This window comes from Ruegeria sp. D3, assembly GCF_056534465.1.
Genome location: NZ_JBQFPK010000005.1, coordinates 165,614 through 278,506, shown reverse-complemented (window position 1 = coordinate 278,506; position 112,893 = coordinate 165,614). Strand labels below are relative to the sequence as shown.

Genomic DNA, 112,893 nt, shown 5'->3' with positions numbered 1-112,893 from the left:
ATCGGCCCCCTGCGCTTCGATCGCCTGAATCTCGGCCCCGAAATTGGCGAAATCGGCGGAGAGGATCGACGGTGCGATCTTGATGCTGCGGTCAAAGGACATGTGTGGCCTCGTTTCAGTGTCTAAGAGTCGGCCCGCATATACCTGCGGTAGGCGCAGAAGTGTAGAGCCATCGATCTTTGGCGCTGCGTTACAAAACTTTCACCCAAGTTACACATAGCCGTTGAAGATTGCCTTTAGCAGACCGCCAACACGAACTGGGGGTGGCCTGTGCTGCACATCAAGAAACTGACCAAGCGCTTCGGTGAAAACGTCGCAGTCGATTCAGCCACGTTGGAAATAGATAAACCCTGCATGATTGGCATCATCGGTCGTTCGGGGGCAGGGAAGTCGACCCTGCTGCGGATGATCAACCGTCTGACCGACGCGAGCGACGGAGAAATCCTTTTCGGTGGCCGTGATGTCACCAAGCTGAAGGGCCGCGACAAGCGTGCCTGGCAGGCCGATTGCGCGATGATTTTTCAACAGTTCAATCTGGTGCCGCGCATGGACGTGGTATCGAACGTTTTGCACGGTACGTTGAACCGCCATTCTACGCTGGCGACCATGTTCAACCTGTTTCCTATTGCCGATATCCACCGCGCCATCGACATTTTGGATCGGTTGGGCATTGCAGAACACGCGCCTAAACGCGCCGAGGCGCTTTCAGGTGGGCAGCAACAGCGGGTCGCCATCGCGCGCGCGCTGATGCAGGACCCAAGCATCATTCTGGCGGACGAACCCATTGCCTCGCTGGATCCGATGAATGCGCAGGTCGTCATGCAGGCACTGCGCCGCATCCATGAAGAAGACGGCCGCACAGTCATCGCCAACCTGCACACGCTGGATACTGCGCGCCGCTATTGCGACCGCGTTGTCGGTATGCGTGACGGTCGCATCGTGTTCGACGGCCTGCCCGAGCAACTGACAACCGGCGTCGCCCGCGAGATCTATGGCGCTGATGCCAGCTTCTCGGAAGAGGCGACATCGACCGAGATTGAGACGCTGGATGCGACTCAGAAGGCCCTGATGGAAGCGGAAGCAACCATCTAAGCCAACCACCCCTTTCATCGACCGGCCGATGAAAGGCCGGCATATCAAACCGGAGAGAGACAGATGAAAAAACTGATGGCAGCCCTGGTGGCCACAACTGCAATGGCCGCGCCGGCCCTGGCCGCGGATATCAACGAATTCCGCATCGGCATTCTGGGCGGTGAGAACGCTCAGGACCGTCTGAACAACAACGAATGCCTGCGCGAATACACCGAGGAAACACTGGGTGTTGAAACCAAGCTGTTCGCACCGGCGGACTATGACGGCGTGATCCAGGGCCTGCTGGGTGGCACCATCGACATGGCGTGGCTGGGTGCTTCGGGTTATGCGAAAACCTACCTGTCTGATCCCGAAGCGGTCGAGCCGGTTCTGGTCAAGGTCAACACCGATGGCGGTTATGGCTATTTCTCGATCGGTTTTGCGCGCAAAGACAGCGGCATCACCTCGCTGGAGGACATGAAGGGCAAGACCTTTGGTTTTGGCGATCCGAACTCGACCTCGGGCTACCTGATCCCGTCGATCGAAATCCCTGCGGCAACGGGTTCCACCATGGAATCGGGCGACTATTTCGGTGAGGTGAAATTCACCGGTGGCCACGAGCAGACCATCGTTGCCGTGAACAACGGTGACGTCGATGGCGGCGTGACCTGGGCGGACGGTCTGGGCGATTGGGAAGATGGGTATCAGTCGGGCGCGCTGCGTCGCGCTGTTGATGCCGGTCTGGTCGACATGAACGACATGGTCGAAATCTGGAAATCCAAGCCGATCCCCGAAGGCCCGGTTGTTCTGCGCACCGCACTGCCTGCAGATGTCAAAGAGAAAATGACCGCTCTGATGGCTGGTCTGGCTGAGAAAGACCGTGAATGCTTCTACGGCGTTGCTGCTGGTGAAGCCCGCGCGTTCGAGCCGATCACCCACGAAGCCTACGAAGTCATTATCGAAGCACGCAAGCTGAAGTCCAACTAAGCCTGCACACCCCTAAGACCGGGGTCCGGTGTTCCAAGCCGGGCCCCGTTTTCCACTCAGGAGCATTCCATGACAGACCTGACCGCAGGGTCCCTGACCGTCGACCAGATCCGGGCCGACTATACCGAGATGACACGACGCAAGCGGGTCTATGGTGGTATTCTTCTGATCGTTTTCGTGGCTTTGATGGCCGCCGGGTTCCGCACAGCGGATGACCGCAACGCGGGCAGTTTCGCGGATGGTTGGCACCGTATCTTTGACTACCCGGCAGAGGTGCTGTCCGAAGCCTGGGAAAAGATCGACGCGCTGCCTGCTAATCTGGTCAAGTTTTTCCCGGCGCTGGTCGAGACGATCAACATTGCCGCTGCGTCTACGCTGATCGGTACCATCGCAGGTACATTCCTGGCGCTGATGTCCACGCGTGGAATGGCGCTTTGGCCTGCGCTGATCCCCCTGTTCCGGCGTATCGCCGATATCTGCCGCGCAATCCCTGAAATCGTGATCGCTCTGGTCCTGATCTTTATTCTGGGTGGTGGCCCGGTTCCGGCGATGATCGCCATTGCAATCCATACGGCTGGCGCACTGGGCAAGTTGTTTTCTGAGGTAAATGAGAACGCCTCACTCAAACCTGTCGAGGGTTTGGCTTCGGTCGGCGCGAACTGGTCGCAGCGCATGTACCTGGGCGTGATCCCTCAGGTTGGGCCGAACTATGTCAGCTACGCGCTGCTGCGGTTCGAGATCAACATTCGCGCCTCGGCCATTCTGGGTTTCGTCGGTGCAGGTGGTCTTGGCTATGAGCTGCGCAACTCGATGTCCTGGGGGCAGGGCAAGTACGATCAGGCTGCCGCGATTTTCTTGCTGTTGTTCGTCACAATTGTGGTGGTCGACCAAATCTCGGGCCATCTGCGCGATCGCCTGACCCACGGAACCGAGAAAGGAGCGCGGGCATGAGCACCTTCGCCACTGACCTCACCCTTGATGAGTTGAAGGCCGAGGCTGATCGTCTGTTCAGCCGAAAGCGCCTGATCAATTTTGGATTGCCTGCGTTGGTGCTGGTCTATCTGACCTATGTGTTTTTCGCTTTCGACGTGCCCGGATTGGCCGGACGCGCCAACTGGGAAAACGGCAAGACGCTTGTGGCTGACAGCTACAGTTACAAAACCCACATCGAGCGTGACAATCGCACAGGTGAAGTCTCGGCCGCAATCGAAGGTGAGCGCAAGGGCGCTTATCCCGAAGGCCAAGCGCCGGATTGGGTCGCTCTGGGCGAGACTACGGTGATTGATTTGGAAGACGGCCATATCGTGCGGTTCGGCCCCGAGACGGTGGAATATGACATACCCGGTTATGGCACGGTGCGTGCCACGCCGACCCGTTCGGCGGGCGTTCAGGCCGAGCTGCCCGCAGGCGACGTGCCCGACTGGATCAATGTCTCAAAGAACCGGATGGCGATCACCACGGATGCGGGTCGACTGACCGTGACGCGCAACCGGTCCGAAGTGTTCCGCTATTTCAACGGGTGGGAGCTGTTCTTCTTCACCCTCGATAGCCCCTACTATGGCAAGTCGTTCCCGCAACTCATGGGGCTGGCCGCAAATGGTGAGGCGGGCGCGATCCTGAATGATTTCTGGACCAACAAGATGTGGCGCCATCAGGACGTGGCCTGGGCCATTTTCGAGACGATCCTGATGGCCTTCCTGGGAACATTGGGGGCGGGCATGGTGGCCCTGCCGCTGGCTTTCCTTGCGACCCGCAATTTCAACCCGTTGCGTTCGGTTCGGTTTCTCACGCGCCGGGTGTTTGATTTTGTGCGCGGTGTGGACGCTCTGATCTGGACCGTCGTTCTGGCGCGGGCTTTTGGACCCGGTCCGCTGACTGGTGCGCTGGCCATTCTGGTGACAGACACGGGGACGTTCGGCAAGATTTTTTCGGAAGCGCTGGAGAATGTGGATCAAAAACAGATCGAAGGCGTCCAATCGACCGGGGCCAACGCGCCGCAACGTTATCGGTTCGGGGTGATCCCGCAGGTGACGCCGGTGCTGCTCAGCCAGTTGCTCTATTTCCTCGAATCCAACACACGCAGCGCCACTGTGATTGGTGCGATTACGGGCGGTGGGATCGGCTTGTTGCTGACGCAGGCGATTATCACCCAGAAAGACTGGGAAGAGGTTGCCTACTACATCGTTCTGATCATCCTGATGGTGATGCTGATGGATTGGTTCTCGGGCTGGTTGCGCCGCCGATTGATCCAGGGCGAAACGAAATCCAAACGGGTAAGAACCAAGACCGCCTGAGTGTTGGTCCAGAGGAACTTTCATGCCAAGACTGCGAGCGGATCAGCCATTCATCCATCCCGATTGTGCGATCACCAACAGCACGTTTGGGGAATACGTCGAAATAGGTGCCGGGACGCGCTTGGCAAACGCGATCTTCGGGGATTATTCGTATTGCGACCGAACGTGTGACATTGCAAATGCGCGGATCGGCAAGTTTGCGAACATCGCCAGCTTTACCCGGATCGGTGCGACGGATCATCCGTATGCCAAGGCTTCCTTGCATCATTTTCTGTACCGTTCAGCAGACTACTGGGATGACGCCGAAGATGACGCGGATTGGTTCCAGCATCGCGCAAGCCGGGTGACGGAAATTGGCCATGACACATGGATTGGCCATGCAGCTATTATCAAGCCCGAAGTTACCGTGGGTCACGGAGCAATCATTGCTTCTGGTGCGGTCGTCACCAAAGACGTTGCGCCTTACAGCATTGTGGGTGGGGTTACGGCCGATCTGATCCGTCCACGCTACCCGGATGGCGTAGCAGAGCGTATGTTAACTTTGGCGTGGTGGGATTGGGACAACGCGCGTTTACGAGCCGCCTTGCCGGACTTTCGAATGCTCGTCGCCGAAGCCTTTTTGGAGAAATACGAATAGGCCGAGGACCTGTTTGACATGTGCTCTCGCGCCCGCGTGCGCATCGGCTTCGCCGACGCGCTCTGGCGGCCTTGGACCGGGCGCCGCGCTTTGCGCGGCGCTACGCCCAACGGGATGAGACCTCCGGAAGGAGGGCGAAGACGGGCGGGAGCGTTCTGGTCGCCTACTCGTTGTCCATCGTTAGTGTGACTCTTTCGCCTGCAAAATAGGTTCGTCCGAATTCAACGGGAATTCCGTTCGTATCTGCGTTTACGCCCACTGAGTACAGGACCGGAGCGCCTTCGCTGAGTTGCAGATGCAGCGCTTGTGTTGGCGTCGCGGCGCGGGCCGTCAGCCGTGTCGATACACGAACGTAATCCTCGACCCCGCATTGCTGCAGCGCTTTGGTCACCGACCGGGTCTCTACCAGTGCGGCAAGAATGCCCGGCAGACGCCCAGCTGGAAAGACGCTTTGAAAAAGCCCGATCGGCTGACCGTCGGCCAGGGAAAGACCATCGTAGACATGAACGGCTTCACCTTCGGATAGTTCCAAAGCTTCAGCTTCGGCCACATCAGCCGTTCGAGTGGTAAGGGTAAGGATTTTCTTGCCAGGAATCTTGCCGCTGGCCGAAATGCTCTTGTGGTAACGTACGCGTTTCCCGATGGGGTAATCCGTCGGGCGCGCCGTCACGAAAACTCCGGCTCCTCGTCTCGAGCGTACCAAGCCCTGGTCAGACAGATCTGACAAAGCCCTGCGGACCGTATGGCGATTGACCCCGTATTTGGCAGCCAGCTGCGCTTCAGTCGGTAGGCGATCACCAGTGTTATAGCGGCCTTCTGCAATGTCGGTTGTCAGGCTAAGAGCGATGCTTTTCCAAACTGGCGATTTGCCCATGTCACTAAATCTTCACAAGTAAGCGGATTGCGGCCCGCGGGGTTAAGATGTATTATTTGTCTAGTTGTATAGTGCAAGTAGACAACCCAGCCAAGAGGGTTTGATGGCAGATCTCGATAAACCAACGGATGCAGAACGTCGGCAATGGATGGGCGTGTTGGCCCGCGCGCCCGAGGACGCGCTGATGGCCCTTTGGGACAAAGTCCAACTGCGCCCGACATTTGAATGGCTACGCGCGCCCGAGATTGGCGGGGTAATGGTTCGGGGGCGCACCGGCAGCACGGGGGCTCCGTTCAATCTTGGTGAAATGACCGTAACCCGGTGTTCGCTGGTGTTGCAGGGCGGGGCCGTCGGTCATGGCTATGTTCAGGGCCGGTCGAAGCCCAAAGCCGAAGTCGCTGCCCTTGTTGACGCGCTGATGCAGACAGCAACGGCCGAGACCATCCGCGCCGAAATTATCGCCCCTTTGTCAAGGCAGATGCAGGACGCACGAGCCAAGCGGGCGGCCAAGGCGGCGGCGACAAAGGTCGAATTCTTTACTCTGGTCCGAGGAGAAGACTGATGAGCGCGCATCTTCAATTCTCAGGTGGTTTTGCGAATGCCCCGATCGAGGCGGCCCACGCCTTTCGGGCCGCAATGACGGTCATGGCGCGACCTGGCCAAATCCGATCAATTGCTGGCGCGCGCCCACCCGAGCCATTGTCTCAAGCAGCGGGTACTTTGTTGCTGACCTTGTGTGACCCGGATACAAGGGTCTTTCTCGCGGGCGCAGCAGACACTGACGCAGTGCGCCAATGGCTGACCTTTCACACCGGCGCGCCGATTGTCGAAGCGTCCAGCGCGGATTTTGCAGTAGGGGCATGGGCGGACCTGCAACGCAATTCCAACTATCGCATAGGCACACCGGAATATCCTGACCGCTCGGCTACTCTGATTATCGAGTGTGAAACGCTTGCGCAGAACGGGGCAATACTGACAGGGCCGGGTATTCGGGACCGGTCAGAATTGTCTTTACCGGATGTCGCGGTCTTTCAGGACAATTCGGCTCTTTATCCTTTGGGATGTGATTTCTTTTTCACCTGCAGAGACAAAGTCGCGGCCTTGCCGCGCAGCACGCAAATAACGGCGGGATCATAAGAATGTACGTAGCGGTCAAGGGCGGCGAAAAAGCCATCGACAACGCGCATTCCTGGTTAGCAGAGGAGCGGCGGGGATCAACGGATATCACCGAACTGTCGATCGCCCAGATCCGAGAACAGTTGAGCCTTGCGGTAAATCGGGTCATGGCCGAGGGCTCTCTGTTCGATCCCGATTTGGCCGCGCTGGCCATCAAACAGGCGCGTGGTGATCTGATCGAAGCAATCTTTCTGATCCGCGCCTATCGCACCACGTTGCCGCGATTTGGCTATTCCAACCCTGTCCAGACGGGCGATATGGCCTGCGACCGCCGCATCTCGGCCACGTTCAAGGACGCTCCGGGCGGGCAGGTGCTGGGGCCGACTTTTGACTACACCCACCGGCTGCTGGATTTCAAACTAGCTGCAGATGGCAACGACACGGTTGCACCCATGGCCGGGCCGCGTACCGAGCCTACGCCTCACATTGCCGAGTTCCTAAAGGGTGAAGATATCATTCAGGACGAACCCACTAGCGACGACCTGCCGGGCGACTTGACCCGCGAACCGATGGAGTTTCCCTCCACCCGCCCGCTGCGCTTGCAATCACTGACACGCGGCGATGAGGGGTTCGTGCTAGGCATGGCCTACTCAACCCAGCGCGGATACGCCCGCAACCACGCTTTTGTGGGAGAGTTGCGGATCGGAAAAGTCGCCGTCGAAATGGACATTCCCGAGCTGGGCTTTGCCATTGAGATTGGTGAGGTTGAACTAACCGAATGCGAGACAGTCAACCAGTTCAAGGGCTCGAAAACAGAACCGCCGCAGTTCACCCGTGGCTATGGTCTGGTCTTTGGTCAGTCCGAGCGCAAGTCTATCGCCATGGCTCTGGTCGATCGCGCGCTGCGTTGGAAGGAGCTGGGCGAGGACAATTTGGGCGCGCCTGCACAGGATGAGGAATTTGTCCTAAGCCATGCCGACAACATTCAGGCCACCGGTTTCTTGGAACACATCAAACTGCCTCATTACGTGGATTTCCAGTCCGAACTGGAACTGGTCCGTAAACTACGCCGCGAGGCTGAGGAACGGATTACCCCAAAGGAGGCTGCGGAATGAAGGTCGTTGTATTCGATATCGGCGGCGTATTGGTTGATTGGCACCCCCATCTTGCCTGGGTTGACGATCTGGGGTCCGAGGACGCCGCCCATGCCTTTATCGAACGCACCGGGTTCAAAGCCAAAAACGCGCGGGGAGACAATGGCGAGCTGTTCTCCGATATGGCCAAAGAGTTGGCGGACCCAAAGGATCAAAACCTGTTCGCCTCCTACGTGGAGCGATATACCCTCACCGTCCAAAACGCGGTGCACGGTACTTGGGATATCCTCGATCGCCTCAAGGCAAATGGAACCCCCGTCCACGCCATCACCAATTGGTCGGCTGAAACCTGGCCAGAGGGTTTGAAGGTGCACCCCCGGTTGGGTGAGGTGTTCGGCACGTTAGTGGTGTCCGGTCAGGAAGGCATAATGAAGCCCGACCCGCGTATTTTTAGACTTCTTTGCGAACGTGCCGCTGTTAAGCCCCAAGACTGCGTGTTCATCGACGATGGCTTGCACAATGTCGAAGGTGCGTGTGCCGTGGGAATGGACGCTATTCATTTTGTCGGCACCGAAGCACTGGAAGCCGAATTGTCCGAGAGAGGAATACTATGAGCGAGTACAATTTCGCCTATCTCGACGAGCAAACTAAGCGGATGATCCGGCGGGCGATCCTCAAAGGACTGGCTGTACCCGGATATCAGGTGCCTTTTGCCAGCCGCGAGATGCCGATGCCTTATGGCTGGGGTACCGGCGGGGTGCAGGTCTCGGCCGCGACGCTGACGCCGGATGATACGTTCAAGGTGATTGATCAGGGCGCGGACGACACGACCAATGCGGTCTCGATCCGTAAGTTCTTTGAGAATACCGCCGGGGTCGCGACCACCGAAGAAACCGAAAAGGCCACTGTCATCCAGACCCGCCACCGGATCCCCGAGGCGGAACTGACCGAGGATCAAATCCTCGTCTATCAGGTGCCAATTCCCGAGCCTCTGCGCTTTCTGGAACCGCGTGAGACGGAAACGCGCAAGATGCACGCGCTTGAAGAATACGGGCTGATGCATGTGAAACTGTATGAAGATATCAGCCAGCACGGGGCGATTTCGACCTCGTATGCCTATCCGGTAAAAGTGTCCGGGCGCTATGTGATGGATCCGTCTCCGATCCCTAAATTCGATAACCCCAAGCTGGAAATGGACGCGATCCAGCTGTTCGGCGCGGGGCGCGAGCAGCGCATCTATGCGGTGCCGCCGCACACCAAGGTCGTCAGCCTAGACTTCGAGGACTATCCGTTCGAGGCGACCAAAGCTGATCACCCCTGCGACCTGTGCGGGGCCGAAGACAGCTATCTGGACGAGGTGATCATGGATGACGCGGGCAACCGGATGTTTGTCTGCTCCGACACCGATTACTGCCGCTCGCGCCGCGCGGCTGGACATGAGGGGCGTTTGGCCAAGGAAGACGCAGCATGATACGCGAACACGTTCTGGGAATTGATCATCTTGGCCTGACGGTTTCGGACCTTGAGGCGACCAAGGCGTTCTTTGTTGAGGCGCTGGGCTGGGATGTGGTTGGTGGACGGCCCGAGTACCCCTCGGCCTTTATCAGCAACGGTTCGGCGGTTCTGACCCTTTGGCAACAAAAGGGCGAAAATCAGCACGGCTTTGATCGTCATGCCAATGTCGGGCTGCACCATGTGGCGTTCAAAATCCCATCGCGCGAGTCTTTGGATGTGGTGTTTGCCGCTGTGAAAGACTGGCCCGGCGTTCAGTTGGAGTTTGCCCCCGAACCTTCGGGTGCTGGGCCAAAAATCCATTTCATGATCCGAGAGCCCGGAGGCAACCGGATCGAATTTGCCTATGATCCGAGGTAACCCCATGACCCCGCTGTTAAGCGTTCAGAATATCCGCAAAACCTATGGCACCCGGATCGGCTGTACCGGCGTCAGCTTTGATCTCTATCCCGGTGAGGTGATGGGAATTGTGGGCGAAAGCGGCTCGGGCAAGTCGACGTTGCTCAATTGTCTGGCCGGTCATCTGGAACCGGACGGGGGGCGGGTTGTTTTCGATACGCGAACCGACGGGCCGGTGGACACGGTGACGATGTCGGAACCCGAGCGCCGGATGCTGGGTCGCACCGACTGGGCCTTTGTCCACCAGCACGCCCGCGACGGGCTGCGTATGTCTGTCAGCGCGGGCGGTAATATTGGTGAGCGTCTGATGGCCGTGGGCGACCGTCACTATGGTGACATCCGCGACAAGGCCATCGACTGGCTGGGCCGGGTCGAGATCGAAGCGAACCGAGTCGATGACCGTCCCACCGCATTTTCCGGCGGGATGCAGCAGCGGTTGCAGATCGCACGCAATCTGGTGACCGGGCCTCGGCTGGTGTTCATGGATGAGCCGACGGGCGGGCTGGATGTTTCGGTTCAGGCGCGTCTGCTGGATTTGCTGCGCGGGTTGGTGCGCGAGATGGGGTTGAGCGCCATTATCGTCACGCATGATCTGGCCGTGGTGCGCCTGCTGGCGGATCGGCTGATGGTGATGAAAGACGGTCACGTGGTCGAATCCGGCCTGACCGATCAGGTGCTGGACGATCCGCAACATGCGTACACGCAGTTGCTGGTCTCAAGCGTGTTGCAGGTGTGAGAGATGATTGAACTGAACAACGTCAGTAAAAGCTTTACCCTGCACAATCAGGGCAGCGCAGTGATCCCTGTGATGGAGGGAGCGACACTCAGCGTGGACCCCGGGGAATGTGTGGCTTTGACCGGAGCGTCCGGGGCGGGCAAATCCACTCTGATGCGGGTGATCTACGGCAACTATCTGGCCGCCTCGGGGCAAGTCATGGTGGGCGGCGTGGATGTGGCGCAGGCTGAACCGCGCGAGATTCTGGCTCTGCGGCGGGACACTCTGGGTTATGTCAGCCAGTTCCTGCGGGTGGTGCCGCGCGTGCCGACGCTTGAGGTGGTGGCCGAGCCTCTGCTGGCCGTCGGATGCGACCGTCAGGCGGCGCTCGACAAGGCGGAAGGCCTGTTGGCGCGGCTGAACATTCCCGAACGCCTCTGGACGCTCAGCCCCACGACCTTTTCGGGCGGCGAGCAGCAGCGCGTGAACATCGCACGGGGTTTTGCGCACGACTATCCTGCGATGCTGCTGGATGAGCCCACCGCCTCGCTGGACGTGCATAACCGTGAAACCGTGCTTAGCCTGATCGAAGAGGCCAAAGCGCGCGGCGCGGCCATCATCGGCATTTTCCACGATGTCGGCGCGCGTGAACGGGTGTGCGATCGAGAGATCAACGTCTCGGATTTCACACCGGGACTGGCGGCATGACCCTTGCGCCTGTCATCGCGGTTGTCGGACCTTCTGGCGTTGGCAAGGACAGCGTGATTGAGGCGCTGGAGGCGCTCTCCGCACGCATTCACCGGATGCGCCGGGTGATCACCCGCCCCGAGGGCGAAGAGGGTGAGGATTTCGACCGGGTCTCCGAAGGCACATTTCAGCAGATGGTGGATGAGGATGCCTTTGCCCTGCACTGGCCCGCCCATGGGTTGCTGTATGGGGTGCCCCAAAGCATCCAGCAGCTGCGGGGGCAGGCGGATGCAGTTTTGGTGAACCTGTCCCGATCCGTGCTTTTGCGCGCGCAAGAGGTGTTTGGCGATCTGGTCGTGATCTCGCTGACCGCTGATCCGCAGGTGCTGGCACAACGCTTGTCGGCCCGCGGGCGCGAAAGTGCGACGGATCAGGCTCGTCGGCTTGAACGCGCGCAGATCACGTTGCCCGATGGATTGCGCCGGGTGGTGCAGATCGATAATTCCGGTCCGCTGGACCAGACGGTCAACGCCATCCTGACCAAGCTTCAGCCGGAAAGGGCATAGCGATGGATCAGGTGAAACCGCCCGTCCGCGGCCTCGCCCATCAGCGCCAGATCGGTGATGTGGAACGGCGTGGGCAGCAGGGGCGCAAGCCGCGTGTCCAGCGCATCCTGAACGGTGGCCAGCGTAGGTTTGTCCAACTTGCCGCTGAGGGTGATGTGAAAGCGGAACGAGTCCATCACGTAAGGGTATCCCCATTGCACCAGATTGGCCTCATGCGCGGGCGACAGCCCGGCGGCGCGACGACGCTGCAATTCGGCGTCGGATGCAGGCGCGCGGAAATTATCCAGATCACGCACGCAGGCGGCGGCCAGTGCGTTCAGCGCCGCCTCGTCGCCTGTGGGGCGCAGGGCCAGGAACCGGCCCAGACGTGCGATCTCAAGCCCCTCCAACGTGATCGGGGCCTGCGCAGCAGCCATCTGGGCGCAAGCCTCGCGCAGCGCCTCAACTGTCTGCCCGTTGCGCAGTCGGAACGGAGGCTTCATCGTCGCGTGCAGCCCGTATTTGCGCGGGACCTGCGTGACGGCGGCTACATCCACGCCGGGGATATCGGGGTGTGCGACCGCAGCGCCGGCCTCTATGTCCCAACCCAGCCAGCTTGTGCCAAACCGGGTCCACTCGGCCCCGGCGGGTGGCGCAAAATAGATCGCGTATCGCGTGAATGTCACATTGGCCTCCTATGCGTGGCCTACCCAATAGCTCAGACCGTGTGAAGTTCAGATGACAGAAGAAATGATCCTTGCCAATGCCACGCTGGTTCTGCCCGATGAAACGGTCACAGGTAGCCTCCGCATCACCGGCGAAACCATTGCCGAGATCGCCACGGGCGGCACCGTGCCGCCCGGCGCAGTGGATTGCGGCGGCGACTATGTCTGCCCCGGTCTGGTCGAGCTGCACACTGACAATCTGGAGCGCCATATTCAGCCGCGCCCCAAAGTTGACTGGCCCCACGCGGCGGCGATTCTGGCCCACGATGCGGAACTGGCCAGCACCGGCATTACCACCGTATTCGATGCGATGCGCATCGGTTCGATCCCGTCGGGCAACCGCTACAAGAAATACGCCCGCGAGCTGTCGCGCGAGCTGTGGGATCTGCGCGAACAGGATGCGCTGAAGATCAGCCATTTTCTGCACCTGCGGGCCGAGGTCTGCTCGGAAACCCTCGTGGCCGAGCTGGACGAGTTCGGCCCCGAGGATCGCGTCGGTCTGGTTTCGCTGATGGATCACACGCCCGGCCAGCGCCAATTTCGCGATATGACCCAGCTTGAGGCCTATATGAAGGGTAAGCATGGCATGAACGATGATGACTTCCTGCAGCACGTGGCACAACTGAAGGCATTGCGCGATCGGTTTGGCGATCAGCACGAGGTTGAGACGGTCAAAGCCGCCAAACGGTTCGGGGCGATGCTGGCCAGCCACGATGACACGACGCAGGATCAGGTGGCCGTTTCGGCGGGGCATGGCATCACGCTGGCCGAATTCCCCACCACGGTCGAGGCCGCCCGGGCCTGCCACGATCACGGAATCAAGGTTATGATGGGGGCACCCAATGTGATCCGTGGCGGGTCTCATTCCGGCAATGTCGCAGCGCAGGAACTGGCTGATCTGGGCCATCTGGATATTTTGTCGTCAGACTACGTGCCCGCCGCGCTGCTGCTGTCGGCAACCCGCCTGGGAGATATGTGGGGCAATATGGCGCGTGGCCTGCGCACCGTTACCCAGACGCCGGCTCAGGTGGTCGGTCTGGGCGACCGGGGCGAGCTGCGCTCGGACACCCGCGCCGATGTTATCCGCTTTCGTATCCGCGAAGGCGCACCAGCGCTGAACGGGGTATGGTCGCGCGGGCGGCGTGTCGCCTGATAGGGCGCGTTAAATCACTACCAATTAGGCTCGGTAGAAAAGATATCGGTCCGGGGCAATGGTTTCGGGCCCTGCAAACTGATCAAAACCAACCAGTGGCTGACCCGATATCAATAGCCCTCCGGGCAGCATGACCTGCGCGATCAGCGGGCTGAGGCGGGCTGCCTCGGCCATATCGTCGTCCTTGATGCCACGCCCGAAATCATAATGTGCCAAGGCAATCTTGGGGCCGCCTTGCGCCAGCTTTTCCAACATCGGCTCGGCCTCGCCTTGCAGGAAATCCTCGGCCGGCGGAGTGCTGGAGGGATGGCATTGTAGCACCCGGTCCATCACCCAGATGCGCCGGTCGGGCAGGATCTCGCGCAGGTGGTCGTAGGTGCGGCCATTGCCCAGGCCCATGTCCAGCACATCTCCGGGGTGATCCGCGATCTGTTCTACGGCCCAGTTCAACCCATCGCGTTGGGCGGTCAGGCGGCGCAGCATTGAATCCAGTCGGCTCATTCGGGTCTCCGTATTTCGTTTGTCGCGACCCAGGGGACGCCGGGTCCATCCAGAAGAAGGTGCAAAAGGTCGTGGGTAAAGGCCCAAATCGCGTCATCATGCACGAGGTGGTGGGTCAGAATGCCGAAGGGTTCGGAATTATCGCTGCGGCCTTCTCGTCGATCTCGCAATAACGCGGTTGCCGTGTCAATTAGACGCTCGGGCGACACAAGCCCTCGTGTGCCGCGCCAATCAATCGGATCAAGATGCGTGTTGACCTGGTGCAACCCGGGCGCGGCGGTGGGCGTGGCCCGTGGCGTGGCGGTGGACAAAATGCGATAGCCCAGTGCAGGCAGTTCCGCGACGACCTCGGGCGCGATACGGTTCCAGGGCGGCACGAACATGGGCGCCGAACGCTCGCCGTACAGCTCTTGCAGCCGGTCCAACCCCTGCTGTGCGTCGCCAATGATCGTTGGCATCGACCGGTGCATCCGAAACTCGGATTTCTTTTCCTGCTTGGGCGCGTGGTTCAGATGCGCCCATCCATGGACGACGGGGATCAGGGTGCTGCTGTCGACCCGGGCGACAAGGCTTGTGTCGCAGGTCTTTGGAATGACAGCCAGGTGAACTGGTACCCCAAGTGTATCCGACAGGGCGATCAGTCGGTCAAGCTGCGGCGTTGCAGAGATAGCATCATCGTCACGCCACCATAGGGGCAAAGACAGTCTGTGTTGTTCCCACACGGCCAATTCGTCCTGTAGTGGGCGCCAGTTGGGTATCATATACGGCCCTCCAACAGCGTCTTCGCGATCTCGACGGTTTTAGCAGCCCCGTCAAACCCACGGTCGGGAACGGTTCGTTCAGGGCCCGATGTCGCACTTTCTATCGCCCGAGCTAGCAATTCTGCATCTAGCATCTGGCTTGGAATGACTTCGATGGCCGGAAGGGTGGCCAGTGTTCGCGCGCGCAGTGTCTGCTCAACTTCGCTGCCGTCGTCGAAAGGGACGAACACGGACGGAGTTCCGGTCTGCAGAATATCCAGGGCGGTGTTGTATCCGCACATGCTGACCGATGCGGCTGCGATTGGCAGCATTTGCCGAAAATCGGGCCTCACCGGTTCTAACGCAACCGGCGCATCCTTGACCAAAGGTTTCAGCTGTTTGATGCGCGCTTGGGCATCCTGGCCTCCGACCAGCAGGCGCCAGCGCCTGTTGGGCATCTTTCGGGCAGCCTCGATGGCTGTCTGAAAGATCGGCTGTCCAACCGACCCTCCGCCTGCACTGACAAGGATTTCACCTTCACCGGTGCGCTGTGGGTGTGCGGTCGGCGCGCCAGGCGCAACGAACCCGGTATAGTGCAACCGCTTCTGAAGTTGCTCGGAAACCGGCCAGCTGACCTCAAGCGGGATGACTGTTTGATCCGAATGCACAAGGACACCGTCGTAGTGTTCGGATATGATCTGATCTGTCCGTTCAGCCTTGGAGGGCTTCGAGGGCGGCGCAAGAATGTCTCGGACCGATCCCAAGATGACAGGAGGCCGGGGCAACGCGCGGGCCGCGTCCAAGGCGGCGGTGAACTCGGCCGACAACGACCTGCGCCCGAACGGGTACAACTCGGTGATCAGTACGTCCGGTGAGAAGCTTCTGACAGCTTTGGTCAGGGCAACACTACGAGCGGACATGTAATCCGCATCTGCCACCTCACCTGATTGCGTCAGCAGGCGCGTAAAGTTGGTACCGTCTGACCGCAGTGGGGGCAGCCCCAGCAAAGACATCCCAGAACTGTCCAGTTGGGGCGCAGGCATGCCACCAGATACGGTCAGAACTTCGTGCCCCGCTTGCACAAAAGCGCGTCCAAGGGTCAAGGCGCGACTTAAATGTCCGGTGCCCAGCAGGTGGGTGACCACGATCATCACTTTCATGCGACGGGCTCCGAGCGGATCAGGCGCACGGGCTCAGGCCACGCGCGCAGAGGTTGTGTTTCGACGATATACAGTCTGTTGCGCTTGATTTTAAAGGGGGGCGGCCCGTCGAAATTCCAATCCCATGCACTGGCCAGAATGACACGCATGATGCCTATGTGACAGACGGCCACCGTATCGGCCTGTAAGCCGTCAAGCCAGGGGCGCACGCGGTGCCAAAGCTCTGCGGGGCTTTCTCCGCCGGGTGGGCGAAACTGCCAGCTCCAATCCTCGATGTGGCGATAACCGCTGTTGGGGTCCGCGATCAGGTCGACCCCGCGCAACCCTTCCCATTCGCCCCAGTTCATCTCAGTCAAAGCGTCGTGGGTGTCTGGGGTGCGCCCAGAGACCAGACGCGCTGTTTCAACTGCGCGTTGCAGCGGGCTGGACCAGAGTTCGGCCTGATCCCAGGGTTCGGGCAAGGCATAACCCGCAAGATCCTGACGGGCATCATCGTCCAACGGAATATCACTGCGTCCCTGAATCCGGCCTGCGCGGTTCCAGGGTGTATGACCATGGCGGAGCAGCGCAAGTCTCGTCATCCCCGACCCTCGATCAAGGGGCGGACAGCTTTCCAAAAAGTCTCGGTTGCGTTCGGTAAAAGGTGGCGGGCAGCGACGTAGGCGCGCGCCTCGGTTCCGGTTTTCAGGCGCTGCGTGTGGTCACGCAGCAGGCTTTGTAAATGTGCCGCTAGCCCTGCTGGCCCTGTCTCGGTCGTGGGGTAGGTCGAGGGTAGCAAAACATCCCGCACGCCGGGTCTATCCTGCGCAACAACTGGAATACCACTGGCCTGCGCCTCAAGGTAGATCATCCCATACGCCTCATTCACGCCCGGCCACAGCAGGACCGACGCGGTGTCATAGCACATCTGAACGGCAGCACGGTCAAGTTGCCCCAGAAAGCGCACTTTGGACCCGAACCGGGCCATCATGGCCTCAACTTCGGGTCTGGTGGGCCCATCGCCGACAATGTTCAAAGCCCATTGGCCTTCCACATGCGCCAATGTTTGGGCCAGTATGTCGTAAGAAGCCAGCTTGTCGCCGTGGCGCATCATCGCGACCGTCAACATCGGCCCGTTACATGAAGAGGCCTCTGGCAAGTCTTCTGCGGGCAGAAACGGGGGCAGCTCGATCAGTTTCTGCGAGCCAAACCTTTCGCGCTCTAGGGTAATCAGGTCGTTCGCGGTGTGGTAAAAGATCACGTCGGCCGCGTCACAAGCATTGTGTGCGGCTTTGGCGAAACCCGCCCAAGGGCCGGTCAAGCGGCTGGTCGCGCGCGTGCTTTCCAACTGAACATAGGGAATTCCTCGGGCGGCGCTGACACGTGGACCCAACAAGTCGGGGGCCTTGTAATAGTTGTGGTAGGTCACCCAAAGCGCGGTGTTTGTGGGCAATTCTATTACAAGACGCTCTGCTTCGCGTTCCGCGGCTTCGTGCAGTTGCGTTTGAACCCGTGTGTCCCCGGTTTTGTCGTAAAGGCGAAGGGACGAGGCCAGCTCGACCGTATCACCCTGCGCGGCGATTGCGGTCATCAAGTTCCGGGCCATTTCCCTATCGCCGGACGGCACCGGGCTGTCCGGGGATTTCATCGGAGCGTAGAACGCAACCCGCGCCATCAGCCCCTGTCCGCCCCCAGAGCGGTCAGACGTTTGGACAAAAGTGCGATTCCGGGGTCCATACGGAAGTCAGCGATCAACCTGTCATAGGCCGCTTTCGCCATGTTTTCAGTTGATCCAGGGTCGGCTGCCATGCTGGAAATGGCCGCCGCCAGCGCGGTGGGGTCATCACTGGACAGCACACCGTGGGTTCCTGTTTCGATGAATTCGGGAATGGCCGAGACCGGGGTCGACAGGATCGGCAGCCGCTGAGACGCAGCCTCCATCAGCACATTGGGCAACCCGTCGCGATCTCCGTCCGTGGCAATGCGGCTGGGCAGCACAAACAGGTCCGCCTCGCGCATGGCGGCAATCACCTCGGGTTGGTCGCACGCGCCTTTCCAAGACAGGCGGTCCGCGACCCCTAAATCTTGTGCGAGGGTGCGTAGCGCGTCTCCCAAAGCGCCGCCGCCGATATGGGTCCAGTTCCAGTCCAGGGTTGTGGGCAACAAGGCACAAGCGTGGAGCAGGCGGTCAAAGCCCTTTTTCTCGACCAGACGCCCTACGGAGAGCATGTGGAAGGGTGCATCGGGCGCGCGTGGGTTACGTTTCGGAGGAGACGGAAAACGGCTCAGGTCCAACCCGTGATAGATCAGATCAATGCGCGCGGGGTCATCGGCAAGGCTGCGCAGATGGTCTGCGCCAACGGCGGTGCATGTGGCGCCAAAAGATGCACCATGCGTTTCAGCGTGCAGTTTCTCGGCCTTTTCCCATTCGGGCGAGGTCCAGATGTCTTTGGCATGGGCGGAAAAGCTCCACGGTAGTCCCCGCATGATGGCGGCATAGCGTGCGACCGAAGACGGGGTATGCATAAAATGCGCATACAGGACACGCGTATCCTGCGGCAGTTCGGCGGCCAGAACGCACGCCTGCCCAAAGCGTCGGATGCGGTTATGTGTGGGGTCGCGGCGCAGATCAGCGCGCCAGATTCGGTATGCTTCGCCATAGCCGGGCATGGCGCGTGCAACAGCGCGGGCGGCCCAAACGCGCTGGGGTTCCTGATACAGGTATTCGGGCAGGTAATGGACCTGCCCTGTGAACCTTTCATGCAGGGGATGACGTTTGACGTCAGTAGGATGGCGAAGCGACCAGATGTCAAACCGGTGGCCCGCATCCTGCAATGCTACCAATTCTTGCGCGATAAACGTTTCCGACAGGCGCGGCCATCCTTTGACCAGCACCGCTAGTTTCGGTTGTGTAAGGCTCATCCGGTGGCCCGTTCCTGCTCTCCGGTCAGCAAGGCGTGTACTCGACTTGTGACATAGTCCAGACCGTCCAGCAGCCCATCGCAGATGACCTCGGATGGAAGGGACTGATTGGGCAATGCTCGGATGGCATTGATCATCGCATCGGTCGTCAACCCATCGCGGCTTTCGTCGAGCATTCGAACAAGGCCCAGTTCTTCGGCGCGCGAGGCCCGGATCCATTGTTCCAGCCGGGGCGTGGTGCGGGGCACGATCACGGCACGCTTGTCAAATGACAGCACCTCGCAAAACGTGTTGTAGCCGCCCATACAAACCACACCCGCCGCACCGGCAAACAGGGTTTCGATCTGGGATTCAAATCCGACGGCCGTTACGCGACCGTTCAGGGCTGCGACGCGCGTTTCAAACTCTTCGCGCAGTTCTCCTGACAGGAAGGGGCCGTAAACCAGAACAGCTCGAGGCGAAAGCGTCGGGTCGTGCTCGTAGGCGGACAACACAAGGTTTACCATCGCCTTGCCATCGCCACCGCCGCCGGGCGTGATCAGGATGTAAGGCTGCTCGGGCGGTTCTGCGACCGGTCCCAGATCGCGGCGCAAATATCCGGTCCAGTGCATACGCGCTTGGGTGGCAGGGCTAAGAGGCAACCCCTGTGTTGGATCATAGATCGACCGCAACCCATAGACCCAAATCTCATCATAATAGGTCTCGGTGGCATCCAGGGCTTCTTTTCGGTCCCATTCAGCGGCCAGCACTTCGGGCTCGTCTAACACGTCACGCAAGCCCAGGACGATCTGGGTTCGTTTGGTTTTCAAAAGGCAGTCCAGCGTTGGCAAAAGTTCCCCGCGAAATCCGGTGGGTTCTTTGTCAACGATCAGAACATCAGGATCGAATTGTTGAACGGCAGTTTGGATAAGGCTCGAGCGCAACTCCGTCACGTCTTCAATCCCCATCCCCATCGTCTGCGAGGCATAAGACCCGTCGGCGCGCTTGGTAACCCCCGGCAGGCGTACGTGGTCGACGCGACGGGGAAAGGTGAAGCGGCCTGCAACTGGAGACCCGGTTAAGATCAACGCCGAAGCCGAAGGATCAGCCTGAGTTATTGCAGCTGCCAAAGCACGGGATCTGCGCAAATGCCCCAATCCGAACGTATCATGGCTGTAGAACAGGATGCGAGGCGCACGGCCGGTTTTGTCGTTTTGTTTTCCTAGGCTCATTCTTTCGCCCGTCTTAGTGTCTGAGTGCAACTCCGCGCGCTTGCACGTCTATCGTATTTGTTTTTCGGCTGCTTGTAAAAAACGCTGCTTTGACCTGCCGAAACCGACAAACATGGCGATTTGGCTACATGTTGTAGATCCTTTCTGTGGTTCGCCGTGTTTTCCACCAATAGATACAACCATCTAAGCCGTGCAACGCACCGCGCTCCTCATATTCAGTTTTTGTCAGATTGGAAACACTCGACACGTGCCCATTGTACCGCGCACCCAGTAAAAAACCGTTCCCGAAAACAAGCGGTTGATGATTTGAACACGCAAATGTGCTTTTGTATTGTGCGTTGCAAATGTCGAACTGGATAGAATCCCCTATGAAACCAAGATTTGGTGCCATCCTTGCCCTGTTGATCTGGGCGACCACTTTGGTGTTTGCAGTCGGGGCCACAGCGCAGACCTCGCTTATACCTGGTTATACAACGAACTCTGATACTGCGGCATCTACGACCGAAGAGGGCGACCTGGCTACTGCTATCCGGTCGGCCACCGAGGCCGGAGCCAGTGTCATCGTTATCGACAGTGCGGGCAAAGTAGTGTCTTCGGGTCAACAAACAGTAGCGGCTGACGGTGCGGGCCCTTCAGACCCGATGTCTGATGGCTCTCAACTTATGAAAGCGCAGGAGAGGTTCTCTAAGTTCCGCGAGTCGATGCAATCCCGGCTCGAGGCGCTTCCCTATTCGATCTTCGAGGTCAAATACGTCCTGCGTCAGACCAGCCCCGATGGTCGGATACAGACCTATGTCGAGGTGCTGTTCTGGAACATCCTGTTCCTGCTGCTGGGGCGTTGGCTCTCAACCGAGATTTACGGCAAGCGCATTGCCAAAGGGATTGTCGTCGCGCGGTCCAAGGAAAACCCGCAAGGTTATCGCGAAAAAATGCCGTTTCTGGTGTTCCGCTTCCTTATGGGGATAGGGGGCACGATCTTTGCCATGCTGATGGCCCTGATCGTCGGGTTCCTGTTCTTTGGCGAGGCTGAGGACATCTCGATCCAGTTTACGGTAACCGCGATTTTCGCGGCCTTCTTCCTGTCGCGCACGGTCTCTGATCTTTGGCGCATGGTATTGTCACCTTATCTCAGCCAGTACCGGCTGCCGCCCTTTTCCGACCGGGACGCCAAGCGGCTTTATATCTGGGCATCGGCGATCGCGACTTACGACATTTCGGTCGTGATGTTTTCGACATGGGTTGCGGATTTCGGGTTGAACTACAACGTCTATGCCATGGTCTATGGCGGTCTGACTATGCTGGGCGCGTTGGGCAATGTTCTGATGATACTGTTCAACGGCCGCGCAATTTCCAATGCCATCCGGGGCGGGCGAGCCAAAGAACAAGTGTCATGGATACTGCGCTTTATCTCTTTGGCGTGGGCGCCAGTTTTGATCCTGTATATCGTTTTCAGTTGGTTCAAACTGGCCGTCGATCTTGTGCTGGAGAATGAAAACTCGATCCCTATTGTTGCCAGCAGCTATGCCATCTTCATGTCGGTCGTGATTGCTTATGGCGCAATGAACTATCTGCTCGAACGGTATTTTGACCGAAACCGTCAGATAGAAGAAATGAACGCCGAGGGTGAGGTCAGCCCAATGGAGGAGGTTATAGAGACCCCTCTGGCCGAAAAACGCGCGCATTCGATTGTGACCTATGAGGATCTGGCCCGTCGTGTGGCCGGTATTCTGGCCTTTGTGGTCGGCCTTTATGCGCTGGTTGTCATCTGGAACCCGGATGCCAGCTGGAGCGAGGAACTGCCCATCGAACGGTTCCTGGATGTGATGGTCATCATGTTCATCGGCTATATTCTGTTCCATTTCTTCCGCATCTGGATCGATACGAAGATCGCAGAAGAGATTGACGATGGCGGTGCCGAGGCCGAGTTGGGTGATGAAGGAGGTGAAGGTGGGCAGAGCCGCCTTGCCACTTTGCTACCCCTGTTCCGGGGGGCCATATTGGCTGTGGTCGTTGTCACCATTGTCCTGATCGCACTGATGGAGCTGGGCATCAATGTCAGCCCGCTATTTGCTGGCGCGGGTGTCGTTGGTCTGGCCGTGGGATTTGGCTCTCAGACCCTTGTGCGGGATATCTTCTCGGGGGCGTTCTTCCTAATGGATGACGCGTTTCGCAAAGGGGAATATATCGACATTGGCGATGTGAAAGGCACGGTCGAAAAGATTTCGGTCCGGTCGTTCCAGTTGCGCCACCACTTGGGTGCGCTGAACACCATCCCCTTTGGCGAGATCAAAGTGCTGACGAACTATTCTCGTGACTGGGTGATTATGAAGCTGCCCTTGCGGGTGACCTATGACACCGATGTCGAGAAGGTGCGTAAGCTGATCAAGAAGCTGGGTCAGCAATTGCTGAGTGACCCTGTGATCGGCGATAATTTCATTCAGCCGCTCAAGTCTCAGGGTGTGATCGAGATGCAGGATTCAGCGATGATCATCCGCGTCAAGTTCATGACCAAGCCTGGCGATCAGTGGCTGGTACGCAAGAAGGTCTATCAGGAAATTCGCGAACTGTTCGCGCGCGAAGGTATCCGCTTCGCCCATCGAGAAGTGACAGTGCGCTTGGCCGATGAAAAAGCTACCGAAGATCTGACGCCGAAACAGCGCGAGGCAGTAACGGGCGCTGTTCAGGCCGCGATTGACGAGGACTATCTGGACGATATCGGCCCTGGTGGAGGGGATGACAGGTAGGACGCGCTCCCGCCTCTTTTGGACACGTCTCTGACGAGACGCAGTCAAAAGCGTTGGGCCGGGCCGCGCGTTCCGCGCGGCGGTTGCGCTATGGTTTAAGCGAAGGCCAGATGGGATCAGACGTTCCCAGTTTGGAGGCAGGCCGGGACCAGATCATATCCGTGCCACCCACGCGAAGGGCTGGTTTGAGGCGATGGCCGACACCCCAGTCGGATTTCTCAGGGGTCGGCGCATAATCGGTTGGGTTGGCGCGAGTGATTTCATTTGAGGTTTCGGCTTTACCCAACACGGCCAGCAACTCGGCCGTTCGGGCCAGAGACAGTCGCGCCTGCATGATCGAATTGCCCAAGGCTGCTTCGGACAACGCCGACAGCGCTGCGGCCGCCATCAGATAGCCGGTCGCGTGATCTAACGCCTGAACCGGCAGCGGCGTTGGTTTATCTGCTTTGGCCCAGCTGCGCCCGGCATCCGCGATGCCCGCGCTCATCTGCACAAGGCTGTCAAAACCGCGCCGATTGGACCAAGGTCCCAGCCAGCCATAGGCATTCAAGGTGACTTCAATGCGGTTGGGTGCCAGCGCATCCCGTTTCGTCTGTGTCAGGCCAAGCGCGTCCAGTGCGCCGGGGCGATAACCATGCACGAACACATCCGCCTGAGAGAGAAGGTCTTGCACGGCTTCAAGGCCGGCGGGTGTTTTCATATCCAGAAAGGCGCAACGCTTGCCCAGCGAAACATCGGGGATCACGCCGGGTTCGTCCCAGCCAGGGGGGTCGATGCGTAGAACTTCGGCGCCAAACCCCGCCAGCGTGCGCGTCGCAATCGGGCCTGCAAGTACGCGGGTCATGTCCAGAACGCGTAACCCTGCCAACGGACGTTCGGCTGTCGCTTGCAGTCGGTCGCGTAACGTAACTTGACGCGGATTGTGCCAGCCGATCAACGGATCGCGGGAGACAGCCCGGCCCTGTGGATGTTCCAGCCATTCCGAGCGGCTACGCATTGCGGCTGTTGCTCCTCCCTCGGCCACTATGGCTGCTTCTAAATCGACGATAGACCATGTTCTGACTGCTTGGGCCACGGCATCCCTGTCAGGCTTGACCCTGAGAACTTTCAGGGCGGCCTGCCGATGGGCGGGCAGGTTCGTATGCAACCTGATCCAACCGTCGGATGCCTGATAGTCTCCGGCGATGGCGTCCCAGAGGCTGGGCATTTCCCACCCTTCCGGTTTGAACGAGAAACCGTACCAAAGCGAGGCCAAACGGTGATCAACCGTTAATTCGGGCGCGTCGCTGACAAGGTTCAGCGACTTCATCAATCGGATGAGTTCCTGACCGACGGCCGCAAAGCTCGCGGTTGCCAGCTCGGACACGGCAAAAGCGCTGGGCCGCGCCCCGCTGCCTGTCACGCGGTAGCTGTCGGAAGCGGGAAGCGCGGAGAGCAGGGTCATTGTTGATAGGGGTCCAGACTGTCACGCAGCCCGTCGCCAAGGAAGTTGAAGGCCAAAACCACCACGATGATTGGTAGCATCGGAATCGCTGTCCACGGGTAGATCTCGATCGACGCGAGGTTCTGGGCATCGTTCAACATTACGCCCCAACTGACGGCTGGAGCCCGCAAACCAAGTCCAAGGAAGGACAGTGCTGTTTCCCCAAGAATCATTGCAGGTATCGACAGCGTGGCCGACGCGATCAGATGGGACATGAAGTTCGGCAGTAGGTGCTTGCGGATCACGCGGCCCGAACTTGCGCCCATCATCTCGGCCGCGCGTACGTATTCTTCTTCGCGCAGCGACAGGAACTTGGCGCGCACGGATCGCGCAAGGCCAGGCCAGTCTAATATCCCAAGGATGATCGAGATGATGAAGAACACAGCCACGGGGCTCCAGTTCGAGGGCACCGCCGCAGACAAGGCCAGCCACAACGGCAGTTCGGGCAGTGACCGCAGAATCTCGATGACACGGTTGATGACCCAGTCGATCTTGCCGCCGAAATAGCCCGCCATCGACCCGAACAGGATGCCCAGGAAGAACGACACCGAGATACCGATCAGACCCACGGTCAGCGACAGTTGCGCGCCATAGAGAATGCGGCTGAAGACATCCCGACCCAGACGGTCGGACCCCCACAGGAAAAGCGTTGCGCCTTCGGGCGCACAGAACAAATGCGTGTCCGACTTGATCAGCCCCGCCAGCTTGTACTCGGCCCCTTCACAGAAGAACTGGAGCGGGCGCGGATCGCTGGTGTCGGTCACGGCTTTCCACTGGAAGGTCTCAAGGTCGGCCTCGATCACCGTCGGGTAGACAAACGGACCGACGAATTCGCCTTCGTGGAACCAGTTGACACTTTGGGGCGGGGCATAAAGATGCTCGTCATTGCGTTCATTCGCACCATAGGGGGCAATGAACCCAGCAAAGGGCAGCATCAGGTAGCACAGCAGCAGGAAGATGCCCGAAATCAGGCCCAGTTTGTGGGTGCGGAATTTGCGCCAGACCAGCAGCCAGTTGGGGGCGTCCAGATCGGCGCGCTCAAGTTGTTGCAGGGCGGCGTCTGGATCGAAGGGGGCATCGTCGACATAACGATCGTCAGAGCGTTTGGTCATGCTTCACGCCCCTCATACCGAATTCGCGGGTCCAGCATGACCAGCAAGATGTCTGAGATCATGGTCCCAATCAGCGTCAGCAGGGCCACAAACATCAGGATAAAGGCCGACAGGAACTGATCCTGCGTCTTGAGCGCCGTCAGCAGGGTCGGGCCGATGGTCTGCAAACCCAGCACCACCGATACCAGGACCGACCCCGATACCATAGAGGGCAGCAGGTTGCCAATATCGGCCACAAACGGGTTGAAGGCCACGCGCAGGGGATACTTGGTCAACATACGCGACGGAGCCATACCCTTCGCGATGGCGGTTTCCACATAGGGTTTGCCCAGCTCGTCCAGCATGTTCGCGCGTAGCCGCTGCATCATCGCGGACGCGCCCGAGGTGCCGATCACGAAGGTTGGAACAATCAGGTGGATCAGGATGGACTTCAGCTTGTCCCAGCTCATCGGCTGCCCCTCGTAGATCGGATCCATCAAACCCCCGATGGGTAGGTTGAAATATTGGTGACCGTAGTAGAACAAGATCAACGCCAGCAGAAAATTTGGCGTGGCCAGACCCAGATACCCTACGAAAGCCGAGGTATAGTCGATCCAGGTCCGTGACCGCGCCGCCGCGAGCACGCCCAGCGGCAGGGCGACGGCATAAACAAACAGGATCGCGGCAAGGTTCACCACAACGGTCAGCCACAGGGTGTCGCCCACGATCTCGGCTACGGGACGATCGAACTCGAAGGACCAGCCGTAGTTGCCTTGTATCAGGCCTTCAAACCCATGTGGCCCGGGCCAGAACCCCATCCAGATCAGGTATTGTTCCCACATCGGACGGTCCAGAGCATATTCTGTGCGTAGAAATTCCGCCTTGGCTACACCTGCAGACTGACCCGATGCCTGAAGCTCTGCGATCTGGTTGCTGAGGTAATCTCCGGGCGGCAGGTTGATGATAACGAAGATCAGCACTGACACCACAAGCAGCGTCAGCAGCATCGTGAAAAAGCGATACACCACGTAGCGCAGCATTATCATTTAGCTGCTCCTGTCAGTCGGCGAAGAAGAACTCGTCGGGTCGGTGAATGCCAAAATGCGCGCCGGGTTCCCATGCCCACATGGCCTGTTCGGGTACGTTGCGCAGACGGTTCGATACTACGACGGGTTGTGGGGCACCATTCAGGATACCAATCGCATAAAGCTGGTCAGCGTGGATCTTCAGCATCTCGGTCCACACGGCTTTGCGCTCATCATCTGTGGTCGCGATTTCCCAGTCATGAGCCAGTTCCATCAGCCGTGCGGCTTCAGGCATATCAGGGGCTTCCCCTACATCACCACCCGTTTGATAATACTGACCCCATTTCGGCCAAGCCAGAAACACCTGATCCGTTGGGGCCAGATAGGCAGGTGATGTGTGGGCTTGCGGAATGCCGTCATCCCAGCCGAACCAGACCGAGGCCATGGTGTTGCCCGCAAATACTCGGTTGCGCAGGATGTCGCGGTCCAGTGGGCGCATTACCAGATCAACACCAATCTCACGCCACGTATCTGTCACGATCTGCAGGGCATTCTCGACCTCCTGACGCTCGCCTGCGGTTTCGATGATCAGCTCCATCGGGCGACCGTCAGGCAGAAGGCGAACACCGTTCTTGTCGCGTTGGGTCAACCCGGCTTCATCCAGCAATGCGTTGGCCTTGTCGATATCATACTGCGCCCAAGCCTTGGCGTTTTCTTCGTTGTAGAAAGGAGAGGCTGGCAGGACCGACATCGCGCCCGGCTGTGCCAGTTTGAAATATAGCGCCTGATTTATCGTCTTGCGGTCGATGGCCAGCGAAAGCGCGCGCCGTACGCGCACGTCACGCAGTACATCACGCCAGCCTTCATCGGCATAGTTCAAGTTGGGATAAATCGCGATCTGGGACGCAACACCAGTTTTCCAAAGCAGTGTCTTGTAGTCCCCGCCGGCTTCACCTTTTTTCAGGATCGACGCATCCCGGAACGCCAGCCCGCGACCTTGAAGATCGGTCTCGCCTGCGTTGGTTTTTGCGGCAACCAGACCGGGTGCCACGATCTCCATCTCGACCACGTCGATATAGGGCAATTGGACGCCCTTGCTGTCGATACGGTGGTAGTAAGGATTGCGCACGAAATTATGCCGGATTTTTTTACCTGAGCTGGCGTTCAGCCAGGGTTGCAGCGTCGGCAACTCGTGATTGTCGAACTTATAGAGGTTGTCGAGTTTGTTGTGCAGTGCAGCCCAGCTTTTGACGCGGGCGTCTTCAACCTGAAAGGCCAGCTCCTCTGCATCTGCGAACTTCTCGTGGTATTGTTTCAAAAACTCAGATGGGCGGTAGATAAACGGCGGGCGGGCCTGAGCAAGCGACTGCAGGAAATCCGGGTTTGGGTCTCCCCATTCAAAAACAACGGTCGTTTCATCCGGGAAGGTGACGGTCGGTGTCTTGCCTTCGACGATCAGAAAATCCGGTGGTCCCGACGGGCTGAGCAATTCATTGTTTGCCACGTCCTCCCACCAATACCGGAAATCCTCGGATGTGAAGAGGGATCCATCCGACCATTTGTGGCCTTCGCGTAGGTTCAGAGTGAATTTCCGGTTGTCTTCGGTTTCAAAGGATTCCAGCAGATCGGGCACGATTTCGTAGTTCTCATCGAACCCTACCAACCGAGCGTAGCCATAGACGACCATCTGCCGGATGTCCTTCGAACGGGTAACCATGGTTCGCAAGGTTCCTCCCGGAGTGCCGAATTCGCGCCCCTTGGCGTTCAGATCGACGATCAATGGTTCGGCGGGTAGGCGTTCTTGCACAGGGGGGAGGTTTCCGGCAGCCACTTCGGCTTGCCAGAAAGCGCTTTCCTGCGGGGTGGGTGTCTCGGCCACGACGGGCGGAAACCAAAACGCAGACAGGGCGGCTGCCAGGATCAGGGGGCGAGGGGTCTTAAACATGGCATCGTACCTTATGGCCGGGCTCCATCTCTACCAACGAAGGTATCACGGAGTCCGTAAATCGGAAGGCGTCTTCCCAACTGTCGGGGGAACCGGCGCCCAAAGCAACCAAATTCAGGTCAATGGGCCGGTTGATGTCGGGTTCCGGTTGAGCGGCAATCAGCGCCTTTGTGTAGGGGTGGTGTGGGTTGTAGAACAGGGTCTCGGGCGGCGCTTGTTCCACCACAAGACCCCGGCGCATCACCGCAACTTCGTCGGCAATGCGGGCCACGACAGCAAGGTCGTGAGAAATAAAGAAGTAAGACAGGTTCAGGCTGTCCTGCAGGTTTTCCAGCAAGGTCAGGATCTGCTCTTGCACAGAAACGTCCAATGCCGAGGTCGGCTCGTCGCAGACAATCAGCTGTGGGTCCAGCATCATTGCCCGTGCGATCGACAGACGCTGTCTCTGGCCGCCCGAGAACGCATGCGGGTAGCGCTTTAGCATGTCGGCGTTCAAACCGACGCGTTTCAACATGTCTGCCGCTTTGTCACGTTGTTCAGCTGGTGAGCCGATATTGTGAATCTCAAGCGGCTCGGTCATGGCGTCCTGAATGCGCATGCGCGGGCTGAGTGAGCTGTAGGGGTCCTGAAACACCATCTGAGCCTTGCGCTGAAACGCGGTGCGCTGGGCGCGGGTCATTTTATGGACCGTGATCGGATCGGCGTCGGGCGCGGTGCGAAACAGCACCTCGCCGCCCGGATCGGGGGGCTCGGCCCCTAGTGCAATACGGGCTGCGGTGGTTTTGCCCGATCCGCTTTCACCGACGATGGCCAGTGTCTTGCCGCGCGCCAGATTCAGATCGACGCCCCGGCACGCATAGATCATTCGATCGCCCTGCCAACCCTTGCTGGAGCGCATCGTATAGGTTTTGGACACATCCTTCATTTGCAGGATGAGGTCCTCATGGGGCATGGGCAGCCCTACTGCGTCCTTTTCAGGAATCGCGGGCGCGGCATTGAACAATTGCTGCGTGTATGGATGCGCTGGCGCGGTCAGAATTGGCGCAGCGGCGCCGGCCTCCATGACGCGGCCTTTGTGCATGACGACCACTTGTTCGGCCATGTTCGCTACCACGCCCAGATCGTGTGTCACAAGGATAAGCGCCATGCCCGTCTCGCGCTGCAGCTCCTTGATTAGCCCCAGCACCTGAGCCTGAGTGGTCACGTCCAACGCGGTGGTCGGCTCATCCGCGATCAGCAGCTCTGGCTTGGCGACCATCGCCATCGCGATCATCGCGCGTTGCCGCATCCCGCCGGACAGCTCGAACGGATAAGAATCATAGGCACGCTGCGGGTCGGGGAATCCCACGCGTTCGAATTGGGTCAGAACCTCTTTGCGGGCTTGCGCCTCGGATGCGCCGCGGTGCAACCACAGAACTTCGCTGACCTGATTGCCGATTTTGTGCAGCGGCGACAGCGACCGCATAGGTTCCTGAAAGATCATCGAGACCCGATTGCCGCGAATGTCGCGCATCTGGCGCTCGCTTATCGCGGTCAGGTTTTCCATGCCTTTGGAATCATTCAGAGTAATGGTCCCGCTGCGAATTTGCGCCGTGCGTGGGAGGATCCGAAGTGCTGCGCGGCACGAGATGGTTTTGCCAGAGCCGGACTCGCCCACCAGTGCCAAAGTCTGCCCGGCCTCGACGTCAAAACTGACACCTTGAACAACGGCCTCACCAGCACCGAACCCGATGCTAAGATCCCTGACAGACAACAACGCAGTCATGCGGGTTTTCCACCCGTTCGGCCGTCACTCGGCATAGGCTTGATCAACTCCCCGTGTTTTTTGACGCAGTTTCGCGCGGTTGCCCCTGTTTAGTCAAACCCGTTCTTGTGTTGAAATGTCGCGGAAATATGAAACTGCGGCGAAATTGCCTACACAAACCCTTGATGATTTGTCATCACAGGTGGTGTCGTTGCCTTGTTATGCGACGGCAACTATCAAGGAGAGATTTCCCAGTGTCCGATCCCCAAAGTCGTCTTGATCTGTTTATCGACCGTATGGTCTCGCAAAGGGCTTGTCTGGACTTTGCCATTGACCAGACCCAGGACATGCCGGGACCGGTGTTCGAATTGGGGCTGGGCAATGGTCGCACCTATCATCACATGGTGCAGTATGTGCGGAACCGACCGGTCTATGTGTTCGAACGCGCGGTCGCGTCGCACCCGGACTCGACACCTCCGGACGATCTGGTGATTCTGGGGGATGTCCGCGAGACGTTGCCGGCATCGCTGGACCGTTTTGGCGCAACCGCCAGCCTGATTCATGCTGACCTTGGCGGGCATAACCGCGAAAAGAACGACGCTTTCGCGCGGTTTGTATCCCCTCTGATCGAGCCGTTGCTGGCCGAGGGCGGACTGATGGTGTCTAGTGACCGTATGTATTTTGACGGATTGACCGAGTTGTCTTTACCCGACGGGGCCGTCGCGGGGCGCTGTTTCGTCTATCGCCGCTGAAGGGGATGCCAATGCTGTTTTATGATTGCTCGACCGCACCTAATCCGCGCCGTGCGCGGATGTTCATAGCTGAAAAAGGGCTTGAAATTGAAACGCGTGACATCTCGATCGCCAAAGGCGAGCAGATGAGCAATGAATTCCTTGCGGTCAATCCAAATGGCACTATTCCCGTACTGGTTACAGATGAGGGGACCGCGTTGACCGAAAACCTTGGCATCGCGGCATACCTCGAAGCCCGCTTCCCCGAGCCGCCGCTGATGGGCCGTACATCTGACGAAAAGGGGTTGGTTCTGATGTGGAACAGTATTGTCGAACAGCAAGGGGGTGCGCCGGTCGCCGAGGCGCTGCGCAATACCCATCCCGTTTTCGAAGGTCGCGCGATTCCCGGCCCGGCGAATTATGCGCAAATCCCGGAATTGGCCCAACGCGGGATCGAAAGGGTGAGGCGATTCCTCGACATGCTCGAAGGGCGCTTAGCGGAAAGTGCCTATGTCGCAGGTCCGGAGTTTACCCTGGCTGATATCTCGGCCTTTGTATTTGTAGATTTTGCCCGCGTTATAAAAATGCGAATTCCGCAAGAAAACAAAGCGACTCAGGCATGGTTCGATAAGGTCGCAGCGCGCGCCAGCGCCCAACTCTAATTTCGTTGAATTCAATCAACACAATTCGTCGTCACGAACTGTACATAAATGTCTAGACAGAAGTGAACAGTGCGTCTAGCGTCCCGTTTAAGTCATGCAGGGGAGAGCGGGATGAAGTCTCAGTATCGCGTTGTGGTTATCGGAGGCGGGGTCGTAGGCGCTTCGGTTTTGTATCATCTGGCCAAGTTCGGCTGGTCGGATGTGGTGATGCTTGAGCGACGACGGCTGGCCTCGGGGTCATCGTGGCACGCAGCGGGCGGTATTCACGCGCTGAATGCCGATCCAAACATGGCGGCGCTGCAAGCCTATACGATCGACCTGCTGAGTGAGATCGAGAAAGAATCAGGCCAGAATATCGGTTTGCACATGACTGGTGGTTTGACATTGGCAGGTACGCCCGAACGGTGGGAGTGGTTGCAGGCGAATTACCGTATTTTCCAGTCCATCGGCATTGATGACTGCGAATTGCTGTCGCCGGAAGAGGCGCAGAAACGCTGCCCGATCATGTCCACCGATGGCGTCTTGGGCGCGATGTGGGCTGATCGCGAAGGCTATATCGACACTACCGGTACGGTCCAGGCCTACGCGACGGCGGCGAAAAAGCGCGGTGCGGAATACTATGAGGAAACCAAGGTCGAAAGCCTGACGCAGACGGCCGATGGGTGGGAGGTTGTGACCGACAAGGGCACGATCACCTGCGAACATGTGGTCAACGCGGCGGGGCTCTGGGCGAAGCAGGTCGGGCGCATGGCGGGGGTAGAACTGCCGGTTTCTCCGCTGAAACACCACTATCTGATCACCGATACCGTGCCCGAGGTCGCGCAGGCAGATTTCGAGATGCCGATGACCGTGGACCTAGAAGGCTTCACCTATATGCGGCAGGACCAGAAAGGCGTTCTGGTCGGTATCTACGAGGTCGAGCACGAACACTGGGCCATGGATGGCGCGCCGTGGAACTATGGCGAGGAACTGTTTCAAGAACAGCTGGATCGGATCGAGAATGAGCTGACGCTGGGTTTCGAACGCTACCCCTCGATCCAGAATGTGGGCATCAAGACTTGGGTGAACGGCGCCTTCACTTTTGCGCCGGACGGCAACCCTCTGGTCGGGCCGGTGCCGGGCAAGCGTGGCTATTGGTCAGCCTGTGCTGTGATGGCCGGGTTCCTGCAGGGCGGCGGCGTTGGTAAAACACTGGCCGAGTGGATGATCCATGGTGAGCCCGAAGCCGACGCGTGGCCGATGGACGTGGCCCGCTTTGGCGATTTTGCGCAAAACAAACGCTATATCCGCGAAACCACGGGGCAGTTCTATTCACGCCGCTTCGTGATGACCTATCCGAACGAGCAATTGCCTGCGGGGCGTCCTCTGAAAATGGCCCCGGCGCATGATGCGATGACTGAAGCCGGGTGTAAGTGGGGCGTCAGCTGGGATCTGGAAGTGCCACTCTATTTTGCGCCGAAAGGGTTCGAGGAAACGCCAACCCTGAAACGGTCAAACGCGCATGACATCGTAGCTGAGGAGTGCAAGGTGATCCGCGAGGGTGTCGGTTTGATGGATATTACCGGCTTCTCGCGGTTCGAAGTCAGCGGCCCCAGCGCGCAGGTTTGGCTGGACAGGGTGATGGCTTCGAAACTGCCTGCGCCGGGGCGTGCCAAGCTGGCCCCGATGCTGGGTGAGAACGGGCGGCTGAAGGGTGACCTGACCGTTCTGAACTGGGGCGACGGGACGTGGTGGATCATGGGCAGTTATTACCTGCGCGCCTGGCACATGCGGTGGTTCGATGACCACATGATCGACGGTGTCTCGGTCCGCGATCTGGGCGAAGAATATTGCGGGTTTGCGGTGGTTGGCCCTAAATCGCAGGCGGTGGTCGAGAAGCTGGCCGAGCAGGATATCTCGGGCCTGAAATTCATGGGCTGCGGCGAGTTCGATATCGGTCTGGTCCGCGCCCGTGTAGCCCGCATGTCGGTAACAGGCGAGAAAGGGTACGAGATCAACTGCCGTTATGGCGACCACATAAAACTGCGTCGGATTTTGCTGGAAGCCGGGGCCGACGAAGGCATCCGAGAATGTGGCTTCAACGCGATGCTGTCCACGCGGCTTGAAAAGAGCTTTGGCATCTGGTCGGCGGAATTCACTCAGCTTTATACGCCGGGGATGACTGGAATGGATCGCTGGATCGACTGGGATAAATCCTTTGTCGGCAAAGAGGCTGCCTTGGCGGAACGCGACGGCAACGGACCGGCCCAAGTGCAGATCACGCTGGAGGTCGACGCATCGGACGCTGACGCCAGCGGGTACGAGCCCATCTGGGCGGACGGCGAACGCGTGGGCTTTGTGACCTCGGGCGGGTACGGCCACTATACCGGCAAATCGCTGGCAATGGCGCTGGTCAACCGGGACAAGGCCGAGCCGGGGACCGAATTGTCAGTGCATGTGGTCGGTGTCGAACGCTCTGCACGGATCGTTGCGCCATCACCGTACGACCCGCAAGGCAAAGCGATGCGAGGCTGAACATGGAAGCTCAACGTGGCAGACGCAGGCGGGGACGGGGGACCGAGGCCGCCCCCGCACCCAAACGGGATGTGAATTACCGCCAGCTCAGAAACCCGTTTCCGCCGATGGAGGTGTTCTCGGCGGATCAGATCGCCGACATGCACGCGTCGTCCTTACGTCTGTTGCAGGAACTGGGCATCAAGGTGCTGCTGCCCGAAGCGCGGACGTTGTTCGCCAAGGCAGGGGCCAAGGTCGATGAAGACACCGAGATGGTGTTTATTGGCAAGGATATGGTCGAGGCCGCTGTCGCCTCGGCCCCCAAATCCATCGCTTGCCGGGCAGGGGCGCGGCATCGGGATTTCACGCTGGAACTGGGATCGTTGGTCTTTCAACCTGGTGCTGCGGCCCCCAACGCCACCGATCTAGAACGCGGGCGGCGGCCGGGATCGGGACGCGACTATCTGGAATTCCTGAAGCTCACCCATCATTTCGACGTGTTCCAGATGATCTCGCCCCTGGTCGAACCGCAGGACGTGCCGACCAACGTGCGACACTACTTCACGACGCGCGCGCAGATGGAGCTGACGGACAAGTTCCCTTTCTTCTTCTCGCGTGGAAAACCGCAGGTTTTGGACAGTTTTGAGATGCTGTCTATCGCACGAGGGCTTTCGGATGACGAATTCCGGGGTAACGCGCATTGTTATACGATCATCAACACCAACAGCCCGCGCACGCTGGATATTCCGATGGCGCAAGGGTTGATCGACTTTGCGCGGCACGGCCAAATCTCGATCATCACACCGTTCACGCTAATGGGCGCGATGGCTCCGATCACCGTGGCGGGCGCTATCACTCTGTCCCATGCCGAGGCGCTGGCCGCGCTGACCCTGACGCAGCTCGCCAACCGCGGCGCGCCGGTGTGTTATGGGACGTTCACAAGTAACGTAGACATGAAATCGGGCGCGCCTGCCTTCGGGACGCCTTCGCACTTTCAGGCGTCCTTGGCGGCGGGGCAGTTGGCGCGGCATCTGGGCCTTCCGTGGCGGTCGGCTGCAGGCTCGGCCTCGAACATCAATGACGTTCAGGCGGCGAATGAAAACCAGTTCGGCCTGTGGGGCTGTCTGATGGCCGGGGCAACCGTGATCATCCATTCGGCCGGGTGGCTCGAAGGCGGCTTGACCGTATCCTACGAAAAACTGGTCAGCGATGCCGAAGTGCTGAACATGGTGGCCGAGCTTTGCAATGGCGCGCAAGCTGGCGCGTCCGAGATCGGGTTCGATAGCGCGCTGCGCGAGGTCGACCCCAGCGGACACTTCTTCGCCACCAGCCAGACAATGGAGCGTTATAACACCGAGTTCTACCAACCCCATCTGCACGACTATGCCAATTTCGGCACGTGGACGGAACGCGGATCGGTCGATGCCAACCATCGCGCGACCGGGGTCTGGAAGGACATCCTTGCCAATTTCGAATCCCCCGTTCAGAACTCTGACCGGCTGGGCGATCTGCACGACTTCATTGCCCGACGCACAGAGGAGGGCGGTGCGCCGCCCGAGAGTTGAATGAGCAAACCGATCCTGCACCGCGACGACCCCGAGGCCGAGCCTCTGGTGGGTAACATAAAGGTCACGCGCGACGACTGGTTGAACGTGGCGATGGACGTACTGATCTCGGACGGGATCGACCAGATCAAGGTGCTGAATCTGGCCGAGCGGATGGCGGTGTCGCGGTCTTCGTTCTATTGGTATTTCAAATCGCGGCAAGAGCTGCTGGACGCGTTGTTGGCACGCTGGCAGGCGACCAACACCGCCGGGTTGATCCGTCAGGCCGAGGCCCCGGCAGACACTATCACGGGCGCGGTGTGCAATGTGCATCGCTGCGTGGTGAACACCGATCTGTTCGACACCGCGTTGGATTTCGCCATACGCGACTGGGCGCGTAAATCGGGCAAGGTGCGCCGTGCGCTGGATCAGTCGGATGCGCGGCGGCTAGAGGCTTTGCACGCCATGTTCGCGCGCTATGGCTATCCCGAGGTCGAGGCCGAGACCCGGGCCCGCGTGCTGTATTACATGCAGATCGGATACGATCTGGCGCAACTGAACGAACCCATGTCTGTGCGGATCGCCATGGTGCCGCACTATTTGTTTGTCTTCACTGGGGTTGAGCCGCGCCGTGAAGAGATCGAGGAATTCAGCGCCTATTCCCGGCGCTACTGGACAGGAGACCCGTCATGACCCAACCAGACGCAATCATCATCGGAACGGGCGTGATCGGCGCAGCTATCGCGTTCGAGATGGCCAAGGCCGGGTGGAAAACCTTGTCACTGGATCGCAATACCCAAGTGGGGCATGGCTCAACCGCAGGGTCATGCGCGATTATTCGGATGCATTACTCCACCTTTGATGGCACTGCTTTTGCGTGGGAGGGCTATCACTATTGGCGCGACTGGGCCGCGTATCTGGGCTTGCCAGAAAACGCTAATCTGGCGCAGTTCCGCGAGACCGGGTGCCTGGTGATGAAGACCGAGGCCAACGGGATGTTGGAAAAACACATGGTTAACAGCGCGGATCTGGATTGCCCGTTTGAGGAATGGACACCCGAGAAGATCACGGAACGCCTGCCCGTCTATTCCATGGACAGTTTCACACCGCCAAAACGCATGGACGATCCTGAGTTTGGCCAGTCCAACGGACGGAAGATGCAAGGCGGAGTGTTCTGGCCGCAGGCTGGTTACGTGACCGACCCGGCATTGTCGGCGCAGAACCTGATGGATGCCGCCAAACAGCACGGGGCCGAGGTGCGAACAGGGGCCGAGGTGGTTGAAATTCTGACGGAGGACGGGCGCGTAGCTGGGGTCAAGCTGGCCAATGGTGAGGAAATCCGTGCCAAGGTGGTAGTGAATGTGGCCGGGCCGGGGTCGGCCATCATCAACGGTATGGCAGGGGTGCTGGATGATATGACCATCGAGACGCGTCCTCTTCGGCAAGAGGTCGTGCATGTGCCTGCGCCCGAAGGGTTCGATTTTGAAAACGGTGGCACCATCGTCTCCGACAGCGACATCGCGCTGTATTGCCGCCCCGAGCATGGCAACCACATCCTTGTGGGCTCGGAAGACCCGGAGTGCGATCCGCATCAGTGGTGCGAGGATGATGTCAACTACAACCGTGATTTCACCGACCAATGGACCACGCAGGCGATGCGCTATGCTCAGCGGGTTCCTAGCCTCGGCATCCCGTCTAAGACGCGGGGCGTGGTGGACCTATATGACGCCTCGACCGACTGGATTCCGATCTATGACAAATCCAGCCTGCCGGGGTTCTATATGGCCTGCGGCACAAGCGGGAACCAATACAAGAATGCGCCAATTGCCGGCAAGATGATGGCTGCTCTGATAGACTATGTCGAAGGTGGCGCTGATCATGACGCCCAACCGCTGCAGTTTACGTTGCCCTATATCAATCGCGCGATCGACGTGGGGTTCTATTCCCGGAAACGCCCGATCAACGAGGAAAGCAGTTTTTCAGTTTTGGGGTAGTTTAACGCGTAAAACGCTCTAACCTTTCTGGGGACTGCAACAAGGCAGGACCCCAGAATGACCGATACTCAGACCCGAGTTTTGATTCTTGGAAGCGCGCCGTCTGCCGTTGCAGCGAAGGATTGGGAGCGTTCGCCATTTACGCACATAGTCGCGATCAACAACGCCTGGCGTATTCGTAATGATTGGGATGTACTGATCCACCCCGAGGACTTCCCGGTCGAGAACAGACCCACCGCGACGCTTAGCAGTCAATCCATTGTTGGTGCCGCAGACTACGTACCTTTGCAAAATGACTATGGTGGGTTCGTCTACGCGGGCGGCACGATGGCCTTTACCGCAGGGTACTGGGCACTGGCTGCGCTGCGCCCCTCTGTGTTGGCATATTTCGGCTGTGACATGGTATATCCCAGCGCTGGAAAGACACATTTCTATGGAACCGGGGCGGCCGACCCTTTGCGTGCTGACGTTACGCTCAGGTCGCTTGAAGCAAAATCGGCTCGGCTTGGGTTGTTCGGTGCTGCTCAGGGATGTCGGATCGTGCGGCTTTCCAACGGGGAAAGCAGGCTGGTTTATCCTTCGGTCGCTTCGACATCGCTTGGTTCGGTCGATCTGCCGTGCACGCATGGGATGAGTGCGGCATTACTGCGTGAAAAAGAGCTGGGTTACTACGTGCCGTCGGGTCGCTATTGGGAGCATTCGGATGCGTTTGACACCGACCGAATAGATGAATTGGACAAGATGTGGCTGTCAGCTTACCGGCAGAGTGCGTTGGGTAAGGTCGCCTAAGCTGCGAATTTCACCCAGGCCCAGACCATTGCGACATAGGTTAGATTGTGCAGGCACTGATCCAGCCCGGCCGCGCGCCAAAAGGCCGCTTGCGTTGGCATTAGTTGCTTTTTGTCGGAATAGCTGGCCTTTGCGAAATCAATATTGAAATGAACGATCCATTCCAGTGCGGCGATGATAAGAATAAATGCCCAAGGCGAGCCAAATAGTAGGAAAACAATGACGGACCCCACAACATGCACTGCCGCATGTTGTGCGCGTCCCATATGAAAATATTCCCCGCGTCCCGCCAGCATTTTCGGCGTTTGGAGGTAATAGTCCGCGAACATATGTTTGATCTGCAATAAGCAGAGCATCAAAAACACTGCGCCTAAATTGGCAGGCAAATTAATCCTCCCGACATCGTCCTGATTTAAACACTAGGCGGTAACTTGTGGTTGCGCAAATGAACTTGTTCACATTCGGCGAAAATCTGATCAAATTGGAAACTGTTTGCGTCGCTGGCCACGATTGCGGTAAATTCAAACCATTGGATTTGCGACAATGTCGCCAAGATCGGGTCAGTGATCCGCAACAGGGGCAGGTTCCATAGAACGCACGATTTTCCGCTTTATTTGGAAATACTCCAAACGCGATCAGTTGATCTTGCTGGCCGTGACTGCGACGCTGTTTCCGCTGCTTTACCTGACGCTGGAATTGCCAAAACGGATCATCAACGATGCGATCGGGGCCGGAAGCTCGGTGGTGAACGTGATGGGCTATCAGTTGCCGCAGACCACCTTCCTGATCATCCTGTGTTTCGCGTTTCTGGCTGCGGTTCTGGCCCACGGCCTGATGAAAATGCGGATCAACACGATGAAAGGCGTTCTGAGCGAGCGGATGCTGCGTCGTTTCCGGTATCAACTAATCAGTCGCGCGCTGCGCTTTCCCCAACCTTATTTCGAGCGCGTCAGCCAGGGTGAGATGGTCTCGATGATCACTGCCGAAAGCGAGCCGATGGGTGGGTTGATGGGGGACGCGATCAGCCAACCCGTGCTGCAGGCCGGGCAGATGATCACCATCCTGTCTTTCCTGTTTCTGCAAAGTGTCTGGTTCGGCCTTGCCGCGGTTGCCTTAATCCCGGTGCAGGCCTGGTTGATCCCCAAGCTGCAACGCCAGATCAACCTGTTAAACAAAAGCCGGATTCAAGAAGTTCGTATTCTGGCCGCCCAAATCGGGGAAAACGCGGCGGGCGCGTCGACGCTGCGCACGAATGGGGGGTGGCGGTACCGTCGTGCGATGATCTCGGACCAGCTGGGGCGGCTGTTCAGCATCCGTTTCGAGATTTACCAGAAAAAGTTCTTTATGAAGTTCATCAACAACTTCATTTCGCAACTGACGCCGTTCTTGTTTTATCTGGTCGGCGGTTTGCTGGTTCTACAGGGCTCAGTCTCGCTGGGTGCGCTTGTCGCGGCGCTGGCGGCCTACAAGGACCTGAGCTCTCCGTGGAAAGAGCTGCTGACCTACTACAATCAGACTCAGGACATGTCCTTGCGCTGGGACGTAGTGGTTGAACGGTTTGCACCCACGGGAATGGTTGACGAAAAACTGTTCGAAGGCGAACCAGACAGCACGCCGCGCCTGAACGGCGATATAACACTGGATCACGTCTCGGTCCGGGATATGGACGGCAATCAGGTTCTTGATGACCTGAACCTGACCTTTCCCGGTGGAAAAACCATCGGCGTCGCAGCCCCCAGCGAAGAAGATCGGCGCGCCCTGGCAGAATTGCTGACGCGCGAGATCATGCCTTCGTCCGGTCGGGTTGAAATCGGGGCGGAAAACATGGCCGACCTGCACCAAGGCGTCGTTGCTGCACGAGTTGGATACGCGTCTTCGCGTCCGGTGATGTTTCAAGGCTCGTTGGGCGACAACGTTATGATGCCGATGCGGTTCAAGCCGGTGACAGGCGGGGTCGAAGATCATGACTTTGCAGAGACCCGGCGGGCAGGGAATAGCGACGATCCCTACAGAGCCGAATGGCTTGACCCTTCGCGGGCTGGTGTTGAAAACGCCGAATCTCTGCGCGACTGGTGGCTGCATCTGATCGACGGCATGGGCTCGGGCGCGGCGCTTTTCCAACGTGGTGCAGAACAGGTCTTTGAACCGGACGAACATCAGGATCTGGCCCGGAAGCTTATTGAATTGCGACCCCTCGTACAGCAGGCGGTGCGAGATGCCGGGCTTGAACAGCAGGCCCTGATCTTTGACTGGTGCTGCTACAATCCTGCCTTACCCGTTGCCGAAAACCTGCTGTTCGCGACACCGCGTGTGCCTGTGACGCAGGACTTGCTGGCCCGCCAACCTGTCTTTTTGGGAGAGCTTCGAGAACTGGGCCTGGACGAGACACTGGTCAACCTGACGCGCGATGTGGTGGATATGCTGCGGCAGATCTTTGGTCTGGACGGCACAGACCATCCGCTGTTTCGAAAGCTGGGCCTTGAAGCACAGACTTATGAAAGCGCGATAGAATTGCTGGAGCAGACGCGGGATGAGGGGGTCTCGGGTCTGAATGACGAACAGCTCGCTAACCTGCTTGCGGTTCCCGTTGTGATTTCGGCCGAGCAAATCGGTCCGGCATTTTCAGATGAACTGAAGAACCGCATTCTTGAACTGCGCCACAGTCATTCGCATAAACTGCTTGAGACTTTGCACGACGTGTTTGTGCCACTGAATGCCGAAGAATTTGCGCCCGGCCTGACGGTGATGGAGAATGCGCTGTTCGGCAAGGTCAGTCAGATTGGGGGTGCGCGCTCGGACGAGGTGCGCAAACTGATCGTGGATGTTCTTGACCGCAACGGGGCACGGCCACAGGTGGTCGAATTGATCTATGACGTTCCGGTGGCGCTGGGTGGTCAGAATCTGCCGGCGGTTTTTGCCGAGCCGCTCTCGTTCACGCGCGCGACGATAAAGAAACCGGATATCCTGATTTTGGACAATGCGCTGGCCAGCTATGACATGGCCACGCAGGTGGCGGTCTATAAGAATATACGCTCTTTGCTGCCGGAGACGACCGTCATTTATCTGAACGATCAGTATGACAATCCGGATGTATTCGACATGTATGTCGAAATCCGGCAAGGTCGGGTGGTTTCAGATGAAGGACCTGCAGACGTGGAAGAAGACAGTGCAGCCTCGGCCGACTTGGCGCGCAAGCTGCGCGCGCTTGAGCAGACGCCGCTGTTTTCGGGTCTTGACCGTCGTCAGCTGCGCCTTTTGGCCTTTGGTGCCCGCTGGTTTGATGCCAAGCCTGGCGAGGTTGTGTTCCTCAAGGACGACCAACCCACAGATGGGGCCTATGTGGTGTTGGAAGGCGAGGCGGGTCTGTATCTGCCACAACCTGACGGACCGGATCAGTTGATCACAAAAGTTGGTGCAGGAGCGCTGGTCGGAGAGCTGGGCCTGATCCGCAAAGAGCCGCGCGCACTGAGCATGCTTGCCGAGACGAACCTGTCCTGCCTGCGGATCGGGGAAGAAGAGTTCTTGGCCGTTGTCGAAAACGATGCCGCCACGGCCTTTAAGCTGATGCAGGTGATTGCAGGGTATGTGTCAAACTAGTCTTGCGGTTTACAGAACAGGTCGTAAAGCAAACCAATCATTTGGGCTGTGTTTCCGTCCTGCAACGAATAGTAGATCGTTTTCCCCTCGCGCCGGGTCGACACCAGCCCCTCGCCGCGCAATCGCGCCAGCATCTGGCTGACGGCGGCTTGTCGGATATTCAGCAGGTTCTCAAGCTCACCTACTGATTTCTCACCTTCGCCCAAATGGCAAAGGATCATCAGGCGGCCTTCATGGGCCAGAATTTTCAAGAACGCAGCGGCATGCGCGGCGCTCTCTTGCATATCTGAAAGGGCGCTGTCCTGATCCTGAGCGTCTTTTTCCTTAAGTGTCACGTGGGGGCCTGCTTGCGATAGGGGGTCAAGGTAATATGCCCCAAACCGCAGCAGTTTGTCACCCCTCGGTTGCAGGGGCACCGCCCTGAAACGCATTGCCGTCGACGTAATTGCAGGGCTCTTCCTGCATCTGAAGGTGTAATCCGTCACCTGTGAAAGGATGCGCCCGCGCCAAGTCTTCGTCGACATCGATGCCCAAGCCTGCAGCCGTAGGTGCCGTTACAAAGCCGTTTTCAACGCGCAACTTGCTTTTGATCAGGGCGTCGTGAAATGGGGTCTCGATCGTTTCCAGCAAAAGCAGATTTGGGATCGAAGCCGCCAGATGAATATTCGCGGCCCATTCCACCGGCCCCGCGTATAAGTGCGGAGCCATTTGTACGTTAAAGACCTCGGCCATTGCAGCGACTTTCTTCATTTCCCAGATGCCACCGGCACGGCCCAGTGCAGGTTGAAGAATCTCGGCTGCGCCAGCGCGCAGGACGGCTCCGAATTCGGCCTTCGTGGTCATCCGTTCGCCTGTTGCCACAGGAATTCGGACATTGCGGGCAACGCGGGCCATGTCCTCGATCATGTCGGGGGGTGTGGGTTCTTCGAACCACAGTGGCGAATATGTCTCTAGCGCCTGACCCAGGCGGATCGCACCGGCGGTGTTGAATTGGCCATGGGTTCCGAACAGCAGATCTGCCTTGTCGCCCACGGCCTCACGGATGGCCTTGCAGAAGGCGACAGACATCGAGATATCGGACATTGCAGGCATATGCCCGCCGCGTATTGTATAAGGCCCGGCAGGGTCGAACTTGACCGCTGTAAAGCCGCGTCGAACCATTTCAGCAGCGCATTCAGCTGCCTGATCAGGTGCGGTCCAAAAGTCGTTAAGATTATGCTGGGGTAGGGGGTACAGATAGGTATAGGCGCGGATCCGATCATTCACCAGCCCACCCAGCAGAGCGTAGACGGGACGGTCGCGATCTTTGCCCAGAATGTCCCAGCACGCGATCTCGAGCCCCGAAAACGCGCCCATAACTGTCAGATCGGGTCGTTGTGTAAAGCCGCTGGAATAGGCGCGGCGGAACATAAGCTCGATGTTTTCGGGGTTTTCGCCCTGTATGTGACGCTCAAAGACGTCCCGAATGACGTGGCGCATAGCATCAGGGCCTACAGATGAAGCATAGCATTCGCCCCAACCGGTTATGCCTGTGTCGGTCGTGACTTTGACCAATATCCAATAGCGCCCGCCCCAACCGGGTGCCGGCGGAGCGGTCACAATGATGTCGAGGTCCTGCAGCTTCATGGCGTCTCCTCCGGTCGTTTGCCTCAGGCTTTGTCGAACATGATCACGTTTCGCTTGGCCGAGCCGGTTTTGGTGTCTGCGATCGCCTCGTTGATCTGCGACAACGACCACCGGCCCGAGATCAGCTCGTCCAGCTTCAGCCGCCCCTGTTCATACAAGTCAATCATCCAGGGAATATCGCGCTGTATGACCACGTCGCCCATTTTCGATCCGATCAGACCCTGCCCAAGCGCTGCAAGGATAACGGGTTCATAGCTTGACTGATCACCTGAATGAGGCATCCCGATCATGACAGCCTTCCCACCGGGTCCAAGATAGCGGGGTGCCTGATCGTAGGCTGGGATGGCGCCCACCGTGATCAGCACGGCGTCGGCCCCACGCCCGCCCAAGGCTTTGTAGGCGTCCTTCCATGGTGACTTCGACGTCGCTAAGACACCATGCGTCGCACCGAACTCTGCAGCGATGTCCAACTTATCTTCGGTCATGTCGACGGCCACAATGCGCCGCGCTCCGGCGATACGCGCGCCTTGAATGGCGTTTAGCCCCACGCCGCCAGCACCGATCACGACCACGTCCTGCCCTGGACGCAAACCGGCGGCGTTCACCGCGGCACCCACGCCGGTGATCACACCGCAGGACAATAGGCTAGCTACATCCTTGGGCATGTCTGACGGGATTTTCACGATCTGACGGTGGCTGACCACAACTTTTTCGGCAAAGGCACCGCAGGCCATGGCCTGTTCCAGCGGTCCACCGTCGGCTGTGCGCAGCGGCCCTTTAACGGTGTCATATGGCGTTTCGCAAATCGTTGGGTTGCCGCCTGCACAAGACGGGCAGGATCCGCAGGCGCGGATGAGGGTGACGACAACCGGGTCGCCGATGGCAAAGCCCCCAGCTGCCGGACCAACCGCAGTAATGACGCCCGCGGCCTCGTGCCCATAAACGGCAGGCAGGAACCCACCCCAGGCACCGCTTGCGTAGGATATATCCGAGTGGCAGATCGCGACCGCGTCCAGAGTGACTTCGACCTCGCCCGTTTGAGGTGGCGCGATTTGGATGTCCTCGATGACCAAGGGGTCACCGAAGGCCCGGCAGACGGCGGCTTTGATTGTTTGCATCTCTTCCCTCATTTCCTTTGGGTCACGGTGGCGCGCCCGATTGCAGGCTGCAAGGTGGAATCCGTCACAGCGGTGTCGCTGTTACACTTTTTTGGGTTTTGCTTTCAGAAAGGCTGCAAAGCCGACGACCATCAAGACCATGGCCAGCAAGAAAGGGGCACCCGGCAGATAAAGTCCCGTATCTGGTCTGGCAAACTGCGCAAAGACGCTGGTCATCAGCAAGGGGGAAATCACCATCGATAGGGCATGCAGTGAGGTAAGGACGCCCTGCAACTCGCCTTGCTGGCTGTCCGGCGTAGCCTTGGACATCATCGCTTGCAAGGCGGGGGTCACAACCGCACCCAACGCGGTGAGAGGGATCATCAGCAATGCGATCAGACCACTTGTCAGAAACGCCAGAATAGCGAAGCTGATAATCTCGATGACCATGCCGTAGATGATCGTTCCTCTTTCGCCCAGATACCGGGTAGCTGGCCGGATCAACCCGCCTTGAACAGCGGCCATGCCAATTCCATAAACACCAAGGGACAAGCCGATCATCTGGGGGGACCACCCAAACCGTTCGGTGGTGAAATAAGCCCAGATGGCAGGGTATACGTAAATTGAGATCGAGTAGAGGAAATAGACCCACAGCATCGGGCGAATGCCGGGCAATCCCGCAATGGCGCGGAGGGAATTAATCGGGTTTGCGCGGCGCAGATTGAAAGCTCTGCGCGTTTTGTCGGTCACGGTTTCGGGCATTACGAAAAGACCAATTGCAAAGGTCACCAATGATAATGCAGCGGCTGCCCAGAAGGGGGCACGGGTCCCGTATTCGCTCAGCAGGCCGCCGATCACGGGGCCCAAAACGAACCCGACGCCGAAAGCTGCGCCGAGCAGACCGAAATTGGCCGCCTTTTCTGCGGGTTTGGAAACATCTGCCATAAAGGCTGCTGCGGTGGCGTGGGTGGCCGCTGTGACTCCGCCGACAATCCGCCCAACCAATAGCAGCCAAATACTGCCCGCCAATGCCATGACCACATAGTCCAATGACATAACGAATAGTGACACCAGCAGAACTGCCCTGCGCCCATAGGCGTCTGAAAGATTGCCGAGGATGGGGCCGAAGACGAATTGCATTGCCGCAAATGCAGTGCTGAGAACACCTCCCCAAACTGCTGCACTGGCCAGCGTACCGCCCTGAACTTCGACGATGAGTTCGGGCATGATCGGCAGAACCAGCCCAATGCCCATTGCGTCGATCATGACTGTGAGCAGGACAAAGAAAAAGGGAAGACGCATGGAAACCGCTGAGTGAATACTCCGGCACTCTAGCCACAGAGTTTATCGCTGAAAAGTGGCTTACGCCCCGCTCTCGTGGGGCAAGTCACTTGCGATACTGTCCAATATTTCAGCCAGCAGACCCGGATGGGAAAAGAACGGAGAGTGAGAGCTGTCGATGCTATGCCGCATGGCTTCGGGAACACCGAAACTCATCTGCTTTTGATACTCGGGCGGGATCGTGCGGTCGTCGGTGGCTTGGATATAAGCCTTGGATACGCGCGCGAATGCATCGCTGAGCGGCAGGGGCGTATCTTGCGGCGCAATGGCCTGAGGACATAGCCGCGAAAGCGCATAGGGTACGGTTTCAGCCGGGCAGTCGTGATAAAACAGATCCTGAACCCGCTCGGGCTTGACCGTGTAGGATAGACCATCTGCCGATTTATCCACCGCATCTCCGATGGTCTGACGAGGGGACTGTCGGCGCATCTCTATCATCGACATCCCGTCTTTGGGAAGGTAGGCGCACAAATACACCAAGGCGCGCATCCTTGTCGGCTGGGCCTCGGCCGCGGCGCTGATCGGGTAGCCGCCCCATGAATGCCCGACGACAATCGTCTGCGGCGAACACGCCTTGAGTACCGCGTCGCGGCATCCCTGCAATGTGACCTCGGAAACCGGTGTCGGATCAGCACCGTGGCTAGGCATGTCGATTGCGCGTGCCGTATGCCCCAAGGCGGCAAGTTCGGGGATCAGATCGCGCCAGCACCACGCACCGTGGCATGACCCATGGACCAAAAGGAAATCTGCCAATGCTGTTCTCCTTCAGATATGCCCGATATCCGCCAGGAAACGGCTTAGAATCGCTGCGTATTCCTGGGGTTGCTCGACACAGGGCAGATGCCCGGCTCGGCGCATCAGTTCAAAACGAGAGCCGGGGACAAGATCAATGGTTTCTCGTACCAGATCAGGCGGAGTTGAGCCATCCTCACTGCCGGCAATGCCCAGTGTAGGCAATCTTAAGCCGCTGGTTGGCGTATAGAAATCCGTGCCTGAAATCGCCGCGCAACATCCCAAGTATCCGTCCTCGGGTTGTCGCGCCATCATGTTGCGCCACAACAGGTGATCTGGCGTCGCCAGAAAGGCTTTTGAGAACCAGCGTTCCATTGTGGCGTCTGCCAGCGCTTCGATCCCACCTTCACGAATGGCGTCCATACGCTGGTTCCACATCGCTGGGGTGCCGATTTTGGCCGCGGTATTCGACAGGACCAACCCCCGGATCAAGTCCAACCGTTTGACGGCCAAGCCTTGTGCAATCAGCCCGCCAATCGAAAGGCCCACGAACACACAGTCCCGGATTTCGAGGTGATCCAGCAGGGATTCTGCATCCCGAACCAGCGCCCCCATAGAATACGGAGCGGGCGGTGCAGAAGACAGCCCGTGCCCCCGTTTGTCATACCGGATCAGACGAAGCCCGGCCGGCAGATGAGGCAATACGGCGTCCCAAAGCCGCATATCCGTGCCCAGCGAATTGGCGAACACGACCGGTGCCCCGCTTGGATCGCCATCCTCACGGTAATGGAGCTTTATGTCCCCGAAATCTGCAATTTGCATGACATAATCCCCGTTCGTCATACGTTAAGCCAGCACCCTGCCTTATCGGTCCTGTGTTGTCAGGTCAGGAATTCCAGCGCTTTTCCAAAGACTTCCGGGTCAGCGTTGCCGCCAGATGCCACTACGATAACAGTGTCGCCTTCAATTTCGGTACCACGGTACAAAGCGGCAGCCAACGACACAGCGCCGCCTGGCTCCAACACTATTTTCAATCGCAAAAATGCTTGGGCCATGGCGCGAAGGGCTTCCTCTTCCGTGACCGAAAGGCCCGGACCGCACAAACGGTTCAGGATGGGAAAGGTGAGGTCGCCGGGCTGCGGTGTAAGGATCGCATCGCAAAGATTGCCGGATGTCGCCTTGTTCGTCTGAATATGCCCGGTCGCCAATGAGCGTTTCACATCGTCAAATCCTTCGGGCTCACACGGGCGGGGGCGAAGCCCCGGAGCGTGACCCTCCAATGCCAGCGCGATTCCAGACGTCAGCCCGCCTCCGCCGCAGCAGACAAGAACGTCGGCTTGGGTGACACCAAGGGCAGTGGCTTGCCGGGCGATCTCCAATCCCGTCGTGCCCTGACCCGCTATAACCTGTGGTTCGTCATAGGGGCGGATCAGCGTCAAGCCACGCTCGGCTGCAAGGGCTTCGCCGATCTCTTCACGGCTTTCATTGGCACGATCGTACAACACCACTTCTCCGCCCAAAGCGCGGGTGTTGTTGATTTTCAACTGCGGCGCGTCCGAGGGCATGATGATGACGGAGGATATGCCGTGTTGTGCGGCGGCATACGCTACCCCCTGTGCGTGGTTGCCCGACGAATAGGCGATCACACCGCTCTGGCGCTCGGCTTCACCCAATGCGGAGATGGCCGACCAAGCCCCTCGAACCTTGAAACTGCCCGTGTGCTGCAGGCATTCGGGTTTAACCAGAACCCGACGGTCGGCAAGTTCATCAATGAACGGAGAGGACAGCAGCGGCGTTTCCCGTACATGTCCTTTCAGCCGTTCAGCGGCGGCTTCGATCATTTGCAATGTGCTCATAGGGCGTCCAGTGTTTTTCGGATCAGTTCCAGCGATTCAGGTTCATCCAGAAAAGGCGCATGGCCCCGATCTGGAACCGAGACAGAGACCAGCCCCGGATGTCGATCATGCATCTCGGCCAGGGTCTGCTCGCTTAGCACGTCCGAGTTTTCGCCGCGAATAACACCGGTCGGGATGTTTCGCAGAGCTTCAAAGAACAGCCACATGTCCGGTATCGCGCCTGCCGCTGCCTGATCCAGAAGAGCGGTGCGCAGGCTTGGGTCGTAGCGCAGTTTCAAACCTTGCGGGGTTTCCTCGTTCTGGAACTCAGCCATTTGTCGCCACCTTTGCAGTGGGACACCGGGGAAATGCGCCTGCATCATGTGCTGCAGGGCACGCGCCGCGTCGTCATAGGTCTTTGATACGGGTTGTTTGCCGACATAGTCCATGATCTTGGCGATACCCGACGTATCGATGACAGGGCCAATATCGTTAAGCACAACTGCGGCCAGACGCTCCGGGTGGCTGGCAGCCAGTGCCATGGCGATCAGACCCCCGCGTGACGTTCCGATCACTGATACCCGCTCAAGGCCAAGGTGATCCAGCAATTCAATGGCGTCATGCGCTTCGCGCAAAACGTTGTAGTTGCTATGGTCGGGGTCATAGTCCGATTGTCCACGCCCCCGGTAATCCATTGCGATCATTCGATGATCGGTCATCTGTGGCGCCAGAAACGAAAAATCCTGCGTGTTACGGGTCAGCCCTGCAAGACAGAAAACAGGTATGCCGGACCCGGTGTCCTCGAAATATAGTTTCTTGCCGTCAGTGGTCGTGAAAAAGGGCATTACAGTCCTGCGATTTGGGGAATGGTCGTCAGGTCGGACAGTACATGCGCAGGCTTCCATGGCAAGCGATCCATCGGCTCCTGTGCCCGGTTGACCCAAGTGGTCACAAAGCCGTACCCGCTGGCCCCCGCGGCGTCCCACCCGTTTGAACTGACAAACAGAACCTCGTCCCGCGCGCATCCGAAACGTTGTTGAACCAGATCATAGACTTTGGAATGCGGTTTGAAGACGCCGACACTTTCGACCGAAAGAACATCGTCCAGTACATCGCCGATGCCAGCCGATTGGACCGCTCCGTCAAGCATCGGAGGGGAGCCGTTCGACAGTATTGCAGTCTGAAGGCCGCCGGCTTTCAGAGCGGCTAGCATGGCGGGAACCTCGGGGTAAGCCTGCAATTCCCAATACAGGTCCAGCAAGCGCTGTCGCAAGGTCGCGTTGCCGTCCAGACCAGTGGCCTCCAGCGCCCAATCCAACCCATCTTGGGTCACGTCCCAGAAATCAGCATGAGCGTCGGCAACGGCGCGCAGCCATGTGTATTGCAACTGTTTCAGGCGCCAGTAATTCGCCAGATCGGGCCACTTTTCCTGCAGTGATTCAAAGCCCGGTTCTGCCGCGGCCTGTCGTGCCGCAGCCGCTACATCAAAAAGCGTGCCATAGGCGTCGAAAACGCATGTTGTGATCGGCATCGTGTCCCCTCCATCCATCCGGCGCAGGTTTGCACAACAGGTGGTCGCTTGAAAGGGGGAAGGGTTTACAATGACGTGTCAGCCCCTAGGGTTGGCCGTTCAACTCTTTAACGGCCGGAGGCCAGAATGACCGCAATCAAACAGGGCGACACTGTTCGCATTCACTACACCGGTACGCTGTTGGACGGAAACGTCTTTGACAGTTCGGACGGGCGCGACCCGTTGGAGTTCGTGGTGGGCTCGGGCCAGATCATCCCGGGTCTGGACAGTGCGATGCCGGGTCTGACGGTTGGCGAAAAGAAGCGAGTCGAGATTGCCTGTGTTGATGCCTATGGACCGATTAATCCAGAAATGCGGCAAAGCATCCCCCGCGAAGGTATCCCGGATGACATCCCCCTGACACCAGGATCACAACTGCAGATGCAGACGCCTGAAGGTCAGGTGCTGCCAGTCACCGTGGTCGAGGCTGACGACGCAACAGTGACGCTGGATGCAAATCATCCATTGGCAGGTCAGGATCTGATTTTCGACGTCGAGGTTATTTCGGTCAACTGACCTATCGTAGTAGGGAGGATCAGCCTGTAATCAGGCTGGTCCAGGATTCGAACTCAGCACGAACCTGCGGCTGCGTGAAAAACACAAACAACATTAACAATGTTGTCAGGCCCAGCAATGCAATCCGCCCGCGTACCCCTAGAAAACCCGATTTACGACGGGACCTAGAGGAGCGCGCGTTGCTTGCAACAATATGATCAGCTTTGCTCATGCCGCCTGTTTTGCCGGTGAAAGATGGTCAAATCTTGGCACCGGCAGGGAAAACTCGGGTCACATAAAGTCTGGCTGCGGCATGCCCAGTACGTGGAACCCGCCATCTACCTTGATAATCTCGCCCGAGGTGCAGGCTCCGGCTTCTGATGCCAAGTACACAGCAGTGCCGCCCACGGCCTCCAGCGTCGCGTTCGAGCGCATGGGCGCATTCTGGTCGCAGAACTTGTAGGTCTTGCGTGCGCCACCGATGGCCGCACCGGCCAGTGTTTTCATCGGACCGGGCGAGATGGCGTTCACGCGAATGCCTTCGGGGCCTAGATCATTGGCCAAATAGCGCGTAGCCGATTCCAGCGCCGCCTTGGCGACACCCATCACGTTGTAGTTCGGAACCACGCGGTTCGAGCCCTGATAGGTCAGCGTCAGCAAAGTGCCACCATTGTCCTTCATCATGGGATAGGCGCGGCGGGCGACCTCGATAAAGGAGTAGGCCGATACATCCATCGAATGTTTAAAGTTCGCCCGCGTTGTGTTCAGGAACCGGCCGGTCAGTTCCGACTTGTCCGAATAGGCGATTGCGTGGACCACGAAATCAATCGTCGGCCAACGCTGGGCTAGTTCGTTAAAGGCGCGATCCAGCGATTCGTCGTCGGTCACATCCGCGTCGACCATGAAGTCGCTGCCGAGGCTTTGCGCCAAGGGCTCCAGCCGCTTTCCGAATGCTTCGCCCTGATAGGTGAAGGCCAGTTCGGCGCCCGCTTCGTGCATGGCCTTGGCGATGCCCCACGCGATCGAGCGGTCATTGGCCACGCCCATGATAAGGCCGCGTTTGCCTTTAAGAAGATCCGACATCACATTCACCCGTTATACTTTGAAAGAACCATGGATCCGTTGGTGCCGCCAAAGCCGAAGCTGTTGGTCATCACCGAGTCGAGTCCCGCATTTTCAACGACTTGCGTTGCAATTTCACCGGGCTGGATGCCTTCGGCGAGCGTTTCGACATTGATCGACGGTGTAATGAAATCATTGTCCAGCATCAGCAGGCAGAAGATCGCCTCCAATGCGCCCGCAGCGCCTTGCGCGTGGCCGGTCATCGACTTGGTCGAGGAAATCGGCGGCACGTTGCCTTCACCAAAGATGCGGCGCACGGCTTCAACCTCGCCCACATCGCCGACCGGGGTCGAGGTCCCGTGGGCGTTGATGTATCCAACCTTGCGGCCTTCGGGCAGCGTCGACAGGGCCAGACGCATCGCGCGTTCGCCGCCTTCACCCGAAGGGGCCACCATGTCATGCCCGTCCGAGGTGGCTGCGTAGCCGGTCACTTCGGCATAGATCTTGGCACCGCGCGCCAATGCGTGATCAAGGTCTTCCAGCACGACGATGCCGCCGCCGCCGGAAATCACGAACCCGTCGCGATTCTGATCAAAGGCGCGCGAGGCTTTGTCCGGCGTGTCATTGTATTTCGAAGACATCGCGCCCATCGCGTCAAACAGGCAGGACAGCGTCCAGTCCAGCTCTTCGCCGCCGCCTGCAAACATCACGTCCTGCTTGCCCAGCATGATCTGTTCCGCCGCGTTGCCGATGCAATGCAGTGAGGTCGAGCAAGCCGAGGTGATCGAGTAGTTAATGCCCTTGATCTTGAACGCGGTCGCAAGGTTGGCCGAAATCGTTGAGCACATGCATTTCGGCACCGCAAACGGCCCGATCCGCTTGGTCGCGCCATTCTTCAGTACGGTTTGGTGCGCAGTCAGCATCGCACTGGTCGAGGGGCCACCCGAGCCGGCCACCAGACCTGTGCGCGGGTTCACCACCTGATCTTCGGTCAGACCGGAATCTGCGATCGCCTGGCTCATCGCGATATGGGCATAAGCCGCGCCGGGACCCATGAAACGCAAGGTGCGCTTGTCCACATACTCGGTCACGTCGATCTTCAGCGACCCTGCAATCTGGCTGCGGAAACCGTGTTCGACCATCTGGTCGTTGGCCTCAATGCCGGATTTGCCAGCTTTAAGTGAGGCCAGAACCTCTTGGGCATTGTTCCCGATGGAGGAGACAATCCCCAAACCGGTGACAACTACTCGACGCATATGCGTGCTCCTTATTTCGGGCCGATCAGGCTCAGGCTTCGGACAGGACGACTTTCATGTCCTTGACGTCGTAAATCATTTCACCGTCCGCTTCGACGATACCATCCGCCACACCCATGGTCAGGCGGCGCGTCTGGATCGCTTTTTTGAAATCAATTTTGTAAGTCAGCATCTTGCGGTCGGGGCGGACCATGCCGGTCAGCTTGACCTCGCCCACGCCAACAGCCATGCCACGCCCCTGCCAGCCGCGCCAGCCCAAGTTAAAGCCGGTCAGCTGCCACAGGCCATCAAGCCCCAGACAACCGGGCATAATCGGGTTGCCGGGGAAGTGGCAGTCAAAGAACCACAGGTCCGGAGTAATGTCGAATTCCGCCAAAACATGACCTTTGCCATGGGCTCCACCATCGGCTGAGATATCGGTAATCCGGTCCATCATCAGCATCGGCGGGGCGGGCAACTGCGCGTTACCGGGGCCGAATAATTCGCCACGGGCGCATTTCAGCAGATCATCCTTGTCAAAGCTGCTCGGGAATTGGGCCATTCTTGCCGCCTCTCCTGCCAGGGGTCCGTTTATCTAATCTGGCCTCGTCTAGCACCCGTATGCAAGGTCCTGCAAGAGCGGTGACATACATCATGACCAGTTCCGTCTGTTCTTGCGAATGAATTTCATTTGAAATTCCTAGGCCTCAGCACTTATATATACACAAGCAACAAATCGGTATCGGATTCATGACACCAGAAAGCCAGAGCATAGCCACTAATTGGTTGGTTCACGCCGGATTGCGCCCGACGCGTCAGCGTGTGGCCCTGGCCGAGCTTTTGGTCGGGGACGGAAAGCACCGTCATGTGACGGCGGAAAGTCTGTTTGAATCAGCTAAAAAGAACGGCGATGCCGTGTCTTTAGCGACTGTATACAACACTCTGCGGGCATTCTGCGACGCGGGCGTTCTGCAGGAAATCACCGTCGACGGGTCGAAAAGCTATTTCGACACCAACACGCATGATCACCCGCATTTTTTCTGGGAGGATGAAGGGCGCCTGAGCGATGCACCATCCGAACAGCTTGTGATCCAGCGCCTGCCCGAAGCACCCGAAGGGGTCGAGATCGCTTCGGTCGATGTCGTGATCCGGTTGCGAAAGAAGTAACCTTACGTCGTTAATTCCGACAGGATATCTTGCGCTCTGTCCAAGAGGGTGTCCATTGGACCTGTTCCATGCCGTGCGAGCACGACGGGCTCGGCTGCGAAATCATCGGTGACAGGTCGACTAACCAGTGGCATCCCATCGTAGCTAACTGCAGCGGGGATATTCGCATAGGTCATAGCGACTCCTTCATTGTTTGCGGCCAGGCTGCGTTGGATTTCAAGTGATGCAGCGCGGTGTGCGACATTGGGTGTCTGCCCAGCTTTGCGAAACAAAGTCAGAAAATGTTGGGCAGAAAGTCCTTCGTCCGACAGGATCAAGGGATACGCCGCGATTTCCTTCAACGAGAGATGCCTGTGCTTTGCAAGCGGATGATCCGGAGACATCACCGCGTTCGGGCATGTGATGCAGAGCGACTTGGTCGTGAACCCGGCATCCAGCGTCAGCCCATAGGTAATCGCAAAGTCGATGTCACCCTGAACTAAGCCTGAGATTAAACCTTGGAAATTATCTACCCGGTAAGTCACATGGACATCTGGAAGGCCCTCTCGCAACAGGCGCAAGGCGCGGGCGAGCAGGAAGGGGGCAAGATCGTCGAAACATCCCAATCGCAAACGAGCCGCTGCTGGCCCCGTGGAGGTTGCGTTTTCCAGTTTCGCGGCGCGCGACAGCAATGCCTCGGCCTGTTCGATGAATGAGCGCCCTTGCGGGGTCAGGGTCATCGCAGCACCGCGCTTTCGTGTGAATAGCGGGTACCCCAGCTGGTCTTCGACCCGTGTTAGCGCGTTGGACAAAGCCGGTTGCGAAACATTCAGATGTTGGGCTGCTGCGGACAGGCCGCCGTATCGTCCAATGGCGCAGACATATTCGTATTGTCTAAGTGAAAGGTATAACATGACTTTATATTTAGCTTCAAAAGATATGACTTGAACAGAGATCAATGCCATGCACAGATCACAACGCAATCGGCACGGAGACTGACATGACCCATCCCCTTGTGACGCAAGACATGATCGACACCTATCAGCGCGACGGTGTTGTTCTGATCCGGAGACTGTTTGCCGATTATGTGGACACCTTGCGCGATGGGGTTGCGGCGAACATGGCTGAGCCTGGCCCATACGCTTCGGACAATAAGAAACAGGGCGAGACCGGACTGTTTTTTGACGATTATTGCAATTGGACGAGGGTCGACCAGTTTCAAGATGTGATCCACAACTCTCCGGCAGCTGAGGTTGCCGCCGATCTGATGCAGTCACAAACTATTCAGATGTTTCACGACCACGTTCTGGTGAAGGAACCGGGCACCTCAATGGCAACGCCGTGGCATCAGGATGGGCCGTATTATTTTGTTGAAGGTCAGCAGACGATCAGTTTCTGGTCGCCGCTTGATCCGGTGACAAAAGCGACCTTGCGCTGCGTGGCCGGATCGCACCAGTGGGAGAAAGAGGTTCTACCGACTCGCTGGGTGTCCGAAGAAGGATTCTTTCCCGATGAAGGTCAGTACATTCCTGTCCCTGACCCGGATGCTGAAGGGATGCGCGTGGTCGAGTTCGAGATGCAGCCAGGTGACGCGGTAGCGTTCAACTATCGCACGCTGCACGGCGCGCGCGGGAATCACTCTGACAGCCGCCGTCGTGCGTTTTCACTGCGTCTGGTGGGCGACGACGCGCGCTATGTAGAGCGACCCGGTCGAACCTCTCCCCCGTTTCCGGGCCATGACATGGTGCCCGGGCAGCGTCTGCGTGAGGATTGGTTTCCGATGGTGTGGCCACGATAGGGGGCTCTGCCCCCGGCGCGGCGGGGCCGCACCTCTCCAGGGATATTTTTGGCCAGATGAAGGTTGGATCAGAACCACTGACCGGGTTCGATCAGGCCCAAATCCAGCAATTGGGTCGAATTCCATTCGAACGCGACCGAGTTCCGCCACTTGAAGCTTGGGATGTCGAAGGTCGACCCGGCGTTTGATTTCAGTGCTTTAGCCGCACGGAATGAGCAGATCGCTGCGGTCAGGTTGTGGTGCCAAGGGCAAGAGTACGTGTTATATTCTGGTTCGTTAAAGGTGTGATCGGGCAACAGGCGCAGATTTTTGCGGGGCTTGAACATGCCAATCCTGTCGATGCGGCGGCGTTCATAGGGGATGTGGTCTTCGAACCTCCAGCGCAAACCACCGGACATGTCCAGCTGGCGCTCTAGCGGCTGACCGTCAGGAGTGTGGCGAGTGTGGGCATAGTATCCAATGCGGTCCAGCATAGCACGATCCGGAGCCACTCCGTTGGGGAAAGCCGTAAGGTTATCGGCATACAGATCGACCACATGGGTCAACATCGCATCGCGGCGTTCTTCGGTGTGAAAGGCTAGCATCTCGCCGATGGTGCGGGTCTCGCAGAAGGGGAAGAACAAGTATTCGGCGTTGTAGCAGTAATACATCCAAGTGGATGGAGCGGCTTCAATCACCTTGTTAATCGTGTCGAAAACGACGGTCCGCGGTGCGCAGGTCAACGCAACCCGGTGAATACGTTTTGTCAATTCCTCTGGCAGTGTGAATTCTGCGGGCATGAAGGCGATCAGATTGGTAAACCCAAGTTTCAGGTGATGGCGTATTGTACTTTCGAGTTCGACATCGTCCTCGGCAAAGATCAGGGCAATCGGCCCCTTTTTCAGCGCATCCGGGCCGGATTGCAGGAAAGAGTTTACAGAGTCGTACTGCATGGCCTGTTCGCGCTCGTCTTGCTGGTGTTTTGGGTCAAAATCGGGTAATCGCGCGGGCATTGCAAGCGGCGTTCGTAAGGTATAGATGACGCCGATCCCGCGAACGCAAAAGGCCCTACCCATGTCGGAACCTAAAAAGCTGTACATCAAGACCTATGGTTGCCAGATGAACGTCTATGACAGCGAACGTATGGCCGAAACGCTCGGCGGTCAGGGATATGTAGAGACAAAAAGACCCGATGACGCTGATATGATCTTGTTGAACACCTGCCACATTCGTGAAAAGGCGGCTGAAAAGGTCTATTCCGAGTTGGGTCGCTTCAAAGGTCTGAAGGCGGAAAAGCCTGATCTTAAGATCGGGGTGGCGGGCTGTGTTGCGCAGGCCGAGGGCGAAGAGATCATGCGCCGTCAGCCTTTAGTCGATCTGGTGGTGGGGCCGCAAAGCTATCACCGTCTGCCCGAGATGGAAGCCAAGACCCGCGAGGGTGCCAAGGCGCTGGACACCGATTTCCCGGAAGAAGACAAGTTCGAAAAGCTCAAGAACCGACCCAAAGCCAAGCGCGGTCCCACGGCGTTTTTGACCGTTCAGGAAGGTTGCGACAAATTCTGTGCCTTCTGTGTTGTGCCCTATACCCGCGGAGCCGAAGTCAGCCGCCCGGCGGATCGCATCATCCGCGAGGCGCAGGATCTGGTCGAACGCGGCGTGCGCGAAATCACTTTGCTGGGTCAGAACGTCAACGCCTATCACGGGGCTGGCCCGAACGGTGACATGACGCTGGCCGGGCTGATCTGGGAGTTGAACAAGGTTGACGGGCTGGAACGTATCCGATTCACCACGTCGCACCCCAACGACATGGCCGATGACTTGATCGAAGCGCACGGAACCTGCGACAAGCTGATGCCTTATTTGCACCTGCCGGTTCAGTCGGGCTCGGACCGGATTCTGAAACGGATGAATCGCAGCCACACGGCTGACAGCTATCTGCGCCTGATCGAACGCATCCGTGAAGCACGGCCCGATATCATGATGTCGGGCGACTTCATCGTGGGCTTCCCCGAGGAGACAGAAGAGGACTTTCAGGCCACGTTGGATCTGGTGGAGCAGGTCAGATACGGGTACGCGTATTCGTTCAAGTATTCGACGCGACCGGGAACGCCGGCGGCCGAGCGGTCTCAGGTTGATCCTGAGGCGGCGGATGACCGCCTACAACGTTTGCAAGCTGTGATCACCCGCCATCAGCGCGAAATTCAGGATGCCATGGTAGGCCGGAATGTCCGTGTTCTGTTCGAAAAGCCGGGGCGCCTGCCTGGCCAAATGGTCGGAAAATCCGAGTATCTTCATTCGGTTCACGTCTCGGGCGCCAATGTCGAGGTGGGTGAGTTGCGCGACGTGCGCATCACCGCGTCGGGGGCAAATTCGCTTGCGGGCGAGCTGCTCTGAACCTAGCTGAAACTGTGGTGAAAACACCAACGCCTGATTCTGAACCGAAAATTAACACTTGATTTATGACTTCGATCTATGCTCGGAGAAATGCTAGATTTTTTAGGGGTCTAGGGTTCCATACGTATCAGGAGTTCTAGTCCTCTAGGCAGATCAGTGTGTCGATATGTCGGAGAGTGCGAGTGTTTGAATTGACCGTTCTGAAAAGCTCTGGTTTGCGTCTGTTCTGGGGGCTGCTTACCTCCATTGTCTTCGGGTCCTGCGCTTTGGCCGGGAATTCAGAACCTGGTCTCACTGATCCGCCAGTTGTCAACCCCACGCGTTCTAACGGCGACATAAGTGCGTTTTACCTGGGCGTTACCGGTGGGTATTCTATCGGAGGAACAGATGAGTTTGGGTTGGCAACGCCCGGGGCCACATTTCCCGTTGGAGACTTGGATCTGAAGGGGTCATTCGGCGGTGTTCGCGCCGGTTGGCGCGGAGTGCTGCCTGCGCGAAGTGGGCGCGATTACATATATGGGCTAGAAATTGGGTACGAGTTCGGCTCGATAGATGATGAAGTCACCACCTCGGTCAATGGCGTGTCTGTTACCGGCGGCTCCGAGGTGTCTGATATACTTTCGGTACGGTTTCGCAGTGGCCTAACGAACAAAAGCGGCAGTATTTTGTATTTTGTGTCTGCTGGTTATGTTCGCGGAGATGTCGAAACGACGAACAGCCTTACGTTTGGTTCGACAGCCCAATCCTTCCAGGAATCCGACAGCAGGAATGGTTTTTCTGTCAGTATCGGAGCTGAGCACAGCCTGAACGACGATTGGTCGATCACTGGTGAATACGAATATGTTCAGTTTGAGGGCAAGGATGTCGAGTTCGGCAACGGGTTTTCGACCCGTTCAACGCCTGAATATCGCAGTCTTCGGTTTGGCTTGAACTACACCTTCTGACCTCCTTAAGTCTGGTGGCCTTTGGGCCTGAAGTTGGTTCGAGATACTCGAGTGCAATCGGCGGTTTTGTCATTCGTTTGCGAAAATTTGAATCTGTGGCTTGCGCCCACCGGCAATTGTTGTCACGCTCGGGGAGAAACGCCAAGACAGGAGAACGGATTGGCCATCGGTGCCCTTACCCCACCGCAAGATGAAATGCCCCAGCGTGAGGCGTTTGTTGAATTTCCCGACAACCGGTTGTTGATTGATTTGTGCGGCGAATATGACCGTAATCTGACCGACATCGAACAAAAACTCTCGGTGCAGATTGTGCGCCGTGGCAACCAGCTTGTGGTCATGGGCGACGAAGACGCCCAGAAACAAGCGATCGAAGTGTTGCAGGCGCTTTATACAAGGCTGGAAACCGGCAAGGATGTCGAAGCCGCCGACGTGGATCGCGAATTGCGCATGGGCGGGTCCGAGAAGGGAACGGGAAGTCGCGAAGGTGATCAGCTCGAGATGTTCAAGGGCGGAACGGTCGAGATCAAAACCAGAAAAAAATTGGTCGAACCGCGCACAGATGCCCAAAAGGCCTATGTCCAGTCGCTGTTCAACAATGAACTGGCCTTTGGCATCGGGCCAGCGGGTACGGGCAAAACCTATCTGGCTGTCGCTGTTGGTGTGTCGATGTTTATCGGCGGACATGTGGACCGTATCATCCTAAGCCGCCCTGCGGTCGAAGCCGGTGAAAAACTGGGTTATCTGCCGGGTGACATGAAGGACAAGGTCGATCCTTATATGCAACCGCTGTACGATGCGTTGAACGATTTCCTTCCGGGTAAACAGTTGGCCAAGCTGATCGAGGAAAAGCGAATCGAAATTGCGCCCCTGGCCTTTATGCGCGGTCGAACTTTGGCAAATGCGTTTGTTGTCTTGGACGAGGCACAGAATGCCACGACTATGCAGATGAAGATGTTCCTGACGCGCTTGGGCGAGGGTAGCCGAATGGTGATCACCGGTGACCGCTCGCAGGTGGATTTGCCGCGCGGGGTTCAGTCAGGTCTGGCCGATGCGGAACGGTTGCTTAAGACGATCCCGAATATCAGCTTCAACTATTTCACTTCAAAAGACGTCGTGCGCCATCCGCTTGTCGCCGCGATCATCGAGGCGTATGAGGCCGACGCGGGCCGTGAAACCTGAGAGGTTTCAGGCTACGATGCCGGGGGCTTTGGACGACAGACATGAACCTTGAACTGACGGTGGAAGACACCCGCTGGCAGGGGCTGGAGCCCTTGGCACGCCGCGCCATTCAGGCGGTTATGGACCATTTCCACCTTCAAGAAGATTGTGAAATCAGTCTGTTGGCCTGCGACGATGTCCGTATCGCGGATCTGAACGCTGAATTCCGGGAAAAACCCTCTGCGACTAATGTACTGAGTTGGCCTGCCGAAGATTTGGCCGCGGACATTGCAGGTCAGCCGCCGCTATCTCCGACCCCGGATTTTACCGGAGAGACGGCTTTGGGCGATATCGCGATCTCATTTGACACCTGTGCGCGTGAAGCGGCTGAGGCAGGAAAAGCCATGGATGATCATGTCACACATCTGATCATTCATGGAATGTTGCATTTGTTGGGATATGATCACATCCGTGACCCGGACGCCACTTTGATGGAGGGGGTCGAAGTCGAGATACTTGGCAAATTGGGTATTGATGACCCATATACTGTTTAATACGGGCCATTTTGGCCGATCATTTGGAATGGGATAATGGGCGATACAGACGGCAGTTCTATGGCAGCGCAAAGCGCGCAACCAAAGGAAGGCACAGAAAACACCAAAGAGAAAGCTGGGTTTTTCTCTCGAATAGTGGATGCATTCTCGTCGCAAGATGATGAGCAGGTTTCGGGCGCCAATGGGCATGAAACCGACAAAACGCAACCACGTGGCATGATCAATCTGCGCAGAATGCGAGTCGAGGATGTTGCGATCCCGACAGCAGAAATAGTGTCGGTCCCATCAACCATAACCAAGGACGAACTTGCGCAGGTGTTTCGCGAAAGCGGCCTGTCACGTATCCCGGTCTATGACGGCACTCTGGATACGCCTTTAGGGTTTGTGCATCTCAAGGATTTCGCGCTGACCCATGGGTTTAACGGAACCTCATCCACATTCGACCTAGTCTCGATGCTACGCACTTTGCTGTTCGTGCCACCCTCGATGCCAATCGGCGTTCTGATGACAAAAATGCAGACCGAGCGCAGACACATGGCGTTGGTGATCGACGAATATGGGGGCGTCGACGGTTTGGTAACGATCGAGGATTTGATCGAACAGGTTGTAGGCGAAATTGCGGATGAGCATGACGCCGATGAAAGCCAGCTTTGGCTGCAGGAAAAGCCGGGTTGCTATATCGTTCAGGCCCGCGTACCGCTCGAGGATTTCGAGGCCGAGATCGGACGTTCCTTGACCAGCCATGAGGACGTCGACGAAGAGGAAATCGATACCCTGGGCGGGCTTGTCTTCATGCTCTCGGGGCGCGTTCCTGCCCGTGGCGAAGTTGTCTTGCATCCCGAGGGGCCCGAGTTCGAAGTCATAGATGCCGATCCGCGCCGGATTAAAAGACTGCGGGTCATGTTGCCGGATCTCGTTGTATGAACCCTGCCGCGAGGTGGCCATTCTGGGTGACTTTTGGTTTGGCAGCGTTTCTGGGCGCCGTTGCGGCGTTTGGGCTAGCGCCATTCGGTTATTGGTTTGCAACTGTGGCCGCGCTGCTTGGTCTTGGGCCGTTGTTCGTTACTGCGCCTTCTCGGTCACGCGCGGCCTGGATCGGCTGGGCATTTGCCACCGGGTATTTTGCGCATTCTCTCAGCTGGATTGTCGAGCCCTTTCTGGTCGATGCCGAGCGTCACGCCTGGATGGCGCCATTTGCGCTGATTTTTATGGCCGGAGGGCTCGCGCTATTCTGGGCCTGCGCTTTTTGGGTGGTGCGCCGTCCGGGCGCGTCTGCACTTGGTCAGGCTGTTTTGCTTGCTTTGGCGGTTTCGCTTGCCGAGGGGGCGCGGGGGTATGTTCTGACGGGATTTCCATGGGCTGGATTGGCGCAAGTATGGGTTGACACTCCGGTGGTCCATGTTCTGGCGTTGATCGGCCCTTATGGGTTGGGCACCGTGACGTTGTTGGCAACGTTACCTCTCGGGGCGGCGTTGGCGCAGCGCTCAAGGATCGGGGTGGCAGCCACGTTGTCTGTTGGTGCTATCGGGCTGGTGGTGGTTAGTGCGTTGTCTGTGCCTGCAGTGACCTATACCGGTCATGTTGTCCGGATTGTGCAGCCCAATGCGCCGCAACACCAGAAATGGGACCCTGACTACGCCCCGCTTTTCTTTGCACGACAGTTGGAGTTTTCAGCAGCGCAGCCCCGACCGGATATGATTGTTTGGCCTGAAACCTCTGTCCCGGCTTGGTTGGGTAGCGCACAACCCTATCTGGATGCAATCGCGGATGTAGCCAAGGGTGTGCCAGTTGTCTTTGGGATACAAAGAGGCGAGGGGCCTCGGATCTACAACTCATTGGTCTATCTGGGCGAAAATGGCCAGCAAGACGCGTTGTATGACAAACATCACCTTGCCCCGTTTGGCGAATATGTTCCTTTTGGTGATTTAATGGCGCGTTTCGGGGTTTACGGGATGGCGACTACAACGGGACATGGATTCAGTGCGGGACCAGGGGCCGAACTGTTCGAGGCGGGCAAGCTGGGCAAAGCACTGCCATTGATTTGTTATGAGGCCGTCTTTACGCAAGATGTTCTATCGGCTCCGGCGCGGGCTGATTTTTTGCTTCAGATCACAAATGATGCCTGGTTTGGAACCCGTTCGGGACCATATCAGCACCTTGCGCAGGCGCAGATGCGCGCTGTTGAACAGGGTCTTCCTATGATGCGTGCCGCTAATACTGGTGTGTCCGCCATGATCGACCCGCTGGGTCAGGTGACGCAGTCTTTGGCGCTGGGCAACGCGGGTTTCATAGACGCCGAGCTTCCTGCGCCTTTGGCAGCGACCCTTTATTCCAGGCTTGGCGACTATCCTCTTTTCCTTGCACTGTTTTTCGCCACGATCGCACTGTGGCGACCTGCCCGACGGACGTGATTGCAATTACTGATTGACGCTTTCAAACTCTGAGCGTATCCCCCATGTGCCCGTCACAACGGCTTCCTGGCGTGATGGGGAAATCTTAATGGAGCACTTTTATGTCCCGACAGAACTATACTTTCACTTCGGAGTCCGTATCCGAAGGGCACCCCGACAAGGTCTGTGACCGGATTTCGGATGCGGTACTTGACGCATTTCTGAACGAAGAACCTGAAGCGCGCGTGGCGTGTGAAACTTTTGCCACGACCAACCGGGTTGTTATTGGTGGCGAAGTCGGCTTGTCGGATCAAGACAAACTTCACGATTACATGGGTCGCATCGACGAGATCGCGCGCGCCTGTATCAAGGATATTGGCTACGAGCAGGACAAGTTCCACCACGAAACCGTCGAGGTGACAAACCTGCTGCACGAGCAATCTGCCCATATCGCACAGGGCGTTGATGCCTCGGGCGACAAGGACGAAGGCGCGGGCGACCAGGGGATCATGTTCGGCTATGCCACGACCGAAACGTCTGCGCTGATGCCGGCTCCGATTCAGTATTCCCACGCGATCCTGCGCCGTCTGGCCGAGGTCCGTAAAAACGGCACCGAGCCCGCGCTGGGCCCCGACGCGAAATCGCAACTGTCGGTCGTGTACCGCGATGGCAAGCCTGTGGGGGTCAGCTCGATCGTGTTGTCGACCCAGCATTTGGATGCAGCGCTGTCTTCGGATGATATCCGCGCAATTGTCGAGCCTTATATCCGCGAAACCCTGCCCGAGGGCTGGCTTTCGGCCGAGACCGAGTGGCACGTGAACCCAACCGGCAAATTCGTGATTGGCGGCCCCGACGGGGATGCGGGCCTGACCGGCCGTAAAATCATCGTCGACACCTATGGCGGTGCCGCACCTCATGGAGGCGGCGCGTTCTCGGGCAAAGACCCGACCAAGGTGGACCGTTCAGCGGCCTATGCGGCGCGCTATCTGGCCAAGAACGTAGTCGCTGCTGGCATGGCGGAACGCTGCACCATTCAGCTGAGCTATGCGATTGGTGTTTCCAAGCCGCTTTCGATCTATGCCGAGACCTATGGCACAGGTCAGGTTTTCGACGCCGAAATCGAAAAGGCCGTTGGACAGGCGATGGACCTGACACCGCGCGGTATTCGTGAACATCTGCAGATGAACAAGCCGATCTACCAGCGCACTGCAGCTTATGGTCACTTTGGCCGTGAACCCGATGCGGATGGCGGTTTCAGCTGGGAACGCACCGACCTTGTGGACGCGCTGAAAGCGGCGGTCTGATCGGTATTCAAAAGTGCGCCCTGACGGGCGCGCTCTTTTCTGGTGCTTTTTGGGGGCGGCGGGTCTGTTGAGTGGACCGGCCGCCTCTTGCGTCTGTGGTGTCTGCGCAGTATGGGCACGGCCATGAGCACCGAGACACCCCAACGCCCCCGCAGGAACTTTTATGGCCGCTTCAAGGGCAAAACCCTGAAGCCCAGTCAAAAGACGTATCTGAGCGAAGACCTCGATGCGCTGTCCCCCGGTGCGGTCGATTGGGAGAGTAACCCCGAACGCGCGCCGCTGGACCTGCAGGCGCTGTTTGGCGGGCGGGATGTCTGGCTTGAGGTTGGCTTTGGCGGCGGTGAGCATCTGGTGCATCAGGCGGCGAACAACCCCGATATCGGCATCATCGGGGCCGAACCCTACATCAACGGCGTCGCCATGTTGCTGGGCAAGATCCGGCAGGCTGGGGTCGAGAACCTCGCTGTGCATCCTGGCGATGCGCGCGACCTGTTCGATGTTTTGCCCGAGGCCAGCATCTCGCGTGCATTCCTGCTCTATCCCGATCCGTGGCCCAAGACGCGGCACCATCGTCGCCGCTTTGTGACACAGGAACATCTGCAACCGCTGGCGCGGGCGCTGAAACCGGGTTCGATCTTTCGGGTCGCGACTGATATTCCCGACTATGTTCGCCAAACGCTTGAGGAAGTGCCACGCGCCGGGTTCGAGTGGCTGGCCGAGCGCCCGGCTGACTGGCGCGAACCATGGGATGATTGGATTTCCACCCGTTACGAACAGAAGGCTCTGCGCGAAGGGCGCACGCCGCATTACCTGACCTTCCTCCGCACAGGCTGATTGCCGCTGGACCAACCGGCCCCAATTCGCTAAGCGGCTAAGGCACTGATAGCGAAAACAGGAGCCCCCATGTCCGGACACGGCACGCCCATCCCGATGACCTCATATCCCTGCGGTCCGCTGACCGGAACGGCAGAGGTGCCCGGCGACAAGTCGATCTCGCACAGGTCGCTGATTTTGGGCGCGATGGCGGTGGGTGAGACGAAGATTTCCGGCCTGCTGGAAGGTGAGGATGTTCTGGACACTGCCAAGGCCATGCGCGCCTTTGGTGCCGAGGTCACGGATCACGGCGGAGGGGAATGGACCGTGCATGGCGTCGGCGTCGGTGGCTTTGCCGAGCCGGATCAGGTGATTGATTGCGGCAATTCTGGCACGGGTGTGCGGCTGATCATGGGTGCGATGGCTACCTGCCCGATCTCAGCCACGTTTACTGGGGATGCCAGCCTGAACAAGCGTCCCATGGCGCGGGTGACGGACCCGCTGGCGCTGTTTGGGGCGCAATCGGTTGGTCGCTCGGGTGGGCGTTTACCGATGACCATCGTGGGCGCGGCCGAACCCGTTCCGGTACGCTATGAGGTGCCGGTGCCGTCAGCGCAGGTGAAATCTGCTGTGCTGCTGGCAGGTCTGAACGCACCGGGCAAAACTGTTGTCGTTGAAAAAGAGGCCACTCGCGACCATTCGGAACGGATGCTGGCCGGGTTCGGCGCAGAGATCACCGTTGAGGATACAGATGAGGGCCGGGTGATCACCCTGACCGGTCGCCCCGAGTTGAAGCCCCAGGTTATTGCCGTTCCGCGCGACCCGTCCAGCGCGGCGTTTCCGGTTTGCGCAGCGCTGATCACGCCCGGTTCGGATGTGTTGGTGCCGGGCATTGGCCTGAACCCGACCCGCGCGGGGCTGTTTACCACGCTGCGCGAGATGGGCGCGGACCTGACTTATGAAAACGAACGCGAAGATGGCGGCGAGCCCGTTGCCGATCTGCGGGCGAAATACTCGCCTAACATGAAGGGCATCAACGTGCCGCCGGAACGAGCGGCCTCGATGATTGACGAATACCCGGTGCTGTCCGTGGTTGCGGCCAATGCCACCGGCACCACGATGATGGGCGGCGTGAAAGAGCTGCGCGTCAAGGAAAGCGACCGGATCGACGCAATGGCCCGCGGGTTGCGCGCCAATGGTGTGACCGTGGAAGAGGGTGAAGAATGGTGGTCGGTTGACGGTCTGGGCATCGGAAATGTTCCCGGCGGCGGTACCTGCGAGAGCTTTTTGGATCACCGCATCGCCATGTCGTTCATGGTGATGGGAATGGGAGCGAAAACGCCTGTGTCGGTTGATGATGGCGGACCGATTGCGACCTCGTTCCCGATCTTTGAACCGCTGATGGCGACGCTGGGCGCCAAGGTCGAACGCGCGTGAGTTTCACGGTTGCCATAGACGGGCCAGCGGCTGCAGGGAAGGGCACGATCTCTAAGGCCGTCGCGGCGCATTTCGGCTTTGCCCATCTGGATACCGGGTTGCTCTACCGCGCGGTGGGGCGGCGCACGCTTGAGGGGATGGACCCGATCGCAGCGGCGCAGGCCCTGACAGCCGAAGAATTGCAACAGGGTGACCTGCGTACGGCCGAGATCGCGCAGGCGGCCTCGAAAGTGGCGGTGATCCCCGAGGTCCGCGCGGCTCTGGTCGATTTCCAGCGCGCCTTTGCGCGGCGGGTCGGGGGTGCAGTTCTGGACGGGCGCGATATTGGCACTGTCATTTGCCCCAATGCCGAGGCGAAGTTGTTCGTAACCGCCAGCGCCGAGGTCCGGGCCGAGCGGCGTTACCTTGAGCTGAGTGCCAAGGGCGCGGACGTCACCCGCGATCAGGTTTTGGCCGATGTGCGCGAACGCGATGCGCGGGATGCAGAACGCAGCACGGCCCCGATGAAACCGGCCGAAGATGCGGTGCAGTTGGACACATCGCATCTGAGCATCGAGGACGCTTTGGCGCAGGCCATCGAGCTAATCGAACAGAAAAAGCCCGCGACGCCGTAACGCCGCGAGCTTTCGCTTGGAGGTGGGTTAAAGCTCGCCGACTGCGACGCTTTTGATCTTCGACCATTGGCCATCAGCGGTTTTTGCCGTGCCAGGCACGTCTTTCAAAAACGCGGCACGGGTTTCGGCGTTCAGGAAAAGGTACAGTTTGCCGTCTGCGACCAGATACTGATCTGGGTCACCGTCGAATTTCTTGCCAACCGACACCCCGAATGAGCAGAACCCACCATGCTGCGGCAGATAGGCGGCAGGGTTGGCCTCGAACGCGGCAAGGTTCTCGGCGGTGGTGAAATAGTAGGAGGCACCGTCATAGGTGGCCGAATGGGTGGCAAAACCATCGACCGGATTGCCGTCATTGACCAGTGCCACCAGATCGACCCCATGTGCGGCCAGCGGAGCGCCCGCCGCCGAGATACCGTTCGAGACGTTAATTTCATCTGCGGCAAAGGCCGGGGCGGCGATCAGTGGCAGGGTGGCGATCAGAGTGGTCAGAACCAGGGATTTCATTGCGTTTCCTTTCATCATTTAAGCTGGGCGCGGCCGGTTTGCCCGCCGCTGAAACAAACCTAGGCGTCAGGAGTTGAACGGACTATGTTTGATGGGCTTAAAAACATTGCAGATCGTCCGATACTCGGATCGTTTGGAAGGTTCTCCTCACCAAGCTTTGTTTGGCCAGTGTCGTTTGATCCACATATGCTCAATGGGCAACCTGCAGGAGCGATGCGATGATCCGACTAGCCCTTTTTCTGATAGTTCTGGCCACAGGTCTGGCCGCTCAAGAGGCGCAGGACGCTCCTGAGTTGGAACCGCCCATGACCTATGAGCGGCTAGGAAAAATTCTGTTCGCTTTGGACCCGGAGGCGCTGCCGCAGGGGCCTGGTTTTCAGCTGACGGTCGGGGATACTCCGGTTCTGGTCATCACGGATGTGAACGCCGATCGGATGCGGGCCATGGTGTCGATTAGCAGCGCGGCTGATCTGTCACCCGCGGACCTGCAGCGCATGATGCAGGCGAATTTCGACAGTACGCTAGATGCGCGTTATGCGATCGCCAACGGTACCTTGTGGGCGGCCTATATTCATCCGTTGTCCACGTTGGAAAAAGACCAGCTGATCTCGGGTCTGGCCCAAACGGTTAACATCGCCAAGACATACGGCACCCTCTATTCCGGCGGTGCTGCTGAATTCGGTGGTGGTGACAGTCAGGGCCTACAGCGCGAATTGATTGATGAGCTTTTGAAGAAAGGCGAAGAGATCTGAGGCAGGCGCAACTATGCGCGTTCTGATGCTTGTCTGACACGCCGTTTTGGCGCGCTCAACGCCTATGTCATAGGCTCTGGCCCGGTGCGGGAAAACTGTTATAGTTCCCCAAAATAAAAAGGGGGGAGCAGAGCAGAATGAACAATCGATTGCGCAAAATCACCATTGTGGGTGGCGGTACAGCCGGGTGGATGACCGCACTTATCCTTGAGATGGTGTTGTCCCGGACATCGGCGCCAAAAGATCGACCGCGGATATGTCTGATCGAAAGCCCGAATATCTCGACTGTTGGTGTGGGCGAAGCAACGGTTCCTCGTATGCCGGTGACGCTCCGGCAGGCTGGAATAGCTGAACGGGATTTCTTTCGCGAAACCAACGCTTCCTTCAAGCTGGGTGTGAAGTTCTGCAACTGGAACAAGGACGCCAAAGGTAACCGTATCGATTATATGAACCCATTTGCTCATGGCCAAATGCTGGAAGGGCTTGAAGCGGCCGAGTATTACTTGCGATTTGGCAATGGGGATCGGGATTTCACGCAATCGATCGCTCCGCATGACGATTTGGCCCGTCTCTGCAAAGGCGCGCGACCGCTGGGCGCACCAGAATTCGAGCAGCGATTTGGCTATGCGTATCATCTGGATGCGGTGAAATTCGCAGGGATGCTGACCAGGGTCTGCACCAAGCGCGGTGTCGAGCACATTCAGGATGAGGTCCAGTCGGTTGAATTGGACGAACAAGGCAATGTCAGCCACCTGATGTTAGAGCGTAAAGGTCGCCATGACATCGAGATGGTTGTGGATTGCACCGGGTTCCGTGGGTTAATCATCAATCAGGCTCTGGGTGAGCCGTTCATGGATTACTCGGACTATCTGCCAAATGACCGGGCGATGGCATTGCAGATCGAACATCCTGATCCGGACAAGATCGAGAGTGCAACACGGTCCACGGCCCTGGGGGCCGGTTGGACGTGGCGCGTGCCTTTGTTTAACCGAGTGGGCACCGGCTATGTGTATTCCTCGGCGCATCGCACGGATGATCAGGCGGCGGACGAGTATCTTGAATGGTTGGGCGACAGCGGCAAGGGACTGACGCCGCGCGTTATCCCGATGCGCGTTGGGCGGGTGCGAAACGCCTGGGTAAAGAACTGCGTCGCCATCGGCCTGTCTGGCGGTTTCATCGAACCGTTGGAGAGCACTGCGATCCACATGATCGACCATGCGATCCGCTGGTTTGCCGAACACCTGCCGACGCGTGATATCGAGCCGTCACTACGCGCGCGCTACAACCGGCAGATGGACAAGCTCTATGATGAGGTGCTTGAATTCATTTGTCTGCATTACCGGCTGGGCAACCGCACGGATGATCAATATTGGATCGACGCCCGGACCGAGATGAAAATTCCTGACCGGTTGGCTGAGAACCTTGAGCTTTGGCAGCACCGTTTGCCTATGCAGCACGATGTCGAGTTTGCCACTCTGTTCGACCATCGCGTTTTCCAAACAGTGTTACTAGGCAAACAGGTCTACGACACCGGCTATGGAACTGGTATTCGCGACCGCGTTCGTCCGTTGAAAAAACCGATTTGGTTCCAATGGTGGAAGGGTGCGAAGGTGGATCTGGCTCAGATTCTTAAGTCCATGCCAGATCATAAGACATTGCTACGCGACATTCGCGGTGAATTGGAAAAACCGGCCTTCGGTAAGCCGGCAAGGCCGACAGTGGCGATGCCAGGCGTAAAACCGGCGCCTTTGGCCGTCCAGAACATGCCGAACTTTGCTGAAATTCAAAGCGGCGCAAAGGATTTGCAACTCTTTTAGCAGTACCTTGCGCGGTGCAAAAAAATGTTCAGACCAAACTTGGGGGCAGGGCAAAATCCTGCCCCTTTTCTTTGAAGGGGACACTTGTTGGTCGCGATATGGTATGTAATAACATCACAAATTGTGATGAGGCCAACGGTGCATTTTGAAGATGATACACATTTTAAGCGTGGGACGGTCAGGCGAAGCGGCCGTAACCTGCGCAGTAATCTGAAACGCCGGCGGCGGTGCACGTGCCCGATGCAGGCATACGACTCGTTGCCCTCTGAATTACGCGCCTGGCTGGCAGAAGCGTGCTTGCCCTGGAGCCCTTCCTCGGCCCTGAAAATCTGGAATCGTTCGGGTGGATCGGCAAATGCCGCCGAGGCCTTGTCCCGGCTTGATGCAATCGAGCAGTCCATGTTGAGAAGGGACTCGGTTGTCTGGACGGGCAAAGAATGCGCGTAAGCTGGCAATTAAGGGCTTTGCTCTTGCGCATTGCCTGAAATCGGCCTATACGCGCGCTGTCTTAACACGGGCGGTCAACGTCCGGATGACGTATCTGAGCAGGGCCGGGTTACCTCGGCCCTTTGTGTTTGTGTAGTCAGATGCGCACCGGATCACGCTTGCAAGGCACCATGAAACAAGACCGGCGGAGACAACCGCTCGGCCAGAAAAAACACTTGTAAAGGAAAACACTGCCACATGGCTGATACATCCATGGAGGAATTCGAAGCCCTCCTGAACGAAAGCTTCGAAATGGACACGCCCGAAGAGGGTTCTGTTGTCAAAGGTAAGGTTCTGGCGATCGAAGCCGGCCAAGCCATCATCGACGTCGGCTACAAAATGGAAGGCCGCGTTGATCTGAAAGAATTCGCAAATCCCGGCGAAGCTCCTGAAATCGCTGTTGGTGATGAGGTAGAAGTTTACCTGCGCGCCGCAGAAAACGCCCGTGGCGAAGCTGTCATCTCGCGTGAGATGGCCCGCCGCGAAGAGGCATGGGACCGTCTGGAAAAAGCATATGCCGACGACCAGCGTGTCGAAGGTGCAATCTTTGGTCGCGTCAAAGGTGGCTTCACCGTCGATCTGGGCGGCGCAGTTGCGTTCCTGCCCGGCTCGCAGGTTGATGTGCGCCCCGTGCGCGACGCTGGCCCGCTGATGGGTCTGAAACAGCCGTTCCAGATTCTGAAAATGGACCGTCGTCGTGGCAACATCGTTGTGTCGCGCCGCGCAATCCTGGAAGAATCGCGTGCCGAGCAGCGCGCCGAAGTTATCGGCAACCTGTCCGAAGGTCAGACCGTCGAGGGTGTTGTCAAAAACATCACCGAATACGGTGCATTCGTTGACCTGGGCGGCGTTGACGGCCTGCTGCACGTCACCGACATGGCATGGCGCCGTGTGAACCACCCGTCCGAGATCCTGACGATCGGCGAAACCATCAAGGTTCAGGTCATCAAGATCAACAAAGAGACCCACCGCATCAGCCTTGGCATGAAGCAGCTGCAAGAAGATCCGTGGGATCTGGTTGCTGCGAAATACCCGCTGGGCTCGGTCCATCAGGGTCGCGTCACCAACATCACCGACTACGGCGCGTTCGTCGAGCTGGAAGCCGGTGTCGAAGGTCTGGTGCACGTGTCCGAGATGTCCTGGACCAAGAAAAACGTCCACCCCGGCAAGATCGTTTCGACCAGCCAGGAAGTCGACGTCATGGTTCTGGAAATCGACGGCGCCAAGCGTCGCGTGTCTCTGGGCCTGAAGCAGACTCAGCGCAACCCGTGGGAAGTGTTTGCAGAAACACACCCCGAGGGCACCGAGGTCGAAGGCGAAGTCAAGAACATCACCGAATTCGGTCTGTTCATTGGCCTCGAAGGCGACATCGACGGCATGGTTCACCTGTCCGACCTGTCCTGGGACGAGCGTGGCGAAGATGCGATCCAGAACTACCGCAAAGGCGACATGGTTTCGGCCGTTGTCTCGGAAGTTGACGTTGAGAAAGAGCGTATCTCGCTGTCGATCAAAGCCCTGGGCGGTGACAAGTTCGCCGAAGCCGTGGGCGGCGTGAAGCGTGGTTCGGTCATCACCGTTGAGGTCACCGCGATCGAAGATGGTGGTATCGAGGTGGAATACGAAGGCATGAAGTCCTTCATCCGCCGTTCGGACCTTTCGCGTGACCGTGCCGAGCAGCGCCCCGAGCGTTTCAACACTGGCGACAAGGTCGACGTCCGCGTCACCAATGTCGACAGCAAGACTCGCCGTCTGGGCCTGTCGATCAAAGCACGCGAAATCGCCGAAGAGAAAGAGGCCGTGGAACAGTACGGTTCTTCCGACTCGGGCGCGTCGCTGGGCGATATCCTGGGCGCAGCGCTGAAGTCGGGCGACTAAGTCCGGACCTCAGTCCAAACAGTTTTACGGCCCCGTACAAGAGTGCGGGGCCGTTTTTGTTGCGAATCAATATGTTCTGAATTTTGAGCTATATTCACCTGCTGTTCATGCTTTAGGGGGGCAATTCCCGTGAACGGGCAAAAAATCGCGTGACTTTGAGGCAGAATCAAGGCTCAGCAGACAGAGTCAACGTTCCCCCGAACTAAGTTTTTTCCTATACTGTTCAGAATAATAGACATGGTAATCCGGTCGCCTGGGAGGGTAACGCACATGATCCGTTCAGAACTGATTCAGAAAATCGCCGACGAGAACCCGCATCTTTACCAACGCGATGTCGAGCGGATCGTGAATACTGTGTTCGAAGAAGTGACCGATGCCATGGCCCGTGGTGATCGGGTTGAACTGCGTGGCTTTGGAGCGTTTTCGGTCAAACAGCGCGACGCGCGGGTGGGCCGAAACCCCCGTACTGGCGAGACCGTTCAGGTCGAAGAAAAAAGTGTTCCGTTTTTCAAGACTGGCAAGTTGCTAAGGGACCGTTTGAACGGTAAAGCCTAAGGCATGATGCGCTACGTTAGATATGCTTTTTTGGCGATCCTCGCGATCGTTCTGATCTCGGTTTCGCTGGCCAACCGCGAAGCCGTTGAGCTGACACTGATGCCTCAGGCGATTGCCGATCTGATTGGGTTCAATATCAGCACCTCTCTGCCCTTGTTCCTTGTGGTTCTGGGCAGCGTTGTTGCGGGCCTGGTTATCGGGTTCCTCTGGGAATGGCTGCGTGAGCATAAGCACCGTGCAGATGCGTCGGCCAAAACCGGTGAAGTTCGCAAACTTGAACGCGAAGTCAAAAAGCTCAAGAAAAAGCAGAACGAAGGCAAGGATGAGGTCCTCGCCATTCTGGACGAGGCCAGCTAAGCTAACATGTCCGATGTAGCGGTCAAAATTTGCGGCCTGACCGCCGCTGACCACGTGCGCGCCGCTGCGGACGCAGGCGCGCGGTATCTGGGGTTCAACTTCTTTCCGAAATCACCGCGCTATGTCTCGCCGGAGCAAGCCGCACAACTAACGGATCACGTCCCTGTCGGTGTGGCAAAAGTGGCCTTGGTGGTGAACGTATCTGATATGTTGCTGGACAGGATTACCGCAGCTGCCCCGTTTGACATGTTGCAGCTACACGGGTCGGAAAGCGTAGAACGTGTGCAAGAAGTCAAAGCGCGTTACGGTCTGCCCGTCATAAAGGTAGTTGGCGTGGCCGATGCCAAAGACCTGCAAGCAATAGACACCTACAGTGATGTTGCCGACCAGTTGCTGGTTGATGCCAAGGCCCCTAAAAACGCGGTCTTGCCAGGTGGAAACGGGTTGGCCTTTGATTGGCGTTTGCTGGCTGGGCGTAAATACTGGCGCAAGCCTTGGATGCTGGCCGGTGGCTTGAACCCCGATAACGTGGCCGAAGCGATCCGGATGACCGGTGCACGTCAGGTGGACGTTGCCTCGGGTGTGGAAAGCGCGCCGGGTATCAAGGATGCCGATCTGATGCGGGCCTTTATCGCTGCGGCAAACGCGACCGGTTGACGCGTCTGGCAAAGCATCGAGCGAGTGCGTTTTGCCATGGCAAATCCCGCCGCTACCTCCTATGAACGACAGGTAAGATGACGGAGACAGCCATGGCCAACGATCTTTTCAATTCCTTCATGTCCGGTCCCGATGAGCAGGGCCGTTTTGGCATCTTCGGCGGACGGTTTGTCAGCGAGACCCTGATGCCGCTGATCCTGTCGCTGGAAGAGGAATACGAGAAGGCCAAAGACGATCCGACTTTCTGGGCCGAGATGGATGATCTGTGGGCGAACTATGTGGGCCGCCCCTCGCCGCTGTATTACGCGGAACGTCTGACTGAACACTTGGGCGGCGCGAAGATTTACCTGAAACGTGATGAGCTGAACCACACCGGTGCGCATAAGATCAACAACGTGCTGGGGCAGATCATTCTGGCGCGCCGTATGGGCAAGACCCGGATCATCGCCGAGACCGGCGCAGGGCAGCACGGCGTGGCCACAGCCACCGTTTGCGCCAAGTTCGGCCTGAAATGCATCGTCTACATGGGCGCCCATGATGTGCAGCGTCAGGCCCCCAACGTGTTTCGTATGCGCCTGCTGGGGGCCGAGGTGATTCCGGTCACGTCCGGCCGAGGCACGCTGAAAGACGCGATGAACGATGCGCTGCGCGACTGGGTGACCAATGTGCGCGACACGTTCTATTGCATCGGCACCGTGGCCGGGCCGCACCCGTACCCGGCGATGGTCCGCGACTTCCAGTCGATCATCGGCAAGGAAGCGAAAGAGCAGATGATGAAGGCCGAAGGCCGTCTGCCCGACACTATCATTGCCGCCATCGGTGGTGGTTCGAACGCGATGGGCCTGTTCTACCCGTTCCTTGACGACAAATCGGTGAATATCATCGGTGTCGAGGCCGGTGGCAAAGGTGTGAACGAGAAGATGGAGCATTGCGCATCATTGACCGGCGGGCGACCCGGTGTGTTACACGGCAACCGCACCTATCTGCTGCAGGATGATGATGGGCAGATTCTTGAGGGCTACTCGATCTCTGCCGGTCTGGACTATCCGGGCATCGGGCCCGAGCATTCTTGGCTGCACGACATCGGCCGCGCGCAATATGTCTCGATCACCGACAAAGAGGCGCTGGAGGCGTTCCAGCTGTGCTGCGCTACCGAAGGCATCATCCCCGCGCTGGAGCCCAGCCACGCTCTGGCTCACGTTATGAAAATTGCGCCCGAACTTCCGAAGGATCATCTGATCTGTATGAACATGTGTGGGCGGGGCGATAAGGACGTGCAGACCGTAGCAAAGTATCTGAACTTTGACATGTCGGATACAGAAGGCCGCAGCGCCGACTAAACCCGATTGCGAAAACCACAAAAGACGCGCCTGCTTGAGCGCGCCTTTTTTTGTCCGCCCACCTGCTTAATCTGCGTTGGAATGATCTGTCAGAATCGCCAGAGAGACGATGTCCAAAGCGCGCTGATGGGTTGCTTCAAGGTGCACTTTGGGCGCACACCCTTCGTCATGGGCCTGTAGAAAACGGCTGGCGCAAAGGCACCAACTGTCTCCGGGGTTGAGACCGGGAAAGTTGAACTCGGGGCGCGGTGTGTTGAGGTCGTTGCCGACATACTTGGAAAAGGCCAAAAACTCGGCCGTCATCACGGCGCAGACCGTATGGCTGCCCTGATCTTCGGGGCACGTATTGCAGGCCCCGTCACGAAAGAACCCGGTCAGAGGGTCTTGGGAGCAGGGGGCCAAAACGCCCCCCAGCACGTTGATGCTGTCCTGTTTTTGCATGGCGACACCCTACAGGCTTTGCGCAATACTGCGAAACATTTCGACATTGGCTTCGTTTACGCCATCGTCGCGGAACTTGCGATCCGCGCCAGTCGTCACGATCAAAACGCCGCGGGGTTGGTCGAAATAGATATACTGACCATAAACGCCCCGTGCGAGAAACTCGCCCTCATGCGCACCTACCGGAATCCACCATTGGTAGCCATAACCGATCTTCCCGGCCTCGGTCGGAGCGCTGGGCAGGACGGATTCGGCGACCCAATCCGCAGGTACGAGTTGCTGATCGTTGTGCTGCCCATTCTGCAGGATCATTTGACCGAACCGGGCAAAATCCCGAGTTGTGAAGTTCAAGCCACCTAGAACAAAGGCAACCCCGGCACCGTCAGTCACGTAATAGCCGTCGTATTCCAGACCCAGCGGCTGAATGATCTTTTCGGTCAGCAAATCAGTGACGCTGCGCCCGGTTGCGCCTCGGATCACCATTCCAATCACATGGGTGTCGATCGAGACATACTGCCAGGTCTCACCCGGTTTGGTGAAATTGTCCTGCAGCGAGGCTGCAAAATCGTCCAGCTTTCCACCCAACGCCACGACACGCCCCATACGGTTGATGTCTGACTTGGGGTCAAAATAATCCTCGTTGAATGTGACGCCGCTGGCCATATTCAGCACATTGCGCAGGGTCGCGCCGTCATAGGCCGTACCCTTCAGTTGCGGGGCGTATTGAACCACCTGATCATCCATTGAGGTGATCGCGCCTTCCTCCAATAGGATACCGAACAGAGCCGAAAGGTAGCTTTTGGCGACCGACCAGGAAATCCGGCGGTCTTCCGGCGTGGTGCCCAGGTAATACTCCTCGAACCGGATCTGACCATCCTGCATCACCAGAAGAGACGTCACAGCCCGGTCTTCGATCCACTGATCGGTGCCTTCGGGTAGATCAAAGCCAGTGCCATAGGGCAGGTCCCAGGTGGGGCCGTCACCGCGCGGCAGGTCGACCGTCAGGAACGCCTGTTCCATATGCGAGAAGTTATGGACAATCTTGTCTTCGCTGAATAGCGAATTCACTGCCATAAGTCGCTGAATTTCTTCGCGTTTCCAGAAGCCAACAACCACGGCGGCCAGTACCAGCATCAATGTGATGCGCAGCACCCACTTCAACAGCGTTCTCATATGTCTCCTCCCATATGCGTGCTGTATTGGACCGCGCCCCGATGCGATCTGCAATCAGGACGTTACGGCAAGACCTATGAGTCTATTTGAACTTATCCAGCAGTTTTTGCATGGCCGATCGGTCATCGACCTCGGGCTCGGGCGCGGGCTTTGATGCCGATTGGGACGGTTGAGGCGTTTTTGACGATCTCGGTGGCGCAGTCCGTAGGGCAACCGCATTCATGAACTTGCTGCTTTCTCCATCGGTAAGATGTGCGGCCCCATCTGATACGCCGCGCAGCACGTCCTCCAGCCAGTCCGAGTCAGCCTTGGCAAAGTCGCCCAAAACGTAAGGAGAGACCATCTCTTTGCGCCCCGGATGCCCGATCCCTAGTCGCACACGATCATAGGCGGGGCTGATATGTTCGTGGATGGATCGCAGCCCATTGTGACCGGCGTGACCTCCGCCCGCCTTAACCCGGACCTTACCAGGAGCGAGGTCAAGCTCATCATGAAAGACGGTCACATCAGTCGAGTCTAATTTGTAGAACCGCATCGCTTCGCCAACAGATTGACCCGAGCGATTCATGAAAGTCTGCGGCTTGATCAACAGCACTTTTTCGCGACCCAACCGCCCTTCGGCGATCTCGGCCTGAAACTTGGACTTCCAAGGGCCAAAGCTGTGATCTTGGGAGATCCTGTCTACAGCCATAAAGCCGATATTGTGGCGGTTGCGGGCATATTTCGCCCCCGGATTCCCCAAACCGACGAACAGCTTCATGATCTCGTCCCCGTTGCTTTGCACAAGGTTGATGGCACGGATCGCGACCGGTTTTCCACCCCAACCCTGCAAAAGAAAACGGGGCCCATCCGGACCCCGTTTCCAATCCAGTCACTCAAGCGTCTGGACTTATTCTTCTTCCTGACCGACGACTTCAACCTCGTCTGCGGCCACTTCTTCACCTTCTTCGTCGTCGCTGGTCGACAGACCGGTCGGTGCCGAGATGTTCGCGATCACGAAGTCACGGTCGATGGTGGGCTTGGTGCCTGCAGGCAGATCCACGGCCGAGATGGTGACAACATCGTTGATGTTCAGACCGGTCAGATCAATTGTGATCTTCTCGGGGATGTCACCGGCGGTGCAGACCAGCTCAACCTCAGGACGCACAACAGTCAGAACGCCACCCTTCTTGATGCCGGGGGCTGCTTCTTCGTTGACGAACTCAACGGGGATGAACAGCGCAATCTTGGTGGTCCGACGCAGGCGCATCAGGTCCAGGTGGGTCGGCAGGTCTTTGACAACGTCACGCTGAACGTCGCGGCAGATGACGCGGACGTCCTCGTGGCCTTCAACCTTCAGGTTCCACAGAGTGGACTTGAACCGGCCAGCTTTCAGGCGCTTGAACAGTTCGTTGAACGGGATCTTGATTGCCAGTGGGTCTTTGTCGCCACCGAAAACAACGCCCGGGACCATGCCTTCGCGGCGGGTCTGACGAGCGGCGCCCTTGCCTGTCCCCGTCCGTTCCAGAGCTACGAGATCAGGAATCTCTCCAGCCATGATAATTCTCCAAATGTTAGGGCGGGCATCCTCCAAGGCTGTATGCCCGCGTGAAGCCGCGTCCTTAGCTTGATTCATCTGTTTTGGAAAGGGGTTTTTACAGGTTCAACCATTTGCGAAGCTCTGCCTCGCGCTCCGAGGTATTTTCAGCCAGATGAAGTGCGAATCCCTTGCTTCATCTGACCCCCTGATCACTTGCGCCAACGTCCGCCGAAATCTTCGGGAACCAATAGATTGTGCCGGCCCAGGTCGGTGACTTTTCTTTCACCACACAGTGCCATGGTTGTGTCGAATTCCTTTTGGATGACGTCCAGCGCGGTGGTCACACCTTTTTGTCCCATCGCCCCCAGACCATAGACAAACGCACGGCCGATATAGGTGCCTTGCGCACCCAGGGCCACTGCTTTCAAAACGTCCTGACCGGACCGGATGCCGCTGTCCAGATGGACCTCAATATCGCCTCCGACCGCGTCCATGATCTCGGGCAGAACACGGATCGAGCTGAGAGCACCGTCCAGTTGCCGTCCACCGTGATTGGATACCACGATGGCATCAGCCCCAAGTTTGGCCGCCATCCGGGCGTCGTCTGCATCCAGGATACCCTTGAGGATGACCTTGCCGCCCCATTGTTCCATCAGCTTTTCGACTTTTTTCCAGTCGAGGCTGGGGTCGAATTGTTCGGCCGTCCACGCGCCCAGCGACGACGCGTCCGAGATACCGTCCACATGGCCAACGATATTGCCGAATTCCCGCCGTTTGGCGCGCAGCATCTCGATCCCCCAAGACCATTTGGTCATCAGGTTCGCGATGGTTTTGGGGGTCAGCTTTGGCGGTGCGGACAGGCCGTTTTTCAGGTCCTTGTGGCGCTGCCCCAGAATCTGCAGGTCCAGCGTGATGACCAAAGCGGAACACTTGGCGTCTTTGGCCCGTTGGATCAGTCGGCTGACGTAATCCTGATCCTTCATGGTGTAAAGCTGGAACCAGAATGGTGCCGAAGTGTGTTCTGCCACATCTTCGATCGAGTTGATGGACATGGTGGACAGAGTGAATGGCACTCCGAAATCTTCGGCGGCTTTGGCGGCCTTCATCTCTCCGTCTGCGTGTTGCATACCAGTCAGGCCAACCGGAGCCAGCGCGACGGGCATTGTCACATCCTGCCCGATCATTTTGGACGCAGTTGACCGCCCAGACATGTCAACAGCCACCCGTTGGCGTAGCCGAATATCTTCGAAATCCGAGCTGTTGTCGCGAAAGGTCTGTTCGGTCCAGCTTCCGCTTTCTGCGTAATCATAGAACATGCGCGGGACACGCCGTTCATAGATACGTTTGAGATCTTCAATATTCGTGATGACGGGCATGAGGTCAGCTTTCGAAGGATTGGTATAAATTGTTTACCAATACCTGGCCTGCGTCGCAACGCTGCATTTGGAGCTGGTAGGTGACTGGATTGTTCAAAGAAAAACCGCAGCGGCATAGGCCAACTGCGGTTTCAAAGCGATTAAGTGGTCGCAAGCCGTCTCAGGCGGAATGTGCCCCATCTGAGAGCGTCTTGACGAAGTCGAGTACCTCGGCGACAGGCTTGCCCTTTGCGATCTGACTGACGATAGCCGAGCCGACCACTGCACCGTCTGCCACGCTGGCGATGGCCTTCGATTTTTCGGGTGTATTGATCCCAAACCCAACGATGATCGGCAGGTCGGTGGCGGCCTTAATGCGGGCGACTTCGGGGCCGACATTGGTGGCTTGCGCCTCGGCCGCGCCGGTAATTCCGGTAATCGATACGTAGTAGACAAAGCCCGAGGTGTTCTGCAGCACACGGGGCAGGCGTTTGTCATCGGTCGTCGGTGTGGCCAATCGAATGAAATTCAATCCGGCGGCTTGCGCGGGCAGGCACAGCTCGTCATCTTCTTCTGGTGGCAGGTCGACAACGATCAAGCCATCAATGCCTGCGGATTTTGCGTCCTTTAGGAAGCTGTCGACGCCGCGGCTGTAAATCGGATTGTAATATCCCATCAGAACGATCGGTGTCGTGTCGTCGGTTTCGCGAAAGCTGCGGGCCAAATCCAGCGTGCGCTGCAAGGTCATACCGCCATCCAACGCGCGTTGTCCGGCGGCCTGAATGGTTGGCCCGTCGGCCATGGGGTCGGTAAAGGGCAAACCAACCTCGATCACGTCGACGCCCGCTGCCGGAAGGCCCTTAACGATCTCAAGCGAGGTGTCGAAATCTGGATCTCCGGCCATGATATAGGCAACGAATGCCTTTTTACCTTCGGCCTTGAGGGCGGCGAACTTGGCGTCGATACGGGTCATCTGTGATCCTTGCATTCAGGTTTGATCCTGATGTGCAGAAACTTTGGCCGGAAATCAATCCCGACTGACCAGATTGACCTAGAACCCCAGGTGATAGCGTAAGAGCAGCGCATTCACGCCGGGGTTAAAGCTGTCGGTACTGGCGTTCGATTTGTGAGTGACAGCCAGCGAAATGGCGTTGCCGCTGTCCAAAGTATAGCCAACACCCAGAAGGCTGCGAATCTGAAAGCCACCACCCAACTCATTGTCGCCGTTAGAGGCGTTAAAGTAGCCTGGCATCACACTCAACTCAGCGAACCAGCGATCCGAGAAGGAGTAGATGCCCACCAAACCTGCACCGATATGCGTGTCACCGTCGGTGTCGACGGTCAGAGCCGCACCCAGACCAGCGCTGAAGCGCGTTGCTTCGTGAAACGGACGGTGTTGGTATTCCAGTGAAAACACGCCCTGATCGTCGCCGTTGCCGTTAGAAAAATCCGCAAAACCCGCGCCAAAGATGACAGATTGGGCCTGTACCGAGGTCGCAGCCACGAGCAAGGCGACAGAAGTAAATAACGCTTTCATTGGGTTCTTCGTCAATTATTTTTGTGTGAATTCCTACTTGGGGACCATGACCCGCGCGGTTCAACTCACGCAAGTACAAATACCGTAACGGTTTAGTGAAGCTACGGTGGCCATCTGCCGGTTGCACCGGTTGGGTTGCGCATTTTCCACAACCTGCCTAGAAGACGCCGTCACATCGCTTCAGGAGGCCGCAATGGGCTTTAAAATGGGAATCGTGGGTCTGCCGAATGTAGGCAAGTCGACTCTGTTCAACGCGCTGACCAAGACTGCGGCGGCACAAGCGGCGAATTTCCCGTTCTGCACCATCGAGCCGAATGTGGGCGACGTGGCCGTGCCGGACGAGCGTTTGGACAAGCTGGCGGCAATTGCGTCCTCGAAGCAAATCATCCCGACGCGCATGACCTTCGTGGACATCGCCGGTCTGGTGAAGGGGGCGTCAAAGGGCGAGGGGCTGGGCAATCAGTTTCTTGCCAATATCCGGGAAACCGATGCCATCGCCCATGTGTTGCGCTGTTTCGAAGATGGCGACGTGACTCATGTGGATGGCCGCGTCGACCCGGTGGCTGATGCTGACACGATCGAGACCGAACTGATGCTGGCCGATCTGGAAAGCATCGAAAAGCGCCGCGCCAATCTGGTGCGCAAGCTGAAGGGCAACGACAAAGAGGCGCAGCAACAAGACCGCCTGCTGGCCGAAGCGCAAGCTATGCTGGAAAGCGGTAAACCCGCGCGGCTGGTTGAGGTTACGGCCGAGGACGCCAAGGCGTGGAAGATGCTGCAACTGCTGACCACCAAACCGGTTCTGTATGTCTGCAACGTGTCCGAAGAAGAAGCCGCCGAGGGCAATGAATATTCCGCCAAGGTCGCTGAAATGGCTGCCGCGCAGGGCAATTCTCACGTCATCATCAGCGCCAAGATCGAAGAAGAGATTAGCCTGCTGGAAGCGGACGAAGCCGAAATGTTCTTGAGCGAGATGGGCCTGGAAGAACCCGGCCTCGACCGTCTAATCCGCGCGGGCTACGACCTGTTGAAATTGGAAACCTATTTCACCGTCGGCCCGAAAGAAGCCCGCGCCTGGACCATCCGCACCGGCACCGCGGCACCGCAGGCGGCTGGCGTGATCCATGGTGATTTCGAAAAGGGCTTCATTCGGGCCGAGACCATCGCCTATGACGACTACATCGCCGCCAATGGTGAGCAGGGCGCGAAAGAGGCGGGTAAAATGCGGGCTGAGGGCAAGGGTTACATCGTCAAGGATGGCGATGTGATGCACTTCTTGTTTAACAACTAAGCACGTCTTGCAAACGTCTGTATCAGAGCTTTTCGTTCACGCTGCAATGGCTGATCAGCCACCCGCCGTCCGGTTGCTGGTGCAAAACGTTAAGGGATGTGCCGTGACCGGTCGTCCCTTCACTAAAGTGGACAAGGCACCAGCCGATTTGACCGTCGATGCCGGCCTGAACAACCGTAACGATTTTGTCCTCGCCACCTTCCCCTAACCATTCGGCATGGGTCGCTTCGATAGCATTTCGGCCTTTGGCTGCAGGACCGTAGGGTGAAAACAATTCTGCGTTATCCAGGAAGAACGACGCGCAACCAGTTGCATCTTTTGACCGATAGCAATCAACATACCTGTCATACAATTTCTGAAAAACTTCTACAGCGGTCATCCGAAGCCTCTCCGTGTTGCCCTTGCCATGTATTAGAGGCGAGTTTCTTGAGTGAGACAAGAATGCGTTCAAAGGTATGCTCGCCTGCAAACGGTGCTTTTCCCGCAGGTTAATACGGCTAAAGTGGTCGTCGGCCCGTTATTGGAAAACTCGAATATGATCGAAATCCGCGACCTCCAACTCCTTAGCGCCCTTGCGCGGCACCAGCATTTTGCCAAAGCGGCCGAGGAATGCGGGATTTCGCAGCCCGCCTTTTCCATGCGCATCCGCAACCTTGAGGACAGGCTTGGCGTCTCGATCGTCCGTCGTGCCAACCGGTTTCAGGGCCTCACCGAAGAAGGCGAGATGATCGTCCAGCGGGCGCGGCGTATTCTGGATGAGACCAAGGCGCTGGAACAGCAGGTGCAGGCGTCCAAGGGTGAGATCACGGGGACGCTGATCCTGGGCGTGATCCCCACCGCAATTGCCTTTACCGGACGTCTGATCAAACGGTTGCAGCAGGCCCACCCGCGCATCCTGTCGCGGATCGAAACCATGTCGGCCACCGCCATACAACACCGGCTGGATGAGGGTAGTCTGGATGCGGGCATAACCTATGGCGACAGCATCGGCACCGATCTGCGACAGGTTCAGCCCCTGTACGAAGAAACCTATGTGCTGCTGGTTCCTGCGCATATGACTGATGAAACCGGGCCGATCCCGTGGGCGCAGGTGGCCGAGTTTCCGATCAGCCTGCTTGAGCCGCAGATGCAGAATAGGCGTATTCTGGACCGGATTTTCGCTGAACAGGGCCTGCACCCGCATGTGGTGGCCGAAACCAGCGGCTTCACCGCTTCGATGGTTATGGCGCGCGAGGGGTTGGCGGCCACGGTTGTTCCCCGTGTGCTGGTGCGGGCGCTGGGCGAGTTGAAGGGAACGAAAGTGCTGCATCTGGTCGATCCGGTCGTCAGCAAGCCGATCTGTCTGGCCACGCTCAGCCGTGATCCGGAATTGCCAACGGTCGAAGCGCTACGGGCGGTTGTCGCCTCCTTACGGTGATAAGGTGTCGTTATCGTGCGATTGAAATATGCGATTTGACGATATGCTGATCTGATGAGACACGGAGCCTTAATCGGAGGGCATCATGGCACCATTAGATACCAAGCCATCAGGCGCACGCAAGGGCGTCTGGAAGTCAGGTAAAGGCAAAGGGCGGCACACGCCCAAAGGCCGTCAGTTCACGGATGAGGCACAGGCCGAGATCGCGCGCCTGCTGGGCGACCGCCCGCGCCGCCGTGATCTGCTGATCGAATTCCTGCATTTGATTCAGGACGAACACGGCCATATCAGCGCCGACCACATCGCCGCTCTGGCGGTCGAGATGCGCATCGGTCAGGCCGAGATCTATGAAACCGCTACCTTTTATGCCCATTTCGACGTGGTGAAAGAGGGCGAGACGCCTCCGCCCGCGCTGACGATCCGTGTCTGTGATTCCCTGTCCTGCGAAATGGCCGGCGCCCAGCAGCTGCAAAAGGCGCTGGAGGATGGTCTGGATGCCTCGCAGGTCCGCGTCGTGCGCGCGCCCTGCATGGGCCGCTGCGATACTGCGCCTGTTCTTGAGATCGGTCACAACCATATCGACCACGCGACCCCCGAAAAGGTGCAGGCCGCGATTGCTGCCGATGACACGCACGCCCATCTGCCCGACTACGAAGCCTTTGCCGCGTATGAGGCCAATGGCGGCTACGCCAAGCTGAAAGAGCTGCGTGATGGTGGCGATTGGGAGCAAGTGCAGGAAGACATCCTGTCCTCGGGCCTGCGCGGTCTGGGTGGGGCTGGTTTCCCGTCGGGCAAGAAATGGGGCTTTGTTCGCATGAACGAAGGCACCCGCTATCTGGCCGTGAACGGGGACGAGGGCGAGCCCGGCACGTTCAAAGACCGCTACTATCTGGAGCGCACGCCGCATGTCTTCCTTGAGGGCATGCTGATCGCCGCGTGGGCGGTTGAGGCCGAGACCTGCTTTATCTACATGCGCGACGAGTACCCAGCGGTTCTGGAAATTCTGCGCCGTGAGATTGCCGCGCTGGAACGCGCCGGGATCGTCGCGCCCGGCTATATCGACCTGCGCCGGGGGGCCGGTGCCTATATCTGCGGCGAAGAATCCGCGATGATTGAATCGATCGAGGGCAAAAAGGGCCTGCCGCGTCACCGTCCTCCGTTCGTGGCGCAGGTCGGCGTGTTTAACCGCCCGACGTTGGTGCACAATGTCGAGACGCTGTATTGGGTCACCAAGGTGTGTCGCGAGGGGCCGGAATGCCTCAACAGCACCGAAAAGAACGGCCGCAAGGGCCTGCGCAGCTATTCGGTCTCGGGGCGTGTGGCAAAGCCGGGCGTCTATCTACTGCCCGCCGGTTCGACCATTCTGGACGTGATCGAAGCGGCCGGAGGGATGGCCGAAGGTCAGACCTTCAAGGCCTATCAGCCGGGCGGTCCGTCTTCGGGTCTTTTGCCAGCATCGATGGATGATATCCCGCTGGATTTCGACACGCTGCAACCGCATGGCACCTTCATCGGCTCCGCTGCCGTGGTCGTTTTGTCCGACCAGGACACGGCGCGTGATGCGGCGCTGAATATGCTGCGGTTTTTCGAGGATGAAAGCTGCGGCCAGTGTACGCCCTGCCGCGCTGGTTGCGAAAAGGCGGTCAAGCTGATGCAAGCCGATAAATGGGACACCGATCTGCTGGAAGATCTGTGCCAGGTCATGGGCGATGCCTCGATCTGCGGTCTGGGGCAGGCGGCCCCGAACCCGATCCGCCTGGTCATGAAACACTTCGCTGACGAAATCTGAGGGGAGACAGAGCCATGCTAGACGCAAGCCCAAACAAGACCGTCACCTTCAACCTGAACGGCGAAGATGTCACCGTGCCCGAGGGCTGGACCATCTGGGAAGCCGCCAAAGGCCAAGGGTTCACCATTCCGCACCTGTGCCACAAGCCGCAGCCGGGCTACAAACCCGATGGCAACTGCCGCGCCTGTATGGTCGAGGTGGAGGGCGAACGCACACTGGTCGCTTCGTGCATCCGACCCGCAGCGGATGGTATGGTAGTCAAGACAGACAGCGACCGCGCCGCGAAATCGCGCGCCATGGTCATGGAACTGCTGGTCGCTGACCAGCCGGAGGAGGCACATGACGCGTCCAGCCACTTCTGGGACATGGCCAAGCTGAATGATGTCAGCGACAGCCGTTTCCCGGCCAAAGAAGCCGAGAAAATCCCGCTGCTGGATGACAGCCACGTTGCGATGCGCGTCAATCTGGACGCCTGCATCAACTGCAATCTCTGCGTCCGCGCTTGCCGCGACGTGCAGGTGAACGATGTAATTGGCATGGCTGGTCGCGGTCATACTGCGCAGGTTGTGTTCGACCAGAACGATCCGATGGGCGATTCAACTTGTGTCGCCTGTGGTGAATGCGTTCAGGCTTGCCCGACCGGCGCGCTGATGCCTGCGACCGTGCTGGATGACCAGCAGAAGGGTGACAGCAAAGACTATGACTCTGAGACCGAAAGCGTCTGCCCGTTTTGCGGTGTGGGCTGTAAAGTTTCGTTGAAGGTCAAGGACGGCAAGGTTAAGTATGTCGAAGGCATCAACGGCCCCGCCAACGAAGGCCGCCTGTGCGTCAAAGGCCGGTTCGGCTTTGACTACATCCACCACCCGCACCGTTTGACCAAGCCGCTGATCCGGCGCGAGGACGCACCTGCCAAGGGCTTAAACGTCGATCCCGCGAACCTGTCGACCCATTTCCGCGAAGCGACCTGGGAAGAGGCGATGGATCTGGCCGCGACCAAGCTGAAGGAACTGCGCGACGATGATCCGCGCAATGTCGCGGGTTTTGGGTCGGCCAAGTGCACGAATGAAGAAGCCTATCTGTTCCAGAAGTTCATCCGTCAGGGCTTCCGCCACAACAACGTCGACCACTGCACCCGTCTGTGCCACGCGTCGTCGGTGGCCGCGCTGATTGAAAACGTTGGATCGGGTGCGGTTACGGCTGCGTTCAACGACATCAAAGACGCGGATGTGGCGATCATCATCGGGGCCAACCCGATCGAGAACCACCCGGTTGCCGCGACCTATTTCAAGCAGTTTACCAAACGCGGCGGCAAGCTGATCGTAATGGACCCGCGCGGTGTCGGGATGCGCAAGTTCGCCGATGAAATGCTGCAGTTCCGACCGGGAGCGGATGTGTCGATGCTGAACGCGATCATGAACGTGATCGTCGAAGAGGAGCTGTACGACAGCCAATACATCCATCGGTGGACCGAGAACTGGGAGGCCGAGAAAGAACACCTGCGCCAGTTCACGCCCGAAGCGATGGCTCCAATCTGCGGTATTGAACCGGATCAGATCCGCCGGGTGGCCCGTACCTTTGCACAGGCCAAGGCCGGCCTGATCTTCTGGGGCATGGGTGTCAGTCAGCACATCCATGGAACGGATAACTCGCGTTGTCTGATCAGCCTCGCGCTGATGACCGGGAATGTTGGTAAACCGGGCGCGGGTCTGCACCCGTTGCGTGGTCAGAACAACGTTCAGGGCGCCTCGGATGCTGGTCTGATCCCGATGTTCCTGCCGGACTACAAAACGGTCACAGACGACAACATCCGGGCGAAGTTCGCCGATGTTTGGGGATCAGAGGATTTCTCGAACGAAAAGGGCCTGACGGTCACCGAAATCATCGACCAGATTTATGCCGGAAACATCAAGGGCATGTATATTTTGGGCGAAAATCCGGCCATGTCTGACCCGGATGTGAACCATGCCCGCGCAGCGCTGGCAAAGCTGGACCTGATGATCGTTCAGGACATTTTCCTGACCGAGACGGCAAACTACGCCGATATCATTCTGCCGGCCTCGGCGCTGTATGAAAAGAACGGCACCGTGTCGAACACCAACCGTCAGGTGCAGCGTGTGCGCCCGGCCGTGCCGCCTCCGGGTGAGGCGCGTGAAGACTGGGCGATCACTGTGGAATTGGCGCAGCGCATCGGTCTCAACTGGGATTACACGGATGTGTCTCAGGTCTTTGCTGAAATGAAGCTGACCATGGAGTCGCTGGACAACATCACGTGGGAACGTCTGGAAAACGAGACGATCACCTACCCGTCCCTGTCCGAAACCGATCCGGGTCAGTCCATCGTGTTCGGCGACGGATTCCCCCGTGCGGATGGTAAAGCCAAATTCACACCCGCCAGCGTCATCCCGCCGGATGAGGCCCCGGATGCCGAATATCCGATGATCGCCACAACAGGTCGTCAGCTGGAGCATTGGCACACCGGGTCGATGACCCGCCGGTCCAACGTTCTGGATGCGGTTGAGCCCGAGGCGAACTGTTCGATGAACCCGCGTACCCTCAAACTGATGGGGATTGAGCCGGGTGACACGATCCGCTTGACCACCCGGCGCGGCTCGATCGACATTATGGTGCGCGCCGACCGGGCGATTGCCGAGGATATGGTGTTCATTCCGTTTGCCTATGTTGAGGCAGCAGCGAATATCCTGACCAACTCGGCCATCGACCCGTATGGCAAGATCCCCGAGTTCAAGTTCTCGGCCATCAGGGTTGAAAAGATAGAAGACGCCATCGCGGCGGAATAGCCGACCACCACTCATGTTGGAAAGGCGGCCCTTGCGGGTCGCCTTTTTCTTTTCTTGACAGAGATTTATTGACGGCCAAACCTGTCACCGCTTTTGGTGGTGGAGGGTTCCATGGCGCGCCGCTTTGTCGATTTGTCCGTTCCGCTGGAAACCGGGATCATATCCGACCCGCCGATCATGCTGCCTGAAATCGAATACCTGACCCATGATCAGACTGCAGAACAGGTCATGTCTTTCTTTCCCGGTTTGACAAAGGATGATCTTCCGGGCGGTGAGGGCTGGGCCATAGAACGTTTGCAGATCGCAACCCATAACGGCACTCATCTGGATGCGCCGTACCATCATCACTCGACCATGAATCGAGGAGAACGCGCGATCACGATCGACGAGGTGCCGCTGGAATGGTGCATGAATCCCGGTGTGAAACTGGATTTCCGCCATTTTGATGATGGCTATGTGGTGACGGCCGCAGATGTCGAGGTCGAATTGAAACGCATCGGCCATACGTTGCGGCCATTGGACATTGTGGTCGTCAACACGTCCGCAGGCACGCATTATGGGCAACCTGATTATCTGATGAAAGGTTGCGGCATGGGCCGCGCAGCAACGCTGTATTTGACCGAGCGCGGTGTACGCGTCACCGGCACCGACGCCTGGAGCTGGGATGCACCTTTTGCCCTGACCGCTCAGGAATACGCCGAGACACAGGATGCCTCAATTATCTGGGAAGGCCACCGTGCTTCGATAGACATTGGGTATTGCCACATGGAAAAACTGACCAATCTGGAAAGCCTGCCGCCGACCGGTTTCGAAATCTCGTGTTTTCCGTTCAAGATCAAAGGCGCTTCGGCGGGATTCACGCGCGCCGTCGCCATATTCGAGGATGATGCAGATGACTGAACCATTGGGCGGCCATGATGGCCCCTATGACGCACCTATCGAAATTCACGGATTCAAGGTTCTGCCGGAATGGATCGACTATAATGGCCACATGAATGTGGGCTATTACGGAGTGGCATTTGATATGGCGCTGGAACGGTTGATGGTTGATCATCTGGGACTGGGCGAAGTTCAGGTCAGCGCGTTGGGGCAGGGGCCTTACGTCCTGCAATCGCAAATGTCTTTCCTGCGCGAAGTTCTCGAAGGTCAGTCGTTGACCTTTCGCTTTCGCATGTTGGATGCCGATCACAAACGCGGGCATTATTTTGCCCAGATGCTTTCGGCTTCAGGCGAGGTGTGCGCTACACAAGAAGCGCTTTTCATGAATGTCAGCCATACAACAGGTCGATCTGTTGCGTATCCAGTTTGGGCTGCAGCCCGGTTGGCGCGGATGGCGCGTGATCATGCAGAGCTTGAGCCGGAGCCTCAGATCGGTCAACCGGTTGCGATCCGGCGTCAGTAATTGCGTTCAAAGAACACACCCAGCCCAGTCTCGCCCCGGCCATCGACAGTGCCCCGGACGGTGAAGTTGTCGGTGACGTCAAGGTTCAGGTTCACTTCGGTGTCGCCTTCTGTGTTGACGGTGAAATCGGTGTAGAGGTTGTCGCTCAGGTAAGCGCCCGCGCCCAAGCGTCCCGCTCCGCCTTCCGTCGCGCCTATATCGACCGTGTCTACCCCTGTGCTGTCACGCAGCCCCTTGGTGGCATCACCACCTGCGCCGCTAAGTTGTGCCAGCGACGCCGCCATCTGGGCAATCACAAAGGGCGACAGTTCCGAGAACCGGTTGCCGAACAACAACATGGCCAGAGCCTCTTCGGCGGGGCGTTCCGGGTCAGAGAATACGTCGACTTCGGGTGAATCCAGCGGCCCGGCGATTTCGATCGTAGCAGTACCGTCCGAGGTGCTGGTCGAAGATTCGAACTCGATATACGGTGTGAGGTCGCCTTGCAGCGTTACGATACCCTTGGTCAACGCCAATCGACGCCCCAGAATATCAAAGTGACCGCGGATCAATTCTATCTGCCCTGACGGGATGACGGATGATGTGGTCCCGCCGATAAACAGCCGCCCACCCAGTTCCGCGTTTACGCCGCGACCGCGCACAAAGACCTCTTTCGGGGCCAGCAATGCGATATCCAAAGCAATGCGCGAGTCGCTTTGTGTGGTCTCTTCGTCCTTAACCAGACCGGCGCGTTCCCGTGTCAGCAGTTCTGCAGCACTTTCGCCAACATGCTGGATGTCGGGGATCGCCGCCGCCCCTACCGCGCTAGAGGCGGCTGCTAGGTTGATGTTTGTTTCAACGAAATTGATCTGCCCTGAAACCGAGCTGTTTCCTGCCAACGCTCCGGTCATCGCAATTTGTCCAGCCAGTGTGGTCTCATACAAAAGCTGGTCCGTCAGAACCAGGTTATTCAAAGTCGTTACGATATTCGCGTTGAAGGGCGGGGTCAGGTCAACCGGCCCGGCGACCGAGAACGATCCGCCGGCGCGGGTGCCGCCGGAAATGGAAACCGTTGCTCGGCTTTGCGACAGATCGACTGACCCGCTGATGCCAGTGATTGTTTGCCCGGCGCCCGGAATGGCCAGCGATGTGCCAGAGGTGGTGATCGACCCGCTAAGGGCATCAAGCGCTGGCTTGCCCTTAAGAGTAACGTCATACCGGGCAGTTCCGTCGATTTTATTGGGTGAAATGAACAGGTTGGCAATTCCTATGTTCAAACCGCCCACAGCCTTCAGATCCGCTTCACCCGTACTTTCATCAAACGTACCCGAAACGTCGCTGTTGATCTGCGCGGGGCCTTCGGCGCTGGTGTCGATGGTCCAGATGCCACTTTTGCGTAGCGCAGTTCCCGTGGCAGCGATGGTGCCGGGGAAGTCGGGTGCAAATCGTTCAATGCGATTGAACTTGGCGTCAAATTCCACATCTGCGTCGCCGTCTGTTTCGACTGTCCCTTTGAGATTGGCATAAGAACTGTCAGGCCCGCTTAAATTTGCAGTTCCTTCCAACCCGGTCCGAGTTGGTGCCACGTTGCCTTCCAAAGTCAGGGGGCCAGACAGAGTCCGGGTCACACGGGCGACGTCGTCCAGTGTCACCGAGTAATCCAGCCCTCCGGCCTCGCGCGAGACCTTGCCCGAGGCGTTTGCAGAGATTGCCGTTCCTGTCAGTCGGAACGTGCGAACATCCAGGCCCTCGTCGCCATTTTCAGCGTCTAGGGTCAGGGTTGTACGCCCCTCAATCAGTTTGTCGAGCACCTCGATCCCGGCCCGAATGTTGTTGGCGTCCACGTTCCCTTGAACGTCAAAAGCGCGCGTGGCGAGGTCGCCGCTGCCCTGTAGGTTGGCGTTCACCGATCCGGCCAGATCTTGCCCGGCCAGTCCCGAAAAAAGCGACAGGTCAGGCACGGTCAAACGCGCCTGACCCTGGCCCGAGGGTTCTTCGGTCGGGTCATTTATCGTGGCCTGAATCTGCGCGCTCAGGGCTTGGGCGTTTATTTTTGCACTTCGTATATCAATGGCATCTGCGGTCCGTGCACCATCCCACTGGAGTGTGGTCTGACCGGTCAACAGGGGATCAATATCCGCCATGCCCGTTCGTATGTTCCGACCGACGACATTGGCGGTGCCGTCAAACTCCAACGTTTGTACTGTCCCCGTGCCGCTGACTTCTGCCCGTACAGAGCCCCCCAGCTCACGCTGCGCCAAGCCCGAGAACACCGACAAGTCCGCCGCATTTACCCGCGCTTGCCCGTCGATGGTCAGATTGCCATCGGGTGTGGTCACATCGCCGCTTGCCTGAGCCTGCGCAGCTTCACTGTTCAGATCGAAGGCGCGGATGGTAATGCCGTCTGAATTACGTTTGGCATCCAGCGTGATTGTCGTTTCGCCAGTGATGACCGGGTCGATGTCGTCGCGCCCGGTTGACAGGTCGCTGCCCTCGACAGCCAGCTTGCCGTCAAAGCTGCCTTCCAGTGGCGATCCCGACCCATCAATTCTGGCCGAGACCCGCCCCCCAAGGTCCATCTGTGCGAGGTCCGAAAATCGGGCCAAGTCAGACGCTTCGAGCGTAGCTGAACCGTCCACGTTCAAACCGCTGTTTAGGCCATCGACCAAAGCATCCAGCGCAAGCGTATAATCCGATCCGACCAGTTCGAACCCCGATAGGTTCAGCGACTGATCACTGCCATAGTCAAACTGGCCGTCCAGCGTGATGCGTTGGCCGATGGCCGTGTTCAAAGCAGGATCAGTCAAATCAACACCGGTGACGCTGGCTTGAAGGTCGCCACTTACTGACAGGGTTTCGGCCTGATCCAGAACTCCTTGCGCCGTAATCCGGGCGTTTTGCAGGTTGGCTTGAGGGGATTTAAAGCCGTTCGCCGTCAGGCTCAGGTCCCAAAGGTTGCCGTTTTTCTGATCGAAAAGTGCGGAAATTTGTGCGGCCTGAAGGGATGTATCCCCGCCCGCCACAGGCAGGATCACAGCCTGACCGTCTGGCGGCGTGATACGTCCCTGCAAAGCCGCAAGTGCCAGTGTTCCGCCTTGGGCCAGTTGCAACTCGCCCTTCAAGTCCAACGCTTGCGTGGTCAGTTCCAGGTCTGAGACATCCAGCGCCCCTTCGGGTTTGGTTTGGCCGTTTACGAAAAGTCGTGTCCGGGTGCCAAAGAACGGATCGATATCGGCTGATAGAAATGGGGTCAGATCACCACTGAGGTCGGTGGTAAACGCAATGCCTTCTGATGCACCTTCGGTGGCCGCGCGCAGGCGAACCTGACCGGTCACGCGTTGCTGGTTGTCGCTGCTCAGGCCGATATCGGCGCTGAAATCCGTCAGCGGGCCGGACCCTTTGGCGGATAATCCGATAGGTGGGCTGTCGGGAATGTTCAGGGCGGTAGAAATCAGACCGCCGGATGCTTCGGTCACATTCAGATCAAGGGTGATCTCGCTGGTGGCGTTCTGGAACCCGGCGGTTAGAGTGATTTCGTCGCCCGCGCGGTCCAGCCGGGTGATATCGAGATTGGTGTCCAACGTTCCGTCGGCCAGGGAAAGATTGCCGGTAACCGAAAGGTCCGCAGCCACGCCTATCAACGGCTCACCCAGGGAAATCTCGTCTATACGAATTTCGCCGATCTCGATGGAAACGGGCAGTTCAGGAAGTTGAAATGGCTGAGTTTCGGCAGAAGGTGCAGGTTCGTCCGGTGCGGTTGTCGCGCCGGGCGCGCGAGCGATGTCGATTTCCTGCGCTGTCAACGCGTTAACCGAGAATCTGCCTCGGATCAGCGCCAGGCGGTTCCAGTCCAGTTGCGCGTCCTTGATGGTCAACCAGACGCCTTCATCATCCGCGACTGTGATTTCCTCTATTGTGGCGCGCGCGCTCAGTGCGCCTTGCAGACCCTTGACCGTAACGTTCTGATTGTCACCTGACAGCGTGTCTTGCAGGAAATTCTCAAGCATACTGCCACCGCTGTCTTCCTGCGCGGCCAGAGGAGGGGCATAGAGGACCAGCGTGGCGGTCAGGACTGTATATGAATATCGCCTTATCAAAATGCCTGTCCGATCCCGATGTAGAACTGCAGTCCATCGCCGGTGTCGCCCTGAACGGGAACGGCAAGGTCAAGACGCAATGGGCCAAAGCCACCCAAATCGTATCTGACGCCTAGACCTGCGCCAGAATGGGACGCTGCGGCGCTGGTGACGAATGAGGACGAATCCACCACGCCGTAATCATAGAACCCGACCAGCGATATCGCATCGTTTATCTTGCCCCTGACTTCTCCGGAGAGTCCAAGGAAGGATTTGCCGCCGGCAATTTCGTCTCCGACCGGAATGCCGAGGCTTTCGAACGGTTGCCCACGTACGGTGCCGGCGCCACCGGAATAAAACAGGAAGTCTGGGGTAACTGCATTCAGTGACGGCCCCACTACTGAACCCGCTTGCACCCGCCCAGCAAGTACAATGCGCCCGCCAGTTCCCAGGCTGGTATAAGTACGCGCGTCAGCAAAGAACCTGATGCCGGTCTCAGTTTCTGAAATTCCCAGAAAGGGCATGATCTGTGCGTCCAGATAAAACCCTTTCGTCGCACTGACCTTGCTGTCGCGCTGATCCCACTCGGTGCGGGTGGGGACAATAAAGTATCGGAACTTGCGCCCATCGCCGAACGCGTCATCCGCGTCGGACCATTGAAACCCGGCCGAGGCTTCGGCGTATAGCCGATCCGAGAAAGTACGTCGCGCACCATACGCCAGCGATGTTATAGTAACGTTGTAATTGTCGGTTTTGCGGCGTTCCAGCAGGGCGTTCCAGAACGTGTTGTCATCCGGCCCCAGCCGATCTGGCTGGTCCAGTCGAAGACCGATGCGCCCGTCCAGATCCTCGGTGCCGCCGATATTGCGCAGCGCTGCTTCGAACCGCAGCCGTTCTGCCCGCCGAAACACGTTGCGATGGGTCCAGGTTGCGGTCAGATCGATCCCATCCCGAGAGGCAATCTCGAATCCGAAAGTCAGGCGGCGTTTGGGCAGATCTTCGAAATAGGCGTCGAAATCCAGCGTGCCATCAGGGTTCGGGGTCTCGCGTTCTTCAAGCGCGACAACGTTAAAAGTTCCGGTCCTGCGCAGACGGGTCCCGACCTTTTGGATGTCCTCGGGGGAATAAACCTCGCCCTCTGGGAAGCCCGCGATCTTTTCGATCGACGAGTGTTTCACATCCGTATCGCCCGAGATGATCATTTTACCGAACGTCAAGCGCGGCCCTGGAGCCAAATCAATCTGAGCGTCCAACTGGGCCTGCGCGTGTCGGGCGATGACTCTTTGACCTTGAATATCGGCTTTGGCATGGCCTGCATTGCGCCAGCCTTGGACCCCTGCGGAACCGGCACGCTGAATCGCCCCGGTGGTGGCCAGTTCGCCGATCGCGAATTCTTCGGGCAGGACGGTCTGTGGGGCCAAAGGCTGTACGATCGCTTCACCAAACCGGAACTTAGGTCCGGTCTGCACAGTGATGGCGGCGCGGTTGATCTGCGTCGGTACGCTCAGGGAACTCAGTTCGGCCGCTTCCTGACCGTCCAGCTTGATGCTGACGACCGGGCTGAAATACCCCTCGTCGTATAGAATCTGAACAATGGTCCGATAATCCGACAACGCGGCCGATAAAATTTCCAGTGGTGTGCCCAGTCCGCGCGACTCGGCGGTGGCAACGGATGAGGTCTCTTCAAGACGCTCGATCAGAGCTTTGGGCGCGCCTGGAGCGGTCAGAGTTGTCTCTAGCGCAATTAGCGAAGTGGGCAGAACCGCAGCCAGCAGGCCAAACAGGCAAGTTCTCACACAAGCGCGCGGTCCGGTCTTCTGCATCAATTGGCCTCAACTGCCCCAAGTTGAAATCAGTTTTCGCCGTCATGGAAGAAGCGGCGCGTCATGACATTCATGTTAGAGCATTCATCGCCGGTCAGGGGGAAAAATAATCGAAACAGACCAGAAATTAGCGGGTTGTGTGATCAGAGAGTCGCTGGATCAGGACTCCACACTGCGGAACCAGCGAATGATGGCTTCGCGATCTTCGGGTTCCATATAAGTGACGTTGGCCGGAGGCATGGCGTGGCTGACACCAGCCTGCAAGTAGATTTGCCTGGCGTTGCGGGCAATGTCGCCTTCGGTTTCAAGCAAAACGCCCTTCGGAGCCCATTGGATACCCTCCCAGACCGGTTCGCGCGCGTGGCACATAGAGCATCTTCCCAGAACGACGTCATTTGCCTCCTCAAAACCCTCTGCCGCGGCGAATTTCTGTTCATATCGCGTAAGGGGTTGCGCTTCGGCATCTTCCACAGGTTTGTACATCGGCGCAGTCGACAGCCACATGATCCCAATGAAAAGCAGCGCTGTGGCCAGCCATGTCCACGTCGGGTTTCCGGCGCGTGCGTGGCGCGTGTTGAAATAGTGCCGGATGGTAACGCCCATCAGGAAAACCAACGCCGCAATGATCCAGTTATATTGAGTCGCAAAGGCCAGCGGGTAATGGTTCGACAGCATCAGAAATACAACAGGAAGCGTCAGGTAGTTGTTGTGCGTCGACCGCAGCTTGGCGATCTTGCCGTATTTCGGGTCCGGCGTTCGGCCATTCTTCAGATCATCGACCACGATGCGCTGGTTGGGCATGATGATGAAGAACACATTCGCTGTCATGATCGTTGCGGTGAACGCCCCCAGATGCAGCATCATCGCGCGGCCCGTGAAAATCTGGTTGTATGCCCAGCCCATCGCCACCAGCAGCGCGAACAACAGCACCATCAGCAGGGTGGGACGCTGCCCCAGCTTGGATTTGCATAAAATGTCATAGATCAGCCAACCCACAGTCAGCGAAGCCGCCGAAATCGCAATGCCCTGCCACAGCGCCAGATCGGCCTTTTGCGCATCAATCAGATACAGCTCTCCGCCGACCCAATAGACGATCATCAGCAGCGCCGCGCCGCTCAGCCAGGTGGCATAGCTTTCCCATTTGAACCAGGTCAGGTGATCGGGCATCCGCTCGGGCGCGACCAGATACTTCTGGATGTGATAGAAGCCGCCGCCATGTACCTGCCACTCCTCACCATCTGCCGGGCCTGAAATGTCGCGGTTCAGGCCAAGGTCCAGTGCGATGAAGTAAAAAGACGATCCGATCCAGGCAATGGCGGTGATCACGTGCAACCAGCGCACGGCGAATGCCATCCAATCCCAGAACACGGCAAATTCGAACATGTGGGGTCTCTCCGATTGGTTAGGGCCACACTAGGCAAACCGCTTTTTATTCGGTATTCCCGTATATTGCCAAACTGTATCAAAAAAAACGATAAGATGTCCTATCTCGACAATATCCGAACCTTCGTCCGCGTCTATGATTTAGGCAGTATGTCTGCAGCTGGTCGGGATTTGCGTATTTCCCCAGCGGTGACTTCGGCGCGGATATCGCAACTTGAAGATCACCTAGGCGTGCGCCTGTTCCAGCGCACCACACGCAACCTTTCCCCAACCGAGCAGGGCCGGGCGTTCTATCCAGGCGCAGTGGCCGTTCTTGACGCAGTGGATGAAGCCGAGGCGCAGGTGGTGCATCTGACCGAAGCACCGCGCGGGTCGCTTTTCGTTGCTGCTCCGTTAGGGGTGGGGCGGCGATTGTTGGCCCCGCATGTGCCTGATTTCCTGTCAGAATACCCCGAGATTGACGTTCGGCTGCGTTTAACGGATCGATCGGTTGACCTGACGACTGAAGGCTTGGATCTGGCGTTCTTTATTGGTCAGCCCGAAGACAGCACATTGCGTATCCGCAAGATCGCAGACTGCCCGCGTGTTCTGTGCGCCGCGCCGGAATATGTCTCTCGACGGGGGATGCCGCGCACCGGTGCTGATCTTGTTTCGGACAAACATGAATGCCTGAACCTGCGGTTTCCGGGCGCGACCGAGTTCCAGTGGCTGCTGGAAACGCAAGACGGTCCTCGGCGGTTTGCGGTTTCCGGACGGTTCGAATGCGACGATGGCGACGTTCTGACGGATTGGGCCTTGTCTGGGCAGGGTATTGCAATGAAACCGGTGTTCGAAGTCGCCGAACACCTGAAATCAGGTCAACTTGTTCCAGTTGCGGTCGAGACGCCCCCGGTCGCGGTGCAAATGGCCTGCCTGTACACGCATAGGCGCCATCAGGACCCGAAGGCACGTCTGTTTATGGATTTTATGATCGCGAGAATTGGTAAGATCGTCAACGCGTTGGGCGAAGGGGGTTGATTGGGGCTCCCGCCACTGTTCGCGCCCTTCGGGCGCTGCACAGCGTTGGGCCCGGCGCTGCGGCATGGCCGCAGCGTGGGAACGCCCTTGAGTTGCGGAACGCCTAGATCAGGAGAAACCGCGCCGTACCTGAAAGGTGCGGCGCCCGGCCCAACGGGAGGAACCCGGCAGGGTGATCGACGGGCGGGAGGGGCCCTGCGTTAACTGCCGCGATAGGTCGAATAGCCAAAAGGTGAAAGCAGCAGCGGTACGTGATAGTGCGCATCAGGATCTGACATGCCGAAACGTATTGGGATCTTGTCCAGAAACAGCGGATCTTCTGCCGATTGCCCCGTTGTGCGCAGATAATCGCCAGCGTCAAACACCAATTCGTATGTACCGATCGCAAAGGCGTCCTTTGGCAAAATGGGACTATCCGTTCGGCCATCAGCGTTTGTTGTCATCTGGGCGAGGATATGGCGCGCCTCACCCGCTACGCTGTAGAGCGTGATGTTCAACCCTTGGGCCGGACAGCCGCGCGCGGTGTCCAGAACGTGCGTTGTCAGATAGCCTGCCACGGCATTCTCCTGTGATCTGCAATTTGCTTTGCCACAGTCTGGCGCAAAGTTCTAAAATATGGAAATGCCAAAAGAACCGGAAACTGCGTTCGGATTAGTTTGATAATCATCCGGCTGTTTCTGGGCTATGGCTGAGGACAAACAAAAGAACGGACACCCATATGCAGCCCCCTCGTTATCCTCGCGACATGATCGGATACGGTTTGACACCGCCCGACGCTCAATGGCCCGACGGTGCCAAGATCGCGGTTCAAATCGTGCTGAATTACGAAGAAGGCGGGGAAAACAACATACTTCACGGCGATGCGGCCTCCGAAGCTTTTCTGTCTGAAATCGTCGGGGCCGCGCAATGGCCGGGTCAGCGGCATTGGAACATGGAGTCGATTTACGAATACGGCGCACGCGCCGGGTTCTGGCGGTTGCACCGGCTTATGAAAGACCTGCCAATTACGGTCTATGGTGTCGCGACCGCGCTGGCCCGGTCCCCAGACCAAGTTGATGCAATGAAGTCTGCGGGATGGGAGATCGCCAGCCACGGTCTGAAATGGGTTGAGCACAAGGATATGCCCGAAGCAGAGGAACGCGCCCAGATTACCGAAGCGATCCGCCTGCATACCGAAGTCGTCGGCCATCGTCCGCGCGGCTGGTACACGGGGCGCTGTTCCGAGAATACGGTTCGATTGGTCGCTGAAGAGGGCGGGTTTGACTATGTCGCTGACACCTATGCGGATGATCTTCCCTACTGGGTCAACGCAGGCGAAAGGGATCAGCTGATCGTTCCATATACCTTGGATTGCAACGACATGCGCTTTGCCACCCCACAGGGTTTTAACGCGGGCGACCAGTTTTATTCCTATCTTAAGGACAGTTTCGACGCGCTCTATGCCGAAGGCCAAGAGGGCACGCCCAAGATGTTGTCAATCGGGCTGCATTGCAGACTGATCGGGCGTCCCGGCCGGGTTATGGCGTTGAAACGGTTTCTCGACTATGCGCAGAGTTTTGAGGACGTATGGTTCGCCACCCGCTTGCAAATCGCACAGCATTGGGCCGCACATCACCCGCCGAGCCGCCATCCGAAACCGTCCCAGATGGACCGCGCAACATTCGTCGGCACTTATGGCGGCATTTTCGAGCATTCGGCCTGGATTGCCGAGCGCGCGTTCGAGCTAGAGCTTGGCCCGGCTCATGACACTGCGGGTGGATTGCACAATGCGCTGACGCGTATGTTCCGGTCTGCCTCGGATCACGAAAGACTGAGCGTTCTGACCGCGCACCCGGATTTGGCAGGCAAACTGGCGCAGGCGAAACGTCTGACACAGGAAAGCACGTCTGAACAGGCATCAGCCGGGTTGGATGCGTTGACAGACGCCGAGCGCGCGGCGTTTACGGACCTGAATACTCGTTACACCGAGAGGTTTGGTTTCCCTTTCATCATCGCGGTGCGGGATCACGACAAGGCCTCGATCCTGCAGGCGTTTCAGCGGCGGATTGAACAGGATCGCGAAACGGAATTCCGCGAAGCCTGCCGTCAGGTTGAACGCATTGCCGAGTTTCGGCTGCGGGACATTCTTCCGTCATGATGCAGATCGTCGCCCGTCCGCTGACCGCTCAAGCCTTTGCGCCATACGGAGACCTGATTGAGGCTGCGGGTCAACCAGACAAAATCATAAACCAAGGACAATGCGGCCGTTTCCATGACCGTGCCCAGATGGATTTCGCTGACGGACGCGCGGGTATCAGCCTGTTTAACGCCAATCCGCGCGCTTTCCCCTATGTGTTGGATTTGGTCGAGCGGCATCCCGAAGGCAGCCAAGCCTTTATACCGATGACACCTCAACCGTTTCTGGTCGTGGTCGCACCAGATGCCAATGGAATGCCCGGCCAGCCCGTTGCCTTCCTGACGTCACCCGGTCAGGCCGTAAACTATCATCGGGGCACGTGGCATGGTGTTTTAACGCCGCTGCATGGTCCGGGCCTGTTCGCGGTTGTTGACCGCATCGGTGCCGGGGCGAACCTTGAAGAACACTGGTTCGACACGCCCTATGAAATTGTCGCCCGCTGACGTCGCCAATCAGCGGCCAACCATCAGTCGGGCGACATCCAGCATCCGGGCCGAGAAACCCCATTCGTTGTCGTACCAGCCAAAGACGCGGACCTGATGGTCGCCGATCTGCCGCGTCTCTGGGCCAGCGATGACAAGCGACTCGGGGCGGGTCCGCAAATCGGACGAAACCAAGGGCTCGTCCGTCCAACCCAGAACAGGAGATTGCGCAACGGCCTGACGCAGGTTGGCCTCGAACAAATCCGCAGACACCGGGTGTTCAAGAGTCACGATCAGATCAACCGCCGAGACGCTGGCCGTGGGAACCCGCACCGCCGCGCCCGAGACGCGACCGGCCAGATGGGGCAGAACCTCGTCAATCAGCTGCATGGCGCTGGTGGTGGTGGGAACCATCGAAAGTGCGCCCGCGCGGGATCGGGCCAGATCTCCGCGTGGTGCGTCCACCATTGGCTGGCTGTTCGTATAACAGTGGATGGTCGTCATGTGGCCCGATACCAGGCCACCGATCCCATCTAGAACCTTGACCAAAGGCGCCAGACCGTTCGTCGTGCACGAGGCGTTCGACACGATGCGCGCATCGCCCAGCCGGTCTTCGTTTGCCCCCAGTACAACGGTAACCTCGGTCGCCGGAGACGGGCCGGAAATCAACACTTTCCCCGCACCCGCCGTCAGGCCCTGGCTGGCGACATCTGATGTGCGTGCAACGCCGGTGCAGTCCATCAGGACATCGACGCCGGTCAGATCCACACGAGACAGATCCGCACTGTGGGTCACCGGTATCGCCATCCCGTCGACGATCAATTCGTCAGCAGAGTGTTTAACATCGCCAGCATAGGGACCGAATGTGCTGTCGTATTTGAACAGGTAGGTGCAGGTTTCCAGCGGTGCAATGTCGTTGATCAGCACCAGCTGGATACCACTGTCCTGCGGCATGGCCAGAAGCTGCCGCAGGATCGTGCGGCCGATCCGGCCGAATCCGTTAATCGCAAGTTTCATGCGCAAGCTATGGCAGCGGGTTGCGCTGACCTCAATGCCCGTTTCGCCTTGGGGTCAGTTGCAACTGACCTGCGAAAAGAACTGGCCCGAGATATTCTGGTACATGCTGCCTCGGATGGGAGTGCACCCGGTGGCCTGCTGGATCGCTGCGATGGCCTGCAGGGTGCGCAGGCGCGGCGGCGGCCCAAACGGGTTGAGGTTGTTGTTGTCCCGCGTCGCGCGATACACGACCGGAGCATCCGAGACCTGCGTGATCGCCCAGGTCCGGCTGAAGACCGAAACCGATTTGGTCGGTTCCTTGGCGACCACAGGGGTCGCGTTAATAGCCGTAAGGCCGATGACGGCGGCCAGCGCCAACATTGATCCACGCAGTACCATTGAACAATCTCCAGTGCTAAAAACTGCGGGTATTTCATCAGATTCGACCGGTCCTGTGAAGCCCCGAGCCCAAGAAACCCACCGGAAACTCAGCGTTTAGACAGGGTTAGGGGCATGTGACGGTTCACATCCTTGTAAAGAAGATAACGAAACCGTCCCGGTCCACCGGCATAACAGGCTTGCGGGCAGAAAGCGCGCAACCACATATAGTCGCCGGCTTCGACCTCGACCCAGTCCTGATTCAGCCGATAGACGGCTTTACCTTCAAGCACGTAAAGCCCGTGTTCCATCACATGGGTTTCGGCAAACGGGATCACGCCGCCCGGCTCGAACGTGACAATGTTGACATGCATGTCGTGGCGCAGGTCTTGCGGATCGGCGAAACGGGTTGTGGCCCAACGCCCCTCGGTACCGGGCATCGGGGTTGGGGCGATGTCGCGTTCATTGGTGATGATCGGATCAGGGGCGGGCAGGCTGGGAACGGCTTCATAAGCTTTGCGGATCCAGTGAAACCGGGCAATATCTTCGCCGCGATTGTGCAGGGTCCATTCGGACCCGGCTGGGATATAGGCATAACCCCCTGTCTCCAACACATGAACGTTGCCGTTCAGCGTCAGGGTTGCCGAGCCTTCGACCACGAACACTACGGCCTGTGCGTTCGGGTCGGTTTCGGGGCGGTCGCTGCCACCACCGGGCTGAACCTCCATGATATACTGCGAGAATGTTTCGGCAAAACCACTCAGCGGGCGGGACAGAACCCAAAGCCGGGTGTCCTGCCAAAAAGGCAGGTAACTGGTGACGATGTCACGCATCGTCCCTTTGGGGATCACCGCATAGGCGCCAGTAAACATGGCGCGGTCAGTCAAAAGCTGGTCTTGTCCGGGATGTCCGCCTGACGGCGCATAATAGGTGGGCTGTGCCATTTGATGCCTCTGGTTCGGGTTTCTCGCACTATGGGGGGATTGGACAGGCGCTTATAGCGGCGCGATCGCAATAGGTTTGTTCGGGAATATTTGAAGGTTGAAACCTCTTGGGGTTGGCCATGCGGGTTCACATGTCTATCCTTGAATGAAAGTGCATTTCAGAATTGTGAGGCCCCATGAATTCTCTTTTCTCTCTTACAGCAGCAGGCGCTGTGATAATTGGCCTCAGCGTTGCTGCGCAGGCCAAGCCATTGTCGCGGATCATCGCAGAATCGGGGTTGAGCCCGGACGATTTCACACTGCTGACGGCCGCGGCAGACGGATTGTTTCAAGGCAGTACGCCACAGGTTGGTTCAGAAGCTACGTGGGCCAGCACGGAAACCGACGCAAAGGGTACCGTCACCGTGCGGGATGTGCGCGGCAATTGCGTGCATTTGCAGCACTTGATTGAACCGGCCAATACCGATCAGATACGTGAGGTCAGAACGCGACGTTGCCGCGACGCGGGCGGCAATTGGATTCTCACGCCTTAAAGAGCGCTAGTATCCGCGCGCCCGGTCCACTTCGTGCAACAAGGGCGTGCCACTGTTGAGGCGCTCGAAATTCTCGGCCACATCGCGCAGAGCGTCGCCCAGATGCCAGCCAGAAACGTGCGGGGTGATTGTTACAGCCGGATGTGTCCACAAAGGGCTGTCTGCGGGTAAGGGTTCGGTTCGGGTGACGTCCAGAACGGCACGACCGGGCCTTCCCTGATCCAAAGCCGTGATCAACGCGGCCTCGTCAATCAAATCTCCGCGTCCGGCATTCAGCAACTGGCTGCCGGGTTTCATGGCCGCCAGCATATCGGGTCCGAACAAGCCGACCGTTTGTGGGGTCGATGGCAGAATGGCACAGACATGGTCACATGCAGACAACAAATCGGGCAGGGCGTCCTCGCCATGCAGGCATGTGACACCGTCGATCTGCTTGGGTGAGCGACTCCAGCCCATGACCTGAAACCCTACCGCGCGCAGCATCATTGCGCTGCGGGCGCCAATATGACCCAAACCCAGCACTCCGACCACAGTGTCCGGCGAATAGAGCGGCGCCTTCGGGGACCATTCCGATCGGTACTGCGCAGCCTCGTGGAAGGGCATGTTGCGCTGTTGACGCAGGATATAGGCCACGAACCACTCGGCGATGCCTTGCGCAGGCGCGTCAGGTTTCAGGCGCGTAACACGCACATGGTCGGGCAGGTTGGGGTTGCCGACAATCGTTTCGACGCCTGCGCCCAGTTTTTGCACAAGCTGCAGATTGGGCAGGCGGGCAAGTTGATCATCGCTGAGTCCTGCCAATGCGATCATTGTAATGTCGCTGGGGTCTCCGATCGTGGCGGGGGTGCGTACGTCCAGACCGGGCTTCAGTGCCCGAACATCCCGCGCGATATCGCTGTCGCTCATCCAATCGGACAGACCTGTCTCTATCAACAATGCCATTTTAACCTCCCCCGAACAGTTTGATTGACTTGACGTCCCGTCCTAGCTGGACATCTTGACGGCAGCTAAGTCATTCTCGGGCCAAAGGTAAAGCCCGGTCACCGGGTCGGAGGAGGAAAACCCATGAACATGTCATTCGGCCTGCGTGATGAGAACGCTCAACTGTTACAACGTGTGGCAGACATGATCCGCGATGAGATCATGCCGCTGGAGGCAGAGTATCACGCAGAGATCGGCAAAGGGGATCGTTGGCAATATACAGAACGTCAGGCCGAAATCCTTGAGGGCCTGAAGGCAAAGGCCAAGGCTGCGGGGCTTTGGAATTTCTGGCTGACCGACAGCGACAAAGGCTTTGGTCTTTCCACCGTGGAATACGCTTATTTCGCCGAAGAGATGGGCAAGACCCCATTGGGCGCCGAAGTCTTCAATTGTTCGGCCCCGGATACCGGCAACATGGAGGTCTTCGAACGCTACGGGACCGAAAAGATGAAGGAACAGTGGCTGAAACCGCTGCTCGAAGGTGAAATCCGCTCGGCCTATCTTATGACCGAACCGGATGTGGCCTCGTCGGATGCGACGAATGTGTCGATGTCTTGCGTGCGGGACGGCGATGACTATGTCCTGAACGGCGAAAAATGGTGGTCGTCGGGGGCCGGTGATCCGCGATGCAAGGTCTATATCGTGATGGTCAAAACCGCCGGGGAAGAGCAGCCTAAACACCAGCGGCAGTCGATGATCGTCGTGCCGGCCGACACACCGGGTGTCGAAATTCTGCGCCCGATGGAGGTCTATGGCCATGACGACGCGCCGCATGGGCATATGCATATCCGGTTCACCAACGTGCGCGTTCCGGCTGAAAATATACTGTTGGGTGAAGGGCGTGGCTTCGAGATTGCTCAGGGTCGTCTTGGGCCGGGGCGTATTCACCATTGCATGCGCGCCATCGGGCAGGCCGAAAGCGCGCTGGATCAGATGTGCAAACGGTCCCTGCAACGCGAGGCGTTCGGTAAGAAGCTGGCCCAGCTTGGGGCGAATTTCGACATCATCGCCGAATGCAGGATGGAGATTGAGATGGCGCGCCTGCTGTGCCTCAAGGCTGCGTGGTACATGGATCAGGGCGATGCACGCGCGGCAGCACCGTGGATCAGCCAGATCAAGGTTGTGGCCCCGCGCGTAGCCTTGAAGGTGATCGACGAGGCGGTGCAGATGTTTGGTGCGCAGGGGATCAGTCAGGACACACCGCTTGCCACGGCTTGGACCCATGTGCGGACGTTGCGGTTGGCCGATGGGCCCGATGCGGTGCACCGCCGTCAGGTCGCGCGGGCTGAGCTGAAGAAGCACACGCAGGAAAAAGTCTGAGCAAGGTCATGGTTTCCAATCCGGACGTGAGGGCGCAATCCTATTTCCACATTCGACAGGACGGTGCGTTTGTGGGTAACGACCCCGCGCGCGGCCCGTGGTCGGCCGTGCACTGTCATGCCGGGCCGGTCAGCGGATTGGTCGTGCGCGCGGCGGAAACCGAAGTCGGGCCCGAGAAGATGTTGACCCGGCTGACGGTGGATTTATTGCGGCCATTGCCTTTGGCTGGATTGCGAGTCGCTGCCGAAACCACGCGCCATACAAAGACATTGGCGACAACGCGGGTGACCGTGCACGATTTGGATGACACGCTTTGCGCTGTTGCAACGACGATGCATCTGGTGCGCCGTGATCTTGGGCCAGTGCCAAACGTGACGATGCAGCCCCCTCGGTTGGATGATGCGGTCACGGGTCCTTTTCCAATTGGCGAAACACGTCACAATCTGCCGGGCTTCGCCAACCATTCGGACATTCTGTATCCCAAAGGCGGAAATCAGGCAGCCGGTCCGAAAACCGTTTGGATGCGCACGCCGCCGCTTTTGGCCGATGAGGCACAGTCGCCGATACAGGCCCTGTGTCCGCTGGCAGATTGCGGGAATGGTATCTCGTGGAACGCGCCCACCACCGAGATGGGGTTCATGAACACCGACCTGACAGTGCAAGTTCACCGCGAGCCAGTTTCGGACTGGTTGGCGTCAGAGTCATTGTGCCATTGGCAACCCTCGGGCATCGGGATGTCTCAGTCCGTACTTTATGACACAGAGGGTCCGGTCGCGACGGCGCTGCAAACGCTTGTCTTATTTCCGCCGGATTAAACGGTTGGCCGGATTCTGCGTGCTGTCTCAAAAGTGCGTTGTCGCTGCGGGGCCGAAACCCTATCTTTCTCACATGCGCTGGATATTGACCCTTTTCACCTTTTGCTTGCCAGTCCCGGTCTTGGCTCATCCCCACGTGTTCATCGACACGGGGCTGGAGTTCATCGTCGATGACGCAGGCAATCTGACACATGTGCGGGTAACCTGGGCTTATGATGAGCTGTATTCGCTTTTCGAGCTTGAGGACAGAAAACTTGATCAGGATGGCGACGGTATTCTGAGCGAGAGCGAACAGGCCTTTCTGGCCGGGTTCGACGCGCAGTGGATCGAAGGGTATAACGGCGATCTGGTGGTGCGTGCAGATGGCCAGATCATCCCTCTGTCGGGTCCGATGGAACCTACGGCCACCACTGATAACGGCCGCATTGTCTCGACCCATCTGAGGGCTGTTGAGGGCGAACCGGTCGCAGCGGCGGCTTTGTCAGCGAAGGCGTTCGATGAAACCTACTACACAGCATACGAGGTTACGCGCCCGGTAACAGTGTCCAGTAACCTGACCTGCCAGATAGAGCGGACGGATCCCGATATTGACGGCCAGCTCGCCCAGATGCGGGCGTTCTTGCTGACCCTTGATGCCAATTATGATCTTGAGGAGAATGACATCCCCCTGGTTGGTGAAAGCTTTGCGACCGAGATCCGCGTTTCATGTCCAAGTACCTGATTATCCCGGTCCTCCTGTCGCTTGGCCTGCTGCTGTGGTTCTGGGGCAGCGGCGGGTTTGACAGCCTTGCTGCGTGGGCCGCCGGCGAACAGCGGGAGTTTCAGAACCAGATCGCCCGATCCCTGCGCGCCGCCCGCGCGGAACAACCCGAGGCTGTCGCGACCCTTTTAACTGTTTGTTTTGCTTACGGGTTTTTCCACGCCATAGGCCCGGGTCACGGCAAAGTCTTGATCGGAGGGTACGGGCTGGGGCGCAAGGTGGCCTTTTGGCGTTTGTCCGCGATCAGCGTGCTGTCCAGTCTGGGGCAGGCCGTCACTGCAGTGGTTCTGGTGTATGCCGGGGTTCTGGTGTTCCAGATGTCGCGAGACAGTTTGGTCGGCACAACCGAACAGGTCATGGCGCCCGTAAGCTATGGCGCCATAGCGGCAATTGGCCTTTGGCTGGTGTTCCGGGCGTTACGCAGTTTCGCCAGGCGGTACCGGGCGGATCGGACACAGGTCCATCATCACCATCATCATCATGACGGCCACGATCACGATCATCATCACGATCATGACCACGAGGTTTGTTCGGATTGCGGGCATCGGCACGGTCCTACAGCGGAAGAAGTGGCGCAGATCGGGAATTGGAAAGAGGCTGCCCTGCTGATTGTGGGCATCGCTGCGCGTCCCTGCACCGGGGCGCTATTTGTGTTGATCCTGACGTGGCAGATGGGCATCGCGATGGTTGGAATCGCCGGTGCTTTTGCAATGGCACTGGGCACGGCGACAGTGACAACACTGGTCGGTTGGACCTCATTTGGTTTGCGCGGCGGGTTGCTGGCCTCGGCCTCGGCCACCCGCTTTGCGCAGGTTCTGGCGCCGACGATCGAACTCGTCGCGGGTCTGGTGATCGCCGTTATTGCCAGCGGGCTGCTGCTGCGCGCGATTTAATCGAAAACCGGCTGAGGATATCCAACCCGCGCCAGATACAGACCTTGCGGCGGACAAACTGGCCCGCAGGCGGCGCGGTTCTGGGCCGCAAGCGCGTCTTGCACATCCTCAGGTGTCCAAGCGCCTGCGCCGACCCTTTCTAAAGTGCCAACAAAGCTGCGCACCTGATTGTGCAGAAAAGAGCGGGCGCGAACGTGGAAATGCACCTCTGGGCCCGAGAACCCGTCGGTTTGTTCCACCCGCAATTCATCCAGTGTTTTGACCGGGCTGGCCGCCTGACAGATCGAGGACCGGAAGGTGGTAAAATCATGCCGCCCAATCAGCGTATCCGCACCGTCCTGCATCGCCTGCACGTCCAAGCGATGATTGATCTGCCAAACCTGCCCAGCATCATGTGTGGCTGGCGCACGACGCATCAGGATACGGAACAGGTACTGCCGTTCGACCGCCGAAAACCGGGCGTGCCAGTCGTCATCGACCTGCGCCGCCTGCACAATCGCCACAGGGTGGGGTTTAAGGTGATAATTCAATGCTTCGGATAGACGGAACGGATCCCAGTCCTTGATCAGATCACAATGGGCGACCTGTCCCAGTGCGTGAACGCCTGCATCGGTGCGGCCGGCAGCTGCGATGGTATGCGCGCCGGGTTGGATGCGCGACAGGGCCTCTTCGATCGCCCCTTGCACGGATGGCTGATCCTTTTGCCGCTGCCATCCGGCAAACGGCTCTCCTTGGTATTCGACTTTCAACGCGTATCTTGGCATGGGCCGCTGGTAGCGCGACGCGCCGCCACGGGCAAGAGCGGGAAAGCGCTGGCATGTAAGGCGGTGGCTACCTATCTTGAGCGAAACAATAAAAGCGGGGCGACGGTTTGGTCATCTCTTCCCTGGCAGACAGTCTGGTGCGCGGCGTCGAGTCCGTGGGCGATACCGTGTCAGAAGCCTTTTTTGAACCAGTGATCCGGCTGGGCGTGACCGGTTTGGCGCGGTCCGGCAAAACGGTATTCATCACGTCACTGGTGGCAAACCTGCTGGACCGTGGGCGAATGCCCGGATTGGTGGCGCAGCAAGAGGGGCGGATCAATGCGGTTTACCTGCAGCCGCAACCCGACGACACCGTGCCTCGGTTCGATTATGAAAACCACCTTGCGGCGTTGACCGGGCCTCAGCCACACTGGCCAGACAGTACCCGCGCCGTGTCCGAGTTGCGCTTGTCCTTCAAAGCACGTCCATCCGGGCTTTTGTCGGGTTTGCAGGGACCACGCACTGTGCATCTGGATATTGTCGACTATCCGGGTGAATGGCTGCTGGATCTGGCTTTGTTGGACAAAACCTATGAGGCTTGGTCGGCAGAGACGCTCGAACGCATTACCGCGCGTCCACAGGCTGCCACGTTTCTCACTCAGGCCAATGCTGCCGATCCGGCGGACACGCATGACGAACCCACCGCTCAGGCGCTTGCGAAAGCGTTTGCAGAGTATCTGAACGCGGCCCGTGATGCGGGGTTCTATGATTGCACACCGGGGCGTTTTTTGTTGCCCGGTGACCTGGCTGGTTCGCCGGTGTTGACATTCGCGCCGCTGCCGGTTGATCGACCTGCGCCCCGGCGCAGCCTGCACCGCGAAATGGCCAGAAGGTTCGAGGCATATAAGTCGCAGGTCGTTAAGCCGTTCTTTCGGGATCACTTCGCGCGGATCGACCGGCAGGTCGTTCTGGTGGATGCGCTGGGCGCGATTCATAAGGGTCCGCAAGCGGTCGAAGATATGCGCCGCGCGATGGCAGATATCCTGTCCGCATTCCGTCCCGGCCGAAACGCTTGGCTAAGCCGATTGCTGCTTGGAAAACGGGTCGAGCGCATTCTGTTTGCCGCCACCAAGGCCGACCACTTGCACCACCAACAACATCAACGTCTGACCCATATCATGGAGGCGCTAATTCGTGACGCCCGCGACAGGGCCAGCTTTGCTGGGGCGGACACGACGGCCTTATCGATGGCCTCATTGCGCGCGACAACCGAGGAAATGCGTTTGCATGATGGGGTAGAATTGCCCTGCGTTCGAGGAACGTTGATGGATGGCAAGCAGGCGGCGTTTTACCCGGGCGAATTGCCGGATGACCCTTTGAAACTGTTGGGGGCGGCGCGCAATGGGGCCGAAGGTTGGCTTGACGCCGAATACGGGTTCATGTCCTTCGCCCCTGCCAAACTGACCCTGCGCCCCGGAGATGGGCCGCCCCATATTCGGCTGGATCGCGCAGCGCAGTTTCTGATCGGAGATCGCCTGTGATCGCAACTCTGCGCCCGGCTCGCAGCACCGATGCCGGTGCGACCGGAGAGATTCTGCACGGTTTCGCGCGCGAGAACGACTGGATGCCAGAGCTGCACACTCAGGCCGAGACCATCGCTTTCTGTGGCCGTATGATAGATCAGGATTGGGTCACAGTGGCTGAACTGGACGCCCGCGTGGTGGGTTTTCTGGCTTTGAACGGGACAGAAATCCATTCCTTGTACCTAAAAGCCTCTGCCCGACGGCAAGGCATCGGACGACACCTGCTGGACCATGCCAAATCCCGGCGCACGCAGCTTTCGCTGTTCGCGTTTCAAGCCAATCTGTCCGCGCGGCAGTTCTACGAACATAACGGGTTTGTCGAAGTTGCGCGTAGCGATGGGGCCGATAACGATGAAAACCTGCCGGACATTAAATATGTCTGGATACGAGAGGGGGCAGAAAATGGCTAAAGGTCCTGTGCTGATCGACCTCGAGGCGGACGAGCCCACCGTGGACGTGGCGAAGGCGCCTCCGGTGCCTGAAATCGGGCAACCTCAACGGCAGGCGATGCAGGGCGTGGTCCGGCTTGCAGCTCGCAGGCCCTCGCGGCTGGCGCGTTGGTTCTGGGGGCTGGCCTTAACTGCTGTTGGCGCAGTTGTGTCCATCGCGTCGTGGGATTTTGTGAACGGGCTTTTGCTGCGTGCGCCGGTTTTGGGTTGGGTCGTGACGGGGCTTTTTGCAGCGCTGGTGTTGGTCGCCCTGATCATCGCGCTGCGTGAATTGGCGGCAATCGCACGGTTGTCTCGTGTTGACGGGATAAGGCAAGCGGCGGACACAGCGTTGGCCGAGGATGATCTGGCACAGGCACGCGCGGTTACGACCAAGCTTATTGCTTTTTACAAGGGTCGGGATGAAACCAAATGGGGTCGTGACAAGCTGACCGAACGTATGGGGGAACAGTTCGACGCCTCGGGGCTGCTGACCTTGGCCGAAGATGAATTGCTTGCCCCATTGGACGCCGCCGCCAGCCGCGAGGTCGAAGCGGCCGCCCGTCAGGTGGCCACTGTTACGGCCCTGGTGCCTTTGGCGTTGGCAGATGTCGCCACGGCTTTGGCTGCGTCGCTTCGGATGATCCGGCGCGTTGCTGAAATCTATGGCGGTCGCGCCGGGTTTCTGGGGAGTTGGCGGCTGACCCGTGCGGTTTTTGTTCATCTGGTCGCAACCGGAGCAGTCGCGGTTGGCGATGACTTGCTGGAGCCCGTTTTGGGCGGCTCGGTTCTTAGCAAACTGTCCAGAAGATTCGGCGAAGGTTTGGTCAATGGGGCCCTCAGTGCCCGTGTCGGTGTGGCCGCAATGGAGGTTTGTCGACCTTTGC

The 112,893-nt window shown here is 58.3% G+C and carries 111 protein-coding genes and 1 riboswitch (2 of these 112 only partly in view); of the genes, 62 read left to right on the top strand and 49 right to left on the bottom strand.

The window, feature by feature from the left end:
* Positions 1-102: the beginning of a ribulose-phosphate 3-epimerase gene (rpe, locus tag ACR0DX_RS10170; RefSeq protein ID WP_170354786.1), read on the bottom strand. 585 nt of this gene lie to the left of the window's left edge; 102 of the gene's 687 nt are visible here — the first part of the coding sequence; its start codon is at positions 100-102; the stop codon falls past the left edge of the window.
* 168 nt (positions 103-270) lie between these two features.
* On the opposite strand from rpe, the gene phnC reads away from it, so the two are divergent.
* The 5 genes from phnC (at position 271) to ACR0DX_RS10145 (ending at position 4,989) form a co-directional block, all read left to right on the top strand.
* On the top strand, positions 271-1,092 hold the full coding sequence (gene phnC / locus ACR0DX_RS10165; protein WP_170354788.1) for a phosphonate ABC transporter ATP-binding protein: 822 nt from the start codon (positions 271-273) through the stop codon (positions 1,090-1,092).
* A gap of 63 nt (positions 1,093-1,155) precedes the next feature.
* The gene (gene phnD, locus ACR0DX_RS10160; protein WP_170354790.1) at positions 1,156-2,058 is read left to right on the top strand and encodes a phosphonate ABC transporter substrate-binding protein; all 903 of its coding nucleotides are present in this window, start codon (positions 1,156-1,158) and stop codon (positions 2,056-2,058) included.
* Positions 2,059-2,127: 69 nt separating this feature from the next.
* Positions 2,128-3,009 carry a phosphonate ABC transporter, permease protein PhnE gene (phnE, locus tag ACR0DX_RS10155; RefSeq protein WP_170354792.1) on the top strand — a complete coding sequence of 294 codons (882 nt, stop codon included), beginning with the start codon at positions 2,128-2,130 and terminating at the stop codon, positions 3,007-3,009.
* Complete coding sequence (gene phnE / locus ACR0DX_RS10150) at positions 3,006-4,352, top strand: phosphonate ABC transporter, permease protein PhnE (protein WP_170354794.1); 1,347 nt, start codon at positions 3,006-3,008, stop codon at positions 4,350-4,352. The genes phnE (ACR0DX_RS10155) and phnE (ACR0DX_RS10150) overlap by 4 nt, the downstream gene beginning before the upstream one ends.
* 22 nt (positions 4,353-4,374) lie before the next feature.
* Complete coding sequence (locus ACR0DX_RS10145; protein WP_170354796.1) at positions 4,375-4,989, top strand: LbetaH domain-containing protein; 615 nt, start codon at positions 4,375-4,377, stop codon at positions 4,987-4,989.
* A 163-nt stretch (positions 4,990-5,152) separates the two neighbouring features.
* Here the strand turns inward: ACR0DX_RS10145 and phnF are convergent, their stop codons facing one another.
* The gene (phnF, locus tag ACR0DX_RS10140) at positions 5,153-5,863 is read right to left on the bottom strand and encodes a phosphonate metabolism transcriptional regulator PhnF (protein WP_170354798.1); all 711 of its coding nucleotides are present in this window, start codon (positions 5,861-5,863) and stop codon (positions 5,153-5,155) included.
* Between the two features lie 103 nt (positions 5,864-5,966).
* Here phnF and phnG point away from each other — a divergent pair, with 103 nt between their 5' ends.
* The 9 genes from phnG to phnN are packed head-to-tail and all read left to right on the top strand — an operon-like array spanning position 5,967 to position 11,952.
* Positions 5,967-6,425, top strand: coding sequence for a phosphonate C-P lyase system protein PhnG (gene phnG / locus ACR0DX_RS10135; protein ID WP_170354800.1), 459 nt, complete (start codon positions 5,967-5,969; stop codon positions 6,423-6,425).
* The gene (gene phnH, locus ACR0DX_RS10130) at positions 6,425-7,000 is read left to right on the top strand and encodes a phosphonate C-P lyase system protein PhnH (RefSeq protein WP_170354802.1); all 576 of its coding nucleotides are present in this window, start codon (positions 6,425-6,427) and stop codon (positions 6,998-7,000) included. The genes phnG and phnH overlap by 1 nt, the downstream gene beginning before the upstream one ends.
* Positions 7,001-7,002: 2 nt before the next feature.
* A complete protein-coding gene (locus tag ACR0DX_RS10125; RefSeq protein WP_480846006.1) occupies positions 7,003-8,094 on the top strand; it encodes a carbon-phosphorus lyase complex subunit in 1,092 nt (363 codons plus the stop codon).
* Entirely contained in the window at positions 8,091-8,687 is a 597-nt protein-coding gene (locus tag ACR0DX_RS10120; protein WP_170354805.1) for an HAD family hydrolase, read from the top strand. Before ACR0DX_RS10125 ends, ACR0DX_RS10120 begins: the two co-directional genes overlap by 4 nt.
* Positions 8,684-9,544: an alpha-D-ribose 1-methylphosphonate 5-phosphate C-P-lyase PhnJ gene (locus ACR0DX_RS10115; protein WP_170354806.1), complete on the top strand. Its 861-nt coding sequence runs from the start codon at positions 8,684-8,686 to the stop codon at positions 9,542-9,544. Before ACR0DX_RS10120 ends, ACR0DX_RS10115 begins: the two co-directional genes overlap by 4 nt.
* Complete coding sequence (locus ACR0DX_RS10110) at positions 9,541-9,945, top strand: VOC family protein (protein ID WP_170354807.1); 405 nt, start codon at positions 9,541-9,543, stop codon at positions 9,943-9,945. Before ACR0DX_RS10115 ends, ACR0DX_RS10110 begins: the two co-directional genes overlap by 4 nt.
* Before the next feature lie 4 nt (positions 9,946-9,949).
* Positions 9,950-10,720, top strand: coding sequence for a phosphonate C-P lyase system protein PhnK (gene phnK, locus ACR0DX_RS10105; RefSeq protein ID WP_170354808.1), 771 nt, complete (start codon positions 9,950-9,952; stop codon positions 10,718-10,720).
* Between the two features lie 3 nt (positions 10,721-10,723).
* A complete protein-coding gene (gene phnL / locus ACR0DX_RS10100; protein WP_170354809.1) occupies positions 10,724-11,407 on the top strand; it encodes a phosphonate C-P lyase system protein PhnL in 684 nt (227 codons plus the stop codon).
* Positions 11,404-11,952: a phosphonate metabolism protein/1,5-bisphosphokinase (PRPP-forming) PhnN gene (gene phnN, locus ACR0DX_RS10095; protein WP_170354810.1), complete on the top strand. Its 549-nt coding sequence runs from the start codon at positions 11,404-11,406 to the stop codon at positions 11,950-11,952. The genes phnL and phnN overlap by 4 nt, the downstream gene beginning before the upstream one ends.
* Here the strand turns inward: phnN and ACR0DX_RS10090 are convergent.
* Positions 11,934-12,617 (bottom strand): DUF1045 domain-containing protein, encoded by a 684-nt coding sequence (locus tag ACR0DX_RS10090; RefSeq protein ID WP_170354811.1) that lies wholly within the window; start codon positions 12,615-12,617, stop codon positions 11,934-11,936. The genes phnN and ACR0DX_RS10090 overlap by 19 nt on opposite strands.
* A 52-nt stretch (positions 12,618-12,669) precedes the next feature.
* Here ACR0DX_RS10090 and ACR0DX_RS10085 point away from each other — a divergent pair, with 52 nt between their 5' ends.
* Positions 12,670-13,809 (top strand): alpha-D-ribose 1-methylphosphonate 5-triphosphate diphosphatase, encoded by a 1,140-nt coding sequence (locus ACR0DX_RS10085; RefSeq protein ID WP_170354812.1) that lies wholly within the window; start codon positions 12,670-12,672, stop codon positions 13,807-13,809.
* Positions 13,810-13,833: 24 nt separating this feature from the next.
* Here the strand turns inward: ACR0DX_RS10085 and ACR0DX_RS10080 are convergent, their stop codons facing one another.
* Genes ACR0DX_RS10080 through ACR0DX_RS10050 form a run of 7 tightly spaced genes read right to left on the bottom strand, consistent with a single transcriptional unit; the run spans position 13,834 to position 20,322 of the window.
* The gene (locus ACR0DX_RS10080; RefSeq protein ID WP_170354813.1) at positions 13,834-14,310 is read right to left on the bottom strand and encodes a class I SAM-dependent methyltransferase; all 477 of its coding nucleotides are present in this window, start codon (positions 14,308-14,310) and stop codon (positions 13,834-13,836) included.
* Positions 14,307-15,071 (bottom strand): polysaccharide deacetylase family protein, encoded by a 765-nt coding sequence (locus ACR0DX_RS10075; protein ID WP_170354814.1) that lies wholly within the window; start codon positions 15,069-15,071, stop codon positions 14,307-14,309. Before ACR0DX_RS10075 ends, ACR0DX_RS10080 begins: the two co-directional genes overlap by 4 nt.
* The gene (locus ACR0DX_RS10070; RefSeq protein WP_170354815.1) at positions 15,068-16,210 is read right to left on the bottom strand and encodes a glycosyltransferase; all 1,143 of its coding nucleotides are present in this window, start codon (positions 16,208-16,210) and stop codon (positions 15,068-15,070) included. Before ACR0DX_RS10070 ends, ACR0DX_RS10075 begins: the two co-directional genes overlap by 4 nt.
* Complete coding sequence (locus ACR0DX_RS10065) at positions 16,207-16,791, bottom strand: histidine phosphatase family protein (protein ID WP_170724491.1); 585 nt, start codon at positions 16,789-16,791, stop codon at positions 16,207-16,209. Before ACR0DX_RS10065 ends, ACR0DX_RS10070 begins: the two co-directional genes overlap by 4 nt.
* Complete coding sequence (locus ACR0DX_RS10060) at positions 16,788-17,864, bottom strand: glycosyltransferase family 4 protein (RefSeq protein ID WP_170354817.1); 1,077 nt, start codon at positions 17,862-17,864, stop codon at positions 16,788-16,790. The genes ACR0DX_RS10065 and ACR0DX_RS10060 overlap by 4 nt, the downstream gene beginning before the upstream one ends.
* A complete protein-coding gene (locus tag ACR0DX_RS10055) occupies positions 17,864-19,111 on the bottom strand; it encodes a glycosyltransferase (RefSeq protein WP_170354818.1) in 1,248 nt (415 codons plus the stop codon). The genes ACR0DX_RS10060 and ACR0DX_RS10055 overlap by 1 nt, the downstream gene beginning before the upstream one ends.
* Positions 19,108-20,322, bottom strand: coding sequence for a glycosyltransferase family protein (locus ACR0DX_RS10050; protein WP_170354819.1), 1,215 nt, complete (start codon positions 20,320-20,322; stop codon positions 19,108-19,110). The genes ACR0DX_RS10055 and ACR0DX_RS10050 overlap by 4 nt, the downstream gene beginning before the upstream one ends.
* A gap of 368 nt (positions 20,323-20,690) precedes the next feature.
* On the opposite strand from ACR0DX_RS10050, the gene ACR0DX_RS10045 reads away from it, so the two are divergent.
* Complete coding sequence (locus ACR0DX_RS10045) at positions 20,691-23,066, top strand: mechanosensitive ion channel domain-containing protein (protein ID WP_170354820.1); 2,376 nt, start codon at positions 20,691-20,693, stop codon at positions 23,064-23,066.
* Positions 23,067-23,154: 88 nt separating this feature from the next.
* Here ACR0DX_RS10045 and ACR0DX_RS10040 read toward each other — a convergent pair whose 3' ends face one another.
* The 5 genes from ACR0DX_RS10040 to ACR0DX_RS10020 are packed head-to-tail and all read right to left on the bottom strand — an operon-like array spanning position 23,155 to position 30,375.
* Positions 23,155-24,510 (bottom strand): CoA transferase, encoded by a 1,356-nt coding sequence (locus tag ACR0DX_RS10040; RefSeq protein ID WP_170527411.1) that lies wholly within the window; start codon positions 24,508-24,510, stop codon positions 23,155-23,157.
* Entirely contained in the window at positions 24,507-25,661 is a 1,155-nt protein-coding gene (locus ACR0DX_RS10035; protein WP_170354822.1) for an ABC transporter permease, read from the bottom strand. Before ACR0DX_RS10035 ends, ACR0DX_RS10040 begins: the two co-directional genes overlap by 4 nt.
* Positions 25,658-26,686, bottom strand: coding sequence for an ABC transporter permease (locus ACR0DX_RS10030; RefSeq protein WP_170354823.1), 1,029 nt, complete (start codon positions 26,684-26,686; stop codon positions 25,658-25,660). Before ACR0DX_RS10030 ends, ACR0DX_RS10035 begins: the two co-directional genes overlap by 4 nt.
* A 13-nt stretch (positions 26,687-26,699) precedes the next feature.
* The gene (locus ACR0DX_RS10025) at positions 26,700-28,610 is read right to left on the bottom strand and encodes an ABC transporter substrate-binding protein (protein WP_480845997.1); all 1,911 of its coding nucleotides are present in this window, start codon (positions 28,608-28,610) and stop codon (positions 26,700-26,702) included.
* Positions 28,603-30,375: an ABC transporter ATP-binding protein gene (locus ACR0DX_RS10020; protein ID WP_170354825.1), complete on the bottom strand. Its 1,773-nt coding sequence runs from the start codon at positions 30,373-30,375 to the stop codon at positions 28,603-28,605. Before ACR0DX_RS10020 ends, ACR0DX_RS10025 begins: the two co-directional genes overlap by 8 nt.
* Before the next feature lie 200 nt (positions 30,376-30,575).
* Here ACR0DX_RS10020 and ACR0DX_RS10015 point away from each other — a divergent pair, with 200 nt between their 5' ends.
* The 7 genes from ACR0DX_RS10015 to ACR0DX_RS09985 all read left to right on the top strand — a co-directional run bounded on the left by ACR0DX_RS10015 (position 30,576) and on the right by ACR0DX_RS09985 (position 38,567).
* Positions 30,576-31,106 (top strand): class I SAM-dependent methyltransferase, encoded by a 531-nt coding sequence (locus ACR0DX_RS10015; RefSeq protein ID WP_170354826.1) that lies wholly within the window; start codon positions 30,576-30,578, stop codon positions 31,104-31,106.
* A gap of 11 nt (positions 31,107-31,117) precedes the next feature.
* Entirely contained in the window at positions 31,118-31,747 is a 630-nt protein-coding gene (locus tag ACR0DX_RS10010; RefSeq protein WP_170354827.1) for a glutathione S-transferase, read from the top strand.
* Between the two features lie 111 nt (positions 31,748-31,858).
* Positions 31,859-34,261 (top strand): GcvT family protein, encoded by a 2,403-nt coding sequence (locus ACR0DX_RS10005; RefSeq protein ID WP_480845994.1) that lies wholly within the window; start codon positions 31,859-31,861, stop codon positions 34,259-34,261.
* 2 nt (positions 34,262-34,263) lie between these two features.
* Positions 34,264-35,805, top strand: coding sequence for a trimethylamine methyltransferase family protein (locus ACR0DX_RS10000; RefSeq protein WP_170354829.1), 1,542 nt, complete (start codon positions 34,264-34,266; stop codon positions 35,803-35,805).
* Positions 35,806-36,477: a TetR/AcrR family transcriptional regulator gene (locus tag ACR0DX_RS09995; protein ID WP_170354830.1), complete on the top strand. Its 672-nt coding sequence runs from the start codon at positions 35,806-35,808 to the stop codon at positions 36,475-36,477. It abuts the gene before it with no gap.
* Positions 36,474-37,778 (top strand): FAD-dependent oxidoreductase, encoded by a 1,305-nt coding sequence (locus ACR0DX_RS09990; protein WP_170354831.1) that lies wholly within the window; start codon positions 36,474-36,476, stop codon positions 37,776-37,778. Before ACR0DX_RS09995 ends, ACR0DX_RS09990 begins: the two co-directional genes overlap by 4 nt.
* A 57-nt stretch (positions 37,779-37,835) precedes the next feature.
* Positions 37,836-38,567 (top strand): hypothetical protein, encoded by a 732-nt coding sequence (locus tag ACR0DX_RS09985; RefSeq protein ID WP_480845991.1) that lies wholly within the window; start codon positions 37,836-37,838, stop codon positions 38,565-38,567.
* On the opposite strand, the gene ACR0DX_RS09980 is transcribed toward ACR0DX_RS09985, so the two are convergent.
* The gene (locus ACR0DX_RS09980; RefSeq protein WP_170355054.1) at positions 38,564-38,923 is read right to left on the bottom strand and encodes a DUF3307 domain-containing protein; all 360 of its coding nucleotides are present in this window, start codon (positions 38,921-38,923) and stop codon (positions 38,564-38,566) included. The two genes, ACR0DX_RS09985 and ACR0DX_RS09980, sit on opposite strands and share 4 nt — an antisense overlap.
* A 244-nt stretch (positions 38,924-39,167) precedes the next feature.
* On the opposite strand from ACR0DX_RS09980, the gene ACR0DX_RS09975 reads away from it, so the two are divergent.
* Positions 39,168-42,164: a cyclic nucleotide-binding domain-containing protein gene (locus ACR0DX_RS09975; RefSeq protein WP_480846016.1), complete on the top strand. Its 2,997-nt coding sequence runs from the start codon at positions 39,168-39,170 to the stop codon at positions 42,162-42,164.
* On the opposite strand, the gene ACR0DX_RS09970 is transcribed toward ACR0DX_RS09975, so the two are convergent.
* The 9 genes from ACR0DX_RS09970 to ACR0DX_RS09930 form a co-directional block, all read right to left on the bottom strand.
* The gene (locus ACR0DX_RS09970; protein WP_170355056.1) at positions 42,161-42,448 is read right to left on the bottom strand and encodes an ArsR/SmtB family transcription factor; all 288 of its coding nucleotides are present in this window, start codon (positions 42,446-42,448) and stop codon (positions 42,161-42,163) included. The two genes, ACR0DX_RS09975 and ACR0DX_RS09970, sit on opposite strands and share 4 nt — an antisense overlap.
* A gap of 109 nt (positions 42,449-42,557) precedes the next feature.
* A complete protein-coding gene (locus tag ACR0DX_RS09965; RefSeq protein ID WP_170354833.1) occupies positions 42,558-43,790 on the bottom strand; it encodes a mandelate racemase/muconate lactonizing enzyme family protein in 1,233 nt (410 codons plus the stop codon).
* 23 nt (positions 43,791-43,813) lie between these two features.
* On the bottom strand, positions 43,814-44,908 hold the full coding sequence (locus ACR0DX_RS09960) for a Zn-dependent alcohol dehydrogenase (protein WP_170354834.1): 1,095 nt from the start codon (positions 44,906-44,908) through the stop codon (positions 43,814-43,816).
* A gap of 81 nt (positions 44,909-44,989) precedes the next feature.
* The gene (locus ACR0DX_RS09955) at positions 44,990-46,189 is read right to left on the bottom strand and encodes a TCR/Tet family MFS transporter (RefSeq protein ID WP_170724493.1); all 1,200 of its coding nucleotides are present in this window, start codon (positions 46,187-46,189) and stop codon (positions 44,990-44,992) included.
* Positions 46,190-46,249: 60 nt separating this feature from the next.
* Positions 46,250-46,981: an alpha/beta fold hydrolase gene (locus ACR0DX_RS09950; protein ID WP_170354836.1), complete on the bottom strand. Its 732-nt coding sequence runs from the start codon at positions 46,979-46,981 to the stop codon at positions 46,250-46,252.
* A 12-nt stretch (positions 46,982-46,993) separates the two neighbouring features.
* On the bottom strand, positions 46,994-47,782 hold the full coding sequence (gene pcaD, locus ACR0DX_RS09945; protein ID WP_170527412.1) for a 3-oxoadipate enol-lactonase: 789 nt from the start codon (positions 47,780-47,782) through the stop codon (positions 46,994-46,996).
* A 59-nt stretch (positions 47,783-47,841) separates the two neighbouring features.
* Complete coding sequence (locus tag ACR0DX_RS09940; RefSeq protein WP_170354838.1) at positions 47,842-48,816, bottom strand: threonine/serine dehydratase family protein; 975 nt, start codon at positions 48,814-48,816, stop codon at positions 47,842-47,844.
* Positions 48,813-49,640, bottom strand: a complete 828-nt coding sequence (locus ACR0DX_RS09935) for an alpha/beta fold hydrolase (RefSeq protein WP_170354839.1) — start codon at positions 49,638-49,640, stop codon at positions 48,813-48,815. The genes ACR0DX_RS09940 and ACR0DX_RS09935 overlap by 4 nt, the downstream gene beginning before the upstream one ends.
* Positions 49,640-50,326, bottom strand: coding sequence for a haloacid dehalogenase type II (locus tag ACR0DX_RS09930; protein ID WP_170354840.1), 687 nt, complete (start codon positions 50,324-50,326; stop codon positions 49,640-49,642). Before ACR0DX_RS09930 ends, ACR0DX_RS09935 begins: the two co-directional genes overlap by 1 nt.
* A 126-nt stretch (positions 50,327-50,452) precedes the next feature.
* On the opposite strand from ACR0DX_RS09930, the gene ACR0DX_RS09925 reads away from it, so the two are divergent.
* Positions 50,453-50,881: an FKBP-type peptidyl-prolyl cis-trans isomerase gene (locus ACR0DX_RS09925; RefSeq protein ID WP_170354841.1), complete on the top strand. Its 429-nt coding sequence runs from the start codon at positions 50,453-50,455 to the stop codon at positions 50,879-50,881.
* Positions 50,882-50,900: 19 nt separating this feature from the next.
* Here ACR0DX_RS09925 and ACR0DX_RS09920 read toward each other — a convergent pair whose 3' ends face one another.
* From ACR0DX_RS09920 to fabA, 4 genes are read right to left on the bottom strand one after another with little or no spacing between them, the layout of a single operon-like run.
* Positions 50,901-51,092, bottom strand: coding sequence for a hypothetical protein (locus tag ACR0DX_RS09920; RefSeq protein ID WP_170354842.1), 192 nt, complete (start codon positions 51,090-51,092; stop codon positions 50,901-50,903).
* Between the two features lie 59 nt (positions 51,093-51,151).
* A complete protein-coding gene (locus ACR0DX_RS09915; RefSeq protein ID WP_170354843.1) occupies positions 51,152-51,943 on the bottom strand; it encodes an enoyl-ACP reductase FabI in 792 nt (263 codons plus the stop codon).
* A 5-nt stretch (positions 51,944-51,948) separates the two neighbouring features.
* A complete protein-coding gene (fabB, locus tag ACR0DX_RS09910; protein WP_170354844.1) occupies positions 51,949-53,178 on the bottom strand; it encodes a beta-ketoacyl-ACP synthase I in 1,230 nt (409 codons plus the stop codon).
* Between the two features lie 31 nt (positions 53,179-53,209).
* Positions 53,210-53,719, bottom strand: a complete 510-nt coding sequence (gene fabA / locus ACR0DX_RS09905) for a bifunctional 3-hydroxydecanoyl-ACP dehydratase/trans-2-decenoyl-ACP isomerase (RefSeq protein ID WP_170326986.1) — start codon at positions 53,717-53,719, stop codon at positions 53,210-53,212.
* 188 nt (positions 53,720-53,907) lie between these two features.
* Here fabA and irrA point away from each other — a divergent pair, with 188 nt between their 5' ends.
* Positions 53,908-54,324: an iron response transcriptional regulator IrrA gene (gene irrA, locus ACR0DX_RS09900; protein WP_170354845.1), complete on the top strand. Its 417-nt coding sequence runs from the start codon at positions 53,908-53,910 to the stop codon at positions 54,322-54,324.
* A 2-nt stretch (positions 54,325-54,326) separates the two neighbouring features.
* On the opposite strand, the gene ACR0DX_RS09895 is transcribed toward irrA, so the two are convergent.
* Complete coding sequence (locus ACR0DX_RS09895) at positions 54,327-55,217, bottom strand: LysR family transcriptional regulator (protein WP_170354846.1); 891 nt, start codon at positions 55,215-55,217, stop codon at positions 54,327-54,329.
* A gap of 86 nt (positions 55,218-55,303) precedes the next feature.
* Between ACR0DX_RS09895 and ACR0DX_RS09890 the strand changes: the two genes are divergently transcribed.
* Positions 55,304-56,101 carry a phytanoyl-CoA dioxygenase family protein gene (locus tag ACR0DX_RS09890; protein WP_170354847.1) on the top strand — a complete coding sequence of 266 codons (798 nt, stop codon included), beginning with the start codon at positions 55,304-55,306 and terminating at the stop codon, positions 56,099-56,101.
* Positions 56,102-56,169: 68 nt separating this feature from the next.
* Here the strand turns inward: ACR0DX_RS09890 and ACR0DX_RS09885 are convergent, their stop codons facing one another.
* Positions 56,170-57,093 (bottom strand): glycosyltransferase family protein, encoded by a 924-nt coding sequence (locus tag ACR0DX_RS09885; protein ID WP_480845982.1) that lies wholly within the window; start codon positions 57,091-57,093, stop codon positions 56,170-56,172.
* A 61-nt stretch (positions 57,094-57,154) separates the two neighbouring features.
* Here ACR0DX_RS09885 and miaB point away from each other — a divergent pair, with 61 nt between their 5' ends.
* From miaB to cmk, 10 genes are all read left to right on the top strand, one after another.
* Entirely contained in the window at positions 57,155-58,474 is a 1,320-nt protein-coding gene (gene miaB / locus ACR0DX_RS09880; protein ID WP_170355057.1) for a tRNA (N6-isopentenyl adenosine(37)-C2)-methylthiotransferase MiaB, read from the top strand.
* A 182-nt stretch (positions 58,475-58,656) separates the two neighbouring features.
* Entirely contained in the window at positions 58,657-59,418 is a 762-nt protein-coding gene (locus ACR0DX_RS09875) for an outer membrane beta-barrel protein (RefSeq protein WP_170354848.1), read from the top strand.
* A gap of 159 nt (positions 59,419-59,577) precedes the next feature.
* On the top strand, positions 59,578-60,597 hold the full coding sequence (locus tag ACR0DX_RS09870) for a PhoH family protein (RefSeq protein ID WP_170354849.1): 1,020 nt from the start codon (positions 59,578-59,580) through the stop codon (positions 60,595-60,597).
* A 41-nt stretch (positions 60,598-60,638) separates the two neighbouring features.
* On the top strand, positions 60,639-61,130 hold the full coding sequence (gene ybeY / locus ACR0DX_RS09865; protein WP_170354850.1) for an rRNA maturation RNase YbeY: 492 nt from the start codon (positions 60,639-60,641) through the stop codon (positions 61,128-61,130).
* Between the two features lie 36 nt (positions 61,131-61,166).
* Positions 61,167-62,054 carry a hemolysin family protein gene (locus ACR0DX_RS09860; RefSeq protein WP_170354851.1) on the top strand — a complete coding sequence of 296 codons (888 nt, stop codon included), beginning with the start codon at positions 61,167-61,169 and terminating at the stop codon, positions 62,052-62,054.
* A gap of 26 nt (positions 62,055-62,080) precedes the next feature.
* Positions 62,081-63,541, top strand: a complete 1,461-nt coding sequence (gene lnt / locus ACR0DX_RS09855) for an apolipoprotein N-acyltransferase (RefSeq protein ID WP_480845978.1) — start codon at positions 62,081-62,083, stop codon at positions 63,539-63,541.
* 47 nt (positions 63,542-63,588) lie between these two features.
* A riboswitch (SAM-SAH riboswitch) is annotated at positions 63,589-63,637 on the top strand.
* 5 nt (positions 63,638-63,642) lie between these two features.
* Positions 63,643-64,824: a methionine adenosyltransferase gene (gene metK / locus ACR0DX_RS09850; RefSeq protein ID WP_170354853.1), complete on the top strand. Its 1,182-nt coding sequence runs from the start codon at positions 63,643-63,645 to the stop codon at positions 64,822-64,824.
* A 123-nt stretch (positions 64,825-64,947) separates the two neighbouring features.
* Complete coding sequence (gene trmB, locus ACR0DX_RS09845) at positions 64,948-65,658, top strand: tRNA (guanine(46)-N(7))-methyltransferase TrmB (protein ID WP_170354854.1); 711 nt, start codon at positions 64,948-64,950, stop codon at positions 65,656-65,658.
* A gap of 69 nt (positions 65,659-65,727) precedes the next feature.
* Complete coding sequence (aroA, locus tag ACR0DX_RS09840; RefSeq protein WP_170354855.1) at positions 65,728-67,074, top strand: 3-phosphoshikimate 1-carboxyvinyltransferase; 1,347 nt, start codon at positions 65,728-65,730, stop codon at positions 67,072-67,074.
* Entirely contained in the window at positions 67,071-67,688 is a 618-nt protein-coding gene (cmk, locus tag ACR0DX_RS09835) for a (d)CMP kinase (protein WP_170354856.1), read from the top strand. Before aroA ends, cmk begins: the two co-directional genes overlap by 4 nt.
* Before the next feature lie 27 nt (positions 67,689-67,715).
* Here the strand turns inward: cmk and ACR0DX_RS09830 are convergent, their stop codons facing one another.
* Positions 67,716-68,195: a YHS domain-containing (seleno)protein gene (locus ACR0DX_RS09830; protein ID WP_170354857.1), complete on the bottom strand. Its 480-nt coding sequence runs from the start codon at positions 68,193-68,195 to the stop codon at positions 67,716-67,718.
* Between the two features lie 218 nt (positions 68,196-68,413).
* Between ACR0DX_RS09830 and ACR0DX_RS09825 the strand changes: the two genes are divergently transcribed.
* The 8 genes from ACR0DX_RS09825 to trpB all read left to right on the top strand — a co-directional run bounded on the left by ACR0DX_RS09825 (position 68,414) and on the right by trpB (position 76,034).
* Complete coding sequence (locus tag ACR0DX_RS09825) at positions 68,414-68,947, top strand: hypothetical protein (protein ID WP_170354858.1); 534 nt, start codon at positions 68,414-68,416, stop codon at positions 68,945-68,947.
* A gap of 137 nt (positions 68,948-69,084) precedes the next feature.
* Positions 69,085-70,764 carry a tryptophan halogenase family protein gene (locus ACR0DX_RS09820; protein WP_170354859.1) on the top strand — a complete coding sequence of 560 codons (1,680 nt, stop codon included), beginning with the start codon at positions 69,085-69,087 and terminating at the stop codon, positions 70,762-70,764.
* Positions 70,765-70,902: 138 nt separating this feature from the next.
* Positions 70,903-71,211, top strand: coding sequence for a DUF6525 family protein (locus ACR0DX_RS09815; protein ID WP_480845973.1), 309 nt, complete (start codon positions 70,903-70,905; stop codon positions 71,209-71,211).
* Positions 71,212-71,448: 237 nt separating this feature from the next.
* Positions 71,449-73,125 carry a 30S ribosomal protein S1 gene (rpsA, locus tag ACR0DX_RS09810; RefSeq protein ID WP_170354861.1) on the top strand — a complete coding sequence of 559 codons (1,677 nt, stop codon included), beginning with the start codon at positions 71,449-71,451 and terminating at the stop codon, positions 73,123-73,125.
* Between the two features lie 270 nt (positions 73,126-73,395).
* Complete coding sequence (ihfB, locus tag ACR0DX_RS09805; protein ID WP_170354862.1) at positions 73,396-73,680, top strand: integration host factor subunit beta; 285 nt, start codon at positions 73,396-73,398, stop codon at positions 73,678-73,680.
* A gap of 6 nt (positions 73,681-73,686) precedes the next feature.
* Positions 73,687-74,037, top strand: coding sequence for a lipopolysaccharide assembly protein LapA domain-containing protein (locus tag ACR0DX_RS09800; protein ID WP_170355059.1), 351 nt, complete (start codon positions 73,687-73,689; stop codon positions 74,035-74,037).
* A gap of 6 nt (positions 74,038-74,043) precedes the next feature.
* Positions 74,044-74,694: a phosphoribosylanthranilate isomerase gene (locus ACR0DX_RS09795; protein ID WP_480845970.1), complete on the top strand. Its 651-nt coding sequence runs from the start codon at positions 74,044-74,046 to the stop codon at positions 74,692-74,694.
* A gap of 92 nt (positions 74,695-74,786) precedes the next feature.
* Positions 74,787-76,034: a tryptophan synthase subunit beta gene (gene trpB / locus ACR0DX_RS09790; RefSeq protein WP_170354864.1), complete on the top strand. Its 1,248-nt coding sequence runs from the start codon at positions 74,787-74,789 to the stop codon at positions 76,032-76,034.
* Positions 76,035-76,100: 66 nt separating this feature from the next.
* Here the strand turns inward: trpB and ACR0DX_RS09785 are convergent, their stop codons facing one another.
* The 7 genes from ACR0DX_RS09785 to ACR0DX_RS09755 all read right to left on the bottom strand — a co-directional run bounded on the left by ACR0DX_RS09785 (position 76,101) and on the right by ACR0DX_RS09755 (position 82,059).
* The gene (locus tag ACR0DX_RS09785) at positions 76,101-76,475 is read right to left on the bottom strand and encodes a DUF2237 domain-containing protein (RefSeq protein WP_170354865.1); all 375 of its coding nucleotides are present in this window, start codon (positions 76,473-76,475) and stop codon (positions 76,101-76,103) included.
* A 9-nt stretch (positions 76,476-76,484) separates the two neighbouring features.
* Entirely contained in the window at positions 76,485-77,648 is a 1,164-nt protein-coding gene (locus ACR0DX_RS09780) for a serine hydrolase domain-containing protein (protein ID WP_170354866.1), read from the bottom strand.
* Positions 77,649-77,730: 82 nt separating this feature from the next.
* Complete coding sequence (pth, locus tag ACR0DX_RS09775) at positions 77,731-78,408, bottom strand: aminoacyl-tRNA hydrolase (protein WP_170354867.1); 678 nt, start codon at positions 78,406-78,408, stop codon at positions 77,731-77,733.
* 129 nt (positions 78,409-78,537) lie between these two features.
* On the bottom strand, positions 78,538-79,185 hold the full coding sequence (locus ACR0DX_RS09770) for a 50S ribosomal protein L25/general stress protein Ctc (protein ID WP_170354868.1): 648 nt from the start codon (positions 79,183-79,185) through the stop codon (positions 78,538-78,540).
* Positions 79,186-79,376: 191 nt separating this feature from the next.
* Positions 79,377-80,543, bottom strand: coding sequence for an alpha-hydroxy acid oxidase (locus tag ACR0DX_RS09765; protein ID WP_170354869.1), 1,167 nt, complete (start codon positions 80,541-80,543; stop codon positions 79,377-79,379).
* Between the two features lie 160 nt (positions 80,544-80,703).
* Positions 80,704-81,495, bottom strand: a complete 792-nt coding sequence (gene trpA, locus ACR0DX_RS09760) for a tryptophan synthase subunit alpha (RefSeq protein WP_480845965.1) — start codon at positions 81,493-81,495, stop codon at positions 80,704-80,706.
* Between the two features lie 78 nt (positions 81,496-81,573).
* Positions 81,574-82,059 carry an acyloxyacyl hydrolase gene (locus ACR0DX_RS09755; RefSeq protein WP_170354870.1) on the bottom strand — a complete coding sequence of 162 codons (486 nt, stop codon included), beginning with the start codon at positions 82,057-82,059 and terminating at the stop codon, positions 81,574-81,576.
* A 193-nt stretch (positions 82,060-82,252) separates the two neighbouring features.
* Here ACR0DX_RS09755 and ychF point away from each other — a divergent pair, with 193 nt between their 5' ends.
* On the top strand, positions 82,253-83,350 hold the full coding sequence (gene ychF / locus ACR0DX_RS09750; protein ID WP_170354871.1) for a redox-regulated ATPase YchF: 1,098 nt from the start codon (positions 82,253-82,255) through the stop codon (positions 83,348-83,350).
* 22 nt (positions 83,351-83,372) lie between these two features.
* Here ychF and ACR0DX_RS09745 read toward each other — a convergent pair whose 3' ends face one another.
* Entirely contained in the window at positions 83,373-83,729 is a 357-nt protein-coding gene (locus tag ACR0DX_RS09745) for a nuclear transport factor 2 family protein (RefSeq protein ID WP_170354872.1), read from the bottom strand.
* Positions 83,730-83,885: 156 nt separating this feature from the next.
* On the opposite strand from ACR0DX_RS09745, the gene ACR0DX_RS09740 reads away from it, so the two are divergent.
* From ACR0DX_RS09740 to ACR0DX_RS09720, 5 genes are all read left to right on the top strand, one after another.
* The gene (locus ACR0DX_RS09740; RefSeq protein WP_170354873.1) at positions 83,886-84,767 is read left to right on the top strand and encodes a LysR family transcriptional regulator; all 882 of its coding nucleotides are present in this window, start codon (positions 83,886-83,888) and stop codon (positions 84,765-84,767) included.
* Positions 84,768-84,852: 85 nt separating this feature from the next.
* Positions 84,853-86,556: an NAD(P)H-dependent oxidoreductase subunit E gene (locus tag ACR0DX_RS09735; protein WP_170354874.1), complete on the top strand. Its 1,704-nt coding sequence runs from the start codon at positions 84,853-84,855 to the stop codon at positions 86,554-86,556.
* A gap of 14 nt (positions 86,557-86,570) precedes the next feature.
* Complete coding sequence (fdhF, locus tag ACR0DX_RS09730) at positions 86,571-89,354, top strand: formate dehydrogenase subunit alpha (RefSeq protein WP_170354875.1); 2,784 nt, start codon at positions 86,571-86,573, stop codon at positions 89,352-89,354.
* Positions 89,355-89,465: 111 nt separating this feature from the next.
* Positions 89,466-90,254, top strand: coding sequence for a cyclase family protein (locus ACR0DX_RS09725; RefSeq protein ID WP_170354876.1), 789 nt, complete (start codon positions 89,466-89,468; stop codon positions 90,252-90,254).
* A complete protein-coding gene (locus tag ACR0DX_RS09720; RefSeq protein WP_480845960.1) occupies positions 90,247-90,756 on the top strand; it encodes a thioesterase family protein in 510 nt (169 codons plus the stop codon). Before ACR0DX_RS09725 ends, ACR0DX_RS09720 begins: the two co-directional genes overlap by 8 nt.
* On the opposite strand, the gene ACR0DX_RS09715 is transcribed toward ACR0DX_RS09720, so the two are convergent.
* The 3 genes from ACR0DX_RS09715 to ACR0DX_RS09705 all read right to left on the bottom strand — a co-directional run bounded on the left by ACR0DX_RS09715 (position 90,750) and on the right by ACR0DX_RS09705 (position 98,017).
* Positions 90,750-94,832 (bottom strand): translocation/assembly module TamB domain-containing protein, encoded by a 4,083-nt coding sequence (locus ACR0DX_RS09715; RefSeq protein ID WP_480845958.1) that lies wholly within the window; start codon positions 94,830-94,832, stop codon positions 90,750-90,752. The genes ACR0DX_RS09720 and ACR0DX_RS09715 overlap by 7 nt on opposite strands.
* Positions 94,829-96,634 carry a BamA/TamA family outer membrane protein gene (locus ACR0DX_RS09710; protein ID WP_170354878.1) on the bottom strand — a complete coding sequence of 602 codons (1,806 nt, stop codon included), beginning with the start codon at positions 96,632-96,634 and terminating at the stop codon, positions 94,829-94,831. The genes ACR0DX_RS09715 and ACR0DX_RS09710 overlap by 4 nt, the downstream gene beginning before the upstream one ends.
* A gap of 159 nt (positions 96,635-96,793) precedes the next feature.
* Complete coding sequence (locus ACR0DX_RS09705) at positions 96,794-98,017, bottom strand: urate hydroxylase PuuD (protein WP_170354879.1); 1,224 nt, start codon at positions 98,015-98,017, stop codon at positions 96,794-96,796.
* Between the two features lie 96 nt (positions 98,018-98,113).
* On the opposite strand from ACR0DX_RS09705, the gene ACR0DX_RS09700 reads away from it, so the two are divergent.
* Positions 98,114-99,034 carry a LysR family transcriptional regulator gene (locus ACR0DX_RS09700; RefSeq protein WP_170354880.1) on the top strand — a complete coding sequence of 307 codons (921 nt, stop codon included), beginning with the start codon at positions 98,114-98,116 and terminating at the stop codon, positions 99,032-99,034.
* A gap of 200 nt (positions 99,035-99,234) precedes the next feature.
* On the opposite strand, the gene uraH is transcribed toward ACR0DX_RS09700, so the two are convergent.
* Positions 99,235-99,591 (bottom strand): hydroxyisourate hydrolase, encoded by a 357-nt coding sequence (gene uraH / locus ACR0DX_RS09695; protein ID WP_170354881.1) that lies wholly within the window; start codon positions 99,589-99,591, stop codon positions 99,235-99,237.
* 161 nt (positions 99,592-99,752) lie between these two features.
* Here uraH and puuE point away from each other — a divergent pair, with 161 nt between their 5' ends.
* Together puuE and ACR0DX_RS09685 are read left to right on the top strand one after the other, a co-directional pair.
* Positions 99,753-101,171, top strand: coding sequence for an allantoinase PuuE (puuE, locus tag ACR0DX_RS09690; protein WP_480845955.1), 1,419 nt, complete (start codon positions 99,753-99,755; stop codon positions 101,169-101,171).
* A complete protein-coding gene (locus ACR0DX_RS09685; protein ID WP_170354883.1) occupies positions 101,168-101,653 on the top strand; it encodes an ureidoglycolate lyase in 486 nt (161 codons plus the stop codon). Before puuE ends, ACR0DX_RS09685 begins: the two co-directional genes overlap by 4 nt.
* Positions 101,654-101,662: 9 nt before the next feature.
* On the opposite strand, the gene ACR0DX_RS09680 is transcribed toward ACR0DX_RS09685, so the two are convergent.
* The 3 genes from ACR0DX_RS09680 to ACR0DX_RS09670 all read right to left on the bottom strand — a co-directional run bounded on the left by ACR0DX_RS09680 (position 101,663) and on the right by ACR0DX_RS09670 (position 103,950).
* Positions 101,663-102,649, bottom strand: a complete 987-nt coding sequence (locus ACR0DX_RS09680; RefSeq protein ID WP_170527418.1) for a type I glyceraldehyde-3-phosphate dehydrogenase — start codon at positions 102,647-102,649, stop codon at positions 101,663-101,665.
* Between the two features lie 54 nt (positions 102,650-102,703).
* Positions 102,704-103,027, bottom strand: coding sequence for a hypothetical protein (locus tag ACR0DX_RS09675; RefSeq protein ID WP_170354885.1), 324 nt, complete (start codon positions 103,025-103,027; stop codon positions 102,704-102,706).
* 89 nt (positions 103,028-103,116) lie between these two features.
* Positions 103,117-103,950: a bifunctional allantoicase/(S)-ureidoglycine aminohydrolase gene (locus ACR0DX_RS09670; protein WP_170354886.1), complete on the bottom strand. Its 834-nt coding sequence runs from the start codon at positions 103,948-103,950 to the stop codon at positions 103,117-103,119.
* 176 nt (positions 103,951-104,126) lie between these two features.
* Here ACR0DX_RS09670 and ACR0DX_RS09665 point away from each other — a divergent pair, with 176 nt between their 5' ends.
* Positions 104,127-104,483, top strand: coding sequence for a hypothetical protein (locus ACR0DX_RS09665; RefSeq protein ID WP_170354887.1), 357 nt, complete (start codon positions 104,127-104,129; stop codon positions 104,481-104,483).
* A gap of 6 nt (positions 104,484-104,489) precedes the next feature.
* Here the strand turns inward: ACR0DX_RS09665 and ACR0DX_RS09660 are convergent, their stop codons facing one another.
* Positions 104,490-105,425 carry a 2-hydroxyacid dehydrogenase gene (locus ACR0DX_RS09660; protein WP_170354888.1) on the bottom strand — a complete coding sequence of 312 codons (936 nt, stop codon included), beginning with the start codon at positions 105,423-105,425 and terminating at the stop codon, positions 104,490-104,492.
* Positions 105,426-105,548: 123 nt separating this feature from the next.
* Here ACR0DX_RS09660 and ACR0DX_RS09655 point away from each other — a divergent pair, with 123 nt between their 5' ends.
* The 4 genes from ACR0DX_RS09655 (at position 105,549) to ACR0DX_RS09640 (ending at position 109,252) form a co-directional block, all read left to right on the top strand.
* On the top strand, positions 105,549-106,784 hold the full coding sequence (locus ACR0DX_RS09655) for an acyl-CoA dehydrogenase family protein (RefSeq protein ID WP_170354889.1): 1,236 nt from the start codon (positions 105,549-105,551) through the stop codon (positions 106,782-106,784).
* Between the two features lie 8 nt (positions 106,785-106,792).
* Positions 106,793-107,599, top strand: coding sequence for a thioesterase family protein (locus ACR0DX_RS09650; protein ID WP_170354890.1), 807 nt, complete (start codon positions 106,793-106,795; stop codon positions 107,597-107,599).
* Positions 107,600-107,720: 121 nt separating this feature from the next.
* On the top strand, positions 107,721-108,320 hold the full coding sequence (locus tag ACR0DX_RS09645) for a DUF1007 family protein (RefSeq protein ID WP_480845950.1): 600 nt from the start codon (positions 107,721-107,723) through the stop codon (positions 108,318-108,320).
* Entirely contained in the window at positions 108,305-109,252 is a 948-nt protein-coding gene (locus tag ACR0DX_RS09640; protein ID WP_170354892.1) for a HoxN/HupN/NixA family nickel/cobalt transporter, read from the top strand. Before ACR0DX_RS09645 ends, ACR0DX_RS09640 begins: the two co-directional genes overlap by 16 nt.
* Here ACR0DX_RS09640 and truA read toward each other — a convergent pair.
* Complete coding sequence (truA, locus tag ACR0DX_RS09635) at positions 109,249-110,016, bottom strand: tRNA pseudouridine(38-40) synthase TruA (protein ID WP_170354893.1); 768 nt, start codon at positions 110,014-110,016, stop codon at positions 109,249-109,251. The genes ACR0DX_RS09640 and truA overlap by 4 nt on opposite strands.
* 107 nt (positions 110,017-110,123) lie before the next feature.
* On the opposite strand from truA, the gene ACR0DX_RS09630 reads away from it, so the two are divergent.
* The 3 genes in view from ACR0DX_RS09630 to ACR0DX_RS09620 are tightly spaced (each overlapping or abutting the next) and all read left to right on the top strand, a layout consistent with a single transcriptional unit that may run on beyond the window.
* Entirely contained in the window at positions 110,124-111,536 is a 1,413-nt protein-coding gene (locus ACR0DX_RS09630) for a YcjX family GTP-binding protein (protein WP_170354894.1), read from the top strand.
* Positions 111,533-111,988: a GNAT family N-acetyltransferase gene (locus ACR0DX_RS09625; protein ID WP_170354895.1), complete on the top strand. Its 456-nt coding sequence runs from the start codon at positions 111,533-111,535 to the stop codon at positions 111,986-111,988. Before ACR0DX_RS09630 ends, ACR0DX_RS09625 begins: the two co-directional genes overlap by 4 nt.
* On the top strand, positions 111,981-112,893 hold the 5' portion of the coding sequence (locus ACR0DX_RS09620) for a YcjF family protein (protein ID WP_480845946.1). Its footprint extends 77 nt past the window's final position; only the first 913 of its 990 coding nucleotides appear in the window; its start codon is at positions 111,981-111,983; the stop codon falls past the right edge of the window. The genes ACR0DX_RS09625 and ACR0DX_RS09620 overlap by 8 nt, the downstream gene beginning before the upstream one ends.

Bases quoted from the DNA above. Each gene is read 5' to 3' on its own strand.
- ACR0DX_RS09745 (WP_170354872.1), bottom strand. From the start codon at position 83,729: ATGACCGCTGTAGAAGTTTTTCAGAAATTGTATGACAGGTATGTTGAT.
- pcaD (WP_170527412.1), bottom strand. From the start codon at position 47,782: ATGCAAATTGCAGATTTCGGGGACATAAAGCTCCATTACCGTGAGGAT.
- ACR0DX_RS09825 (WP_170354858.1), top strand. From the start codon at position 68,414: ATGATCCGACTAGCCCTTTTTCTGATAGTTCTGGCCACAGGTCTGGCC.
- ACR0DX_RS09970 (WP_170355056.1), bottom strand. From the start codon at position 42,448: ATGCAAGAGAGCGCCGCGCATGCCGCTGCGTTCTTGAAAATTCTGGCC.
- ACR0DX_RS10065 (WP_170724491.1), bottom strand. From the start codon at position 16,791: ATGACGAGACTTGCGCTGCTCCGCCATGGTCATACACCCTGGAACCGC.
- ACR0DX_RS09640 (WP_170354892.1), top strand. From the start codon at position 108,305: ATGTCCAAGTACCTGATTATCCCGGTCCTCCTGTCGCTTGGCCTGCTG.
- ACR0DX_RS09720 (WP_480845960.1), top strand. From the start codon at position 90,247: ATGACTGAACCATTGGGCGGCCATGATGGCCCCTATGACGCACCTATC.
- ychF (WP_170354871.1), top strand. From the start codon at position 82,253: ATGGGCTTTAAAATGGGAATCGTGGGTCTGCCGAATGTAGGCAAGTCG.
- ACR0DX_RS09685 (WP_170354883.1), top strand. From the start codon at position 101,168: ATGATGCAGATCGTCGCCCGTCCGCTGACCGCTCAAGCCTTTGCGCCA.
- ACR0DX_RS09710 (WP_170354878.1), bottom strand. From the start codon at position 96,634: ATGCAGAAGACCGGACCGCGCGCTTGTGTGAGAACTTGCCTGTTTGGC.
- puuE (WP_480845955.1), top strand. From the start codon at position 99,753: ATGCAGCCCCCTCGTTATCCTCGCGACATGATCGGATACGGTTTGACA.
- ACR0DX_RS09705 (WP_170354879.1), bottom strand. From the start codon at position 98,017: ATGTTCGAATTTGCCGTGTTCTGGGATTGGATGGCATTCGCCGTGCGC.
- ACR0DX_RS10010 (WP_170354827.1), top strand. From the start codon at position 31,118: ATGCTGTTTTATGATTGCTCGACCGCACCTAATCCGCGCCGTGCGCGG.
- ACR0DX_RS09960 (WP_170354834.1), bottom strand. From the start codon at position 44,908: ATGCAAACAATCAAAGCCGCCGTCTGCCGGGCCTTCGGTGACCCCTTG.
- phnN (WP_170354810.1), top strand. From the start codon at position 11,404: ATGACCCTTGCGCCTGTCATCGCGGTTGTCGGACCTTCTGGCGTTGGC.
- truA (WP_170354893.1), bottom strand. From the start codon at position 110,016: ATGCCAAGATACGCGTTGAAAGTCGAATACCAAGGAGAGCCGTTTGCC.
- ACR0DX_RS10085 (WP_170354812.1), top strand. From the start codon at position 12,670: ATGACAGAAGAAATGATCCTTGCCAATGCCACGCTGGTTCTGCCCGAT.
- irrA (WP_170354845.1), top strand. From the start codon at position 53,908: ATGACACCAGAAAGCCAGAGCATAGCCACTAATTGGTTGGTTCACGCC.
- phnE (WP_170354792.1), top strand. From the start codon at position 2,128: ATGACAGACCTGACCGCAGGGTCCCTGACCGTCGACCAGATCCGGGCC.
- miaB (WP_170355057.1), top strand. From the start codon at position 57,155: ATGTCGGAACCTAAAAAGCTGTACATCAAGACCTATGGTTGCCAGATG.
- ACR0DX_RS09740 (WP_170354873.1), top strand. From the start codon at position 83,886: ATGATCGAAATCCGCGACCTCCAACTCCTTAGCGCCCTTGCGCGGCAC.
- ACR0DX_RS09665 (WP_170354887.1), top strand. From the start codon at position 104,127: ATGAATTCTCTTTTCTCTCTTACAGCAGCAGGCGCTGTGATAATTGGC.
- ACR0DX_RS10080 (WP_170354813.1), bottom strand. From the start codon at position 14,310: ATGAGCCGACTGGATTCAATGCTGCGCCGCCTGACCGCCCAACGCGAT.
- ACR0DX_RS09770 (WP_170354868.1), bottom strand. From the start codon at position 79,185: ATGGCTGGAGAGATTCCTGATCTCGTAGCTCTGGAACGGACGGGGACA.
- phnH (WP_170354802.1), top strand. From the start codon at position 6,425: ATGAGCGCGCATCTTCAATTCTCAGGTGGTTTTGCGAATGCCCCGATC.
- ACR0DX_RS09830 (WP_170354857.1), bottom strand. From the start codon at position 68,195: ATGAAATCCCTGGTTCTGACCACTCTGATCGCCACCCTGCCACTGATC.
- ACR0DX_RS10115 (WP_170354806.1), top strand. From the start codon at position 8,684: ATGAGCGAGTACAATTTCGCCTATCTCGACGAGCAAACTAAGCGGATG.
- ACR0DX_RS09680 (WP_170527418.1), bottom strand. From the start codon at position 102,649: ATGAAACTTGCGATTAACGGATTCGGCCGGATCGGCCGCACGATCCTG.
- ACR0DX_RS10110 (WP_170354807.1), top strand. From the start codon at position 9,541: ATGATACGCGAACACGTTCTGGGAATTGATCATCTTGGCCTGACGGTT.
- fabB (WP_170354844.1), bottom strand. From the start codon at position 53,178: ATGCGTCGAGTAGTTGTCACCGGTTTGGGGATTGTCTCCTCCATCGGG.
- ybeY (WP_170354850.1), top strand. From the start codon at position 60,639: ATGAACCTTGAACTGACGGTGGAAGACACCCGCTGGCAGGGGCTGGAG.
- ACR0DX_RS09785 (WP_170354865.1), bottom strand. From the start codon at position 76,475: ATGCAAAAACAGGACAGCATCAACGTGCTGGGGGGCGTTTTGGCCCCC.
- trmB (WP_170354854.1), top strand. From the start codon at position 64,948: ATGAGCACCGAGACACCCCAACGCCCCCGCAGGAACTTTTATGGCCGC.
- ACR0DX_RS10015 (WP_170354826.1), top strand. From the start codon at position 30,576: ATGCGACGGCAACTATCAAGGAGAGATTTCCCAGTGTCCGATCCCCAA.
- ACR0DX_RS09660 (WP_170354888.1), bottom strand. From the start codon at position 105,425: ATGGCATTGTTGATAGAGACAGGTCTGTCCGATTGGATGAGCGACAGC.
- aroA (WP_170354855.1), top strand. From the start codon at position 65,728: ATGTCCGGACACGGCACGCCCATCCCGATGACCTCATATCCCTGCGGT.
- ACR0DX_RS10120 (WP_170354805.1), top strand. From the start codon at position 8,091: ATGAAGGTCGTTGTATTCGATATCGGCGGCGTATTGGTTGATTGGCAC.
- ihfB (WP_170354862.1), top strand. From the start codon at position 73,396: ATGATCCGTTCAGAACTGATTCAGAAAATCGCCGACGAGAACCCGCAT.
- ACR0DX_RS10020 (WP_170354825.1), bottom strand. From the start codon at position 30,375: ATGACTGCGTTGTTGTCTGTCAGGGATCTTAGCATCGGGTTCGGTGCT.
- fabA (WP_170326986.1), bottom strand. From the start codon at position 53,719: ATGGCCCAATTCCCGAGCAGCTTTGACAAGGATGATCTGCTGAAATGC.
- phnF (WP_170354798.1), bottom strand. From the start codon at position 5,863: ATGGGCAAATCGCCAGTTTGGAAAAGCATCGCTCTTAGCCTGACAACC.
- ACR0DX_RS09675 (WP_170354885.1), bottom strand. From the start codon at position 103,027: ATGGTACTGCGTGGATCAATGTTGGCGCTGGCCGCCGTCATCGGCCTT.
- ACR0DX_RS09795 (WP_480845970.1), top strand. From the start codon at position 74,044: ATGTCCGATGTAGCGGTCAAAATTTGCGGCCTGACCGCCGCTGACCAC.
- ACR0DX_RS09955 (WP_170724493.1), bottom strand. From the start codon at position 46,189: ATGCGTCTTCCCTTTTTCTTTGTCCTGCTCACAGTCATGATCGACGCA.
- ACR0DX_RS09860 (WP_170354851.1), top strand. From the start codon at position 61,167: ATGGGCGATACAGACGGCAGTTCTATGGCAGCGCAAAGCGCGCAACCA.
- ACR0DX_RS09935 (WP_170354839.1), bottom strand. From the start codon at position 49,640: ATGCCCTTTTTCACGACCACTGACGGCAAGAAACTATATTTCGAGGAC.
- ACR0DX_RS09930 (WP_170354840.1), bottom strand. From the start codon at position 50,326: ATGCCGATCACAACATGCGTTTTCGACGCCTATGGCACGCTTTTTGAT.
- ACR0DX_RS09915 (WP_170354843.1), bottom strand. From the start codon at position 51,943: ATGTCGGATCTTCTTAAAGGCAAACGCGGCCTTATCATGGGCGTGGCC.
- ACR0DX_RS09925 (WP_170354841.1), top strand. From the start codon at position 50,453: ATGACCGCAATCAAACAGGGCGACACTGTTCGCATTCACTACACCGGT.
- ACR0DX_RS09780 (WP_170354866.1), bottom strand. From the start codon at position 77,648: ATGAGAACGCTGTTGAAGTGGGTGCTGCGCATCACATTGATGCTGGTA.
- metK (WP_170354853.1), top strand. From the start codon at position 63,643: ATGTCCCGACAGAACTATACTTTCACTTCGGAGTCCGTATCCGAAGGG.
- ACR0DX_RS10045 (WP_170354820.1), top strand. From the start codon at position 20,691: ATGAAACCAAGATTTGGTGCCATCCTTGCCCTGTTGATCTGGGCGACC.
- ACR0DX_RS09725 (WP_170354876.1), top strand. From the start codon at position 89,466: ATGGCGCGCCGCTTTGTCGATTTGTCCGTTCCGCTGGAAACCGGGATC.
- ACR0DX_RS09765 (WP_170354869.1), bottom strand. From the start codon at position 80,543: ATGCCCGTCATCACGAATATTGAAGATCTCAAACGTATCTATGAACGG.
- ACR0DX_RS10005 (WP_480845994.1), top strand. From the start codon at position 31,859: ATGAAGTCTCAGTATCGCGTTGTGGTTATCGGAGGCGGGGTCGTAGGC.
- ACR0DX_RS09985 (WP_480845991.1), top strand. From the start codon at position 37,836: ATGACCGATACTCAGACCCGAGTTTTGATTCTTGGAAGCGCGCCGTCT.
- trpB (WP_170354864.1), top strand. From the start codon at position 74,787: ATGGCCAACGATCTTTTCAATTCCTTCATGTCCGGTCCCGATGAGCAG.
- ACR0DX_RS09820 (WP_170354859.1), top strand. From the start codon at position 69,085: ATGAACAATCGATTGCGCAAAATCACCATTGTGGGTGGCGGTACAGCC.
- ACR0DX_RS09755 (WP_170354870.1), bottom strand. From the start codon at position 82,059: ATGAAAGCGTTATTTACTTCTGTCGCCTTGCTCGTGGCTGCGACCTCG.
- ACR0DX_RS10070 (WP_170354815.1), bottom strand. From the start codon at position 16,210: ATGAAAGTGATGATCGTGGTCACCCACCTGCTGGGCACCGGACATTTA.
- rpsA (WP_170354861.1), top strand. From the start codon at position 71,449: ATGGCTGATACATCCATGGAGGAATTCGAAGCCCTCCTGAACGAAAGC.
- ACR0DX_RS10060 (WP_170354817.1), bottom strand. From the start codon at position 17,864: ATGGCGCGGGTTGCGTTCTACGCTCCGATGAAATCCCCGGACAGCCCG.
- phnE (WP_170354794.1), top strand. From the start codon at position 3,006: ATGAGCACCTTCGCCACTGACCTCACCCTTGATGAGTTGAAGGCCGAG.
- pth (WP_170354867.1), bottom strand. From the start codon at position 78,408: ATGAAGCTGTTCGTCGGTTTGGGGAATCCGGGGGCGAAATATGCCCGC.
- ACR0DX_RS09800 (WP_170355059.1), top strand. From the start codon at position 73,687: ATGCGCTACGTTAGATATGCTTTTTTGGCGATCCTCGCGATCGTTCTG.
- ACR0DX_RS10035 (WP_170354822.1), bottom strand. From the start codon at position 25,661: ATGACCAAACGCTCTGACGATCGTTATGTCGACGATGCCCCCTTCGAT.
- phnG (WP_170354800.1), top strand. From the start codon at position 5,967: ATGGCAGATCTCGATAAACCAACGGATGCAGAACGTCGGCAATGGATG.
- ACR0DX_RS10040 (WP_170527411.1), bottom strand. From the start codon at position 24,510: ATGACCCTGCTCTCCGCGCTTCCCGCTTCCGACAGCTACCGCGTGACA.
- ACR0DX_RS10055 (WP_170354818.1), bottom strand. From the start codon at position 19,111: ATGAGCCTTACACAACCGAAACTAGCGGTGCTGGTCAAAGGATGGCCG.
- ACR0DX_RS09700 (WP_170354880.1), top strand. From the start codon at position 98,114: ATGTCCTATCTCGACAATATCCGAACCTTCGTCCGCGTCTATGATTTA.
- phnD (WP_170354790.1), top strand. From the start codon at position 1,156: ATGAAAAAACTGATGGCAGCCCTGGTGGCCACAACTGCAATGGCCGCG.
- ACR0DX_RS09655 (WP_170354889.1), top strand. From the start codon at position 105,549: ATGAACATGTCATTCGGCCTGCGTGATGAGAACGCTCAACTGTTACAA.
- ACR0DX_RS09990 (WP_170354831.1), top strand. From the start codon at position 36,474: ATGACCCAACCAGACGCAATCATCATCGGAACGGGCGTGATCGGCGCA.
- ACR0DX_RS09940 (WP_170354838.1), bottom strand. From the start codon at position 48,816: ATGAGCACATTGCAAATGATCGAAGCCGCCGCTGAACGGCTGAAAGGA.
- ACR0DX_RS10030 (WP_170354823.1), bottom strand. From the start codon at position 26,686: ATGATAATGCTGCGCTACGTGGTGTATCGCTTTTTCACGATGCTGCTG.
- ACR0DX_RS09885 (WP_480845982.1), bottom strand. From the start codon at position 57,093: ATGCCCGCGCGATTACCCGATTTTGACCCAAAACACCAGCAAGACGAG.
- ACR0DX_RS10075 (WP_170354814.1), bottom strand. From the start codon at position 15,071: ATGATACCCAACTGGCGCCCACTACAGGACGAATTGGCCGTGTGGGAA.
- phnL (WP_170354809.1), top strand. From the start codon at position 10,724: ATGATTGAACTGAACAACGTCAGTAAAAGCTTTACCCTGCACAATCAG.
- ACR0DX_RS09735 (WP_170354874.1), top strand. From the start codon at position 84,853: ATGGCACCATTAGATACCAAGCCATCAGGCGCACGCAAGGGCGTCTGG.
- ACR0DX_RS09670 (WP_170354886.1), bottom strand. From the start codon at position 103,950: ATGGCACAGCCCACCTATTATGCGCCGTCAGGCGGACATCCCGGACAA.
- ACR0DX_RS09920 (WP_170354842.1), bottom strand. From the start codon at position 51,092: ATGAGCAAAGCTGATCATATTGTTGCAAGCAACGCGCGCTCCTCTAGG.
- ACR0DX_RS10025 (WP_480845997.1), bottom strand. From the start codon at position 28,610: ATGTTTAAGACCCCTCGCCCCCTGATCCTGGCAGCCGCCCTGTCTGCG.
- phnK (WP_170354808.1), top strand. From the start codon at position 9,950: ATGACCCCGCTGTTAAGCGTTCAGAATATCCGCAAAACCTATGGCACC.
- trpA (WP_480845965.1), bottom strand. From the start codon at position 81,495: ATGACCCGTATCGACGCCAAGTTCGCCGCCCTCAAGGCCGAAGGTAAA.
- ACR0DX_RS10050 (WP_170354819.1), bottom strand. From the start codon at position 20,322: ATGAGCCTAGGAAAACAAAACGACAAAACCGGCCGTGCGCCTCGCATC.
- fdhF (WP_170354875.1), top strand. From the start codon at position 86,571: ATGCTAGACGCAAGCCCAAACAAGACCGTCACCTTCAACCTGAACGGC.
- ACR0DX_RS09965 (WP_170354833.1), bottom strand. From the start codon at position 43,790: ATGAAGCTGCAGGACCTCGACATCATTGTGACCGCTCCGCCGGCACCC.
- ACR0DX_RS10145 (WP_170354796.1), top strand. From the start codon at position 4,375: ATGCCAAGACTGCGAGCGGATCAGCCATTCATCCATCCCGATTGTGCG.
- ACR0DX_RS09895 (WP_170354846.1), bottom strand. From the start codon at position 55,217: ATGTTATACCTTTCACTTAGACAATACGAATATGTCTGCGCCATTGGA.
- ACR0DX_RS09890 (WP_170354847.1), top strand. From the start codon at position 55,304: ATGACCCATCCCCTTGTGACGCAAGACATGATCGACACCTATCAGCGC.
- ACR0DX_RS10125 (WP_480846006.1), top strand. From the start codon at position 7,003: ATGTACGTAGCGGTCAAGGGCGGCGAAAAAGCCATCGACAACGCGCAT.
- ACR0DX_RS10000 (WP_170354829.1), top strand. From the start codon at position 34,264: ATGGAAGCTCAACGTGGCAGACGCAGGCGGGGACGGGGGACCGAGGCC.
- ACR0DX_RS09650 (WP_170354890.1), top strand. From the start codon at position 106,793: ATGGTTTCCAATCCGGACGTGAGGGCGCAATCCTATTTCCACATTCGA.
- ACR0DX_RS09980 (WP_170355054.1), bottom strand. From the start codon at position 38,923: ATGCTCTGCTTATTGCAGATCAAACATATGTTCGCGGACTATTACCTC.
- ACR0DX_RS09995 (WP_170354830.1), top strand. From the start codon at position 35,806: ATGAGCAAACCGATCCTGCACCGCGACGACCCCGAGGCCGAGCCTCTG.